Here is a 115,343-nt window from a genome sequence, read left to right on the forward strand (position 1 = left end):
TTTCTTCGGAATCGTTTGGGGCTTGCTCATCTTCAATTTAGACCGTTTCATCGTTTCGACCATTAGAAAACGTGATAATTTCAGAAGTGAGTTTTTACAGGCTTCCCCACGAATTATCTTAGCCATGATTATCGCCATTGTAATTTCAAAACCATTGGAAATCAAAATCTTTGAAAAAGAAATCAATACCGTTTTACTGAAAGAGAAAAACGAAATGGCCATCGCCAACAAAAATCAGGTAACCAATTATTTCAAAGGCGATGTAACCAAGAATCAGTCGGAAATTGACAGCATCAAATCAAGCATCAAAGCCAAAGAAAAAGAAGTTTCTGATTTGTATCAGTCCTACATTACCGAAGCCGAAGGCACCACCGGAACCAAAAAAATGGGAAAAGGACCTATTTATAAAGAAAAACGTTCCGCTCACGATTTAGCCTTAAAACAGCTGGACTCCTTAAAAACTGCTTCGGCAAAAACAATCACTGAAAAAGAAGCCCGAGCCAAAACCCTTCAGGCAGATTTAGACAAAAAAGTAGCCGATTCCAAACCCATTATCGACGGTTTCGACGGACTGATGGCACGCATCAATGCCTTAGGTAAATTACCTTGGCTACCGTCGTTCTTTATCATGCTCTTGTTTTTAGCGGTAGAAACTTCGCCGATTATAGCCAAATTATTGTCGCCTCGAGGCGAATACGATTTCAAACTGGAAGACAACGAAACGGCTTTAAAAACCCATATCGAACAGAATGTGTACCAACGCACGCTTCAAAAACAAACCGATGCCGGCATTTACGACAAAGTCTATGCAGACATTCGCGACGACAAAGAACTTTACGACTACAAACGCAAAGCCGCCTCCGAATTACTGAAACTGCAATCGGATGCGTATGTGGAAAAACAGAAAAATGTGATGTAAATAATCAGTAACAAAAAAGGGATAAGCGCAACACTTATCCCTTTTCTTGTTTATTTACATAATTACATATACTGTAAAACTTCCGCTTTTAATTTGTCGTATTCACCTTGAAGAATTAAACCGTTGTCCAACAGCTTTTTGTAGTTCTGCAATTTGGCAAACAATTCATCGCTGGACATTTCGCTTAGTTTTTTCTCTGTGGAAGCTGCTTGTTGTACAGGTTCTGAAATCGTTTCCTGAACAGCTGGTGTTGAAGGCATGATTTCCGCAAACGACGTTACCTCTTCGGTTTCCACTTCTTCAATGATCTCTTCCTGAATTGGAGCTGTTTCAACACCCGGAGTTACTTCTACAACTACAGGATTTGAAACCACAGGATTTTTCAAGGCATCCATCTGTTCTTTAGCAAACGTATAGAGTTTTCTTGCCTGGTTTTTAGGAAGATAATCTACGGTATGCGTCAACTCATTTTTGGTGGAAAACGTAAAATCGGAACCTAAAATCCCTTCTTTCACAAAGGAAGCGGCAACTTCATCCCAATTGAAATCGATAAATTCCATCGACAACCCAAGATTTTTAGGCTTACAGATGATAATGCGTTTATTGGTTACTACAATGCTGTCCGGCAATACGGTAATTGCTGGTTTTTTCTGAACCGCGATGTACCCAACTTCTTCGTTAGTCATTAAAAGGTTTTCCAGTTTCGAAGTGATCTTTTCAATCGCTTTCGGATCTTGGTCTTCGTTTAATATTTTCTTTAAATTGTCAATCATGATTAAAATGTATGTTTTGTAAAACGTGCCGCAAAAGTAATGCCTAATTTTAAGATTCGATAACTTCCTGCTGTTGTTTTTTCGTTAAACTCTTAAAAACCAAATCGTAAGAATGATCAATAAGTTCCTTCACAAAAGCATCCGGAACCGAACCATTTATCTTAACGGTATTCCAATGTACTTTACTCATGTGATAACCCGGCTGAATATCATCGTACTGACCACGCAATTCCATTCCCCAATCAGGATCGCATTTTAAATTAGCTGCCGGCGTTCCGTTTTCCCATTCCTGCAATGAAGAAAGTGCAAACATTTTTCCGCCCACTTTAAACACCAAGGTATCTTCGTCGAACGGAAAATGCTCGGTTACGCCTTTTTTGGAGAGGCAATAATCGTAATACACATCAATGGTCATACTTACAAAATTTTATATAAAACGGGTTTACTCGGGCTTGCATCATTTTCAAACGACGCGATTTGCAGGTTTAGTATGTAGCTGCCGTCTGCTATTGAATCATTAACATAAATCAATTCGGTGATGGTGCAATTCATTCGTGCATCCGCATTTAACTGGTTTACGTTTTTCACATTCCAGAAGGCTTTGTGTGCCAACAACTTTCCTTCGTCGTGTTCTTTATCCACACTTGGCAAATCAATTAGTAAATGCTGAATTTCGCTTTCGCGGATAAACGCCGCAGCCTCTTCCAAAAGGTAAGGCCAATTCGTGTTCGAGTATTTTTTTGAGGTTTTTTCTGATGAATTAGGCAAAGTTCTGATGATTATCGCTTCGGGAGATTTTCCCTGTAAAGCATTTTCAATCTGTACTTTGGTAATCACAAAATCTTCACCTTGCGCTTGCGGAACAACTGAAATTACTTCTGCCGTAAAGAAGAACTGCTTGAGTGATTGGTTGATACTGTAAAACTCACGGGTAATATGCCCCAAACATTCCGTATGCGTCCCATGTCCGTGCGGATTGAAAAAAATGTTATTGAAATTCGTAGACGAACTCCCTTCCGAAACCTTCCCTACCCAATCCCCAAAACGAACGGGTTCGATTTCCGGCTTTTCGATGTACCAGGCAATCGGATTTTGATCCGTATTGGAAAGTGGCAAAGAGATATCAATGGGTTGCGATAAATTGATCTCGAAAATAATATCTTGATGTTTAATAGTTGCTTTCATAAAATATTTTAAACCTGAACGTCAAAAAGATAACCAACCAAAGCGGTTAATCCCATGGCTACTGTTCCCCAGAAGGTAATCCGAAAAATTGCTTTGCTAACATTTGAACCACCAACTTTTGCTGATATTGCTCCCAACACGATCAAAAAGAAAATCGCTAAACCGTACAGATAATATTCCATGCCCGAAACCGGCAAATAAAATGTGGCTAAAAGTGGCAATAATCCTCCGCCGGTAAATGCTGCCCCAGAAGCCAAAGCTGCCTGCAATGGTTTTGCCTGACTGATTTCATTGATTCCTAATTCGTCTCGGATATGTGCGCCTAAGGCATCATGAGTGGTTAATTCTTTAGCGACCAAATGCGCTGTTTCCTGTGACAATCCTCTTCGGCGATAAATCTCGGTTAAAAGCTGGAGTTCCAGTTCGGGAGTTTCTGCCAATTCACGTTTCTCCCGTTCGATATCGGATTTTTCAATGTCGGTTTGTGAACTTACCGAAACGTATTCACCGGCCGCCATCGACAAAGCACCGGCAACCAAACCGGCCATCGCTGCTAAAACAATTGGTTCACGAACATCACTGGCAGCTGCAATTCCTATTGCAATACTGGCAGTGGATAAAATTCCGTCATTTGCCCCAAGAACAGCAGCTCTTAACCAGTTGCTTCTGTGGATATAGTGACTGTCAAGATAGGTGTCTAAATTTACTTCAGGCTGTTTCATCGTCTAAACCGAATTAGTTATACTTTTTAGGATTACTCTTCCAAATTTAAGTAAAATAAATCGGAGGCAATTCCGTCGCAGAAGAATTTTCCTTTTTTAGTGGTACAAAGTATATTATTTTCAAGAATCAGTTTTTCGTCCGCTAAATAACGCTCTGCATTTTGAAGTAAATAATGCAGCATATTTTCTCCAAATTCAGTTTTGATTCTTTCCAAAGAAACACCCCAAACAGTTCGCAATCCGGTCATGATGTATTCGTTGTAACGGTCGGTTTGGGTTAAAGTTTCAATTTCGCTAGGCAATTTATCTTCAGCTAAAGATTTGATGTAAATGGCGTTATTTGCAACATTCCAGCTTCGATTGATTCCGTCGTAGCTGTGTGCTGAAGGTCCTATTCCTAAGTACTTCTTCCCTAACCAATACGCCGAATTGTTCTTCGAAAAGTATTCCGGTTTTCCAAAATTAGACAGTTCGTAATGCACAAAACCATTGGCTTCCAATGTGTCCACCAACATTAAAAACTGCTCATGGGCCACTGCATCATCAGGTTGTGGAACGATTCCTTGCCTGATGAATTGCTGTAAGGCGGTTTTCGGCTCGACCGTTAAAGCATAACTGGAGATGTGCGGAATGTTCAAATCCAACAAAGTCTGAATATTTTGCAGCCATTTTTCATTGGTAAGCCCAGGGATTCCGTAAATCAAATCCGCGGTGATGTTATCAAAATATTTAGTGGCAATTTCAAGGCATTTTTTTGCTTCTTCAGCGTTATGCGCGCGGTTCATCAGCTTTAAATCTTCTTCGTAAAACGATTGGATCCCAATACTTAAACGGTTGATTTTATTTTCTGACAGCGCAATGATTCGCGCTTCGGTTAAATCGTCGGGATTGGCTTCTACAGTGATTTCAGGATTTTCTACTACGTTGTAATTTTTATAGACTTCATCAATCAGTATTTTTAAATCCGAAATTTCTAAAATACTCGGAGTTCCGCCACCGAAATAAATGGTTTCAACGGTTTCATCTGTAAATTCATCTTTGCGCAAACGAATTTCTTTAGCCAATGCCAGTACCATTTCGTCTTTCTTCTTCAGGGAAGTAGAAAAATGAAAATCGCAGTAATGACAGGCCTGCTTGCAGAAAGGGATATGGATGTAGATACCGCTCATATTTTTAGTTTACGGTTGCAGTCACAGTTCACAGTTCTGTAACCAAAACTATTTTTTTATTCTTGATTCATTCTGTTTCACAAACGCATCCCAACCGGAATAACTCTTGCCAACTTCCACTCTTCCGGAATTGAAAAAATGACAAACTGCTGCCGCCAAACCATCGGTAGAATCCAAATTTTTAGGCAATTCTTTTAAACCTAATAATTGTTGCAGCATTTTTGCCACTTGTTCTTTACTGGCATTTCCGTTTCCGGTGATGGCCATTTTGATTTTTTTGGGTTCGTATTCGGTAATTGGAATTTGACGTGATAAACCGGCAGCCATTGCCACCCCTTGTGCGCGTCCTAACTTTAACATCGATTGTACGTTTTTGCCGAAGAAGGGCGCTTCAATGGCAATTTCGTCCGGATGATAGGTGTCGATTAATTCGATGGTACGTTCAAAAATACGCTTTAGTCGCATGTAATGGTCGTCCATTTTGTTGAGCTGCAATTCGTTTAACTGTACAAATTCCATCTTTTTATTCACCACGCGGATGAGTCCGAAACCCATAATGGTTGTTCCGGGGTCGATGCCTAAGATAATACGTTCGTTTGCCAATTTTAATTCGTTATTTTGCGTGATGATTTCTTTCAACAACAAAGCTAAACAATTCCTGGTTCTTATAATCAAACTTTTGATTGTAAGCGGTGCATTTTATTTCATTTACAGCCACCTTGCCCACAACGAGAAACTGGACTGGTCCAAATTCATTTCTCTTTTAAAAGAAAAGCAATCCATCGGAAATATTTCCCTTATTTTGTTCCTTACTTTTTTAAACCGATTCCTTGAAATCTTGAAATGGCAGAATTTGGTAAAAGTGATTCGAGAAATTTCATTAGGAGAAGCTTCTAAACAAGTACTAGGAGCCTTAACGGCAGGATTGTTCACCCCCAACGGAATTGGAGAATATGCCGGAAAAGCGTTGTTCTTCTCAAAAGACAAAGCTAAAAAAGTGGTCTTTCTGAACCTTATCTGCAACGGGATTCAAATGCTGCTCACGATTCTTTTCGGAATTTTCGGTTTGTTGTATTTTAACGCAAATTTCAAGGTAATCACCACAGCAACCGTTGGTGTTTTATTTGGAGCGCTCACACTTCTTCTGCTTATTTTATTCTTCACCAAAAAAATCAGCATTAAAGGCTACTCACTTGAAAAACTGATCCATAAAATCAACGAAATCCCAAAACCGATCCACCGAAAAAACATTTTGTTGGCTATTGGTCGCTATTTGGTTTTCTCGCATCAATATTATTTCCTATTTTTAATTTTCGATGTACAGCTTCCGTATTTAATTTTGATGGCCACCATTACAAGTGTTTATTTTTTAGCTTCGTCCTTACCTAGTTTTCAATTTCTGGATTTTGCGGTAAAAGGAAGTGTAGCCGTTTATTTTTTCGGATTACTGGGTGTAAACGAATGGATTGTGGTGTTTATCAGCACTTTGATGTGGTTCCTGAATACCGTAATCCCAGTGGTTATCGGAAGTTATTTTGTTTTAAATTTTAAAGCGCAATGGAAATCGTAAACTTGTTATTTGCACTGATTTTTATCAATTACGTTATTTTTATCGGATTGCTGATTTGGGGATTTTCAAAAATAAAATCATTCAAAAAAACTGCTTCCGAAAACAAAACGTCTTTTTCTGTAGTTATTCCGTTTCGTAATGAAGAAAAAAAACTGCCCGAATTATTGGAATCGTTTTCACATCTAAAATACCCCAAAGAACAATTCGAACTTATTTTTGTAAACGATGCTTCCAGCGACGAATCCGAACGCACCATCAACCGCTGGCGCATGGAAAATCCGTGGATACATTTAACGATTCTTGACAATGTTCGCATTTCAAAATCACCCAAAAAAGATGCCATACAACGCGCGGTAACCATAGCCAAAAACCCTTGGATTATCACTACCGATGCCGATTGTGAAGTACAACCCGAGTGGCTTACCACATACGACAATTACATTCAAAATAACGAAGTGGAAATGATTGCCGGAGCAGTGCGATTTCCATCCAGAGGATTGCTGCTCTCGCATTTTCAGCAGCTGGATTTACTGAGTTTACAAGGTGCCACTATTGGAAGTTTTGGTTTAAAGGAAGCCTTCATGTGCAACGGAGCCAATTTTGCTTACACCAAGAAATTGTTTTGGGACTTGGAAGGCTTCAAAGGCAACAACCATATTGCCAGTGGTGACGACGTTTTTCTACTGCAAAAAGCTATGGCAAAAGTTCCCAAAAAAGTGCATTATTTAAAAGCAAAAGAAGCCATCGTAACCACAAAACCGGAAAAAAGCTGGGCAAAATTATTCAAACAGCGTGTGCGTTGGGCTTCGAAAGCTACAGCGTATCAAAGTGATTTTTCCAAAGGCCTTGCCATTATTGTTTTATTGGCTAATTTATCCTTACTGATTGGCGCACTGCTTGTAATTTTCGGATTGATGTCATGGCAATTGCTGACCGTACTGTTCGGAATAAAATTCTTGATTGATTTCTTTTTGATGTATAAAACCAATAAATTTCTGGGAATGCGCCTGTATTCGGCACCAATTAGCGCTATTATTTACCCGATTTTCAGTACGGTTGTCGCCATTTATTCCCTGATAGGTGGTTTTGAGTGGAAACGGGAGAATATTAAATAAAACTACTCCGACTTTAAAATAACCGGTAACACAAACTGGGTTTTCACAGGAACCCCGCGTTTAATTGCTGGATTAACTTTCGGAAAATCGACTAATTTGGCATGGAGGATGCTGTCGATTTTTATGGTATCATAAGCTACGCTGTCTTTCGGAAATTGAGGTTCGAATTGCAAACGCGCATCGGGAAACACCGTTACTTTTACTTCTATAGTATCAACTTCAGGATAAAGGATTTTTAAGGTATCAACACTTAATTTTTCCTGAATTGTTTGGGTCAAATATTCAAAAAAACATTGGCGGCGTTGTGCCTCGTCTGTAATCACTTCACAAGCGTCTACCGTTGGAAACGCATCTACTTTTTTCCAGTCAATTTTCTGTAATTCTTTTTGCAGAAGTTCTTCTTCCGAGGGCGTTTTTTTATCAAACAGCTGACAAGACACCATCACAAGAGAAAAGAAAAAGAGTACAAAAAGTTTTTTTAGCATGAAAATTGTAACTTTAAAAGCCAAAAATAGTAAAAATTTTATGGAATACTTTTTATTACTCGCGGGATTTACATGCATGATCGTTGGAATTTTAGGAAGCTTCCTTCCGGTTTTGCCCGGACCACCAATCAGCTGGGTAGGTTTACTGCTATTGTACCTTACCAAAACAGTTCCGAATGACTATTGGGTTTTAGGCATTACGCTGTTAATCGCCTTAATCGTTATAATTCTGGATTATGTGATACCGGCCAAAGGAACCAAACGTTTTGGAGGCAGCTCGTATGGTGTTTGGGGAACCAATATCGGGTTAGTGGTTGGGTTGATTGCACCAATTCCTTTTGGTGTAATTATTGGTCCTTTCCTCGGAGCTTTACTAGGCGAACTTATTTACGACAAAGACCACAAACGCGCTGTAAAAGCGGCAACCGGTTCATTTGTTGGTTTTCTGGCTTCTACGTTTATGAAATTTGTGGTGTGCGTAATGTATTTTGGTTTATTTCTGATGAAAGTTTGGGAATTCAGAAGCAGTTGGTTCTAACTTTCTTTGGTTTTATAAAAAGTGATTCCGATGCCGATTAAAATGATTAGTCCGCCAATAAGCATCTGAAGGGTAATGATTTCTCCCAAAAACAACCAGGCAATCAATGAGGTCACCAACACCTGACTAAGCAAACTTAACGAAACGCGGTTGGCTTCCATCTTTTGGGTCACATAACTCAGCAATGTCCAGGCAATCAACTGACAAACAATTCCCTGCACCACCAAAACACCCCAAACCGAAGTGGAAAAACCGAAAAACGGTTGTTTATAAACAAGGCAAATCCCGCCTATGAAAAGACTTGAAACCGCCATGCTGTAGGTAATAAAACTTAAGGACGACATTTGTCGAAGCACGTATTTGCTGAGCAACATGTAAATCGCATAGAAAACGCCGGACAATATTCCAAAGACAAAACCAATGTCAAATTTAAACTGATAAAACGTTTCCGTTCCGATTAAAACCACCATACCGACCAGCGCCAAAAATGCCCCGATCCAAAAATTCCTGTTGGGTTTCTCCGGTAAAAAGAAAAACATGCCCAAACCCACCCAAATTGGCGCCAAATTGGTAAGCAGAGTAGCTTGTGTAGCTGTAGATTTTTGAATGGCAATGTTCCAAACTGCAATATCAGAACCGAAACAAATTCCGCACAAAACTATAATCCAAGCTGTTCGAGTGTTTGGTTTTTCTAATTTTTTCTTAAACAAAACAATGGGAAGAAGTAGGGCAAAAGCAATCGCCATTCTATAAAACGCAGAACTCAAACCGGAAACCGGAGTCGCTTTTACCAAAACCGGAAAAAGGGAAATGCAAAAAATACCAATTAGTAAGGCCAGCTTTGGGTTTTTCATTCTTTTTGACTTGAAAAACAAATATAAAATAAAAGCCTCGAATTATCGAGGCTTTCGTTTATTCAACTAGTAGTTTCTTAATTGTTTTCAGATTGGATTTCGTGGTAACTTCAATCAAATACATTCCTTTTGCCACTCCCGACAAATCAATGGTTTCAGAAGCAGTTGCTGTTGTGAACGACTTGGTAGCGATCATTTTTCCTGTCAAATCGTAAACCGCGATACTTGAAAGGAAATCATTATTGTTTTTAACTGAAACCGTCACTAAATCTTTTACAGGATTCGGATAGAAGCCAAATACAGCATTTTCAAACTCCTCCACACCAAGTTGGGAAACAAATTCCGTATTGAACGTATTGGTCACGATTGCCGGATTGTAATCAAAATAAATTGAGGCAGTACTTGGGATGATATCTCCAACCGCATAACCCGGTTTTGGTTTTATCCTGTAAACAACATATCCCTTGCTTAAATTAGGGTTTTGACTGGTCGCTGCTAAGTTGATGTTCTTAAAATCCCAATTGATGTTCGTTCCAACACGATCCATGATAAAGTTGTGGCTTGAACTCACCATTTTTAAAGACGTTTCATCCAATTTGGCATCCAAAACATTATTCACTTTTACATTAAGAGCTGATGCCGAGCCTGTGTTTTCAAAACGCACGGTGTAATACAAGTACTCATCAGAATCAAAACCTGCATGGATAATTTTCGCTCCATGAGACTCCATAATGTCGTTCGGGTCGTAGGAACCAACAACTACTGCAATTAATTCTGAAGAGTTATTATCTGCAATAGCATCAACTGTTGGCAGTATTGAAACCGCAACAGAATTAGTTAAAAGATTCCCTAATTCAATGATTGGAATAGTCGGCACCTGCATGGTTACTTCAATGGTTCGGGTCTCAAAAGGCTGAAGGTTTGTAAAATCATAGGTAAAACCATTAGCTGTAGAAACCGTTCCTGTTTGAGAGACCGCTGTTATACTCAAAGCTGCATCTTTGGTGAAAGCAATTGTACCATTTGCAATCTGATTTCCGTTATTCGTATAAACAATCTTGTTTTTATAAGCAAAACCCGGTCGAGGCTGTCCCATAGCAAAAACTTGTGTACTTACATCGTTGTAAGGAGAAGTTGGAACAACTGGAAAATTAATCTGATTAATTCCAGCCGAGGTTAGTACAATATCATTATAAACAGTCGTGCTCAAAGCATAAAATGGCGCATATTCGGAGTTGATCTGATAACCAAAGTCATAGGTATTGGCAGCATTTGCATCAATAATATTCAAAAACCCGCTGGAGGTTGCTATATTGTGCACATCGCCTGTATTATTTTTTTGATAATTGAACTGACCAGACAGAAAATTAATTTCCCCTGTATCTTTTAACCCATTGGAATTATTGTCCAAAAACGCTTCCAGTTTGAAACCAGCACAACTCAAAACAGCATCTCCTCCAGTTTGAGTAATCCTGATAAACCCAGGGTCATCACTGAAATTGGTTACCATCAAATAATAATAAGACCCGGCCTGAACGGAAGCCAGATTGATGCTTTCTACTGATTGAGCCGAATAACTACAACTCAAACTCGCGGTAAGCTGTCCATTGCATGGTGTTACAGGTTCGCTAAAAGGCCCGTATAAAACATAATCGGCATCCAAATCAGCTTGTACAAAATCAATGGAAGTACTCTGTTCAATTACCATATTTAAACTTCCGGATGAATTTACGGAAAAATAAAACCACGCCGGATTCGGTGTAGAACTCAAACACCCCATAGTTCCTTGATTTGCCACACTAGTGGTATTAGGAAAGGCCACCCCCAACATCCCGCATAAAGAAGATGCTCCTAAACAAGTTGCATTTCCGGAAGGCACGCACGAAAGGGTTGTAAAAGCTGGAGATGCAATCCAACCACTCGAAGCGGTAGAATCGCAAATAGTTCTAACATAAGCCTTATATTGGGTATTACATGATAAACCTGTGGCAACAAAAGTATTTGAAGAGACTAAGATTCCAACATCCGACAATAAAGGTGATGGACTTGAAGCAGGCAATACTAAAACTTCTGATTGCGATCCTGCTGTTGCAGTATTCCAGCTAATAGAAGAAGAAGTTTGACTTATATTGCTTGATGAAACACTTAAAGGTCTTATACAACTTGTTGAACAATTAACCATTCCTGAAAATAAAAGACTGTTCTGGGATCCAACGCCAGGTAGTTTTCTATATACCGGATCTCCTGAAGCATTATTTACTGTAACTCCTACCTGAAAAGACGAAGTCCCTCCTGTGTTCCAAAAAAGCTGAAAAGGCTGATTATCCTGTAAAGCAACCTGAACCGTAACAGGCCCGGCTCCAGAGGTAAACGTTGAGCCGATAGTTGCTACGGTAACCCCATTTTGTTTAATGCTCATAGTGTTTCCACCCCATCCGTTATTCCCGGAATCAGTCATTACAAAACTATAATTACATTGCGAAACAGCAACCAAAGACCAAAAAAAGAAAAATAATAGTAATTGTTTTTTCATACTTGTCTTAATAAAAATTACTTAGTCAAACTCAAAGAAAACCATTTCAAAATAAACACTAAACTCTTTAAATAAATTTCACATTTATTTTCGAAAGTAAGAAAAATATAACAAAATAAAAAAGCCCTACAAAATGTAGAGCTTTTTAATTACTGGCGGTCTGGACGGGACTCGAACCCGCGACCCCATGCGTGACAGGCATGTATTCTAACCAACTGAACTACCAAACCAGTTTTTTATTTCGAGTGCGAAAATAGCACGTTTTTATTGTATTTGCAAGGATTTAAGCAAGAAAAATAAATATTTTTTATAAGTTACTGAAAGTCAATTTCAAAGAATCAGAAAGGGTATAAATCAAAAAAGCCCTCCAATTAAATGGAAAGCTTTTCATTGGTCTAACTACTAAACCTGGTACTTTCGTACCTAAACAACACAACTATTTTAAATATTTTAAGAGGGCAAAAAAGCCTTTCTTTATTTCGAAAGGCTTCCTCTTTACTGGCGGTCTGGACGGGACTCGAACCCGCGACCCCATGCGTGACAGGCATGTATTCTAACCAACTGAACTACCAAACCAGTGCTTTATTGCGGATGCAAATATACAACCCTTTTCAAATCCTGCAAATATTTTTTCAATAGTTTTTAAATTTTAACATTTAAACATTACCCAAACTTCTGTTTTTCAATAAGATAAGCGGTTAAAATTTTTTCAAATTTTTCATCAACCGAGACCGGAACATACTTGATTTTGTATTGCGAACAAGTATTAGCCACTTGCTCAAAATAAACTTCCACCAACTTTTCATATTCCGATTTTACATTTTCTGCAAAAAGGTTTACCTGTTCTCCGGTTTCCAGATCAATGAATTTTCTCGGAGCATTGTCAAAATCAAACTTAAATTCCGTCTTTTTATCAATTACATGAAACAAGACCACTTTGTGTTTGTTGTGCTTTAAATGCTGCAACGCTTTAAACAAACGCTCGTTACTTTCTCCCTGAAACATATCGGTAAACAAAATCACCATCGAGCGGCGGTGCAATTTCTCGGCAATATGGTGCAGATAGGTAATCGTGTCGGTTGTTTTGGTTTCTTTTGGCGTTTGCAAAATTCCTTCCAACTGATTCAACAGCATACGGTGATGCCGCTCACTTCCTTTTTCCGGCGCATAATACTCATAGGTATCCGAATACACGCTCAATCCAACTGCATCGCGTTGTTTCTTGAGCAAATTCATCAAAACTGCCGAAGCCAATACCGAAAACCCGATTTTATTCTCGTAAAACAACTGCCCTTCTTTCAGTTTCGGATAATGCATTGAAGAGGAATTGTCGATGATTAAATGACAGCGTAAATTGGTTTCCTCCTCAAAGCGTTTGGTGTACAAACGATCGGTTTTAGCAAAGAGTTTCCAGTCGATGTGCTTGGTGCTTTCGCCGGCGTTATAAATTTTATGCTCCGCAAATTCTGCGGAAAAACCATGAAACGGCGATTTGTGCATGCCCGAAATAAAGCCTTCCACAATTTGGTTGGCCAATAATTCAAGATGCTGAAAACTGGATATTTTCGCGATTTGACTCTCGATCTTCATCTTCCAAAGATATTGAAAGATTGAATGATTGAAAAATTTAAAGATTAAAAGATTCCAAAAGAAAAAAATAGTTTCCCTCCTAGCCCTGATGGGAGCGAGCTACCGTGTAGCGCGGACAGCAGGAACAAAGTTTTTAAAAACGCCCAAACCCTTCGCTCCAAAACAAAAAAGGCCCGACTTGCGCCGAACCTTATATTGTGAACACTTCTTATCAATTATAATAAAGCGTCGATAGCCTCTGTGTAGGTATTTTTAGGTGCAACTCCTACTTGTCTTCCAACCACTTCTCCGTTTTGGAACACCAATACCGTAGGAATGTTACGAACCCCGTATTTTGCAGCAAACTCTTGGTTCGCATCTACATCCACCTTACCGATTACGGCTTTACCAGCATACTCTTCGCTGATTTGGTCGATGATTGGCGCCACCATACGACACGGTCCACACCACGCTGCCCAAAAATCTACTAATACCGGTTTATCTGATTTTAATACTACTTCGTCAAAAGTAGCATCTGTAATTGCTAATGCCATTTTAATGTTGTTTAAAATTGTTGAACAAAAATAAAACTTTATTTTGAATCCCAATCGGTTTGAAAATCAGTTTTCATTATGTTATCATTGGTATTTTTTATTGGTAGCTTTTTCCCGCTGTACGTTCCAATCTTTTCAATTACCACATTTCGACTCCGCTCAACGTGCCAATTAAAAAGGATTTCCACTTCCATCGGGGCTAGGGGTTTGGCTCTTTAATTCAGTTTAAAATTAATTTGCAAACGATCCAGTTCGTTCAACACCGCATTGGAAATCCCCACTTTAAGTTTTCTGCTTGGCATACTGAGTTTGGTAATCACCTTAATTTCTTCTTTTTCCTCGGGAACGGTTAACTCCACTTCGTCCAAACTTTCATCCGCATCACCCACCTCATCCGAATCGTTCATTTCACTCACTATGGGCACTTCCACAATGGTTTTCACGCGCTCGAGTTCCATCACTTCAAAAGTTACCGTGGTTTCTCCGGCATTGGCTTTGAACAATTCGTTCAGTTCCATGATGAGTTGTTCGCGAAGCTCGGAAATCGAAAACTGTAAAATCAGTTTTTTGGAAAACTTCGGCAACACGTCCTGCAACTGCAACACATCCACAAACTGCAAACGCGGATCGGATTTTTTACCGGTTTCCTTATTGGTCCAACCTTCTTTCACGTTCAAACGGATGTACACAAAATGGTTCTGTCCCAAATAATGACGGAATCTTAGGTATTCCTCATCAAAAATCCTAAACTCATAACTTTCGTCGTAGCCTTCCAAATTGAAGGTCGCCCAGCCTTTTCCGTTTTTAGCCACTCGGTGCTGTACGTTGGTTACGATTCCTCCAACCGCTATATTTTTTCCAACAAATGGGTTTAAATCTTTTAAAGCCTCCAAACGTGTCGGGCAGAAATACTTCATTTCAAATTTGTAATCATCCAGCGGATGTCCGGAAATGTAGATCCCAACAACCTCTTTCTCTTTGGCCAATTTTTCCATCGTAAACCATTCCTCACACGGTGGCACGGTTGGTTCCGGAATTTGTACTTCTGAAGCATCGCCAAACAAACTTACCTGAGACGAGTTTTCATTCTCCTGCGTTTTAGAACCATAGCGCATCGCCTTTTCCAAAAACGTAATATTATCCCCATCGTGATGAAAATATTGGGCCCGATGGGTATTCTCAAAACAATCAAAACCACCTGCTAAAGCCAAGTTTTCAAAGGCTTTTTTATTCGCAGCTCGTAAATCAATGCGTTTGGCCAAATCAAAGATGGATTTGTATTTTCCGTCTTTACGAGTATCGACTATAGTTTTTACAGCACCTTCTCCCACACCTTTGATCGCGCCCATTCCGAAACGCACCGCATAATTTTCGTTTACCGTAAATTTATAAAACGATTCGTTTACATCGGGACCTAATACATCCAAGCCCATGCGTTTACATTCCTCCATAAAGAACGAAACCTGTTTGATATCGTTCATGTTGTTGGAAAGTACCGCTGCCATGTATTCCGCGGGATAGTGTGCTTTCAGATAAGCCGTTTGATAAGCAATCCAAGCATAACAGGTGGAGTGGGATTTATTGAAGGCGTAACTCGCAAACGCTTCCCAGTCCGTCCAAATCTTGTCTAATTTTTTCTCATCATGACCGTTAGCCATCGCCTGATCAATGAACTTGGACTTCATTTTATCCAAGACATCTTTCTGCTTTTTACCCATCGCTTTACGAAGAACGTCGGCATCCCCTTTGGAGAAGTTTGCCAGCTTCTGCGACAAAAGCATCACCTGCTCCTGATAAACGGTAATCCCATAGGTTTCCGCTAAATATTCTTCACAAGCATCAAGGTCATAGGTGATTTCCTCTTCTCCGTTTTTTCTTTTTACGAAAGACGGAATGTACTCCAACGGTCCCGGACGATAAAGCGCATTCATCGCAATCAAATCTCCAAAAACCGTAGGTTTCAGCTCTTTCATGTATTTCTGCATCCCGGGCGACTCGTACTGGAAAATCCCGACGGTTTCCCCCCTTTGGAACAGTTCATATGTTTTTTGATCGTCAATTGGAAAAGTGTCCGGATCAAGCAAGATTCCGGTACGGTATTTTACCAATTTAACGGTATCTTTTATTAAGGTAAGGGTTTTTAATCCCAAGAAGTCCATTTTCAGAAGACCGGCACTTTCCGCGACCGAGTTGTCGAACTGCGTTACGTACAAATCGGAATCTTTTGCAGTGGTTACCGGAACGAAATTAGTAATGTCATCCGGAGTAATAATCACCCCACAGGCGTGAATTCCTGTATTTCGTAAGGAACCTTCCAACATTTTTGCCTGTTGAATGGTTTCTCCGGCCAAATCCTCTTCCTTAGCAATGGCAATTAATTCTTTAACGCGGTCGAATTCCTCCGAAGATTTCAAGGCTTTTTTTACTTCGCCTTCGTCTTCTGCTAAAAAACGTGCCAAGTTCCATTTGCTCGGCATCATTCCCGGAATCAATTTCGCAATTCTATCGGCTTCAAATAGCGGCAAATCCAATACACGAGCGGTATCCCGAATCGCTGATTTGGTTGCCATTTTACCGTAAGTAATGATCTGCGCTACTTGATTCGCTCCGTATTTGTTGATTACGTAATCCATTACCAACCCACGGCCTTCGTCATCAAAGTCAATATCAATATCGGGCATCGATACACGATCCGGATTTAAGAAACGCTCAAAAAGCAAATCGTATTTAATCGGGTCGATGTTGGTGATTCCCAAACAATAAGCAACGGCAGAACCCGCAGCGGAACCACGACCAGGACCTACTGAAACTCCCATTTTTCGCGCTTCGGCAATGAAATCCTGTACAATCAAAAAGTAACCGGGGTAGCCCGAATTCGAAATGGTTAGCAACTCAAAATCCAGACGTTCGCGAATCTCCTCAGTAATTTCCGGATAACGTCGTTCCGCTCCGGCATACGTTAAATGGCGTAAATAGGCATTTTCTCCACGCACTCCGCCATCGGCTTTATCTTCTTCAACTTTGAATTCGTCCGGAATGTCAAATTTAGGAAGCAATACGTCGCGGTACAGCGAATACGCTTCCACTTTATCAATGATTTCCTGAATGTTGATGATGGCTTCCGGCAAATCGGCGAAGAGTTTTTTCATCTCCGCTTCCGACTTGAAATAGTATTCCTGATTCGGCATCCCGTAACGGTAGCCACGCCCTCTTCCGATTGGAGTAGCCTGTTTCTCTCCATCTTTCACACACAATAAAATATCGTGGGCGTTGGCGTCTTCTTTGGCTACGTAATAGGTATTGTTGGTGGCAATCAGTTTTACGTTGTATTTACGGGCAAAAGCAATCAGGGTTTGGTTTACACGATTTTCGTCTTCCTGATTGTGACGCATTACTTCGATGTAGAAATCGTCCGCGAATTGATTTTTCCACCACACCAGCGCCTCTTCCGCCTGATTTTCACCGATATTCAAAATTTTGCTCGGAATTTCCCCATAGAGGTTTCCGGACAAAACAATAATATCTTCTTTGTATTGTTCAACTACCAAGCGGTTGATTCTCGGTACATAATAAAAACCTTCCGTATAGGCGATGGACGCCATTTTGGCTAAATTATGATACCCTTTTTTATTCTTAGCCAGAAAAACTACTTGATATCCGTTGTCTTTTTTGGTCTTGTCTTTATGGTCTTCACAAATATTGAAGGTACACCCTACAATTGGTTTTACGATAGTTTCCGTTGGAGCTTCACCGTTTTCCTCAGCCGCTTTATTTTTGGCTTCCGCAGCTTTGTTGTGGTTGAATACAGCGCTCACAAAGTGAAACGCACCCATCATGTTCCCCACATCGGTCATGGCTACCGCAGGCATTTTGTTTTTCACAGCTGCATTTACTAAATCATTGATTGAAATGGTAGATTGTAGTACCGAAAACTGGGAATGGTTATGCAGGTGGACATAAGCCGCATGCTCTAAATCTTTTTTATCTTCTTCGGAAATGGTTTGCCTAACTTCTTCCTGCTGAATTTGTTTTAAACGCGCACGAATTTCATCGGACGCTTTTTTCAGGTTGATGTGCTTTAAACCAATCAGCTGGATTTCCTGAGGATTGTTCTCGCGGAAACGGTCGTAATAATCTTCGGTTACATCAAGCTCTTCCTTGGTAAAAACCTCACGTTTGATTAATTCTAAGAAACAGCGTGTAGTGGCTTCCACGTCGGCGGTTGCGTTGTGGGCCTCTGCAAACGGCTCTCCAAATAAATATTGGTGTAATTCCGTTAGTGTTGGCAGTTTGTATCTTCCGCCACGACCTCCGGGTAGTTTTAATAATTCTGCAGTGGTTTCGGTACAAGTGTCTAAAACCGGCATTTTTACCATATCGGAACCTACATTCATACGATGGAACTCACACCCCATGATATTCACGTCGAAACCTACGTTCTGACCAACAATATATTTTGCTTTGGATAAAGCGATATTGAATTTCTCCAACACTTCCAATAACGAAATTCCCTGCTCCATGGCCAATTCGGTGGAAATTCCGTGAATACGCTCAGCATCGTAAGGAATGTTGAAGCCTTCCGGTTTGACCAAATAGTCCTGATGCTCGACAAGATTTCCCATCTCGTCGTGCAGCTGCCAGGCAATTTGAATACAACGTGGCCAATTGTCGGTATCGGTTATGGGTGCCGACCAACTGCGCGGTAATCCGGTGGTTTCGGTATCGAAGATTAAATACATTCGGTTGATTTTTAAGCTTTAAGCACTGAATTCAAAAGAATTTTATGCTGAAACAAAAATACATTTTCGCAGGCGGATTGTCAATTTTAGTTATTAACAAACACAAAAGAGGCTGCTTTTTTAGCCCCGGTTGAGCCGGTAGCTCCCGATTTATCGGGACTTAAGGCGAAGACGGGAACAGGGATTCCTGAAAAGCCCAAACCTCTCGCTCAAAAAAAAACCACCTCGATGTGAGATGGTTTTGTAATTCTATAGAATAAAGTCTAGTATCTTCCTCCTCTATTTCCACCGCCATAGTTTCCACCACCACGGTTGTTTCCGTAACCTCCGCCTGAACGGTTGTTATTAAAACTTCTTCTTTCACCTTCCGGTTTCGGTTCTGATTTGTTAACTACAATTGCACGACCACCAACAGTAGCACCGTTTAATTCGTCAATTGCTTTCTGAGCTTCCTCATCGTTTTCCATCTCTACGAAACCAAAACCTTTACTTCTTCCTGTAAATTTATCAGTAATAATTTTAACTGAATTTACAGCACCATAAGCCTCGAAAGACCCTCTTAAATCTGCCTCGTCGATTGAAAACGGAAGACTCCCAACAAAAATGTTCATATAATTATTTTAAAAATTTCGGTAAAGATAGGATAATAATTTTGTAAACCGCTCACAATTAACCTTTTATTTTAAACAAAAAACCACCCTGATTTAGAGTGGCTTAATTTACTTTTCGAGATTTTAATCTTATTGAATAGGGATTTTATAAAAATCTCCCTTAGTAAAGTTAACCTCATTGCCATCCTCGTCTTGGGCAACAAACTCAAATTTTCCCGTAATGGTTCCCGGAGTCTGGTTTGGCGTAATAGTAATAACACCTGAACCAATACTTGGCCCGGTTTCAAAATAAGCCCCAGTAGCCGGAGTTGATTCAAAAGTAGCTGTATTAACATCATTTAAACCCAATAAATAGGTTCCAGCAGTAGCCGCATTAGTGTGAAGCGTAACAATTTCCGACCCCACAGTTGCTACAATGGTTATACCATTAGCATCAGCAAAAGCAGTCATACTGTTTGCCTGCCAAAAATTATTATTTTTATTAGCCTGAAATGCAGGACTGTTCACCTTAATATCCTCACTGCAAGAGGTTACCGCCAAAACAAGAGCAAGTAATGCAACTATTTTTTTCATCGTTATTTTGTGTTTTGAAAAATGTTTCACAAAAATAACTTTAAATTAATCAAAACCAATTTTTTTCTTTTAAAGTTCAACTTACAGAAAATCAAAACGATATCTGTTTCAAAAATCCTTGCAAAAATTATTTTGTATCATAAAGTTTTATATCTTTGCACCCTTAATTAATCGAGGTCGTGTACCTCAAAATTTAATCTAAAAGATTATGTCAGTAAAAATCAGATTACAAAGACATGGTAAAAAAGGGAAACCTTTTTACTGGATCGTAGCAGCAGATGCTCGCGCGAAAAGAGATGGTAGATTCTTAGAGAAAATCGGAACTTACAATCCAAACACTAACCCTGCAACTATCGACTTGAATTTAGACAAGGCAGTTACTTGGTTATTCAACGGTGCTCAGCCTACTGACACTGCAAGAGCTATCCTTTCTTACAAAGGTGCTTTATTAAAACACCACTTAGAAGGTGGAGTTCGCAAAGGCGCTTTAACTGCTGAACAAGCTGAAGCTAAATTAGCTGCTTGGTTAGAGGAGAAAGCTGGAAAAGTTACTGCGAAAAAAGACGGTTTAGCAAAATCGAAAGCTGATGTTAAAGCTGAGGCTTTAAAAGCTGAAAAAGCTGCTAACGAAAAACGTATCGCTGCTCAGGCTGAAGCTGCAAAAGCAGAAGAAGCTACAGAAGAGGTTGCTGAAGAAGTAGCGGAAGCTGCTACTGAAGAAGCTCCAGCTGTAGAGGAGAACAACGAAGAAACTCAAGCTTAATTTTAAAGCGGTTCCATGCGTAAAGAAGAGTGTTTCTATTTAGGTAAAATCGCAAAAAAATTTAGTTTTAAGGGAGAAGTCCTGGTGTATTTAGACACCGACGAACCCGAAATGTATGAAGATTTGGAATCGGTTTTTGTCGAAGTAGGCAAAAACCTGATTCCTTTTTTTATTGAAAAAAGTCAGCTTCACAAAGGCGACTTTTTAAGAGTAAAGTTTGAAGAGGTAGACAGCGAAGAAGATGCCGATCGAATTTTAGGAAGCGAAGTTTACCTTCCCTTAACAATGTTACCGAAACTTGACGGTAAAAAATTCTACTTTCACGAAGTAATTGGTTTTGATGTAGAAGATACACGCTTAGGCAATATCGGAAAAATCGTTTCCATTAACGATTCTACAGCACAACCGCTTTTCGAAATCATGAAGGGCGATGTTGAAATCCTGATTCCAATGATTGACGATTTTATTGTGGAAATCGATCGCGCCAACAAAAAAGTGGTTTTAAATACTCCTGAAGGATTGGTAGATCTGTATTTAGGATAGTTTACAGTCACACTAAGCAGAAACACCCAATCATGTTTCAATTTAAACAATTCAAAATAGAACAAGATCGTTGCGCCATGAAAGTGGGTACCGACGGCGTTTTATTGGGCGCTTGGACTCCCTTAATCAACAATCCTTTCAATATTTTGGATATTGGAGCAGGAACTGGTTTGGTTGCTTTGATGTTAGCGCAACGCAGCAATGCCGAACAGATTGACGCCATTGAAATTGACGACGACGCTTACGAGCAAGCCACCGAAAACTTCGAAAATTCCCCTTGGAACGATCGTTTATACTGCTATCACGCAGGTTTGGACGAGTTTGTAGACGAAGTAGACGAAGAGTTCGACCTGATCGTTTCCAACCCTCCCTTTTATACCGATGAATACAAATCCGGAGACAACCAGCGTGACAACGCACGATTTGAAGATTCCCTTCCTTTTGAAGATTTAGTCGAAGCTGCTGATTTTTTTCTATCGGAAAATGGTGTTTTTTCCTTGATCATTCCTTTTAAAGAAGAAGAAAAGTTAAAAACTCTTTGCCAAGAAAGAGGATTGTTTCCTTTGAAAATCACCCGCGTTAAAGGTACTCCTACAACAGAAATCAAACGAAGTTTAATGGCATTTTCAAGAATTAACCAAGCTCCTTTAGTTGACGAATTGGTTATTGAAACAGCACGCCATCAATACACTTCTGAATACATCGAATTAACCAAAGAGTTTTACCTGAAACTTTAAGCAGTCTTAAACAACTCACGGAATTGATACAGAATTCGTTCCAATAAACGCAAATCTTCGGTGATAATTTCGGCCGAACCTTTCATTTCCTGCTGAAAAGGGATCACTTTCTTGTAATTGGTTTTTAGAATCTTCGGCAAAGCAACATCCATCATTATGTTTCCGTCTTTATCCGGAACCAATGCGATATTTTTCACTTCGCCTTTCAACACCCCAAATTCACGATCAGGGTAATTCGCCAAACGGATATTGACCTGCTGTCCTACTTTAATTTTACCCGAATTTCGTGCCGGAGCTTTCACTTTTCCAACATAACCCTCCTGAACTTTAGGAACGATTGAAAACACGTTTTCCCCGGAAGAGATTGTTTGGTTTTCTACCCAAATCTGCAAAAAAGAAACTTCACCCTCTATGGAAGACCGCAAAACATAATTAAGCTCCCAATCTTTAATTACCTTCCTTAATTGGTAAAACGACTGTGCGACATTGCGCTCCAGATTCACTTCTTCTTTTGTCCCGCTGATTTGGGTTCCTTTAACCGCTCGTTTGTTGTCTATTAAAGACGAACGGAGCTGAGAAATAGAAGTTTGCAGGTTTTTAAAATTCTTCTCGGATTGCAAAAAAGAAAGTTTCTTCACTTCAAATTCCTGATCCGAAATCACTCCCTTTTTATGAAGCGTGGCATACCGATTCAATTCGTTTTTCTGCAGTTTCAATTCCTGCTCATTGATTTCTTTTTGCTGAAGCAGTAATTTCAAGCGCTCTGCCAACTGTCCGCTTTCCGATTGCTGTGCATTGGCCTCTACCTGAAAAGGCTGTAAATTGGTATTTAAATTCTCAGCCACATAGTCTTTGTGAAAAACCGAATAGGCATTTTCGATTTCTCCCAATTGAGCGTTATTCAATTTTTCAAACGCAAAAGACATTCCTGGTTTAAAACTATCCAATAATGATTTTAAAACAAATACATCCTGATAACGCGCCGAATTTTCAATGACCGCCAGAGGCGTATTTTCCTTTACCTGTGAATGATCTTTAACCAAGATTGCCTCAATTCTTCCGGAAGTTTTGGCTACCAGTTTTTCCGGCGGAACATTGGTGGTAATTACAATATCAGAGGCAACTACATCAGGATAACGTAAAAACCAGGATAACATCAGCATCATAATGATAATCACCAAAACCAAAAGACTACCCCATCGAATCATCCAATGCGGAACCTTGGTGAGAATATCTTGTACTTCCTCACTTCTCAATTCAAAATCTTGCGTATCTTCTGTCATGTTAATTTCCTAATTGCAATTGATTGCGCACCAATTCAAAATAATTTCCTTTTTGTTCCACTAAAGCCGAATGACTTCCGATTTCTATAATTTTCCCTTTATCCAACACTACAATCTGATCGGCATTCATGACCGTACTTAAACGATGGGCAATCACTACTACGGTTTTATCCTTGAAAAACAAATCCAGTTTGCGCATGATTTCCTTTTCGTTATTGGCATCCAAAGCTGATGTTGCTTCATCAAAAAACAACATCTCTGGGTTTTTATAAACGGCACGGGCAATTAGTAATCGCTGCTTCTGTCCGGTACTCATACCTACTCCTTCGGAACCAATTTTAGTATTGAACCCTAAAGGAAGACCAAACACATACTCTTTGATGTTGGCCACCTCAGCAGCGTACAACAAACGCTCTTTATCCACTACATCTACTCCAACCGCAATATTGTTGGCAATGGTATCGCTAAAAACAAATCCTTCTTGCATCACAGCCCCTACAGTGTCTCGCCAAGCTCTTTGTGAAATGTTTTTTAACTGAGTGCTTCCAAGGGTTACCTCACCTTTTTCCGGTTCGTAAAACTTTAAAAGTAATTTCATCAATGTTGATTTCCCACTACCACTCACTCCCACAATAGCCGTAACTTTCTTGGTGGGAATGGTAAGGTTTAAATTATCTAAAACCGGAACATCCGAACCCAAATACCTAAAAGAAAGATCTTTAATTGCAATGTCTTGATTCTTCGGCACTTCGTTGGTTTGATTTACCTCCAATTGCTTTTCGTCTACCTTTTCATGAATCTCCGAAAGTCGCGCCAAAGAAATTTTAGCATCCTGAAGTTCTCGAACAAAACCGATGAGCTGCGTGATCGGTCCATTCAAACTTCCTACAATGGAACTGATAGCCATCATCATCCCTAAAGTAATTTCCCCATCGATTACCAACTTAGCCGATAAAAAGACAATAAAGATATTCTTCAATTCATTAATTACCGATGAACCAATGGATTGCGTTTGTTCCAAAATCAATCCTTTAATAGAAACGCGAAACAAACGCGCCTGAACGTATTCCCATCCCCACCGTTTTTGTCGTTCCGCATTGTGCAGCTTGATTTCCTGCATCCCATTGATAAGTTCCATTACCTTGCTCTGCTCCTGACTTACTTCGGAAAAACGTTTATAATCCAACACTTCTCTTCGTTTTAAAAACAAGGTAATCCAACCAAAATAGGCAATGCTTCCTGCAAAAAAGACCAAGAAAATCTTAAGGTTGTAATACGCCAAAACCCCTCCCATAACAACCATATTAATCACCGAAAAAAGAACATTCAGTGAAGAAGTTGTCAGGATGCGTTCAATTCTTTTGTGATCGTTAATCCGCTGCATGATGTCTGAGGTCATCCGTACATCAAAAAACGAAATGGGAAGATTCATTAACTTGATGAAAAAATCCGAAATGAGTGAAATATTAATTCGGGTGGAAAGGTGCAGTAAAATCCAACTGCGGATAAGTTCCAATGCGGTTCGTCCGGCAAAAAGAAATAATTGCGCGAAAAGGATCAGGTAAATAAACTTAATATTTTGATTCTGAATCCCGACATCTACAATACTTTGAGTAAGAAAAGGAAAAATAAGCTGCAGCAAACTACTGGCCAACAAACCGATACTAAGCTGCACCAAAAACTTCTTGTACTGCCAAAGGTATTTGTACAGAATTCCGAAACCCAACGCACCGGTTTCTTCATCATCATCAAACTCAGACTTATGAAATTTAGGTGTAGCTTCCAATAAAAGTGCCACTCCTTCTTGCGTTGTTGCCACTGCATTGTTTCCGATCCAAAATTTGAGAAAATCAGCTTGATTGTATTCCAAGAGCCCAAATGCAGGATCAGAAATACAATAATTCCCCTTTTTTATATCATGCAGCACCACATAATGCTCTTTATTCCAATGTAAAATACACGGAAGCGGCGCCTCTTCCAAGCGCTCCAAATTGAGCTTTACCCCTAAAGTCCGAAATCCGATTTTCTCTGCGGCTTCGCTAAGAAACAGCAAATTACTGCCTTCCCGTGTAGTTTCACTAAAATCACGCAGCTTTTGGATATTGATCGTTTTTCCGTAATGCCTGGCAATGATTTTTAAACAGGTTGGACCACAATCTTTACTGTCGGCTTGTATGTAATTGGGAAATTTCTTCAAGTTGTAAATTTTGTCTTCAAAAATAATTTAAAAAAACTGCCTGAAGTCATTTCAGGCAGTTATAAAACAAAAATCTATTACATTTCACTAGTTGTTTCACAAACAACATCTTCACGAATACAGATTTGAGAACCACACATAATAATCCATTCACAACAAATCAACCCTGGCGGCACCGGAGCTTTTCCGTTATCTGTAATTCCTCCAGTAATTGTTTTTTGCTCACTTATGGATAAGGCTTGAGCTCCTTCTAAATTTAAAATGTTTTTTAACATAATCCAAGTTTTAAAAAAGAACTACCATTCAAAGCCCTAAAGCTGTTCACCTATTCGTAAAACTCGATTTCAAAAGATGGCACTTCTTGGCACGCCAGTTCCAGACAATGCGAACCGTATTCGGCACACATTCCGTTAGTCTTGCATAACAGTTCGGCTCCATTAATTGAACATTGCTCTTTTTTAGATAATTTTTGAGCTCCCTGTAAGTTTAAAATAGTTGATAGCATGGTAGTTCTTTTTATTGATTAGTATTTTTTATTTATTGCATGAGCAATTTTTACTCATTTGACATTCTAAAGAGGGTTCTCTATAAAAAACACTCTATTTAGAATTTAAGCTGTTTCTATTAGTAGCAACATTTTGTACACGCTGGAGTACCAGGGTTCCCATCCAAATCTGGAGGACATGTAGCAGTTGTTTTTGGAACACAGAACATTGTTGCCCACATATTTGCGCATTCTTTGGTAATACCACCGTTGATGGTTTTTTGAGCTTCTTTAGTTAATTTCTGAGCTCCTTCTAAATTCAAAATGTTTTTTAACATAATTTAAAGTTTTTAAAAGTTGATTTATCCCAACCCTTTAAAGACACTTGGGAATTGTGTCCACTCTCGCGCAAGAATATTTTAATTTCGTTTCTTAACATTAATAGGCTAACACCTGCTTTGCTTCTGCAAATTCATTTAAGAAGAACCTCAGCTCCTCAATCTCATACTCTGAAGGGAATTGCTTTCCATTTAACAACTTAACCGGCGTATAATTAAAGTTGTTTTTAGCGCACCATTCGTACTGCATAAAAATTTGGTTATTGGTCTGCATATCGATTGCGCTAACTTTCCAGTTCTGTAACCAAAGTTCCAGTTCAGGCTGATTAATATGCCAATCGATAAGCGCAGCTTTAGCTTGTTTGGAATCAATATTGTTAATAGTCAGAATAGTCTCCACAACAATTCTATAAGGATTCTCCTGATTTTCAGGATTTATGTTAAAGAGAATCGTTACACCTATTTTTTCAGGGAATTTTTGGCACAATTCATAAGCCTGTTGAAAAGCTGTATGACAATGACCGCAACTTGGACTTACTATTACACTAAGCTGTACTTCTGCATGAGTGGATCCGAAGTTAAGCCCTTGCAGTTTCTCAAAACCTTCTTCTTGCGGAATTTCTTTCGATTGCGACTGAAATATTTTGAAATTCCTTTTGAACTTGGTCAGTTTATTAGTTACATTTTCCAATTCAATATTACGTTTCAAAATAGGCCTTACCAACATCCAAAGCGAAACAAACACTAGTGCTGAAATCAAAAACACCCCTACGGTAACCCCAGCTATCTTTTGCTGATAAAGCTGAGCAGATATAAACCCTGTTGCCTGAATTATCAACAAGAAAGAAACTGCCAGACAAAGTGTACACCATTTCTTTAATTCTACTTTCTGTAACCAGATTGAATACGCAATAACCGGTAAACTCATCACGCTAAGCCAGCCAATGATTGCAACCACAGGCTCAGAGAGAAATAAAAGCGCTGTAAAGGAACTTCCAAAAAACATAAGCGGTAATTCTGAAAAGTTAAGCGTATTAAAAATTTTGCTTTTCCCTGATTGAATCACTTTACTACAGGAAACCTCAGAACTCATATTGCAGAGCTTGGAAACGGTTTCATTTTTTATACCTAAACTTTCCTGAACAATAAAAACACCAACTAGGAAACCTAATAAAGAGGTAAGGCTAAAAAAAACGGTCCAAAGCGAAAATTCATTTCTTAATAAAGCCAGGGCAATAAGTGCCAAAATGGGTAAAACGTATTTTAGACTTTGGAAATTAAACGAAAAGGATGCTGGTTTGTTTTCGGTATTGGGTTCTATAGCAATCACTACTCCACCCCAATCCATCAGGAAGTCATCGGAAGACAATGACTTCATTTTGCTATGTGTTTCAACAGCAATTTTCTGACGGGACTTGGTAACTAAAACAAATTCTTTATTGAGAAACGTTAAAAACTGTCCAGGTAAATCATGAAATTGTTCTTTAGGAATTTTAACGGCAACATTTTCTATAGCCAGTAAATCTAAAGTATCGGTTATCGCATAAACACTTGGATAATTTGGATGGGAATTAAATAATTCTTCAAAACTTTCTTTTTGCTCTGAAAAATTATTTTCCGCCAAGTATTTTTTTACCAATTCAGTCATAAATTTTTAGTCTTAATTCAACAAATAATTGTGGATTGTTTTGACAAAAATTCAGCTTTTATGGCTCAAAAAAAAGGGAAGCCACCCACAATTTTTAAATTATAGGTAGATAATTTATAAATTATTGATTAAAATTTACAAACGCAATTAATTGATATACAGGTATTTAATTTTGGTTTTTTAAAAAAGCAACAGTAACAAATGAAAATAAGCTCAAAGAATAATCCAGGAAACTACATTTGTCAAGCAAACACAAAAAAACCCAATTTTATGAAACGTAATGTCTTTAAACTTGACTCTTTTTCTGGAAGTGAGTTAGATGCAAAACAATTAAAAACCATTCAAGGTGGATGGGGACCAACAGGACCAACAACTCCTCCTCCAGCAGTAGATCCGGAAGGAGAACCTGTTGGAACAGGTGGAAATGGTGATGGAAAAGATGGTGATGTAGCACCTCCTATTAAAGGAACTCCTACAATTCCTTAATCGTCTCAAGGCTTTCACTTTCCATAAGTCTTTTAGCAAACTGTGTCGGAGAAACACCGGTGCGTTTGCTAAAGGATTTTGTAAAAGATACGGCATTTTTAAAACCTACGCTTTCAGCAATAGCTTGAGTAGAATATTTACGGTAGGTAGGATTGTTAATCATTTGATCAATTACATAGTTAATTTTAAGCTCATTGGAATATTCACTAAAGGTTTTTCCAAAGCTTTTATTCACTACATAAGAAAGGTAGGTTGTGTTGGTTTTAATCTTTTTAGCCACTGCTTGCTGGGTGAAGTTCGGTTTTAAAAATTCCTGCTTTCGCTCTAAAGATTTCAACTTCTTAACAATTTCCTTTTCTTTTTCTTCATCTATGCTCAACATCGAAGGGCTTGCCAGCGGTTCTGAATTATCCAGTGGTTCTGAGGTTTCAATATTTTCAAACTGAACTTCGGTTACTTCTTCCTCCGCTTCAATTACCGATGTTTTATTTTTGAATTCATCAATTAAACTATTGATTCTTTCATTAATTCTTTTCTTATCACGGTACTGTTTAAAAGAAAATGCCACTAATCCCAACACCAAAACGATAAAAAACACAATCGATAAGCGTCTGAGAAGAATGGAAAAACTCATATCCTTCTGTAAATCAATCATTTCTTTTTTCAGATTCTGATTACTTAAATGATTGTTTACTTTTAACACTTCTGCATTTAATTCGGATTCAAATTTTTCGAAATTATCAAGATAAATCTGTGAATGGCGCATCGCATTTTCCTTATCGCCTAAATCCTTATAAATTTTAGATTGATAATAGTTGGAACGAACATACTCCAATTCATTGGTTTTGTTTTTTTTATAAATTGAATCTACCCGCTGAAAAAGCACTAAAGCTTGTTTGTACCGCTTAGTTTCAAAATACAAATCCCCTAAATTATAACTGATATTACAATAAATGACAACCAAATCATGTTCTTTGGCCAACTGTAAGGTACTTTGGTAGATATTTTCAGCTTCTTTGTACTGGTTTTTTAAATAGTAAATATTGGCCAGATTTTTTTGAGCATTAATTCTGTTACTAAATAAATCTTTGGAATATAATATGGCCTTTTTATAATAATACTCTGCAGAATCCAGTAACTTTTTATTGTCTTTATCCTCAGCATAGCCTTCCTCGTAAAAGCTTCCCAAATTGGTATTGATATTACTTTTCCCTTGACGAAACTGACTTGGGGTGTACAATCCCTGATTGGCATTCATGATCTTTTCAGACAACTTACTGGCTTTTATGGCCATCTGGTAATTTCCAACCTCTTTATTAATGATTGAAATATTATTGTTAAACTTCACAATCTGCATGATGTCTCCAACGGATTGTGACATCTTCATCCCTTGCTGGTAAAACTTAAGTGCCTTGGAAAATTCACCTCTTTTCCAATAGGTTAACCCTTTATAATTTATGATATAAGCATTTAATTTGGTCTTTTCTTTAGAAGATTTTACCTGGTCTAAAGCCGCCAGCGATTTTTCATAATAAAGATTTGACTTCAAACTGTCGCCTTTAATCTGAAACAAATACGATTTGGCACCAAAAGCAAAAGCCTTGTGTGAAAGATTATCCGACATTTCAATTCTGTTGGAAACGATCATCGCACTATCAACATTAGAATTGAGCAACAACCTTACTTTTGCGAATAAAACAGAATATTCCTCCTCAGACAATGTGGTTTTTTTTTGGGAAAAACCAACAAAGGAGATCAGTAAAACGATCCAATAGATAAAACGTCTCATTGCTGCTTTATAAAAAAAATTTTCACAAAAGTAACGCTTATATGAGTATAATCAAACGAAATTTGTCCCACAACGTTAAAAAGTCATTAAAATTATAACAGCCCGTAATTGATTAGTTAAATTTGTTTCTTTACTTTTGTCAACCAAAATAACAAACAACAATGAAACCAGATTTATTTCAAGCACCTGATTATTACTTGTTAGACGATTTACTAACAGAAGAACATAAATTAGTGCGTGACTCTGCTCGCGCATGGGTAAAAAGAGAAGTTTCTCCAATTATTGAAGAATATGCTCAAAAAGCAGAATTCCCGAAACAAATCGTAAAAGGTTTGGCAGAAATTGGTGGATTTGGACCTTATATTCCAGTTGAATATGGTGGTGCAGGTTTAGACCAAATCTCTTATGGATTGATCATGCAGGAAATCGAGCGTGGGGATTCTGGAGTACGTTCCACTTCATCCGTTCAATCTTCCTTGGTGATGTACCCAATCTGGAAATACGGAAACGAAGAACAAAGAATGAAGTATTTACCAAAATTAGCTACCGGAGAATGGATCGGATGTTTCGGTTTAACCGAGCCTGATTACGGTTCCAACCCAGGTGGAATGGTAACCAACTTCAAAGATATGGGCGACCATTATTTATTAAACGGTGCCAAAATGTGGATTTCCAACGCTCCTTTTGCAGACATCGCTGTAGTTTGGGCTAAGGACGAAACCGGAAGAATTCACGGTCTAGTTGTGGAAAGAGGCATGGAAGGATTCTCAACTCCTGAAACACATAATAAATGGTCTTTGAGAGCATCTGCTACCGGAGAACTTATTTTTGACAATGTAAAAGTTCCGAAAGAAAACCTTTTGCCTAACAAATCAGGTTTAGGAGCACCACTAGGATGTTTGGATTCTGCACGTTACGGAATCGCTTGGGGCGCTATCGGAGCAGCAATGGATTGTTACGATACAGCTTTAAGATATTCAAAAGAAAGAATCCAGTTCGACAAACCAATCGGAGCTACTCAGTTACAACAGAAAAAATTAGCTGAAATGATTACCGAAATCACCAAAGCTCAGTTATTGACTTGGAGATTAGGAGTTTTAAGAAATGAAGGTAGAGCAACTTCTGCACAAATTTCTATGGCAAAAAGAAACAACGTGAACATGGCAATTGAAATTGCTCGTGAAGCACGTCAAATGTTAGGAGGAATGGGAATTACCGGTGAATATTCTATCATGCGCCACATGATGAACTTGGAATCGGTTATCACTTACGAAGGAACACACGATATCCACTTGTTAATCACAGGTATGGACGTGACCGGTTTCTCGGCATTCAAATAAGATTAAATCTTAATTTTTGATAAAATCAATGTTAAAAGCTTCTCTAAAACGGGAAGCTTTTTTATTTTTGCAGAGCGAAAAACAAATCCGAACAAGGCTTGTTTTCGTATATAAAAACAAAAATGCTCCATGAATATTCAGTCGATAAATAAGTCGATTCAGCCTCAAAAAGAGCAATTGCTGAATCACCCTTTATATAAACAAATTCAAACTGTTGACGATTTACGCCATTTTCTGGAAGGACACGTGTATGCGGTTTGGGATTTCATGTCGTTATTAAAGGCTTTGCAAATGAAACTTACCTGTACAACCACACCTTGGTTTGCTTCACCGAATCCTGAAATGCGTTATTTAATTAACGAAATTGTCTTGGCGGAAGAATCTGACATCACTTTAGACGGTAAAAGACAGAGCCATTTTGAAATGTATCTGGATGCCATGAAAGCTTGTAATGCCAATACCGAAACTATCGAGGTCTTTTTGGAAAGCGTAATTGCCATGCAGAACATCTTCGTATCGATCCGAATCAGTGATTTGCACCCGAAAATAAAAGAATTTTTAGATTTTACCTTCCGTGTAATTGAACAAGGAAAACCACATGAAATTGCGGCGGCGTTCACTTTTGGAAGAGAAGATTTGATTCCGGATATGTTCACGGAAATCCTTAAGAACTTCAAAGCGAATTTCCCGGAAGTGGATTTGTCACAACTAATTTATTATTTCGAGCGCCACATCGAATTGGATGCCGACGACCACGGACCAATGGCCATGCAGATGATCACCGAATTATGCGGCAGTGATAACCAGAAATGGAAGGAAGTCGAATCTATTTCAATTCAGGCACTGGAAAAACGCATCGGTCTATGGGATGCCATCGAAGAGCACATTAACGAAAAGCATTTAGCTACCACATAAAAGAAAAGTCCTGAGAAATTCAGGACTTTTTATTTTGATTTCCAGATGAATCCGTCCAAAAGATAATGGGTAAACTGCGGAACAGTAAGCAGTGGCACCAATAAAACATGCCAATTTGAAAAATCTGCGGCGTTAATGGAAAAATGTTCATTCCACACTAAAATTTCCCATAGATATTCTTCGAAAAAAGCAATAACAGTTAGGATTAGCACAAAAATGACTACACCCTGAAAGCGTTTCAAATACGTAAAAACTCCATAGTTCCTACTTGGCTCACTTTCAATTTCTTTCAAGTAAATCAAAGCCATATAAGGGATTCCGTGCGAAACCACATTGAGCAAAGTAAAAATCAAATCGTTATTAAAATAGACAATACCAAAATACCAAGATAAAGCCGTTCCTGCTATGATGGCATTTTTGGGAACATTGAAAAACTTTTGCCTTACGCTCAAAATCACAGTTCGAATAACATAAAACAGCATTATCAAGAAATAACAAACGCCTAAGATTTTAAGAACCGTCTGGTTTTCAAACCGGAAAAATTCATCTTCCATAAACCAATTGAATTTTCGGGGAGAGGACAAAAACCAATACAACATCGGATAACCGGTTGCTGCATAAATCACAAGACTGTCTATACTCCTGTTTAATTGAGTTCTCGGTTCTTTTCGGGAATACAAACGCATAAAACCGTACTGCTGCCTTATAAAATGAAACACCGCCACATAAGCCAATACCGACCAAAACACCTTGCTACCAAAAGAAAAAAGTACTATCCCAATAAGTAAACAAAGTAACGGCAATCCTAAAAAAAGACGTTTTTGCTGCTCAAAGGTTTTTGGGTTAAAATAAGTCTTGAAAAGTGTAGAATATACGTGTGCCACATCGATAAAAACAATCAAAAAAAGCCAAGTGTAAAACGAATAATCTTCTTGAATTCCAGCAAGCCAATCCTGAAACAACACAACCACCGCCAATACTAAAAAAGGCGGTAAAAGAATAAAAACGCTGTCCGTTTTGGCTTTATGTATCCAGGGTTGTTCCATAAATAATTGCATCCGCTGCTTTAATTCCCTGATGAAAAGCTTCTTCAAAAATTGAAATCCCAGACAAATCGGAATGCGCAAAATAAATTTTATTCTCAATTGGTTTTGCCGCTTTTTGCTTAGCTTCTCCAAAAATAAACCCCGGAACCGGACTGATCATTCCATGTCCTAAACGATGCACTTCAATAGTTTGTGTTTGAGATTCAATAGTTGGATGAGGGATTTTCAAATCATTAAAAACCAACTGTTTCCAATAGGCCTGTGACTGTTTGTACATAAATCTTCTGCTCTTTCTTGTATCTGCATCAGAAAAACTGTAATAATAGGTGAGCACTTTTTTGCTTTGCAACTGCTCAACCGATTGGTGCTGATCGTAAATATAACCCAATCCTTTAGAGCCGTGCACCACATTGTCCCAACACAACGGATAACTGGCATTGTCCCACAATTCATTTACCGTTAAAGTAGCTAACATCCAAGGGGCATAGTGAAAATTCTTAGCACAGTCTTTTCGCCCCTCAAACAAATACTGATTCACAAACTGAGGCGTTGCCATAAGCACTTTATCAGCTATAATGGTTTTGGAACTATTCTTTTTTTCGTCGAAGACAAGCACATGCACTTTATCATTCTGAACTTGAACGCTGTAAACCAAATGATTTTTCAGGGCTTTTTTTTCGGAATACTTCTTCAAATGGGTTGCCAATCGGGCATTCCCTTCTGGCCAGGTCAACACATTATCGCGGTCTTCTTTTACCGAATCGTGTTTTCGGCCGGCAAAATAATGAATCCCTGCCCAAGCTGAAACGGAAGCGATGCCCAAACCAAAATCGTCACGGCAACAATAATCTACATAATCCAAAAGTGGTTGTGAAGTTAAATTCTGTTCCTGTAACCATTGTCTCATGGTACTATTGTCCAGCGCTCTAATTTCATTTTTATCCGAAGAAAGTGAAAGTGGAATATCAAAGTAATAGTTCCCTTGCTCATCTTTTGCCGTTCGAAAGAAATCCATTTTTGCAAAAAAAGCTTCAAAATCATTATCCTCTTTTGCTGAATTCCCATACTTTGGCACCAAACCTTCCTGCCAGTTGTTCTTGTAAAAGAGGCGTTCCTGAGGCGAGAAGGTAAGTTGTTCTTCATCAAAAATCGGATAACCTTCAACATCGTAGCCCGTGATTATTTTTTCTTCGCTTAAAAACTGAAGCAATTCTTTATCCTGAAAATTTGGCAAAGGCAAATAATGAGCTCCTAACGGGAATTTCGAATAGCGGTTCTCTCCGTTGGAAGAATTTCCCCCTAAATGATTTTCCATTTCCAGCAAGAGAAAATCCTGCATTCCTTTTTTAACAAAGTGACGAGCTGCGCTTAATCCTGAGATTCCTCCTCCAACAATAAGACATTCGACATGATGGGTCTCCGTTGGTTTTGGAAAGTTTTTAGTCCAAAGACGATGCCCCAAAACATGATGGGTTCCGGTTAATCGAAAAACCAGTGAAAGCGCTTTTTCCTTACAGGAGTTCAAAAACGGAAGCACTAAAGCCGAAACCGCAATTCCTTTTAAAAACCCACGTCTGGAACTGTTATAATTTTCCCCACTCTTCATCAAAATAACGCACTAAAATCTGGTTGTCCAATCGGTTGATTTCTATATTTTCAGCAACCATATCTTTAGAGAAATAGTTGAGTTTTTCAAATTGATAATTGTAATAACGTAAGCCGCTCACTTTCCTGTTTACCTTACTAAAATTAACAGTCGGATTGTTCGCCGCTATAGTAAACCCCCATTCTCCGAAAGAAGGTACATAAGCATGAAACGCATCAGTTTTCGGAAAAATTTCCTTAACGGTTTTATTGATGCACCAAAACGACTTAGGTGCAAAATAAGGCGAAGTAGTTTGTACCACCACCACACTTTCAGGCGTTAAAATTCGTTGCAGGGTTTTGTAAAAATTGAGCGAATACAATTTCCCAAGACTGTAGTTGGACGGATCGGGAAAATCGATAATAATCACATCAAATTTTTCTTTAGCCTCTTTAACCCAAATGTAAGCATCCTGATTATAAACCGTTACCTTATCATTTAAAAGTGATTGCTGATTGAAGCCGGTTAAAATCGTATTGGTTTTAAAAAGCTGGGTCATACCTTCATCCAAATCCACTAACGTGATTTTTTTCACGTCTTTGTACTTGAGAATTTCTCGTACTGCCAAACCATCACCTCCTCCTAAAACCAGAACATTTTCAACTTTAGCCGCAGTTGCCATAACCGGATGCACCAAAGCTTCATGGTAGCGGTATTCATCTGCCGAACTGAATTGCAGGTTATTGTTCAGATACAAACGGTAATCACTTTTGTTGTGGGTTAAAACAATACGTTGATAAGGTGTAGTGTGAGTATAAACAATATTCTCCCCGTAGAGACGGGTTTCGGAATACGATAAAATCGAATCGGAAAAGCAAAAGGCAATCAGTAAAACAAGAAATGAGCCGATTGCTTTAGCTTTTAAAAGGAACGGTTTACGCAATTCGTTCGAAAGCAAAAAACATAAGCCAATAGCTATACCAATGTTGATCATTCCAAAAAACAAAGAAGTGCGCATAATTCCCAAATAAGGAACCAAAACCAGCGGAAACAAAATCGAAGCCAAAAGTGCCCCGATATAATCAAAGGTGAAGACATTGGAAACCAAATCCCTGAATTTTACCTTGTCTTTGAGAATGTTCATTAGTAGCGGAATTTCTAAACCAACCAAACATCCGGTTACAAAAACCAGAAAATACAGGATGAACTGAAAATAGCTCACACTCTCAAATAAAAGGAACAACACCACCGAACTCAATCCACCTACCAGCCCCACCAGAATTTCAATCTCCACAAAAGTATTGAGCAGATTTCGTCTGATAAATTTCGAAAAATAAGAACCCACTCCCATTGAAAAGAGGTACACCCCAATAATAAAGGAGAACTGTTTTACCGAATCCCCAAGCAGATAACTGGCTAAGGTTCCGGCAACCAATTCATAAATCAGGCCACAGGTAGCAATGGTAAAAACTGCCAGTAAAAGCAGGTATTCAAATCTTAAAAACCGATTACCCATGAATCGCCGCACTGATTATCATAGAAATCCCAATGATAAAAGCTGCAAACACTATAGCAACCGCAGTATTGTTTTTCTGAACAATCTCTTTCCAGGTATTCTCGGGTGTAATTTTCTCAATTACAAAATAAGCCAACAATAAAATGGCAAATCCGATTGCCGAGAAAAGAACTGAGTTTAAAACAGGTGTAAATGAAATATCCATGATACTATATTTTAGGGTTATTTATGATAAAAATGATTGATTGAACCTCGGGTTCCTGATGTAGTCGGCCTATAATTTTCGGTGGTTTCGCAGTCACAAATTCTGTTGCCTGAAAAAGTAAAATACAGATACATTCCGTAAAAAAGTAAGCCTAAAATAAGACTTACGCGGTTTTGTTTAATAAATTGGAGTACTGTTTCCATATTGTTTATTCGCTATAGGGTGAATTATCGCTATCCGCCCAACGTTGTTTTTCAAAATAATATTTACCATAAAAAAGCACTACGGATAAAATTCCCATAAAAAGAATGGTCATCCAAATATTTCGCATCGAACCATCGTTCCAAGTCGCCTTAATCCTTAATTGATTGTTGGTTAAATCTTCCGGTGCTTTTTGTGGGGTTACAGTTATGTGGTATTTTCCGGAAGGCACACCGCAAATGTTGAACTCTTCATTAGTACTTCCCTCTGACCAGTTTTCACCTTCGGTATAACCGTGGTAGTATTCAATGTCTTTACTGGCATAGCGTTCCTCCCCAGTACTTTCATTTATCAAAGCTACTTGCACGTTTGCCCAGGAATTATCAACATCTGAAGAAACATTAACCGTCATAGGCGCAGAACCTCCTTTCAATTCAAACGATTTACTTACCAGTTCTTTACTGTTGTTCTGCGAAAAAAGCAATGTTTCACTCATCACCTCTTTTTTGACCTGATCGGCATAAATAAAAATATGGGAAAACAGGATCAGAATGGCAACGGTACAAAAAATAATAACCGTTTGCCTTACATTCACATAAAAAGGCTGCACCAAACCAACTCCAGATTTAAAAGGCAAAGAGGTTCCCGGAAATGCTTTTTCAACTTCACTCTTTGAGATATGCTCTCCGAAATATGCTTCACTGGATCCTCCTATTTTTTCAATGGATAGTATATATGGAGGATTGATGTATTCATTCATTCGAATATTTCCTTGCGGTAGTTCGAAATCGAAATAGCCTTGAGCCGTGGCAATCTGCACATCACTATAATCGAACAAGTCCAAGGACATCCCTTTATGACTCAGTACCCTAGGATGGTATTTCACATCATATTTATCAGTAATTCGCTCCAACAAAATCCAATGCCCTGAGGTTTCTGATAGGTAAATGTATTCACCTTTTTCGCCCTGAAGCGTGTATTCTTTCCAAAAATAAATATTATAAGCTCTTTTAACGATTAAGCCAACCACTACATATTTTTTCCCGCGAAGTATTCCCGCTTGTCCAATTTTCAAAGTATCGAAAAGCTTTGGATGGGTGAATTTTTGCCTAAAACGCAAGCCTTCGTTGTGGTATTCGTACACCGACTGACAATTTGGACACACAAAGTTCTTTACCTCAAAAGCCACGTTAACTTCGGTTGTGGTGTCGCACTGATAACAAGGTACTTTCATCTTATCGGTAAATTTCAAATTCTTTAATCACTTTTGCTTCAAAATAATCGATGTATTCCTTGGCGATTGCTTTTACTTTTTCAGTATTGTCTTGAAGGTAATTACACAGGTACACATCTAAGGTTAACTGCTCATATTCCGGCCAGGTATGCACGCAAATATGCGATTCTTTCAAACAAAAGGCAATGGTAAAGCTCTCGTTGTCAAAATTGTGCGTAAGTTCCCCAACCTTCTCCAGATTATAATGTTGGAGAATTTCATCGGTTTTACGGATAAAGGATTGGCTGTCGGTTAATTTGAGAATTGATTTCACTTCTAAAGTAAGCAAAATATGTAATCCCGGAGAATACGAATGTGATGTCATTAATGGAACCTAAACGTGTATATATGAACTTATACGGAGGTGTTAAAATTTTGTTACAAAAAAAGCGAAGAAAAATCTTCGCTTGTGTTATTTAGGATTCCGGAGCCAGTTCTACTTCGAGTCCGTCTATTGCTTCGGTGATGTGAATTTGACACCCAAGCCTGCTGTTTTCTTTTACGTTGAACGCCTCCCAAAGCATTGCTTCTTCATCCGGGTTCTTTTCCGGCAGCTCGACATCGTTTAAAACGTAGCACTGACAGGAAGCACACATGGCCATTCCACCACAGATTCCAATAGTTCCTTCCGGAGCCAATTCGTAGGCACGAACCAGTTCCATGATGTTCATGTTCATATCGGTGGGCGCCTGAACTTCATGAGCAACGCCTTCACGGTCGATTATTTTTATGGTAACATCTTGTGACATACTTAATCAATTGCTTTTACTACCGCTTTTTCCGCTTCTTTTCGGGTTCCGTCAAAACCGTCCACACCGGAAACTGTAGTGTATTTCAATACGTATTTTTTTCCGGGATTTAATTTATTGTACACTGATTGGCACATTAAAGTCGCTTCGTGAAAACCACACAAAATCAATTTTAATTTACCCGGATAGGTATTTACATCGCCAATGGCATAAATTCCTTCGATGTTGGTTTGATAATCCAAAGCGTTGTTTACTACGATGGCGTTCTTCTCGATTTCCAAGCCCCAGTGTGCAATTGGCCCTAATTTCGGAGTTAAGCCGAAAAGCGGAATAAAATAATCCGTAGCTACATTCATACGCGCTCCGTTTACCTCAATATCTACTGATTCGATGCGCTCCGAACCTTTAAAACCAACTACTTCACCCGGAGTGATCAATTTGATTTTACCCGCGTGCTTTAATTCCTGTACTTTTTCTACGGAATCCAAAGCGCCACGGAACTCGTTTCTGCGGTGCACCAAAGTAACCTCGGAAGCTACATTGGAAAGGAAAATACTCCAATCCAGCGCCGAATCTCCTCCTCCTGAAATTACCACGCGCTTACCACGGTATTTTTCGGGATCTTTTACAAAATAATCTACTCCACGGTCTTCCTGTTCGTAGAATTCCAAATCTTTAAGAATCGGTTTTCTGGGTTCAAAACTCCCCAAACCTCCCGCAATAGCAACTGCTTTAGCTTTGTGTTCCGTTCCTTTGTTGGTAGTTACGATAAAGTTTCCGTCTTCGAGTTTTTGGATGTTTTCAGCTACTTCGCCTAAAGTAAACCCGGGTTGGAACTGTTTGATTTGCTCCATCAGATTGTCTACCAAATCTCCTGCTAAAACAGAAGGAAACCCCGGAATATCGAAAATGGGTTTTTTAGGGTATAATTCGGTTAACTGTCCGCCGGGTTGAGGCAGACCGTCAATGATATGGCATTTTAATTTTAAAAGCCCTGCTTCAAAAACGGCAAAAAGCCCCGTAGGACCTGCACCGATGATGAGTATATCTGTTTCAATCATTGTTTAAAATTTTCTGAGCAACAAAGTTACTGAGTTGTAATTTTACCCAACATGATTAATGTCAGGTTTGCGTGAGGGATGGGAGCGGCATCCTTTTTTGGTGGCTGAGGCTCTCGAAGTCACCCAAAAAGATATAGCGTACAGCCCGACCCTTGTGGTCACGCCCAAAAAACTAAGCTATATTTACCACGGTTTCGATTTGTGGCGCATATTTTTTAATAGTGGTTTCCACACCCGCTTTTAAAGTCATCTGATTGATTTTGCACGAAGTACAAGCCCCTTCCAGACGCACTTTTACGTGTTTGTCGTCTTCGATGTCCACCAAGGTGATGTCGCCACCGTCGGAATTTAAAAACGGACGGATTTCCTCCAGCGCTTTTTCTATGGTTGACTTTAATTCTTGTGTATTCATCATTTACGATTATTTTTTCACGGCAGAACAACCCGCCATAGTGGTTATTTTAATTGCTTCGGTTGGAGGAAGGTTGTCGTTACGACGAACGGTTTCTTCCACTACATTTCTTGCTAAAGCCTCGAAAGCTGCTTGTACCGGAGAAGCCGTTTGCAAGGCTGCCGGACGACCGTAATCCCCAGCTTCGCGAATGCTTTGTACGATTGGTACTTCACCTAAGAATGGCACATTTAGATCTTCTGCAAGGTTTTTTGCACCTTCTTTTCCGAAGATGTAGTATTTATTGTTTGGTAATTCTTCCGGTGTGAAATAGGCCATATTTTCAATGATTCCCAAAACCGGCACGTTGATGCTTTCGTTCTGGAACATCGCCACTCCTTTTTTAGCATCGGCTAAAGCAACAGCCTGTGGAGTGCTTACCACAACCGCCCCTGTAATTGGCAACGACTGCATAATTGATAAGTGAATATCTCCAGTTCCCGGTGGTAAATCTAACAACATGAAGTCCAGTTCGCCCCAGTCGGCGTCGAAAATCATTTGGTTTAACGCTTTGGCTGCCATTGGCCCTCTCCAGATTACCGCCTGGTCCGGGCTGGTGAAGAATCCGATGGAAAGAATCTCTACTCCGTAACCCGTAATCGGTTTCATTTTGGATTTTCCGTCTACTTCAACAGAAATAGGTTTTGCCCCTTCCACATCAAACATAATCGGCATGGACGGCCCGTAAATATCGGCATCTAAAACTCCAACTTTAAAGCCCATGTTGGCTAAAGTTACCGCTAAATTTGCGGTGATTGTAGATTTTCCAACTCCGCCTTTTCCGGAAGAAACAGCAATGATGTTGCTGATTCCTGGAATCGATTTTCCTTTGATTTGTGGTTTCTCAGGAGCCTCTACCTTAATATTTACTTTTATTTTCGCCTTATCGTAGATCTTTTCATGGATCACTTTCATGATGTCTACCTCAGCACGTTTTTTAATGTGTAAGGCTGGTGTTGTCAATAATAAATCCACCACTACCTCGTCGCCAAAAGTGATCACGTTTTGAACCGCACCGCTCTCGACCATATTTTTTCCTTCTCCGGCAATGGAAATCGTTTCCAAAGCGCTAAGAATTTCTTTTCTATCTAATTTCATTTTATTTGAGAATGCTTTAAATCTTTCGGAATCAAATCTTTATTAAGACTGATTCTCGATTGCAAAGATAACCTGAAAAGTTTAATCCCCGCACTGCAAATCGCAAAAGTTTTGTGAAAATATTTACCCTACAACTGAATTTCTGGCTGCCAAAAATGCTTATCGAAATCAACGATTTGATTATTTTCAACCTTTATCCCTTCACTTTCGAGCAACTGCTGCATGAGATTTGTTCCGTCAAAATGATGTTTTCCAGTTAAAACTCCGTTTCGGTTTACCACTCGATGCGCCGGAATATCTTCCATTAAATGAGAAGCATTCATTGCCCAGCCCACCATTCTTGCAGAGCGCGCCGCACCTAAAGCCTTGGCAATAGCACCATAAGAAGTTACTTTTCCGTAGGGAATTTGTCGCGCCAGATCATAAACGCGCTGAAAAAAATTATCGTTATCCGCAGCCATTTAGCTTTTCAGAATCTTGACAAGGGTTACAATAGAAATGATGCCCGTCACCGTTCCAATAATATAGTTTCCGTTGGTCATCAAAAAGGAAGGCTTGTCGGATTCTTTTTTCTTAAAGAAAAGAATGTAGAGGTAAAACATTAAAAACGAACCCACTACCGTTCCTAAAACAAACATCCAAATATAGGATTGATTAAAGAAAAACCAGCCTTTTCTGGAAAACCATACACTTAAAAACACGTAGTATGGAATAGGTAAAAGATTTAGCAACGACAAGAGCATCCCTAAGAAGAATCTACTTGTTTTACTTTTCATTTTAAGCTCGTCTTTCTTCTTTTTGGTTTTCTTGCCGGCCCAGAAAAAATAAACGGTAAGTCCTAAAAAAATGAACAGCCCAATTTCCTGTAACAGGATAACCACTTCCGGGTTTCGGTCGATAAATTTTGCAAAAAGCACCGCAATGTACGTTTGAAAAATAACCGTCACACTGGCGCCCAAAGCAAAAGTGATCGCGCGGCTCCTACCATCAACAGCACTTACCTTTGCCGCCGTCATGTTTAAAAGACCCGGCGGGGCCACTCCAACAGAAGCAGCCGTAAACCCTAGAATAAGCGGCAAAAAATAATTCATCAATTATTTGATTTTAAATTGAATATAGGTAATGGCTTTGTTTTGTTCCAAATACTGACTTTCATAAAACGTTTGGATCGCGGTTACCACTTCCGGCGAACCTTCGTTTTTATACACGTTATGGTTGGCATAAATTACCTCGTGCCCTTGTCCGTGCAATAACCCTAAAGTGTAACCATGCATGAATTCGCTGTCGGTTTTCAGGTTCATGATCCCGTTGTGCTTCAATATTCTTTTATAACGCTGTAAAAACTCGGAATTCGTTAAACGATGCTTGGTACGTTTGTACTTGATTTGCGGATCTGGAAAGGTAATCCAGATTTCGTCTACTTCACCTTCGGCAAAACAGTTTTCAATCAATTCAATTTGAGTACGCAAAAAAGCCACGTTGTTCATTCCTCCTTCAACAGCCGTTTTAGCTCCTCTCCAAAATCGTGCCCCTTTTATATCTACTCCTATAAAATTTTTGTTTGGATAACGCTCGGCCAAACCAACCGAGTATTCACCTTTACCACAACCCAATTCCAAAACTAATGGATGGTTGTTTTTAAAAACCTCTTTATTCCACTTACCTTTCATCGAAAAATTATCGCTGGTAACTTCTTCACGCGTTGGCTGAAATACATTGTTAAACGTAGCGTTTTCGTTGAATCTTTTTAATTTATTTTTACTTCCCACGACTTAATTTAAAATTTTGGTAAAATTAAGGAAATATATACCAATAAAAATAGCTTTACTTTGCAGTAATTATTTTGGGGTCAAATATAGAAATTTGAATCAAAATATTTGGTTATGAAATAGTTAAGACGATTCACTTTTGATTGATTGATAAAATGCCGAAAAAAAGAATTCTCGTTGCCCCGCTGAATTGGGGTTTAGGACATGCCACACGCTGCATCCCAATAATAGAAGCCTTAGAAAATCATGATTTCGAACCCATAATTGCTTCCGATGGGATCGCCTTAGCGTTACTAAAAAAAGAATTCCCTCATTTAACAGCACTCGAACTTCCTTCCTATAAAATTGAATACGCACAAAACGGCGAAAACTTCAAATGGAAACTTTTCAAACAGATTCCCAATATGTTTACCGCAGTGCGCAACGAACGAAAAGTGGTAGAACATTGGCTTGAGCAGTACAACATCGACGGCATCATCTCTGATAATCGATTAGGGGTACACTCCAAAAAAGTACCCTCTGTTTTTATTACTCATCAGTTAAACGTACTTACCGGAAATACTTCTTGGTTTACAACTAAAATACATCATTTTTTTATTAAAAAATTTAATGAGTGCTGGGTACCTGATACCGCTGAAAAACCAAATTTATCAGGCAAACTCGGTCACTTGGAAGACAATTCGCTAAATGTGAAATACATTGGGCCACTAAGCCGCATCCGTAAAAAACCAATAGAGAAAATTTACGATCTGATGGTGATTCTATCAGGCCCTGAACCGCAACGCACTCTTCTGGAAAACAAACTAAAGGAAGAACTGCGCAACTATGAAGGCAACATCATTTTTATTCGCGGGTTAGTAGAAGAAGAACAAAAAATCACCAAACGCTTCAACATTACCTGTTACAACTATATGAATACCGAAGAATTGGAACTGGCTTTCAACCAAAGTAAAATGGTATTGTGTCGTTCAGGTTATACCACAATCATGGACTTGGCCAAATTAGGCAAAAAGGCTTTTTTTATTCCTACCCCTGGGCAATACGAACAGGAATACTTAGCAAAAAAACTTAAGAAAAAAGGCTTGGTTCCTTCCTGCAAACAAGACGATTTTAAAGCAGATCATCTTTTGCAGGTTGATTTGTACAAAGGCTTAAAAAATGTTAGGAAAAGCGAAGTAACCTGGAAAGAACTGTTTAGCATTTTCCAGTAACCACTAAGAGCTATTTGGTTTTTTCTAAGGTAAATGAGAACTCCGAACCGTAGCCGTATTTACTTTCCACATAAATTTTTTGGTTGTGGGCCTCAATGATGTGCTTCACGATGGACAATCCTAAACCGGAACCGCCTTCCGAGCGCGCACCGCTTTTGTCCACGCGGAAAAAACGCTCAAACAAACGCGAAATGTGCTGTTTCTGGATTCCTTCGCCATTATCGGTAATTCGGACTATGACTTTGTTGTTTACCAAATCTTCAATACTTACTTCGGTTGTCCCGTTTTCTTTTCCGTATTTGATGGAATTCATGATCAGATTGGTCAAAACCTGCTGGATTTTCTCCTGATCGCCCAAAACGTAAATCGGCTTGGTGTACTTCATGTCGAACATGAGCATGATGTTTTTCTCATCGGCCTTCATTTCCAATAAATCAAAAACATTCTGTACCACGTCGATGATGTTGAACTCGGAAAACTCCAGATTGAGATCGCCGGCTTCCAATTTGGTAATCATGTCCAGATCTTTAACGATATGGATCAGGCGCTCAACACCCTTCTCGGCTCGTTCCAGATATTTTTTGCGGATGGTTTTGTCGTTCATCGCACCGTCAAGCAAGGTGGAAAGGTAACCTTGTACCGTAAACAAAGGCGTTTTTAGCTCATGGGAAACATTACCAAGGAATTCGCGTCGGTATTCTTCACGAATTTTTAAGGTTTCAATTTCGATTTTCTTCTCTTTAGCAAACTTCTGAACGTCTTGCGTTAAGGTAGCCATATCGGTCGTAATTGGCTGATTTCTAAGGGTGGTAGAATCTAAAAGAGAAACATCGTCGTAGATTTTCTTCACTCTTTTATAGATGAATTTCTCTACCCGGTACTGCAGCATGAAAAAAGAAAAGCAAAGGGTTGCCAATGCAAACAACCCAATAAATGCATAATTGATTTCAAAAAAAAAGTACAACAGTATTGCAATGAACCCCGTAGTAAACAAAGTAATGTAAAACGATGATTTTATCGCAAACTTGTAAGATTTCTTGAAATTTATGCTCATTTACAGTTCCAGCTTATAGCCTACTCCTTTTATGGTTTTAAACAAATCGTCGCCAATTTTCTCTCTTAATTTTCGAATGTGAACATCGATGGTTCTTCCACCAACAACCACTTCATTACCCCAAACTTTATCTAAAATTTCTTCACGTTTGAATACTTTTCCGGGTTTGGAAGCCAAAAGATAAAACAATTCAAACTCTTTTCGAGGCAAAACGATTTCTTCGCCTCCATTGATAATTTTGTACTCCTCACGGTTAATTTCAATGTCCCCGATTTTAAGCACATCGCTGCTTTTTTCTTCTTCTTTTAAACGACGCAACAACGCCTTTACCTTACTCACCAAAACTTTTGGCTTGATGGGTTTTGCGATGTAATCATCGGCTCCGGCATCGAATCCGGCCACTTGGGAATAATCTTCGCTTCGTGCCGTTAAAAAGGTAATGATAACATTGGACAGTTCGGGAATACGACGGATGTTCTCACAGGCTTCCATCCCGTCCATCTCCGGCATCATCACGTCCATGATAATTAACTGGGGAAGTTCTTTTTTGGCTTTAGCGATGGCTTCTTTTCCATTGCTGGCCGTTACAATCTGATAACCTTCCTGAGACAGGTTGTATCCTACGATTTCTAGGATGTCCTGCTCGTCATCAACCAATAAAATCTTAATGTCTTTCTTTTTCATAAATGTTGACACGCTATGTGTTTTCAGGATGTAAAGGTAAAGATAATACAAAAGTTTCTACATCGCCTACTATGTGTTAACGATTATTTAATCTCTTAACCTTTTGATAATACAATCGAAACGGAATCATAACAAGTGAGTAACATCGGGTTAATCTAGCTAAAGTTCCTTTGCACCAGAATTAAAATAACACACTTTAACAACACACTCTAATGAACTTCAAATTTTTAGTTGCCGCATTCTTTATCACATTCTTGAGTTTTGCACAAAAAGGAACGGTTACCGGGATAATCACAGACAAAGACATGAACAACGAGGCACTTGCATTTGCCACCGTAATGATCAAAGGCACCACAAACGGAATCAATACCGACGAGCAGGGAAAATATACACTTTCAGTCGCTGAAGGAAGCCATATCCTAGTAATTTCCTTTTTAGGATACGAAAGTATGGAAATCCCCTTTACCATTAAAGCCAACGAAACCAAAACCATCAATCAGGCTTTGGGTTCTAAAGGAGTAGAACTGCAAGACGTAGTTATTAAGGTAGAACAGAACCGTGAAAAAGAAACCGCACTCTTAGCTGAACAAAAAAAAGCAGTTGAAATCAAACAATCTATCGGAGCTCAGGAACTTTCCCGAAAAGGAGTAAGTGACGTAGAGGAAGGTTTAACAAAAATAACCGGAATTACCAAAGTAGGTTCTCGCGGACTTTTTGTTCGAGGATTAGAAGATCGTTACAACAACTTGTTGATTAACAATTTGGCAGTACCTTCCAACAACCCGTTCAAGAAAATTATCCCATTGGATTTAATCCCTACCGATGTAGTAAGTGTAATTGAAACTTTTAAAACATTTAATCCAAACATTTATGGTGATTTTGCAGGTGCGACTTTTAATATCGTAACTTCAAAACCTACCAATAGTATTACTAAATTATCTATAGGTGCAGGAATCACTACCAACAATAATTTAAGGAACTTCTATACTGCAAAAGAAATTGGAACAACAAAAGGCTTCTTCGGATTAACCGGAAACGACCGAGAACTTCCTTCTGAATTTCACTCAAAACCAAATCCACCGGTTACCTTAAACCGCCAGGATGCCGTAAATGCTTTTAAAACCGGATTCGAAATCGAGAAAACCAAAAGCCCTTTAAACAGCAGCATCGGATTATTACATGCTGAAAAATTCAACTTAAAAAACAGCAAAATCAGCTACTTGCTTTCCTTAAATTTTGACAATTCCTACACGTACCGAAAAGGAGCAGACAGAACCTTAACACCAACGGATTTGATCCAGTACTCAAATAACTTTCAGTCTACTCAGTACAACTACAAAACGAACTTCTCATCAATTGTAGGAGTTAACTATGCAGCAGAACGCTTGAATTTATCTGCAAATGTGTTGTATTTGAAAACTTCTGACAACATGATTCAGGATCAGTACGGTTATCAAAATCAGCAAACTGATGTTACCGATTATTTAATCCGTACTAATCAGCTTGATGAAACACAATACTTAAACGGACAATTATTTGGAGATTACGCATTAACTTCAAACAAAAACCACAATCTAAAATTTGGAGTTTCATTGGCTAAAACCGCATATGGTCAGCCGGACAGAAATTTCTATTCCGGACATGCAGTTTCAGAAGACAATGTAATTGTAAGTTACGGTGGAAACAACTTTTTAAGACAGTACTTAGACATTAAAAACGACATGTACAACTCTGCGTTTTTAGAATACAATTTGAAATTCGGAAACGACCACAAATTATCCATTGGATACAACGGCAATACTAACGCAACGGTTTCTTCCTACCGCTTTATTCAAACTATTAAAAATTTCACCACCGGAGGTTCTTTCAGTCTGAATCCGTTTGCTGCAGATTCACAAATCGAAGCCGACCTTATGAATTATGAGATTTCTTTTCAGGAAGCCAGTAACGCAACATGGAAAGCTAAATTAAATGAAAACGTTAATGCTGGTTACGCCAACTTATTCTACAAATTCTCGGATAAATTCGAAGTAAATGCCGGTGTACGTGCAGAAAAATATGACCGTACTACTAAGTATAAAGAAATCGGTTCTTTTGATGATCCTTACAAAAAAATCAACAAAGACAAGATATATATTTTACCTTCTGTGAATTCAAAATATGCAATTAATGAAACCATGAACCTTCGTTTTGCAGCTTCACAAACCTATACTAAACCAGTCATTATGGAGTCGTATCCTTTACAAATTGTAAATCCGGATAACACAACCATCCAAGGAAATCCATATTTGGTAAACAGTGACAATACTAATTTCGACCTGAAATTTGAAGCCTTCCCAACCTCAAAAGAAATGTTTGCTATTGGCGCTTTTGGAAAATACATCAAAAATCCAATCGAGCGTTCCTACTTAATTTCTTCGGGAGCTAATACACAAACCTATTTCAATTCGGATAACGCTAAATTGTACGGAGTTGAAGCAGAATTCATTCTGGACTTAGAGCGTCTTTCAAAATCCTTAACCGATTTTTCATGGGGCTTCAACACTTCTATTATGAAAACCGATGTTACCGTTCCTGAATATGTAATCAGTCCTAATGGTGACAAAATCAAAAGTATCGAAACCCACAAAGACAGAGAATTACAAGGGGCTTCAAAGTGGTTAATCAATTCCGATTTAAAATACCAGTTCAACCTAAGCAGTACTTGGACCAATACGATTTCTGCGGTGTATTCGGTATTTGGAAAACGCATTTATAGTGTGGGAACCAATGGAGTAGATCATCTTTACGAACTTCCGGTAAGCAAATTGGATTTCGTTTTAACCAGTAAGCTTTCAAAAAATATTGATTTAAAACTTTCTGCCGATAACGTTCTAAACCCTAATACAAGGTTAGAATTAGGAAAAGACAATACCACAAAAACTTTCAATGAAGATTCCTTTATAATGAAAGACTACAAAAAAGGAGTTGGATTCTCTTTCAGCCTAGGCTACACGTTTTAAAAACAAATAACTAAAAAAGCAGTGCTACGGTACTGCTTTTTTGTTTTTCAATAACAATTAGTTTACATAAAGATGAATTTTCAATAATGATTCCTTGATATTGATTTAACGCATCAAAAAAAAAGACTAACCATCTTTGCATCAACGATATAACTATTAAATAAAAAACCAAAAAAATGAAAAAGTTATTATTCAGCTTAGCTATTTTAGGCTCAATTTTCACAGGATGTTCTAAAGACGATGAGGATGAGAACACACAAGTAACTCCCCAAGTTGGTGAAATCTCAGGAAACATCACTGCAAACAAAACTTATGCTTACGGGAATTACACTTTAAAAGGAATTGTAAGAGTAAAAGCTGGTGCTACTTTAACTATCGATGCAGGATCAACAGTTACTTGTGATAAAGCAAACGGAGACAACGCATTAGTAATCGAAAACGGTGCAAAATTAATCGTTAACGGTACAGAATCAGCTCCAGTAATTTTTACTGAACTTTCTAAAGTTCCTGGTTCTTGGGGTGGTATCATCATGTACGGTGATGCACCTGCAAAAGTTTTAGGCGGTGGAACTACTTCAATCTCTGAAGACGGATTATCATTATCTTACGGAGGTACAAACGCTAACCACAACGGAGGTTCTTTAAACTATGTTCGTGTAGAATACGCTGGGAAAAAATTAGCCGACGGAACTAAAGAATTAAACGGTTTCTCTTTCTATTCAGTTGGAGCAGGAACAACATTAAATCACTTGGTATCTTATATGGGTGCTGACGACGGTTTCGAGTTTTACGGTGGTAACGTAAGTTTAAAAAATGCAATTTCTTACGGAAACTATGATGATTCTTTCGACTGGCAAGACGGATGGTATGGTCAGGAAAACACAAACTGGTATGCTTACCAAGTAAACAAAGGAAACTTCGGTATTGAAATTGAGGCTTCTGCTAACAACAACACTTTCTGGCCTAAATTTACAAACGTCACTTTAAAAAGAGCTAACGGATGTACTCCTGAAGTTGCTGGTGATGTTCAAGTTGATGCTATTCAGTTTAAAAAAGAAGGAAACGGAGATTTTACAAATGTAGTAATTGACGGATACGGTTCTTATACTGAAGCTGGTACAACTTACCAAGGAGCTGCTATCAAAATTCAAGATGCAAGTACTAACACTAATCAGGTTAATGGTTCAAAAATCAAACTGACTAATGTAAAAATCACAAACACAGCTCAAGTTGTAGCTGGAGCAAGCGGTTCAATAGTGGTTACCTTCCCTACAGGTCAGTTTACAACCAGCACAACTTCTGCAGGTGCTTCTTTAACACCTGGAGCTTGGTCAACAGCTAACGGAAGTAACTTGTTACAGTAACAAAAAACAACATTTATGTCACAAAAAACGCTCTTGATCGAAAGAGCGTTTTTTTTGGCACAGCTTTTGAAAATATTTTTATATATTTACACAATAAATGTTCACATGAAGAAAAAATACTTTAATATTATTCTTATCGTCTTCTTCTTATTTTCCGCAAAAACTTTTGCTCAGGAAAGTAAAGGCGGGGCTGTGGGCAAAACTCAGGAAAACACCATTGAAGGATTAAACATCTACCCAAACCCCACTAACGGAGACAAAATCTACATCGTTTCAAAACAATCTCAGGAAAAAGAAGTGGAAATTTTTGACGTGTTGGGCAAACGAATCCTTCAAACCACAATTAATTCTAAAGAGTTGAATATCGGCAACTTGAACGCTGGCGTGTACATTATAAAAATCAAAGAAGGCGAAGCTTCCGCCACAAGAAAACTTATTGTTAGGTAATTGCAAAGCTGCAGTTCATCGATTTAATAATAATTTCATATAGAAAAATTTTACATTTTCTAAATAGTCCTTATCTTTGTTGTCCAATTTTTAAAAATCAGAAAAAAAATGAAAAAAATCTACTTATTAGGCGCTATACTAGCTACGACGTTATCTTTTGGTCAAGTATTCACTGGAACTTATAATTTTGCAAGTGTTACTGCACCTCCAACAGGAACAGGACTTATTGATCCAACACCGGTTCCAACTGCAACCGGAATCGTGTTCGGTTCATTTTCTTGTGTTAACTCTGTTGCTACGCAACCAACTGCAGGTGGTCGTTTTTCTTTCGACAACCAGCCATTAGGAGCTACAAATGGAGACAACAACTACGCTAACTTAACAGGAGCTATAGATCTTACAAACTACATGCAGGTTACCATTACTCCAGATGCAGGTACAACATACGATTTAACTGGAATTACTTTCAGACACCAAAGATCAGGTACAGGCGTTAGAACTTATGCTGTAAGATCAAGTGCTGATGGATATGCAACAAACTTACCCGCTTCAATCAACCCAGCTAATGCAGAATTATCTGTTCAAACTGGCGATGTCTTCTTTAGAGTAAATGATGCTACAACAACAGGGCAAAACGGAAGCACTATCACTTTGAGTGGAGCTAATTTCACAGGACTTACAGGGCCAGTTACTTTTAGATTCTACGGATGGAATGCAGAAGGAACAGGTGGTACCAACAGTATTGATGATGTTGCAATTTCAGGAAATGTAACAGCTTTATCTACAAATGAATTTGGAAACATCGCTGGATTAAAATTTTATCCAAATCCGGTAACTGACGGAAAATTATTTATTTCTTCCGATTCAAATTCAACAAAAACTGTTGCCATCTACGATGCTTTAGGAAAACAAGTTTTAAACACTACAGTTGAAAACGGTTTCGTTAACACTTCAGCATTAAACACTGGTGTTTACATGGTTAAAATTACAGAAGAAGGAAAAACTGCTGCTAGAAAATTAGTAATCAAGTAATTTTTTCTTACAAAAATAGGAAAGCACCACTTAGTTGGTGCTTTTTTTATATCTTTACTTAAACAAAAAGAATTATGAAAAAAATTTACTTAGCAGGCGCAATATTAGCTACAACAATATCCTTCGGGCAGCAGACGTTACCTTTTACAGATGCTTTTAATTATCCAGCGGGCAATTTACACGATACTGCTCCTTGGGAAGCATTAGGATTTCCAAATGCAGGTGGTGACCATATTCTATTAGACGGTTCAAAAGTAATCTTCGCCGGCATTGGTACTGATGCACAGATCAAGGTTACACCTCAATCTTCGGGTACTGTTTTTTACAAATTCAGCCTTAAAGTAGTTTCTATGGCCGGGGTTACTCAAGCAAATGGCGGCTATTTAGCAGGCTTCGCGACAAATGCCATAACTCACGGAGGAACACTTTGGACGAAGCGCGTAGACGACAATACTTTCAAATTTGGTATTGAAACCGCAACAGCAACTGGAGTAGACACCACTTGGGACACAGCCGATTATTCTACAGGAACAACTTACACGGTTGTTGTAGCTTACACTTTTGGCACCGGCACTAGTGATGACATCACAAGTTTATGGGTAAACCCAACAGGTGCAGACGAGGCCTCACCGCTATTAACTGACTACCATACAGGCACAGACTTAGCTTATATCGAAAGTTTTTTCTTAAGACAAGACAGTGTACAAGAAACTCCTTCGGTAGAAATTGACAATGTAAAAGTTTCGAACTCATTCACAGAGGTTTTGGCAAATACCAAATTTAATGCAATTGCAGGTTTAAAAATTTTCCCGAATCCGGTTACCGATGGCAAATTATTTATTTCTTCTGATACTGGAACCACAAAAACAATCGCTATTTACAACGCCTTAGGAAAACAAGTTTTAAACACTACCATTGAAAACGGTTATGTGAACACTTCAAACTTAAGTACTGGCGTTTACATGGTTAAAATTACCGAAGAAGGAAAAACTGCTACTAGAAAATTAGTGATCAAATAATTATTCTTACATACACACAAAAAAGCATCAGTAAAAGTTGGTGCTTTTTTTTATTTGTAACTTTGTGCCATGTTAAGCACTTCAGATATTTTTCACATCGGCTCCAAAAAAGAATTTGAGAAACTGACCCTCAAAGTATTTCGTCATCAATACGACAATAATTTGGTGTACCAGAATTTCTGCAAGTTGCTTAAAAAGGACAAGACAAATGTCAAATCACTTACCGAGATTCCGTTTCTTCCTATTCAGTTTTTCAAAACCCATGAAGTGGTAAGCTCAAAAGATCCGGTTAAAATTACCTTTACCAGCAGCGGAACTACCGGCATGACTACCAGCCGTCACTTGGTTACCGATTTGCAGTTTTACGATGAAAGCTTCCGATTAGCCTTTTCCCAATTTTATGGCAACATCGAAGACTATGTTGTTTTGGCGTTACTTCCTTCTTATTTGGAACGCGAAGGATCCTCCTTAATTTATATGGTTGAAGATTTGATTGAGCGCTCTAATCAAACTGAAAGCGGTTTTTATCTGCACAACTACGACGAGCTTATTCAAAAGCTGATACAACTGGACGCAGCAGGCCAAAATGTTTTATTGATTGGCGTTACGTATGCCTTACTGGATTTGATCGAAAAGCAAAACTTTCAACTCAAAAACACCATTATCATGGAAACCGGCGGCATGAAAGGAAAGCGAAAAGAGATCATCCGTGAAGAACTACACGAATTGCTCTGCAAAGGTTTTGGTGTTTCGAAAATACATTCTGAATACGGCATGACCGAGCTGCTATCCCAAGCTTATTCTTTAGGCGATGGAATATTCGAATGCCCGCCGTGGATGGAAATTCTTGTTCGCGATCCCGAAGATGCACTTTCCTATGTATCCGAAGGAAAAACCGGCGGAATCAATGTGATTGATCTGGCCAACATCAACTCATGTTCTTTTATTGCTACTCAGGATTTGGGAAAAAAATATCCCAACCATTCGTTTGAAGTGTTGGGACGTTTTGACAATTCTGATATTCGTGGCTGCAACCTGATGGTTATTTAACCTTGATTACATAATAATTTTTCTTTCCTTTTTGAAGCAATAAGAATTGGTTACTGATCAAATCTTCTTTGGTGATTTTATACTCTTCGCCAACTTTAGCTTTGTTTAACGAAACCGCGTTTTGTTTTAATTCTCTTCTGGCATCACTATTAGAAGCTAAGAAACCGGTTTTTGCAGAAAGTGCTGCGATCATATCCAGACCTTCTTCCAATTCTGCCATGGCAATTTCAGCTTGCGGAACGCCTTCAAAAACTTCTAAAAAAGTTTTATCATCTAATTTTTTAAGCTCGTCCATAGTTGGGCTGAAAAACGCATTAGAAGCTGCGATTGCATTTTCTAAATCTTCTTTAGAATGTACCATAACCGTAATTTCCTCGGCTAATTTTTTCTGCAAAGCTCTCAAATGCGGTGCCTGATTATGTTCTGCAATTAAGGCTTCAATGGTTTCTTTATCTAAAAAAGTGAAAATCTTAATGTATTTTTCTGCATCAACATCCGAAGTATTCAACCAATACTGGTAGAATTTGTACGGAGAAGTACGCTCAGCATCCAACCAAATATTCCCTCCTTCAGATTTACCAAATTTGGTCCCATCGGCTTTGGTAATTAACGGACAGGTTAACGCATAGGCTTTCCCAGACTCAATTCTGCGCACCAATTCCGTTCCAGTAGTAATGTTTCCCCACTGATCGCTTCCGCCCATTTGTAGCGTACAGCTTTTTGTGCGGTATAAGTGTAAAAAGTCGAACCCTTGCACTAGTTGATATGTGAATTCTGTAAACGACATTCCTTCGGCAGATTCTCCTGTCAAACGTTTTTTAACCGAATCCTTTGCCATCATGTAGTTCACGGTAATATGCTTTCCAACATCACGAATAAATCCTAAAAAGGAGAATTCCTTCATCCAATCGTAGTTGTTTACCAATTCGGCAGCGTTAGGCTCATTTGATGCAAAATCTAAAAATCGCGCCAATTGCCCTTTTATCGCATCCTGATTGTGTCGTAAAGTCGCTTCATCCAACAAGTTTCTTTCGTTCGATTTTCCAGACGGATCTCCAATCATTCCGGTTGCACCCCCTACAAGCGCTAAGGGTTTGTGCCCGCTTAACTGAAAATGACGCAACATCATCACACCTACCAAATGCCCTATATGCAATGAATCAGCAGTTGGATCAATACCCACATACGCCACACGCATCTGCTCCATCAAATGTTCTTCTGTGCCTGGCATTACGTCGTGGAGCATTCCTCTCCAAGTCACTTCTTCAATAAAATTTTTCATTTGTATCCTGAATTTTCGCAAAGATAAAATTTATTGTTGATTCACTTATTTGGTTACTGGGTTATTTAAAAAAAAATCGCAATTCGTAATCCATATATTCGTATTTTCGCTTTTATGATATTAGTAACCGGCGGAACAGGAATGGTGGGAGCACATCTTCTACTGCATTTACTTCAAAACAATGAAGCGGTTCGTGCTATTTACAGAACTCCCGCTTCCTTAGAGAAAACCAAAACGTTTTTCGCTCAAGAGAACCAATCGTTTCTTTTTGATAAAATTCAATGGATTCAGGCCGATATTCTCGACATTCCCGCTTTAGAAAAAGCTTTCGAAGACATATCCCACGTTTACCATTGCGCCGCCCTTATTTCTTTTGATCCAAACCACGAGGAACAACTTCGCAAAACCAACATCGAAGGCACCGCCAATATGGTAAATTGTTCCATAGATTTTAGCGTTAAAAAGTTCTGTTACGTGAGTTCAATTGCCGCTTTGGGCGACACAAAAGAAGGCGAAACCGTTATCACGGAAGAAACAGAATGGAATCCGGAAAAAAACCACGGCGATTATGCTCTGAGTAAATTCGGTGCTGAAACCGAAGTGTGGCGTGCTTCCCAAGAAGGACTACAAATAGTTATCGTTAATCCGGGAGTGATTTTCGGAACCGGTTTTTACCCGTCCGGAAGCAACGAGCTTTTATGCAAAATTCAGAACGGTTTTCCTTTTTATTCTAAGGGATCCACCGGAATTACTGCCGTAAACGATGTGGTTAAAATCATGACTTCACTTATGAAGAGTGAAATTCACGGCGAACGTTTTACCGTGGTTTCCGAAAACATGAACCTGCAAGAACTCTTGTTCACCCTTGCCGATAACCTGCATAAAAAAAGGCCATACATTTATGCACGACCTTATATTACTTCTTTTGCCTGGCGAATGGATTGGCTGATTTCAAAATTGTTCTTCAGAGAACGAACTTTTACACGCGCTACGGCTAAATCCTCCCACTCAACAGATATTTACGATAATTCGAAAGTGACTTCCAAATTAAATTATACCTTCCAACCCATGAAAGAATGCCTTGCTATTGTATCGCAGGCGTATCTGAAGGCTCAATAGGTTTCCCCGTCTGCCCCATAGATGTTTCTCCTAAAGCTTCTGTTGCTTTTTCTAAACGATGGTAAACCTCCCCATACATTTTCTTATACCGATTCGGATCTGAGGCATAGTATCGATTACTTTTATTAAAAGTAATGCTATCAATATTGTATTTTTTATAGATCAGCTCGTTAACTTTCACATTGTTCTGATTCATCTTTATCGGATCTACGGTTTCGGCAGACTGCATTACCGTAATGTCGTAAAGAATATCAATCATCACATCTTTATCAATTAAGTTTTCCGGTTTTTCTACAGCTTTCTCACTACAAGAAACCATAACAGCCAAACTTAAAAATAATAGTAGCTTTTTCATCTTAACGTTCAAATAATAGGCGTTGTCCAAATCGGTCTTCTTTCACTTTTCCATTGGCATATACCAAATGACCGTTTACAAAGGTATGTGAAATTCGCGATTTAAAATTCGTTCCTTCAAATGGTGACCATCCGCATTTGTAGAGGATATTGTCTTTGTTCACTGTCCAGGGAGCTGTGGTATTTACAATGGTTAAATCTGCAAAATAACCTTCTCTGATAAACCCTCTTTTTTCGATTTTGAAAACTTTAGCAGGATTGTGCGCCATTTTCTCCACGATTTTCTCCACTGAGATTTTTCCTTGAAGATGCGCTTCAAACATTGCCACTACGGCATGCTGTACCAAAGGCCCTCCCGAAGGCGCACTCGTGTAAGGATTTTGCTTTTCTTCCCAAGTGTGTGGCGCGTGGTCGGTTGCAATTACATCGATGCGATCATCCAATAACGCTTTCCAAAGCCCGTCTTTATCCGCTTGAGTTTTTACCGCCGGATTCCACTTAATTAAAGTTCCCTTAGTTTTATAATCTTCGTTGGTAAACCATAAATGGTGTACACAAACTTCGGCCGTGATTTTCTTTTCTTCTAAAGGAATCTTATTGGTAAACAAATCCGTTTCTTTGGCAGTGGAAAGGTGAAAAATATGTAGACGAGCTCCTGTTTTCTTGGCCAATTCAATTGCTTTGGAAGACGATAGATAACACGCTTCTTCACTTCGGATCAAATGATGGAATTCCATCGGGATATCATCTCCATACTCCGCTTTGTATTTTTCCAGATTTGCTTTAATGGTCGCTTCATCTTCACAATGCACGGCGATCAGCATCGAGGTACTGGAGAAGATTTTTTCCAAAACCTCTTCGTTATCCACCAACATATTTCCGGTAGAAGAACCCAAAAACAACTTAATCCCGGCAACATTACGCGGGTTGGTTTTCAGTACTTCCTCCAAATTGTCGTTGGTTCCTCCCATCATAAACGAATAATTCGCATACGAAGATGCCGAAGCAATCTGGTATTTCTGTTCCAACAATTCTTGGGTTACCGCATTGGGAACCGTGTTGGGTTGTTCAATAAACGAAGTGATTCCTCCGGCAACCGCCGCTCTGGATTCGGACGCGATATCGCCCTTATGGGTTAAACCCGGTTCACGAAAATGCACCTGATCATCAATAACACCAGGAATTAAATAACTTCCTTCTGCATCAACCACCGTAAAATTGGGTTTAACACTGATGCTTTCGGCAATTTCTTTAATAATTTCATTTTCAATCAATACATCGCCTTCGAAGATAGTACCTTCGTTAACAATTTTTGCGTTTTTTATTAGTGTGTGGTTCATTTGTCGTTACAAACGGTTTAGCATTTTTCGTATTCGCAATGAAATAACTCCAAAAATGGCTTCCTTAATAATGGAATTACTCATTTTAGACTGTCCTTTGGTTCTATCGGTGAAAATGATAGGCACTTCCACAATCTTAAAGTGTTTCAAAAACGTACGGTACTTCATTTCAATCTGAAACGCATATCCGATAAATTTTATTCTGTCCAAGCTAATAGTTTCCAACACGTTTCGCTTATAGCAAACAAAACCGGCTGTGGTATCGTGTATTTTCATACCGGTAATCAGGTTCACGTAAATGGAAGCAAAATAAGACAACAAAACCCTGCTCAAAGGCCAGTTTACCACATTCACTCCGGTAATATAACGTGATCCGATTGCCATATCGGCCCCTTCAACACAAGCGTGATAAAGACGCTCCAAATCGGCAGGATTGTGTGAAAAATCGGCATCCATTTCGAAAATGTATTCAAACTGATGCTCCAAAGCCCATTTGAAGCCATGAACGTAAGCCGTTCCTAAACCTGCTTTCTTTTGCCTTTTTTCCAAATGCAATTGCTCCGGAAAATCCTTTTGAAGCTCCAACACCTTTTCGGAAGTTCCATCCGGAGAATTATCGTCTACAATCAGCACATGGAAAGGAGTTGTCAGTGAAAACACTGCATTAACAATACTTTCAATATTTTCAATTTCGTTATAAGTAGGAATGATGACAACACCCTTGGCCATTTCGATAAAATTTTGGTGCAAAAATAACGTTTTTCTGCCGACGGTTTCACAATAAAATTATAATAAAAATACAATCAATGTATACAATTGCAATTTTAAAGTACCGTTTTTTCCGAATTTTATTTTCCATCAATTCAAAATGTACGTTTGCCACTAAAATTTAGTATTTTTACCCTCGAAATGATGGATTTAATTTTAAACGAACGAATCACAGAAAGTAAGGATTGGGCAACGATCCTGTTTGTACTGTGCTTTTCCTTGATTGCAGTTAACAGAGCGATTTTCGAAGTGCGTTTTGTAGAATTCATGCGCTTAGGGATTTCAGACAAATACCTGAAAATCTATAAAGACAGCGGCAATATGCAGAGCTGGTTTACCATTTCAATGTTTGTGGTTCAGTTGATTTCCTTTGCTTTTTTAATCCAACTAACCTTAAGTGTATTCGGAATTACTACCAAAACCAACTGGATTACCTTTATTCAAATCGTTACGCTTTTGGGCGTTTTCATCCTCTCAAAATACTTAGTGGAAAAAATTATCGCCACCACTTTTAGCATTGAAGAATTTAACGAACAGTTTAATTTACAAAAAGTTAACTACCGAACTTATATAGGAATGTTGATCTTGCCGATCAATTTATTTCTTTTCTACAATGATTTTTTATCAAAAACACTAATTCTAAGTCTTATCGCTATCATTTTGATAATAAACATGATAACTTATTTCTTTTCATTAAAAAATTATCAAAACTTAATCCTGAGTAAGTTCTTTTATTTTATTTTGTATCTTTGCGCACTTGAAATAGCGCCCTATTATTTCATGTATTATTTGTTTACGAAAAATTAAAATAATAGAATTTTTTTTCAAATTATGAAAGTGAAAACGATCTTGGTTTCGCAACCAGAGCCTAAAGTGGACAATTCTCCATACTTCGAGCTTCAGCAAAAACTGAAAATCAAAATCGACTTTAGACCATTTATTCACGTTGAGGGCGTTCCTGCCAAAGAGGTACGAGCACAAAAAATCGACTTAAATAATTTCACGGCTATTATTTTAACCAGCAAAAACTCTGTGGATCATTTCTTTAGAGTTGCCGAGGAAATGCGTTATAAAGTACCTGAAGATTTAAAATATTTCTGCCAGTCGGAAGCTATTGCATTTTACCTTCAGAAATATGTGGTGTACAGAAAACGTAAAATTTATGTTGGTCAGAAAGACTTTGTCGATTTGTCGCCACTGATTAAAAAGTACAAAGACGAAAAATTCCTTTTACCTTCTTCGGATCAGTTAAATGCTGATGTACCACAAACCTTAAACGGATTGAAAGTAAACTGGATTCCAGGAACTTTTTACAGAACAGTAATGAGTGATCTTTCAGATCTAGCCGATGTTTATTACGATGTTTTGGCCTTTTTCAGCCCGACTGGAATCAAATCATTATTTAAAAACTTCCCTGACTTTGTACAAAACAACACCCGAATTGCTGTTTTTGGAAGCACCACTCAAAAAGAAGCTTTAGAACACGGTTTACGTGTAGACATCATGGCTCCAACACCGGAAACCCCATCGATGACCATGGCATTAGAAAAATACATTGTTAAAGCAAACAAAGAATCAAAGGACAAATAAAACTACTCTTTATAAACAAAAACAGCTTTCGGGCTGTTTTTTTATGTCTTAGAAACACTAAAAAGAAAAGGCTGTTCGTCTGAACAGCCTTTTTATTCTAACAGAATTTGATCTTACAATTGAGGACCCGCTTTCACAAGGTTTTTACCTTCTTCGTTGTCTGTGTACTGAACGAAGTTGCTGATAAAACGCTGCGCCAAATCCGTAGCTTTTGCAGTCCATTCAGAAGCATCTGCATACGTATTTCTCGGATCAAGAATTTCAGTATTTACCCCTTCTAAAGCCGTTGGCACTTCTAAGTTGAAGATAGGAACGATTTGAGTTGATGCTTTCTCTAAAGAACCATCTAAGATTCTGTCGATGATCGCACGGGTATCTTTAATAGAAATACGTTTTCCAGTACCGTTCCAACCTGTATTTACCATATATGCTGTAGCATTATGCTCTTCCATTTTCTTCACAAGTTCCTCACCGTATTTAGTTGGGTGCAAACATAAAAATGCTTTTCCAAAACAAGCAGAGAACGTAGGCTCAGGCTGAGTCACTCCTCTTTCAGTACCTGCTAATTTTGCAGTAAATCCGGAAAGGAAGAAGTATTTGGTTTGCTCCGGAGTCAATTTAGAAACTGGAGGCATAACTCCAAAAGCATCCGCAGTCAAGAAGATTACTTTAGAAGCATGACCCGCTTTTGAAACCGGTTTTACAATATTTTCGATGTGATCAATTGGGTAGGAAACACGAGTATTTTGAGTAACCGAACCGTCTTTAAAGTCGATGATTCCGTTAGCATCAAGAGTAACATTTTCTAATAATGCATCTTTTTTGATGGCTCCGAAAATATCCGGCTCGTTTTCTTTACTTAAATCGATGGTTTTAGCGTAACATCCTCCTTCGAAGTTGAACACTCCGTCATTGTCCCATCCGTGCTCGTCGTCTCCGATTAATTCACGTTTTGGATCAGTAGACAAAGTGGTTTTACCCGTTCCTGATAATCCGAAGAAAACCGCAACATCACCATCTTTTCCTTTATTGGCCGAACAGTGCATAGAAGCAATCCCTTTCAATGGAAGGTAGTAGTTCATCATAGAGAACAACCCTTTTTTCATTTCACCACCGTACCAAGTACCACCAATCAACTGGATTTTCTCAGTAAGATTGAACGCAATATACACTTCAGAATTTAATCCATGAGCTGCGTAATCTTTGAAGCTTGTTTTAGAAGCGTTCATTACGATGAAATCCGGCTCACCGAAATTCTCTAATTCAGCTTCCGTTGGACGAATGAACATATTTTTCACGAAATGTGCCTGCCAAGCCACTTCCATGATAAAACGCACTTTTAAACGCGTGTCTTCATTAGCGCCACAAAACGCATCCACTACATATAATTTTTTTCCTGAAAGTTGGTTAACCGTAGTCTCTTTTAAAGCATTCCAAGTATCCTGAGAAATCGCTTTGTTATCGTTAACCGCTTTTTCCGAAGTCCACCAGATGGTATCTTTGGTTACATCGTCTTTTACAATATATTTATCTTTAGGAGATCTTCCGGTAAATACGCCCGTCATTACATTAACTGCCCCAAGTTCAGACAATTGCCCTTTTTCAAAACCCTCCAAAGCAGGATTTAACTCTTCATTGTATAAGAAATCATACGATGGATTATAAATAACCTCAACCGTATTATTAATACCGTATTTCTCTAATGAAATTGTTTTGGTAACATTCATAAAGTGTTGTTTGTTTGTTTTTAAGAACGCAAAAATAAAAATTTAATTTTAGATATATTTTTTTTAACCAATTATTCTGCTTTTTTTCCCAGAATTTTAGCAAAAAGAACCACCCAGCCTGCAATGAGAAACAATCCGCCAATTGGTGTTATCGGACCGATAAATTTTGTTGCAATACCGGTTAATGAAGCTGTAGAAAGCAGGTAAATCGATCCTGAAAAAAACAACACTCCAAGAATGATCAACCTGAAGATCAAAAGCTTGCCTTTTTCCGAAAGCAATGCCGTAGTCCCAATAAAAAGCAGAAACAAGGCGTGGTACATCTGATATTTCACTCCGGTTTCAAAAGTAGCCAGCTGATTTTCATCCAAAACCGCCTTGAGCCCATGGGCGCCGAAAGCCCCTAAAACAATTGCGAAAGCTCCAATCAATGCAGCCGACGCTATAATTTTCCTATCCATATCTTAAAATAATTTCAAAGGTAAGATTATTTTAAAACGTTAAATAATGAAACTTAACTCCTTTTCTGTTTCGTAAGAATATAACAAATTAGTATTTTCGTAAACTTTTTAAAACAACACTCAAAATGAGAAACATATTGATTATTGGAGCAGGCCGTTCTGCTTCTTCGCTTATAAAATATTTGCTGAACAAATCCGATGCTGAAAACCTACATCTGACCATTGGAGATTTATCGCTAGAACTGGCCGAGCGCAAAACCAATAATCACAAAAACGCAACGGCAATTCAACTGGATATTGCTAATGTGGAACAGCGTCAGGCGGAAATCCAAAAAGCCGACATTGTAATCTCTATGTTACCCGCTTTCATGCACATTGATGTGGCAAAAGACTGTATTGCATTCAAAAAGCACATGGTAACCGCTTCTTATATTTCCGATGCGATGCAGGCCTTGGACGAAGAAGTTAGAGCCAACAATCTGGTTTTCATGAACGAAATCGGTTTGGATCCCGGGATCGACCACATGAGTGCCATGAAAATTTTAGATGAAATTCGTGAAGAAGGCGGAAAAATGATTTTGTTCGAATCGTTCTGTGGTGGTTTAGTAGCCCCGGAATCCGACAACAATCTTTGGAACTACAAATTTACCTGGAACCCTAGAAATGTGGTATTGGCCGGACAAGGCGGTGCTGCAAAATTCATTCAGGAAGGCACCTATAAATACATTCCGTACCATAAATTATTTAGAAGAACGGAGTTTTTGGAAGTGGAAGGTTATGGCCGATTTGAAGGCTACGCCAACCGCGACTCTTTAAAATACAGAAGCATTTACGGGTTAGACGATGCATTAACCGTTTACAGAGGAACCATTCGCCGTGTTGGGTATTCCAAAGCTTGGGATATGTTTGTTCAATTAGGAATGACCGACGATACTTATGCAATTGACGACTCAGAAACGATGAGTTACCGTGAATTCGTGAATCTGTTCTTACCTTACCACCCTACTGATTCGGTTGAAATCAAATTACGTCATCAGCTAAAAATCGATCAGGACGATGTAATGTGGGACAAATTATTAGAGCTAGACTTGTTCAATCCGAATAAAATAATTGGTCTAAAACACGCAACTCCGGCACAGATTCTAGAAAAAATCCTAACAGACAGCTGGACTTTGGAGCCACACGACAAAGACATGATCGTAATGTACCACAAATTCGGTTACGAATTAAACGGCGAGAAAAAACAAATTGATTCTACTATGGTTTGCATCGGAGACGATCAAACATACACCGCTATGGCAAAAACCGTTGGTTTACCAGTAGCGATGGCCACTTTACAGATTCTGAACGGCAACATCAAAACTCCTGGCGTTCAACTTCCGATCAAAAAAGAAGTTTACGAGCCAATTTTAAAGGAACTGGAAGAATACGGAGTGATTTTCACTGAAAAACAAGTAATTTACAAAGGTTACAAATAATAAAAAGTCCCGCCTAAAGCGGGACTTTTCAATAACTAACACTAACTTACCTCTACTTTAGGTTTCTGCTTATTGATTTCGTCCTGCAGCTGACGACGAAGCTTTTGTTCTCTTTCTATGGCATTTCTTTTGAAGGTTTCAAACTCATCTTCCAGATCACACAAAAGACCCTTGGAATTTTGAGTAATCTCATTTGCTTTTTTAAATCTTCGGGTTAGAAAACCTACTGCAATAACTAAGGTCAAAACCAACGACCACATTATAGCATGATACAAATCTTTGGAAACATTTACACCTAAAAGTGCAATTTCTCCACCACCTTTACTGATTTCCGATAATTTTGATTGCGCATTATGGTGCTCCGATTTCAATTGTTCAAATTCAGAATTTTTCTTTTCCAGAGCTGATTTCAAACTTCCCAATTCATTTTCAGACTTGGAGATGAAGGCTAAAAAATCGGCGCGCAATTCTTCCAATGAAGCTTTCTTCACCAATTTAACATCGTTATAATCCTTAGAAGTTTGAAGAAGATAATTAATCTGATTCTCCACGGTAGTTTTCGAAACAGGTTTTTCCTGAACCGTTTCGATGGTTTTTCCTGGCATGGCAATCAAAGTTTGCAGCGACAACAGCGCTACGAAACCCATTTTTAAGTTAAGTCTTTTCATTTTACCAGATTTTGGGGTTGCTGTGTAATTTGATTTCATGGTTATACGTTATAATAACGCACTTGCCTTTATTTAATAGATGCGTAATTATTTACACATTTAAAAATTTTTAACTTTTAACAAAAAATTATCATTATATTTAAACCAAAAAACAACAACACCTTTCACATTATTAAAAATGAAGTTAAATCACTTACAAATAGAAATTGACGGAATTGACAAACAGATTCTTCGCGACCTGATGGAAGACGCCAGAAAACCCATTTTACAAATCGCCAACAAAATTGGAATCTCGGGTGCTGCCATTCATCAGCGTTTGCGAAAGCTGGAGGTCGCCGGTGTGATTTCCGGATCAAAATTTACAGTAAATACAAAAGTTTTAGGCTATAGCACCATGGCTTTTGTGGGAATTTATCTTGACAAAGCAGCGCGCAACCCAGAAGCCGTAAGAGAACTAAAAAAAATTCCTGAGGTTCTGGAATGCCATTACACCACCGGAAACTGGAGCATTTTAATAAAAATCATCTGCCGCGACAACGAGCATTTAATGCAACTGCTCAACAAAAAAATCCAAACCATTGACGGAGTTTCCCGAACTGAAACCTTCATTTCTCTGGAACAGCAGATCGATCGACAGATCCAACTATAGTTTACACTCGCAGTCACAGTTTTCAGAACGATTACAAAAAAAGAAAACAGTTTACCGTCTAGCCCCGACAGTAGCGGCACCTTGTAGAGTGAATGGCGGGAAAAGGGTATCAAGATAAATCCCAAACCATTCGCTTCAAAAAAAAAATCCGCTACCCCTATTAGGTAACGGATCTTTTTTAGAGTTTTAAATTAGAATTAACGGCGGTTGTTGTACACCATGATGTAATACAACAGCGTACCTATTGAACCAATAGCAGCCACCACATAAGTTCTTGCCGCCCATTTTAAGGCATCTTTCGCTCCATCGTGTTCCGCCTGATTCAGCATATGTTTGTTCTCCAACCAGGCTAAGGCGCGGTTACTTGCATCGTATTCTACCGGTAAGGTAATGATGGAAAACAGTGTTGTAGCCGCAAAAATCACGATACCAATCAACAGCAATTGCGGGAATACTTTTATCATTAAGATTCCTGCCAGTAAAATCCATTGTACATAATTAGACACCACGGAAACAACCGGAACCAATTTGGAACGCATCTCTAACCAGCTGTATGCCTGAGCATGTTGCACTGCGTGACCACATTCGTGTGCCGCAACAGCAGCTGCAGCTGCATTACGCTGGTTATAAACCGCTTCGCTTAAATTTACGGTTTTATCAGCCGGATTGTAATGGTCGGTTAAACGCCCAGGGGTGGAAATAACGCGAACATCTTTAATCCCATGATCGGCAAGCATTTTTTCTGCGATTTCGGCACCACTCATTCCGTTTTGCAGTTGCAGTTTCGAATAATGATCAAACTTACTTTGAAGCCTGCTGCTCACCAGCCAGCTCGCCAACATGATGGCTCCCATTAAAATTAAATACATAATTTTTTTATTTTTAGTTTATTATTAAACATGATTAATAGGTCAAATTTTGCGCCAATTTCAAAAAATGTCAATTTGACACCTTGGCACAACCTATTTCTTATTATACGTAGAAATTAAAATTTGTTACAAAAAGAAATCCCAAATTCTTGTTAGAATTTGGGATTCATTATTCATTATATAATAAGGACTACCCTACCAAGTTGATAATCTTGCCCGGAACGATAATCACTTTATTTGGCGTTCTTCCTTGTAATTGTTGCTGGGTACGTTCATCAGCCATAACAATTTCCTCGATTTGGGCAGCAGTTAAATCCAACGGCAATTTGATGGTGAAACGCATTTTCCCGTTGAAGGAAACCGGATATTCTTTTTCAGATTCTACTAAATGCTTTTCGTCGAATTTCGGGAAAGCTACTGTGGAAATCGAACCCTGATGTCCTAACGCGCTCCATAATTCCTCTGCAATATGAGGTGCATAAGGAGAAACCAAAATTGCCAAAGGCTCTAAAATCGCTTTATGATGACATTTTGCCTGCGCCAACTCGTTCACACAAATCATGAATTGCGAAACCGAAGTGTTGAACGAGAAATTCTCGATATCTTCCGTTACTTTTTTGATGGTTTTGTGAAGCGATTTATACATTTCTTTGCTTGGTTCTTCATCGGTTACGATTAGACCGTTATCATCAAAATACAAACGCCATAGTTTTTTAAGGAAACCTGAAACACCGGTAATTCCAGCAGTATTCCAAGGTTTAGCTTGCTCTAATGGTCCTAAGAACATTTCGTATAATCTCAATGTATCAGCACCGTATTGTTCGCAAATGTCGTCTGGGTTTACTACGTTGTATTTTGATTTGGACATTTTCTCTACTTCACGCCCTACGATGTATTTGCCGTTTTCTAAAACGAATTCTGCGTTTTTATAATCGGAATACAACGGATGGTTTTTGAATGCTTCTATGTCTAATTCATTCGTCACATCATTGATTAAAGATAAATCTACGTGAATCGGATGTACATTTTTATCAGCAATTAATCCTTTTGAATACAAGGTTTTAGAATCTTCGGAACGATAAACAAACGCACTCATTCCTAAAATCATCCCTTGATTGATCAGTTTTTTGAACGGCTCTTCTGTAGGAGCAAAACCTCTATCCTTCAAAAATTTATTCCAGAAACGGGAATACAACAAGTGGCCTGTTGCGTGCTCGCTACCACCAATGTATAAATCTACGTTTTCCCAGTATTTCAGCGCGGCTTCAGCAGCAAAATCACTGTCGTTGTGTGCATCCATATAACGCATCCAGTACCAAGAACTTCCTGCCCACCCCGGCATAGTGTTCAGTTCTAATGGAAATACCGTTTGATTATCAATTTTATCGTTGGCAACTACCGCATTATTTACCGTATCCCAAGCCCAAACGGAAGCATTTCCTAATGGTGGCTGTCCGTCTTCGGTGGGTAAATATTTTTCCACTTCCGGTAAAACGATTGGCAAGTGTTCTTTGGCAATCATTTGTGGTAAGCCGTTTACGTAATACACCGGGAACGGTTCACCCCAATATCTTTGACGGGAGAAAACCGCATCGCGTAAACGGTAATTTACTTTAGCCGTTCCTGCTCCGATTTTTTCTAATTCTTCTATTATCTTTTTAGTTGCATCCTTATAACTTAAACCGTTTAAGAATTCGGAATTGGCTAAAATTGTCGTGTTTTTATCCGCATGAGCTGCTTCAGAAATATCGACACCTCCCAAAATATTTACAATCGGTAAGTCGAAATGTTTGGCAAAGGCATAATCTCTTTCATCACCACAAGGAACAGCCATTACAGCTCCTGTTCCGTAACCTGCCAATACATAATCCCCAATCCAAACCGGAATGGCTTCTTTAGTGAATGGATGCTCGGCATAAGCTCCGGTAAACACTCCGGAAATGGTTTTCACATCGGCCATACGCTCGCGCTCGGAACGCTTTGCAGTAGCTTCCACATAAGCTTCAACTGCGGCTTTTTGTTCTGAAGTAGTGATTTTGGACACCAACTCATGCTCTGGTGCCAAGGTCATGAACGTTACCCCAAAAATAGTATCAGGACGGGTTGTAAATACTTCGATTACATCCTCGTGATTTTTCAAATTAAAAGTTACTGATGCTCCTACCGATTTTCCGATCCAGTTTCTTTGGGATTCTTTCAACGATTCCGTCCAGTCGATAGTTTCCAAACCTTGCAACAATCGCTCTGCATAGGCCGAAATACGCATCGACCATTGTGTCATTTTTTTACGAATTACCGGATGACCTCCACGCTCGGAAACGCCGTTCACGATTTCATCGTTTGCCAAAACAGTTCCTAAAGCCGGACACCAGTTTACTTCTGTTTCCGCCAAATAAGTCAAGCGGTATTTCAAAAGCATTAGTTGTTGTGCTTCCGGAGACCAAGAGTTCCATTCTTCAGCAGTAAATGCAGGCACATCTTCGTCACAAACGGCATTAATGCGGCTGTTTCCTTCTTGTTGAAAAACCTCAATCAATTCACTGATCGGACAGGCTTTATCAGAATCCTTACAATAATACGACTCGAACAACTGAATAAAAATCCATTGGGTATGTTTATAATAATCCGGATTGGAAGTACGTACTTCACGACTCCAATCAAACGAAAAACCAATTTTATCCAACTGCTCGCGGTAACGCGCAATGTTCTCTTTAGTGGTTTTCTCCGGATGCTGACCGGTTTGAATCGCATATTGCTCGGCCGGTAACCCAAACGAATCATATCCTTGCGGGTGCAACACGTTGAATCCCTGATGCCTCTTGTAACGCGCAACGATATCTGAAGCGATGTACCCCAGTGGGTGCCCTACATGCAAACCAGCTCCTGATGGATAAGGAAACATGTCCAAAACATAATATTTAGGTTTATCAGAATCATTTTTTGCGGCAAAAGTTTGGTGTTCTGCCCAGTAGTGTTGCCATTTGGCTTCGATTTCGTTGTGGAAATACTTCATTTCTTTTATAAGGTTCTAAGCCTCTATGAGACTAAGGTTATATATTTTCAAGGGTGCAAATTTACATTATATTATAAGAAAGTTAAAACTTTGACCGTTATAAAGGTGAAAAACGATTTTCTTTATTATTTTTACGGCTTAATTCAGATTGTTTATGGGATCATCATTCGAAAAGTTTCAAAAAAGACGCCTTATTTCTTCTTATTTTTCTGTGGTTTTGAGTATTTTTTTGGTACTGTTCCTTCTGGGGGCATTGGGTTTCTTTTTAATCCATTCTGAAAAAATATCAAACAGCTTCAAGGAAGACATTCCAATGTCAGTCTATTTTAAAGACGAAGCGAACGACACCATTTTACAAGCTTTCGATGCCAAACTAAAAGGCTCCAAATACGTAAAAGATTATGTTTTCGTATCCAAAGACGATGCCGCAAAGAATAACAAAGACATTGTGGGGGAGGATTTTCTTGAGTTTTTAGGAATGAACCCGCTTCCGAATTCCTTCGACATTCACTTAAAAGGAGAATATGTAGAAGCCGCTAAAATAAAGCAGATTGAAAGCGACATCAAAACCAACGAGATGGTTTCTGAGGTGATTTACGATAAAAAACTGGTAGAATTAGCCAACGAAAACATCAAAAAAATCAGTTTCTGGATTTTGATCATCAGCAGTGTTTTTGGCTTGATTTCTATGCTGTTAATTAACAGCTCTTTGCGCTTATCGGTTTACTCCAATCGTTTTATCATTAAGACCATGCAAATGGTAGGTGCAACAAAATCGTTCATTCGTAAACCATTCATCTGGAGAAGCATTCGTCTGGGATTAATCGGCTCCGGACTTGCCGTAATCGCCCTTATTGCACTAACTTTTTATGTAGACGGATTGTTCCCAAGCCTTGGAATAGGAAAGGATTATGTTTCCATGGCAATAATTTCTCTTGGCATTTTAGTAGTGGGAATCATCATCACCTGGATCAGTACGTTCTTTGCTACCCAGCGTTTTTTAAATTTAAGAACAGACGATTTATATTAATTCTAGACCTTAAAAGTCGATACCATGGAAAACAAACAAAAACCAGACTTTCTTTTTGAAGGCATCAACTATAAAATTCTTTTAATCGGATTGGCTGTAATTGGCTTAGGATTCCTTCTGATGTCTGGCGGAGGAAGTGATGACCCGAAAGTGTTCAGTGATGCCATTTTCAATTTCCGCAGAATCCGATTGGCTCCAACGGTAGTTTTAATCGGCTTCGGAATCACCATTTACTCAATTTTCAAAAAAAACAACAACTAAGACTGAATCAGGTTTTAATAAAAATCTCAGAAGTCTAACAATCAAAAAGGATGAATTTTTTTCAAGCCCTAATCATTGCTATTATCGAAGGATTAACCGAATACCTACCGGTTTCCTCCACAGGACACATGGTTTTTGCCAGTTCTTATTTCGGAATTCAGGAAGACGATTTCGTAAAACTGTTTCAGGTTTCCATTCAGTTCGGAGCAATCCTGGCCGTCGTGGTTTTATATTGGAAGAAGTTTTTCGACTTTACCAAACTGAGTTTCTTCATCAAATTAGCCTGCGCCGTTGTTCCCGCTTTGGTTCTGGGAAAACTGTTCGATGATAAAATCGAAACAGTCTTAGGAAATCCGATTCCTATTGCAATTGTGCTTATCGTAGGAGGTGTAATCTTGCTTTTCATAGACAACTATTTCAAAAACCCAACCATCGTTCACGAAGAAGAAATTACCATCAAAAAAGCGGTAACCATTGGTTTTTGGCAATGCTTGGCAATGATGCCGGGAACGAGCCGTTCGGCAGCTTCCATCATTGGCGGAATGCAACAAGGTTTGACCCGTCATGCTGCAGCGGAATTTTCTTTTTTCTTGGCGGTTCCAACCATGTTGGCAGTGACCTGTTATTCGGTATTCATCAAAACCTATGAACATTCCCAAATGAAAGGGTACGAACTGATTTTACAATCGTCCGACACCATAAAAATGTTTCTCATCGGAAACGTTGTAGCCTTTATCGTTGCGGTTTTAGCGATTAAATTCTTTATCGGAATCATCAAACAGTACGGCTTCAAACCTTGGGGATGGTATCGAATTGTTGTGGGTGTTGGACTTTTAATTTACTTCTCTTACCTAAAATAATGATCGCAAAAACAGCCGAAGAATTTCAGGAAGGACAAATTTTACTATTGGACAAACCTTTAACCTGGTCGTCGTTTCAGGCGGTAAACAAGGTAAAATGGACACTAATCAAAAACCTGCATCTTCCCAAAAAATTCAAAATCGGCCACGCGGGTACTTTAGATCCTTTGGCCTCGGGCTTGCTCATTGTATGCACCGGGAAGTTTACCAAAAGAATCCCGGAATTAATGGGAATGAAAAAAGAATACACCGGTACATTTCATATTGGCGCCACAACTGCTTCTTATGATTTGGAAAAACCGATCGACAAAACTTTTCCAACCGATCACATCACACCTGAATTGATCGAAAAAGCCCGTTTAAGTTTTATCGGTGAAATCGATCAGAAACCTCCGGTTTTCTCTGCCATCAAAAAAGACGGAAAACGACTTTACGAACACGCCCGTGCCGGTGAAGAAGTAGAAATAAAATCCCGAAAAGTAGAAATTCTGGAGCTTGAACTCACACGAATCGCCTTACCGGAAATCGATTTTAGGGTGGTGTGCAGCAAAGGAACTTACATTCGCTCGCTTGCCTATGATTTTGGATTGGCCCTAAATTCCGGGGCGCATTTAACCGCCTTACGAAGAACAAAAATTGGGGAATTTTCTGTAGACAAATCATTAATAATCACTAACTTTGAGGATAACTTTAAATAGTTCTCCTTATGAGAAAAATAAAGCTCCCTTTTATTTTTTTCGTTTTGATTTTTGCTTTCACAGGTTTTGCGCAAAGTAAGGGAGATTCTTTGCAGGTGTTCAACCCACTCAATCAATGGATCAATTCCAATTACCGACAAATAGATTTTGCAATTCCGCTGGTTTACGATCCGGATTCTTCTGAAGATTCCAATTTGGGTTCACTCTTACCCGCCGGTGCAAACCTCAACATTGGTTTTGGTTATCAATACAAGAAGCTTGTTGGACTTGGTATTCACACAGGGATTAATGCACATTGGAATGAACAACTCGTTTCTTTACCAGTTTATGGTAATTTTCGATTCAGTCCTAAAATTCAAGAGCATTCCGCACTGGTTTTCCAAGTAGGTTATGGAGAGGCTTTTGCACTGGGGCGCGGCGATCTGAATGGGGATTACAAAAAAATCAGCCTTGGCTATGCCAACACTAAAGATGCTTTATTCGGATCCATTAACATTGAATTTAATGAACTTGATTTTCCTATACACGATCGAGAGCGTTTGCGAAGTTTTGCCTTAGGAGTAACAATCGTCCTTTTCAGACCTTCAAAACAATAACATCACTTTCATGATTTCTTCCATTGTGGAGAGTCCTTTATCATTCAGGTACCATTTTTGCAATTCGGTTTTCGCTTCTTCGTTAACCACCCCATATTTGGCCTTGTATTCTTTTATAAGTCGTGCAGCAGCTTCCGGTCTTGGTCCCCAGGCACCTAAAACTTGGTGAGTTTCGACATCAAGAATAATAAGTTTCGGAATTGCGCGTGCTCCGTTAGTTAAAAACTCCTGCATTAACCCTTCGTTCTCATCTCTGAAAACAATTTTAAAATCGATTTTTGGGCTAAAAACACTCATCTTTTGCATGATTGGCAGCAGCTGCGCCGCATCACCGCACCAGCCTTCTGCCAAAACCAGCCAAAGGTATTCTTTATCTAAATTTCCCAGTTGTTTTTGGATGGACTCCGGTACCGAAATCGTTTTGTCCAATCGGTTCATACGCACTTCGTTCAGTTGACTATAATGCAGTAAATCTTCCGACTGCTCATTACCTGAAGACTTGCCGTCTGCTAATAAATCGGAAACTTTTTTTCGGTATTCCAAATAACTGTAACTGTTTTGAAGGCTGCTTTCGATTAGATTTTTCATAGTGCTGAACGTTAGATACTACAAAGGTACTTCAAAAAAGGAAATTGCAGTGTAACAAAAATTACATTTTAACCAGCAAAAAGTGTACTTTTAGGGCAAAGATTAACAATGGATTTAACAACCAAATCTATAGGACTGATTCTTTCCGGCGGAGGCACCAAAGGATTGGCACATGCGGGAGCCATCAAATTTCTGGAGGAGCAAAACATCCGTCCGACCCATATTGCAGGGACCAGTGCCGGATCAATTGTTGGCGCGCTTTATGCGGGAGGAAAATCACCAGAGGAAATCCTGGAATTTTTCAAGTCTATTTATTTTTTTAACTGGAAACATTTTACTTTTAAAAAAGCGGGTTTTATTGATTCTGATGCTTTTAAGTTTTATTTCAATGCTATTTTTGGCGATACCCGAATTGGTGATTTGAAAATTCATACGCACATTACTGCCACCGACTTAGTTAAAGGAAAGCTGAAAATTTTCGGAGCGGAAACCAAGGTAATTGATGCAGTACTGGCCTCTTCCTCATTTCCCGGAGTGTTATCTCCTTATGAGATTAATGGAAACCTCTACAGCGACGGTGGGATTCTGAATCACTTTCCTACCGATATTTTACAAGGACGATGCGAAACCTTAATAGGCGTTTATGTAAGTCCCATCCAAAAAATTGAAGCTAAAGACTTATCATCAATTAAAGCCGTAACCACCAGAGCTTTTGATTTGCTTTCCGCTAATTCGAACACCCATAAATTCAACATCTGTGATTGGGTAATCGAACCGGAAGAACTGGCAGCCTTCAGTACTTTCGAAACCAGCAAAGTCAAAATGGATGCGATTTATAAAATTGGTTATGAAGCCGCAAAAAAATCGTATCAGGAACTCCCTGGATAATTTTACATTAAGCTATTTCAAAAAAACAGATTATAACTATATTTGCACATTAAATCGAATAGCTCAATGAAACGAGGAACCGGGTTCCTTTTGACCATTGAAAAACAATAACATCCAACAAATGAAATACAATAGAATTCTTCTAAAACTGAGCGGTGAAGCACTAATGGGAGACCGTCAATACGGAATCGATCCAAAACGTTTAGCCGAATATGCTGCCGAAATCAAAGACATTCACAGCAAAGGCGTGCAAATTGCCATTGTTATTGGTGGAGGAAACATTTTCAGAGGCGTGGCCGGAGCCAGTAACGGTATGGACCGCGTTCAAGGAGATTATATGGGAATGCTGGCAACAGTAATCAACGGAATGGCCTTACAAGGTGCTTTGGAAGATGCCGGAATGCAAACCCGCCTGCAAACTGCTTTAAAAATTGAAGCCATTGCAGAACCTTACATTAAAAGAAGAGCCGTTCGCCATTTGGAGAAAAACCGTATCGTAATTTTCGGAGCGGGAACCGGAAACCCTTATTTTACAACGGATACCGCAGCAGTTTTACGAGGAATTGAAGTAGATTGCGACGTAATCTTAAAAGGAACCCGAGTAGATGGCGTATATGATTCTGATCCTGAGAAAAATCCGGACGCTGTAAAATACGACCACATTACCTTTGACGATGTAATCAGCAAAGGATTGAACATCATGGACACTACAGCTTTTACTTTAAGTCAGGAAAACAAGTTGCCGATTATCGTTTTTGACATGAACAAAGAAGGAAATTTGTTAAAAGTTTGTCAAGGAGATACGGTAGGAACTACTGTAAATGTTTAATTTAGATTTTTAAAATTAAGTACGATGACCGAAGAAATTAAATTTATCTTAGATAGCACCAAAGAATCCATGAACGGTTCGGTGGCACACCTTGAAAAAGAATTTTTAAACATCCGTGCCGGAAAAGCTTCTCCGCAAATGTTGGGAGGTGTATACGTAGACTATTATGGTTCACAAACTCCACTTTCTCAGGTGGCTAACGTGAATACTCCCGATGCAAGAACCATCACGGTAACACCATGGGAAAAAGCGATGTTGCAGCCTATTGAAAAAGCGATCATGATTGCCAATTTAGGGTTTAACCCGATGAACAACGGAGACAACATCATCATCAGTGTTCCACCACTTACGGAAGAGCGCCGTAAAGATTTGGTAAAACAAGCCAAAGCGGAAGCGGAAGATGCAAAAATCAGTATCCGTAATGCTCGAAAAGATGCGAATAACGATATCAAAAAATTAGAAAAAGAAGGAACTTCCGAAGATATTTGCAAAACGGCTGAAGAAGACGTACAGAAATTAACGGACGCTTTCATCAAAAAAATCGATGAGCATTTAGTGATTAAGGAAGCTGAAATCATGAAAGTATAATTTGAATCCCGATTGTATCGGGATTTTTTATTCCTATCTTTACACCTTACAGTCAGGCATTTCCTTTGAAAAGACTATTGTTCGTTTTATGTATCCTGTTCTGCATTCTGTGTAATGCACAACGTTCTGTTTCCGGAATTGTTCTAAATTCTGAGAAAGCACCTTTGTCTTTTGCTACTTTACACTTAAGCAACGGAAAAACCATCATTGGTGATGTGGATGGTAAATTTTTAATCGAAAACACCCAAGGCGTTACCTCATTTACCGTTTCCTATACGGGATTTACTACTCAAACCATCACGATAGAACCTAACAAGAAATTTTACCGCGTACTGTTAAAATCCAAAACCTTAGAGCTAAGCGAACTGGTAGTTGGAGAAAACCCTGCTTTGGAAATCATCAGAAAAACCATTGCCAGCAAAGACCTAAACAATCCTTTAAAGAAGCTGAACAGCTTCCAGTTGAAAACCTACAACAAACTAATTGTTACGGCCAATCCGGATTCTATTGCCGGGAGAATTGATTCGGTTTTTTTGTATGAAAAAATTGGTGCCCGTCTGATCAAAATGGATTCTTCGGATTTCAAATTCAAAAAAATCATCCAAAAACAGCACTTATACCAAACGGAAAAAGTTTCTCAGATTCAGTTTAACAAACCTCAAGGGATTAAAGAAACCGTGCTGGCTACCCGCATGGCCGGTTTTAAACAACCTATTTACGAATACATTGGCCTTAAACTTCAATCGAGTTCGGTTTACGAGAATAAAATAGAATTATTTGAAACCAAGTATGCCAATCCAATTGCTGATGATGCGCTTGAATTTTACAATTACAAAATTCTGGACACCGTTTTTCTGGGCAACCGCAAAGTGTACATGATTCATTTCAAGCACAAAAGAAAAGCCAAAAAAGCCAAACTGGAAGGCGTTTTATACATTGACAAGCAAAGTTTTGCCTTAGCCAAAACCATGTACAGGGTTAAAAGCGTTCTAGACATTAGTGCGACAAATTATTTCAATTACTACAAAGAGGAAGACTTATGGTTTCCTGAGCGAAAAACACTCAAAATCGTAAAAGGCAACAATTCCGATGATATTAAGATTTTAGGGGAAACCATCAAATTCGCTTCTGAAGAAGAAGAAACCGACAAACCCAAAGGCAAGAAAGAAGCCTCCGATTTTGTGTACATCTTATCGGAATCCAAAAATTCGGAAATCGAATTCAATCTTCCGGTCAAACTTAAACATCAGTACGTTGGAATCGAAGTAAAAGAAGAGGCCACCTTAAGAAACGAGAATTTCTGGACCCCATACCGAAAAGACAGTCTGGATATTAGAAGTATCAGCACCTATTCCGTTTTGGACAGCCTGGTAACCAAAGAACGCTATGAAGAAAAAATAAAAATCGGCCGCAAAGTAATAAGCGGCTTCATCCCTTTAGGCGCAGTGGATCTTGATTTGCGTCAAATTATAAAATACAACAACTACGAAGGGTTCCGTTTTGGATTGGGCGGAGTTACCACCGATAGTTTCTCCAAAAAAATTCGCCTTAACGGTTATGCAGCTTATGGTTTAAAAGACAATCGCATGAAATTTAGTATTGGGGAAGCAACGCGTATCGGGAACTATTCCGGCAGTTGGCTGGGCTTTTCCTATACGGATGATTTACTGGAAATCGGGAACACCATTTTTGAAATCGACAAGAAGAAGTTCAGGATTTACGATCCGCGTCCGTTCAACTTAACCACCTTTTACGAACACAAAACCTGGAAGGCTTATCTGGAAACCAGAATCATTCCCAAAACCGAAAGTGTTTTACAATTTACCCAAAGCACCATCGCACCAAAGTTTTTCTACGGATTTACGGCGAACGATAAATTATTCGAACGCTACAACTTATCCATTGCTACAATTTCCCTGCAATGGAGCCCGTTTAGTGTATATATGCAAACGCCTTCCGGAAGGATCGAGTCTGAGAAACACTTTCCAAAATTCACCTTCCAGTTTTCCAAAACGATTCCACAGGTTTTTAAAAACGACTTGAGTTTCGGGAAATTTGATTTCAGAACCGAAGTGGAGAAAAAATACCTCGACGGTCAAAAAACTTCCGCCATGTTTCAGGCAGGGATTTCCTTTGGTGATGTGCCTATCACGCATCTTTACAGTATTGCGCCCAACACACAAGATCGGGATGCTATTTTACAGCGTTTGAACATTACCGGAAAAAACAGTTTTGAAACCATGCGTTTTAACGAATTTTTCTCCAGTGAATATGCCGCGCTGCATTTCAAACACGCGCTTCGAAAAATAAAACTGTTCAAGAAAATAAAACCAACAACCGTACTGGTAACGCGTGCGGCCTGGGGAAATTCCAGACACCAATCCGATCACACGGGCTTCACTTACAAAACCTTAGAGAACGGCTATTTTGAATCGGGAATGGAATTCAATAATATTTTCAAAGGACTTGGTCTATCCGGATTTTACCGCTACGGTGCGAATTCCCTTCCAAGATTCGATGACAATATTTCTTTAAAATTAAGCTTTACCCTTGATTTAGGACTTTAGTGTGAAGACACAAATTTAAGCCCTACAATCGATGCGATCAAAGTGGTCAGGAAAAACAGCCTCCAAAAATCTGCCGGCTCTTTAAAGACAAAAATCCCAACTAACACAGTTCCTACAGCTCCAATACCAGTCCAAACAGCATAAGCGGTTCCAATTGGCAAAGTTTGTGTGGCTTTGTAAAGCAGCACCATACTGATGGTCAAACAGATAAAAAAGCCAACCATCCATAAGGTAGAAGCTGTTCCGGTGGTTTCTTTGGCTTTCCCTAAACAAGAGGCAAAACCAACTTCAAAAAAACCAGCAATAACTAGTAAAATCCAGTTCATTTCTATTGAATTTGATTGAGCAGCAAAGATAGTTTTTCAAACCTTAATCTTTTCTAAAAACTGGGCTTTAAAACGTTAAATTCAACGAGCTTTTTACTACATTTGCAAGCATTTAATTTTTTATTTATTTAAAATTTCAGTTTCTAGGAAAAGCTGAAAACCAAAATCTTAAAAGAGATGAAACATACTAAAGTTAAAGACCTGCTTAACAGCGCACCGGGACTACATGAAGTAAAAGCAAAAGGATGGGTTAGAACATTTAGAAACAATCAGTTTATCGCGTTGAACGACGGTTCGACAATCAATAATATTCAGTGTGTGGTGGATTTTGAAAACACACCCGAAGAAACCCTAAAGCGAATTACAACCGGGGCGGCCGTTTGTGTGGTTGGAACTTTAACCGAAAGCCAGGGAGCCGGACAGAAGGTAGAAATTCAGGTTTCCAAAATTGAAATTTTAGGAGATTCGGATGCAGAAAAATACCCAATGCAGCCTAAAAAACACTCCTTGGAATTTTTGCGTGAGAATGCACATTTAAGAATCCGTACCAATATGTTCGGAGCGATTATGCGTGTGCGCTCAACGCTGTCTTTTGCGGTTCACCAATATTTTCAAGAGAAAGGGTTTTTCTATGTAAACACTCCAATTATTACAGGTTCAGATGCAGAAGGAGCAGGAGAAATGTTCAGAGTGACTTCTTTACCGTTTGACGGAACCCCAAGAACCGAGGACGGAAAAGTAAATTTCAAAGAAGATTTCTTCGGAAGAGAAACCAACCTAACCGTTTCAGGACAATTGGAAGGAGAAACTTACGCTATGGCTTTAGGTCAGATTTACACTTTTGGACCAACCTTCCGTGCGGAAAACTCCAACACATCACGTCACTTGGCGGAATTCTGGATGATTGAGCCGGAAGTAGCCTTCAATAATTTGGCAGACAACATGGATTTGGCGGAAGATTTCATCAAATACGTAATCAAATACACCGTGGATAAATGTGGCGAGGATTTGAAATTTTTAGAGCAACGTTTAATCGATGAAGAAAAATCAAAACCACAAGCCGAACGAAGCGAAATGACTTTGTTGGAAAAGTTAAGCTTTGTGATGGACAACAATTTCAAACGTGTTTCCTATACGGAGGCAATCGATATTCTTAAAGATTCCAAACCAAACAAAAACAAGAAATTCCAGTACTTAATTGAAGAATGGGGTGCAGATCTGCAAAGTGAGCACGAACGTTTCTTGGTGGAAAAACACTTTAAATGTCCGGTAATTTTATTCGATTACCCAGCAAAAATCAAGGCGTTTTACATGCGTTTGAACGACAATACCGAACCAGGAAGAGATACTGTTCGAGCAATGGACATCTTGTTCCCGGGAATCGGCGAAATCGTTGGAGGTTCTCAAAGAGAAGAACGCTATGATGTACTTTTAGAGAAAATGAAAGCTCTTGAAATCGATGAAAAAGAATTGTACTGGTACTTAGACACGCGTCGTTTTGGAAGCGCGGTACACTCTGGTTTTGGTCTTGGTTTCGAGCGTTTGGTATTGTTTGTAACCGGAATGAGCAACATCCGTGACGTAATTCCTTTCCCTAGAACACCGCAAAACGCTGAGTTTTAATAAAATTTAGTTCATAATATACCGTTCCAAGTTTCGAGTTTTTTAGTAACTTTAAACTTGGAACTTTTGCATAAAAACCTTTGTAAATGCTCAAACAGAATCTACAGCTTAAACTATCGCAGAAATTATCACCGCAGCAAATTCAGTTAATGAAACTGATTCAATTGCCTACGCAGGCTTTTGAACAGCGCTTAAAAGAAGAATTGGTGGAAAATCCTGCCTTGGAATCCGGAAAAGAGGAAAGCCTTGACACCGACGATTATGCTGCTGAAGACAATTACGACGACTATGAAGACGACTACGACAACGATAAAATTGATGCCGACGAAATCAACATTGACGAATATTTGAGCAACGACGAAACTCCGGATTATAAGCTTCAGGCCAATAATTATAGTGATGACGACGAAGACCGAAGCTTACCTTTTGCCGCACAAGTTAGCTTTCATCAGGATTTAATCAATCAGCTGAATACCTTTATTTTATCCGATGATCAGCGTGAAATTGCTGAGTTTTTAGTGGGAAGCATTGATGATATGGGTTACATCCGCAGAAGCATTCAGGACATCGTTGACGATATGGCCTTTACCCAAGGGATTTATACTGATGAGAAGAAAGTGGAACAAATCCTGCAAATTATTCATCAGTTAGAACCTGCCGGAGTGGGCGCCCGAGATTTACAGGAATGTTTACTGTTGCAGCTTCGTCATAAAACCCCAACCGATTCCGTTAGTTTAGCCATCAATGTAATTGAAAATCAGTTTGATGCGTTTACCAAAAAACATTACGAGAAACTTTTACAGAAATTTGATGTTTCCCAAGAACAGCTGCGCAAAGCCATTGACGAAATTGAAAAACTAAACCCAAAGCCAGGTGGCGCTTTCGAGAGCAATTCCAAAACGGTAGAACATGTGGTGCCTGATTTTACCATTCGCGTGGTTGATGGAGAACTGGAACTTACCTTAAACGGAAGGAATGCTCCTGAATTGCACGTTTCCAAAGATTATCAGGAAATGCTGCAAACCTATAAAGATTCGAGAGAAAAATCCAATGCGCAAAAAGACGCGGTACAGTTCATCAAACAAAAACTGGATTCGGCCAAATGGTTTATCGATGCGATCAAACAGCGTAACGAAACACTTTTGGTTACCATGAACGCCATCATGTACTATCAGCAGGACTATTTTCTTGATGGAGAAGAGGCCAAACTTAAACCAATGATCCTGAAGGATATTGCTGATTTGATTGGATTGGACATTTCAACCATTTCTCGTGTAGCCAACAGCAAATATGTGGAAACACCTTACGGAACCAAACTCATTAAGGAATTCTTTTCTGAGGCGATGAAAAACAATCAGGGAGAAGACGTATCTACTATTGAAATTAAAAAAATACTAAAAACCGTAATTGAGGAAGAAGACAAAAGCAAACCGCTTCCCGATGATAAATTAGCCGAAATCTTAAAAGAAAAAGGCTATCCGATTGCCCGAAGAACCATCGCAAAATACCGCGAACTTATGGATATTCCGGTGGCGCGTATGCGAAAGAAAATCTAACCCTATGGATTTTAAAAAGGCACTTCCTTTGTTTTCCTATCTGTTCCACCCACTGTTTGTTTCGGTGTATGCCGCCTTGTTTTATTTTTATGTAACCAAAGGATTTTATTATCCGCATGAAATTTACCTTACGCTTCTTCAGATTGTAATACTCACCGTTTTTCTGCCTTTATCAACCTACTTCTTATTGAAGTCTTTAGGTTTGGTAAAATCAGGCATCATGCTGCATGAGAAAAAAGAACGCCGTTTACCTCTAGCTTTTCAGGCAATGTTTTTTGTAGTGCTTACACAACACAGCTTTTCCACCATTGTTTTGCCGGAATTGTATTATTTTTTTATCGGAGCTTTAATCAGTACTTTTTTTGCCTTGCTCCTGATTGTTTTTAATTTCAAGGCAAGTATTCACATGATTGGAATTACCGGACTCACATTATTTATTGGTGGAATTTCGCTTCATTTCGGGATTCCGTTCATCGGTCTGATTTCCTTTGCTATCATAATGACAGGCTTTGTAGCTTCCTCCCGTTTGTACATGCAGGCCCATTCGATGAAAGAAATCCTTACCGGAATTATTATAGGCGCTTTACCTCAGGTTATGCTTTGGTATTGGTGGTTATAAAATGTAAAACATAAATCCGACGGTGAAGTCGGACAATTTGGATCCATCTTTAAAGATCGGGTTCAATCCGTAATACACATAAACATTCCAGGTATTATAACCCGCAGTCATATAAGTCCCGTATTGCCATTTATTGATCAGACTTTTAACATCTTCGGTAGTTCTTCCTTCCGAGGAATCAAGCACTAATTTCGAGCTTAACACGTAACGTGCTTTAAATCCGGAGTAAATCCTCCAAAACTTATGGCTTTGTGCCGTGGAATTACGCCAACGTACCTCCAAGGGCAACTCCACACTGTGGGAAGTGATACGGGTTCGTATATCTTCCGAAGCCACCGTGGGATCATTCTGAAAAAGATCTCTGGAATTAATGAACTGCTTGATGTTGTTGTAATTGTACCCAATGCCCGGCGCTACCGACCATCTTCTGCTTTTCACAAAAGGGATATCGCGCAAAAAACCAAACGTGATTACAGGTGAAAACGAAAACTGTTTGAAAATCCCGGGACTGTTCTGCACCAGATTATAACTTAGGGAAAGATAAAACTGATCTTCTCTGTATAGTGAATCCACGGGGGTTTTGATCACTTCTTCCGTTTGTTGAGCGGAAAGACAAAGAGGAAACAATACTATAAAGAAAAGTATTCGAATAAAATTCATAGCAAATAATTACAGCACTAAGGTAATAAAAAAAGGCAATTTTTCAATTACCACCAGCACAACTATCCTTTTGATTTAATTAAATCGCATTACTCTGAATTACAAAATGCACTTAACAATGCTCAACCTGAATCATATCCTTAAATTCTTTAGCAGGCAGAGGCTTACTGAACAAATTCTTAACATAAGTATTATCCTTGGCTCTTTTAATGTCGTTTCTGTCCATTGTTGAGGAAAGCATAAAAATTTCGATGTTTTGCTTTACATCTTCTGAAATCTCATCAAACCGCTCAAGAAACTCAAAACCATCCATTTCCGGCATTTTTATATCCAAAAGAATAATCAATGATTCGTTAAGACCGTTTTTGTAATTCCGCAACCATTCAATGCCTTCTTTTCCGTTATTAACCACGCTAATCTTAACCACACCCAATGCTTTTTTAAGCAGCTTGGTGGTAATAAGCTGATCGATAAGGTTATCTTCTATGAGTAAAAAAACACAATCAGGTTTCATGGCATTTGGGTATACTAACGATAAATTTGGTTCCTACATTAACACAAGACTCAACACGAATCAAACCATTAAGGTTATTTACAGCTTCCTTTGCAATGTAAAGACCCAGACCGGAACCTAAATTATGGTCGGTCACAAAGAACATCTCAAAAATCTTTTCCTGAAACTCTTCCTTGATTCCTATTCCGTTATCTTTAACTGTAATGGTATGCTGATCGTCTTCACAACTCGTTGAAATTTCAATAAAACGATTCGATTTTTTTCTATCAGAATACTTTATCGCATTGGACACTAAGTTATTCAAAATAATTTTCAATCTCAAATGATCACCGTGTATTTCATCGATTTGTAAATTCTTTTTTATAGCGATGGTTTTAGCATCTTTGATATGACTGTGCTGAGCGATAACCTCATCAATAATTTTAACCAAACTTACTTGTTCAACAACCAATCTGTTCCTTTTATTTTTAGAATAATCGATGATGTCACTGATAAATTGATCCTGCAAGCTTAAACTTTGGTTCATCAAATCCAGATAACTGCGAAGCTGCTCTAAATCCTCCTCTTCTTTGGCAATTTCCACCAATCCTTTTACCGAGGTAATTGGAGAACGAAGATCATGTGATGCGCTATAAACAAATTTATCCAACTCACTGTTGGCCAAAACCAAATGTTCATTTTTAGCTTCAATCTCCTTTTTAGAAAGCAGCAATTTCCTCATCATAACGATATAATAGGAGGTTACCGAGCTGATTATTATCAGAATAAAAAAAACATTGGCAAATAGAAGGTAGTTTTTGATTTTACGCGAACCTTCTCCTAAAGTATGTGAAAAATTCTTTTCATATATGGTCAGCTCATCACTTACTTTTCCTATAAGCAAAAGGATCTCTTCTTTTTCATTTGCGCTCAAATCTGTAGTACTGATTTTTTCATGAACTTCTTTTCCGATAGCAAACAACTTATCTGTTAAAGCATCTCCTTGCTCCCACTGCTTAACTGCTTTAGCAAAAAAAGATACCGTTTTGAAATTTTCAAACAACCAAATAACATCATCAAGATCTTTTTCTTCGATTCTACCGGCACGAAGTCCTTCCTTTATGATTTTTTCATCTTGATTCTGAATAAGCGCTATTCTTGCAATGCCATCCCCTTGAGGTACCTTCAATTCTTGCAGAAATTGCTCCCATTGCTTCCCATCTTTTGTGTAGAGATAAGTAATAAGATGACGGGCTGCATCTTTTTGTCCTTTGGAATAATGTGATTCCCCATTCACGTAAGCTCTGTTGGCCGACAGAGTTTTGATTGTATAATAATTAAGGAAAATCAGGGATGCACAGGAAAGAACCACAATACAGAACAAAGTGTAAACGCTGGGAAATTTTAATTTTCCGAATATTCTGGATTTTGCCATACCCTTAGTATTAGAAATGGAGTCACGCAGAAAGTTACGACTTTTCTTATGCAATGTGAGTATTTTTTAAAAAAATAATTCACAATTACACCGTCTTTTGTTATCCAAAAAAGATATAAAATAAAAAACCTCTAAACATCACTGTTTAAAGGTTTTATTTGCAGAGAGGAAGGGATTCGAACCCTCGATACAGTTACCCATATACAAACTTTCCAGGCTTGCTCCTTCAACCACTCGGACACCTCTCTAAATTCAGTTTGCGAAATAACAACTTTTATTTGGTTTTTTCAATCTTTTCCGGGAAAATTTTCAGGAAAGTTCACCTCTAATCGAGGTTTCAAAAATGGTCTTAAATACAGACGGCGCTACCTTTTGCCCTAAAAGATACATCAATTTGGTAATGGCTGCTTCGGTGGTAATATCGTGTCCGGAAATCACTCCGATTTTCTTAAGCTGAATTCCCGTTTCGTATTTATCCATATTCACACTACCTCCCGAACACTGTGTAACGTTCACTACATGCAAACCTTCTTTTATGGCTTTTTTCAGGATTGAAAGAAACCAGTTTTCCGTTGGCGCATTCCCAGATCCATAGGTTTCCAGCACCACTCCTTTTAAATTCGGAATAGACAAGACCGCATTTAAAACAGCTTCATTAATTCCCGGAAACATTTTCACCACCACCACATGAGAATCAAATTCCCTGTTCACTTTAAGTTTTTTAGCAGTAGTTTTTTTCAAAAGCAGCTCTTTATTTACTTTTAAGTGTACTCCTGATTCAGCCAGTTCCGGATAATTTGGAGACGCAAAGGCGTTAAAATGTTCCGCGCTTATTTTTGAGGTCCGGTTACCGCGGTAAAGTTTGTATTCAAAGTACAGGCACACTTCCGTAATGACCGGTTTATTTTTTTCACGTAAAGAAGCAATTTGAATAGCCGTAATAAGATTCTCTTTTGCATCTGTTCTCAAATCCCCAATAGGAAGCTGAGAACCTGTAAAAACAACTGGTTTGGCTAAATTCTCCAGCATAAAACTCAAAGCAGAAGCGGAATACGACATGGTATCCGAGCCGTGCAACACCACAAAACCATCAAATTTATCGTAATTAGTTTCGATTGCCTCGGCCATGGCCACCCACTTTTCAGGGTTCATATTCGAAGAATCGATTGGATTTTTAAACGAAAAAGTCTCGATAACGCAATCGAGTAGTTTCAGTTCGGGAATATTATGCAGTAATTCGTCGAAGTTAAACGCTTTAAGCACACCGGTTTCAGAATCTTTCACCATTCCAATGGTACCTCCGGTATATACTAAAAGTATTTTAGGTTTAGTCGACATTGCCGTATTTCAGTTTATTGATTACCGGATTAGCATACATGGCAAGGAAACTTTCACGAAGTGTTTCTTTTTCGCTTCCCAGACGCATTTCTAAACGACGCTCGAAAAGCTGTTTTTCTTTCTCGGTATATTGATTGGAAAATTTACTGGTAGTATTAATCAAATCGTAGGCAATAAAATTCGTTGGCCATAATTTGTAGGTTGAAAGAATTGAATCATCAATAACCTGCGCTAAAGCCTGAATTTGTTTGTTCGTATTATCGTTTTCGGCTACAATTTTATCGTATTCTTTATCCAGAACATCTCCAACATGAATATGAATGCGTTTTTTCTGCCCGATGATTCCGCTTATCAAAGTAATAAAATCCTCGTTTTTCTCTTTAATGTACACCTCGTCATTGGCTTCAGCCATTAACTGCGGCATTTTTAAAGCATCGGTAGGATCGTACTCGTAGGATATCGATACCGGAACCACTCTTATTTTTCTGAAGAAGTCCATGACGTTTTTCTCATCGGAAGCCATCGCCAGCATTTTTAAAACGCCTTGATGGGTGGCATCGTTTCCGTCTTTGGTTCTTCCTTCACGTTGTGCAATCCAAACCGAACGGTTCTCTTTGGAAAGCAAATGGTACATGAATTCAGACATTAATTTAGAACTTTGCAATAATTCTCTGGGTGATAATCCTCTTCGAACCAAGAAATTACGGTTCAAACGGGAAAGCGTTAGCAAAAACGATTTCTGCACCAGATTATCGCCAATTGCAGAAGCGGTCATTATCTGTCCGTGGTCGTATAAACTTACATTGAGTAAAGACGTGTCTAAAATAATGTCACGGTGATTGGAAATAAAAAGATAGGACGTATTCGGCTCAAGTTTTTCAAAGCCTGAAGTACTCAAACCATCCGAACTACGCTCTAAAACGCGCTGAATGGACTGATAAATAAAATTAACCTGAAAATCACGTATCGAATGCGTACGCTTTAACTGTTCCATCCAAACCGATTCCTCTACATCGGGAAAGGTAAAACTCATCAAAGCCTTCATCATGGGATGATTGGATATGCTTTGAATGGCAGCATTTACCTCGCTATCATAAAACTGTCGAATCGAATCGAATTTTGTTGGCATGGGTTAACTCGTTAACAATTCACAAAAGAACGAATTTTTTATGAATCAAAGGGAATTTCTTTGTTAAATACCGAAAACTTCTTTGGAATTTTCCGTGGTGATTCGTGCAATTTCTTCAACCGGCAACTCATAAATCTCCGAAAGCTTCTCTGCAACTAAGCTTACATAACTGCTTTCGTTGCGTTTTCCGCGATACGGAACCGGTGCCAAGTACGGCGCATCGGTCTCTAAAACGATGTGTTTCAGGTCAATCTGATGTAAAAACTGATCGATTTTACCGTTTTTAAAAGTCACCACCCCACCAATTCCTAACTTCATATTATATGAAATCGCTTTTAAAGCCTGCTCGTAGGTTCCGCTGAAACAATGGAAAATCCCGAACAACTCGTCGGATTTCTCCAATTCCAACACTTCGAAAATCTCGTCAAAAGCCTCGCGACAGTGAATATTGATAGGCAATTTGTACTTTTTTGCCCATTGAATCTGTTTTTGGAAAGCAATCTTTTGAATTGCAAGCGTTGTTTTGTCCCAATACAAATCGATACCGATTTCCCCGATGGCCGCGAATTTCCTTTTGCTTAATTCCGTTTCTACGTGCGCTAATTCTTCCTCATAATTCTCTTTCACATAACAAGGGTGCAAGCCCATCATCAAGAAGATATGCTCCGGATAGCGCTCTTGTAAGTCGTACATCTTTTGTGTATACGAGGAATCGATGGCGGGAACAAAAAAACGTTTCACGCCACGATCGATGGCGCGGGCAATCATTTCGGAACGGTCTTCTGCAAATTCTTCGGAGTACAAATGGGTATGGGTATCGGTAAGTATCATGATCAATTCTAAATTCTGTGCAAAGGTACAAAGTTACCCTCAGATTATTCCATACCTAAAAGATAGGTTTGTTGGTAATATTCAACTATTTTTGAAGTATGGAGAACCTGCACGACATTTTAAAAAAGAAAGGCTACAAAAAGATAAAATTCAAACTTTCCAAAACCCAGCATTTATTGATAAAAGGAAAAATAAACGGGGTTCAAGGCAATTTTATTTTAGATACCGGAGCCTCCAACAGTTGTATTGGTTTTGACAATGTTGATTATTTCAACCTCGAAGCACAGGATTCCCCAACACAAGCCGCTGGAGCAGGTGCTACCGGAATGTATACTCAAATGGCGAGCGACAACACGCTTCAACTTTCGCATTGGAAAACAACCGATTTTTCAATTGTGATTTTCGATATGAGCCACGTAAATTCTGCTTTACAACTCTACAAAGCCAAACCGGTTCACGGAATCATCGGTGCGGATATTTTATTGAAAGGAAAAGCAATCATCGATTATTTCAACCATTATCTGTATTTGAAATAATTTGCGCTTTCTTCCTAAACTTTAATTCATCTTTAAAGCACGATAGGCAATTACGCTACTTATAAGCATCAAAATACCTCCCAGTAAAAAAGGTGCTCCGGCAAACTCAAATGGAGCGTCTTTATGGGTAAAGAAATAAAAAACATTAGTCATTAACGGCGGCCCAACAATCGCGGAGGCACTCATCATACTAGTTAAGGTTCCTTGAATCTCTCCTTGTTCAGTTACCGGTACTTTACTGGTAATTATCGATTGCAATGCCGGACCGGCAATCCCTCCCAAACAATACGGTATTAAAAAAGCAAACATCATCCAACTTTGACTGGCCATAGCAAACAAAAACATCCCAATGGTGTAAAAACCAAGTCCGATATAAATACTCTTCTCATTTCCCAGTTTAGGGTTTGCCCAACGAATGAGCCCTCCTTGCACTAAAGCCACTAAAAGTCCTATTGCCCCCAATGAAATACCAACCATTCTCTCATCCCAATTAAAACGATACATAGTAAAGAAACTCCAATTACTGTGCACTGCATGAGAACCCACATACAAAAGAAAAATCGATAAAATTAAAGCGATAAGCGACGGATGTTTTTTCAGATTTATAAAAGCCATAACCGGATTTGCTTTTTTCCAGTTGAAAGCCCTTCGGTTTTCTTTTTCCAAAGATTCCGGAAGAATAAAATAGCCATAAAGGAAATTAAGCAAACACAAAACGGCTGCAGCATAAAAAGGAACCCTTGGACCATACTGCCCAAGCAACCCTCCCAAAACAGGACCAATAATAAAACCCAATCCAAAAGCTGCGCCTATCATTCCGAAATTTTTGGCTCGGTTTTCCGGCGAACTGATATCTGCAATATAAGCGGATGCCGTAGTAATGCTGGCTCCGGTAAATCCGGCAATAATTCTACCAATGAAAAGCCAGGTTATAGTTGGTGCTAATGCCAGAAGGACATAATCAAACGCAAACCCCAATAACGAAATAAGAATAACCGGACGACGACCAAATTTATCGCTTAAATTTCCAATAAGCGGAGCAAAAACAAATTGTGTTATGGCATAGGCAAAGGTTAGCCAACCCCCGTATTTTGAAGCTTCACTGATGTCACCATGAATAAGCTCGGCAATTAATTTTGGGATTACCGGTATGATAATCCCCCAACCGATGATATCGATCAGCATGGTGATGAAGATGAAACCTATTGCTGCCGATTTTTTTTCTTTTTTCATTGGAATAAATTCTGAGGACAAATAAACAAAAAATCCCGCTTTGTTTTAAGCGGGATTTTTTTGGTTATAATGTATTTCTGTGGGCGGTAACTCCAGCAATGAAAACATCTACCTCGGCTATTTCTTTATTGAGGCGTTCCAGATCGAGTTCATTTTCCAGTAAGGCCACCACGCCATAACTTTCTCTTCGGTTTTCCAGCAGAAACTTTTTGTATTCCAGACGGGTCTTCTTTTTCACGTGCTCTTCTTTTTGTTTCCCCTCGGGTAAAACGGCGATGATGTTTTCTTCAGCGGCTATTTCCGTTAGTACCCCTTGTAAAACGGCCTCAATCTCTATAGAGGTAGTGCTGTAGGTAGTAGTAACGCGTTGCTCGGTGTAGCGTTTGTGCGCCAGTTCTTCTTTTTCTTTGGTTGCCCATGATAACAATACATCGCAATCGGCTACTGTGGTAATTCTGTTTAATGAATACATAATTTATAATTTTTAAAGTTAATACTATTCTTACAGTTTTCAAAAGTGATGTCAAAAAACAGAAAAGGGTTTCAGTTTTTGAATTTTAACATTTTGTAAGAAAATATTTCATTAAACAATAAACTCCAGCCTCCTGATTTACAGTTCGTTCTTTCCTTCCATCATTTTTTGCTTTAAAGTATTTTTTAACATTTCAAGCTCTTGTTTTTTTAGCCGAAGCGCTGTTAAGGCATACAAATTATGCGTTCTCAGGGTACTGGCCACTCGTGCCCGTATGCCTTTTGCCAAAGCCTCCTTAGCCTGATACGCTTCCTGATGCTCCAAAAACGCCGCCACTTCCAAGGCCGCAAAACATTCGGCCCGTATGTTTTCGATAGTACTGATCTGTTTGTCCACCTTATAGTGTTTGACCTGTACCTTAAGATAGTCCTGTTGCAGTTGCTCCTGCATTTTCTTTTGCTCGGCTTTAGTAATTTCCTCGCTTTGTTTAGACTTGCCTTTTGATTCCTGCAAATGCTTCAACAACACCGTTAGTTGCTGCGTGGCGGCTAAGGGCAAGGCGCGTTTTCCGGAAACGTACATAGACCATAACCCGCGTTCAATCCCTAACAGATAAGCGGCTTCCTCTTGCGTTAAGCCCAAGATATTTTTTAAAGTGGCATCTGTTTTCATTTGTTGCATTTTTTAAGAAAAAAATAATTTGAAACAAAACTTGTTGCTTTTTTTCAAATTTAAAAATTTTGCAACGAAATTTGTTGCAAAATTTTGAAAAATATTTTTTCGAAACAGGTTTTGGTTTGGGGTAAGAAAACAAGTGGCGATTGATATTATTATGGTTTTTTTTAGCTTTTTGAAATATCACTAAATTTAGTGATTGTGTAGGTTATTTTTTATGTTTATGTTTATGTTTATGTTTGAAAATTGTCTGGTTGATATAATTATTGTCAGATAGATTGCCTAAAAAAACACATTTACAAGTTAGCTGTAATGTACAAGAATTTGTAAAAAAAAATCAGTAAAAATCAATATGGAAATTAAATTCAACATTCCAACCATCGAAGCAGGCGAAACCAATTTACTAAAGTCAATATTGCATTGCACTGATGCAGAATTGAATGACAAATTAAATAAAGTTGCTCAAGCATCTTTTGAGGAGTATCGCAAAATGATTTTAGGTCAGAAAGTTTTCACACGAGGACGAGATATTATTGAATTTCGCCTTTTTATATTTATTAAATATTTCTTTAACGGTAAGATTCCGGATGAGCAAAAAATATGTGATTTATTTCAAGTTACTGCAACTGAAAGCCGTTCATTGATAAAATCAATAATGTCAAAATACCAATATGATTTGAAAGACACAATAACAAATTCCGTTAAAGAGGAAGTTCAAAGTATAACAAAAATGGCCAATGGAAATGATTATAAAATATCAATTCAAAATCAGTATTTTAAGGATGAATTAAATAGGATTCTTGGAAGCATTGATACCAGTTTACCAATTATAGAAAAAGAAAAAGGAACTATATCAACATATGTAGTTAAAGCTTCTTCTTATTTAAAACTATGCAATCATTTCGCAATTCAACCAATTCCTTAACATGTCTGATTTACTATCTGCAAGTAGTTTACTTTTGGCAATATTGACAACTTTGTTTGGCACTTATTATTCATCAATAATTGAAGTGTTAAATTTGGAACCTAATAATTTCAAAGAAGACGATAAAGCTAATTACACATTAGCCAAATCTGTTTTAAAAACAAAATTAATCCCTTTGTTAACAGCAGCGACTTCCATCACACTCATATTTATTCCACAGTCTATAAAAATTGTCAAGACTAGTATTGAATATTTTACTTCTTTAGAATTTAAAACTTTGAGTTATGACACAATTTCAACATCATACGTTGCGGTAACCATTTTTATGTTCATTTTGACAGTTAATATTTCTATTTTATTCTTTAAAGTTATCTCAAAAATGAAAAATATCAATCCGAAGAGAAGCTAAAGCACTAAAGCTAACAACTGTTTAGCAGCATTGCTGTCCATAATTTTAAAAAAAAAGTTTCAGATTTTCGATCATATTTCTCGTAATAAAATTATCTGTAAATTGACACAACGACGCCAATTCTTAATGCTGTACAATTAATACTATGCCAAGACTATTAAAAAACGACACAATTAGATTGCTTGAAGCTAGTATAGAATCTTTAGGACTAGCTCAAATTGGAATCTGTTCTTTTAGAAGAGATCAGCTAAAAATTGAACAAGTTCGATATTCCCCTGAAATTGGTCTAATAGGAAGTTCCATAGAATTAGCTATGAGTTCTATATTAATTCAAGCTCTTGGAAAAAAAAGTATTTTCAAAGATTATAAAAGTGGTAGATATAAAACTGCCTCGGAAATATTGAGTGATTTTAGAGCATTACTTAGACAATCATCAAATAACATACTCTTTCTTACAAATGGAATATCAAAGCCCGATGAATTTTTAAAAAAAATTATTGAACTTACAAATAGATTTCAAATTATTATTACTTCTCGAGCTAACGGTCTACATAATGGATATGGTTTATCCTATGAAATTGTAGCATCACTATTTCAAGATGTTACTAAATTTTTAAAATTATTATCTGAATCTAATAACTTTAAACCTTATTTAATTAAAATTCCTGAATTAGTTGGAATTAAACTAGATAATAATATTTTAGTGGATGACTTATATGATAAACTTGAGAAAAGTAAAAATTTAAGTGAACAAAAATCAATATTAACATCTCTGTTTTTGATTCTTCCAGAAATACCACAAAAATTACCCGAATGGATTGAAAAATTTGAAAGTTTAAACATTGCTCCTAAAAAGAATGATATTGTCTACTTAATCGATGCATTAGAAAAAGCTAATCCTGTGACATTAAACAAAGTAAAAGATGGTAGTAATCCATTAAATGTCAAAATAGTTGGTAGGGATGATGAAAATGCTATACCAATTTCCGCACAATTTTTAAAATCCGAATTCACTCAATTCCGTGATCAATTTTATGCAGATATTGCCACAGCAAACGGGAGGCTTTCAAGCAAAGCATTAGATTTACCCCCTAAGTCTTCAATCTATTATTCCTTTTCAAGCGGCTTAATTGATGCTAAAATTATAGAAGAGAACACAAAATTAACTGCTCATCAATCTTGGTCTTTTATTGTAGAAGCCAATAACGTTTCTAAAAGTAATACACCTGCTCCGTATTGGTTTCTTATTAGAAATACAGAAGATTTACCACAACTTAAAGCCTTATTAAAGACTGCTTCAAAATATGGAAATAGTTCATTAAAAAAGAATATAACTATAATATTAGCAGGCATTGATACTTTAGAAAAAGACACAGCAATTGATGCAAATTCAATTTTCGTGAAAAATATAATCTTCGAAATTGTCACATATGCAAATAATTTTGATGTCTTAGAAAGATTATATAATAAAAACGGTTTAAATGGTTTGCCTGAAGAATATAAAAGTGAATTTGACGATTTTTTTAATGGCGAAAAATCAATAACTGAACTTATCTCAAAAATACTTGAAGAAAAAGAATTAGATTCTAGCTGTAAAAAATATTGGATTGCAAAGCTTACATCAATTATGCCTGAAATAGAAGATTTACCACTCTTTTATACAATTTTGCATGAAAAAGAATATAGTTCTTCTCATACAAATATTCGAAAAATTTTTAGAGCCATGGATTTTAATTTAAATGGACCAAAGATAAACACGCAATAGGGCAGTCAAACCATCAAGATTTTAAGCTTCTTCTGCTTTGGGCAGCACAAATTACACCTGAGGCTTAAGCCAAACCGACGAAGTATATCCGCACTATCGCATTTTTCTTCTAATCTTTTCGGTACCTTTGTAACCGTTAGTAGCAAAAAAGCCCATCTGAAAACATGACAAAGAAAAAGCACAAACCCGAATCCTTTCTACCTGCAAAAATGGATACCTTATCCAAGAAAGAGATTGAAGAAATTGCCCATAAAATTATTGCCAGTTTAGATTTCAAGTCTAAAAAACAAATGCAACTTTTAAATTCTATACCTTTCAGTACCACTACTTTTCGCAGAGATTTAAAAGATAAATTTGAAAGCCTGGAAAGTCTCGAAAATGAAAAACAACATTTACGAAATGAGCTTTTTGTTGTGGATCAGGAAATCATCTCCAAAAATTACAAAAGCCAATTCCGATTCAAGCATTTCCTATCGGATAAACAAATCGATGTTGGATCAAACCGACAACTTAAAGAGTTAATCCGCGAATATAAAAAACTGAAAAGTCAGAACGGTTCTTAACAGCAAGTCGTGTTCACAATCAAATTCAAAAAAAATCCCGCTTACAAACTAAGCGGGATTTTTATTATTTATAAGCTAAACCTATTAAAGTTCTAATGCTTTCTTAGGATTGTTATCCATTAAAAGTTCAATCGGATTTTCTAACGCTTCTTTTACCGCTACCAAGAACCCTACAGACTCGCGTCCGTCGATGATTCGGTGATCGTAAGAAAGGGCTACGAACATTACCGGAGCGATAACAATCTGACCGTTTTTAACGATCGCTCGTTCCACTACATTGTGCATTCCTAAAATACCAGACTGTGGAGGGTTGATAATTGGGGTAGACAACATCGATCCGAATACCCCACCGTTAGAAATAGTGAAGGTTCCGCCTGTCATTTCATCAACCGTGATTTGACCATCACGCGCACGGATTGCCAAACGTTTGATTTCTGCCTCAACACCTCTGAACGATAACAACTCTGCGTTACGCACTACCGGCACCATCAATCCTTTAGGACCTGAAACCGCTACGGAGATATCACAGAAATCGTAAGAGATTTTCTCCTGACCGTCGATCATAGAGTTAACATCCGGATACAATTGTAATGCTCTTGTAACTGCTTTTGTGAAGAACGACATAAAGCCTAATCCCATTTGGTGTTTTGCTTTGAACTCTTCTTTATATTGGTCACGAATGGCGTAAATCGCGCTCATGTCTACTTCGTTAAAAGTAGTAAGCATCGCTGTTTCGTTTTTAGCAGCCACCAAACGCTCGGCTACTTTACGACGCAACATCGATAATTTTGTTCTTTCCGAACTACGAGATCCTCCTGTTGGTGTTCCCATTGAAGGTACTGCGTTTACCGCGTCTTCTTTAGTAACTCTTCCACCTTTTCCGGTTCCTACGATATCGGTTGGCTGGATGTTTTTTTCATCTAAAATTTTTCTTGCCGCTGGCGATGGAGCACTAGTAGCATATGTGGTTGCAGCGGGTACCGGTGCTGCTTTTGGAGCTTCCGCTTTCGGAGCTTCTTCCACTTTTGCTGCTGCCGTGGTTGCTGAGCTTGCCGAAGTATCAGGTCTAGCTGCATCCGTATCGATTAAACAAACTACCGCACCTACGGCCACTGTATCACCTTCTTCTGCTTTAAGCGTAATAACTCCGCTCATTTCTGCCGGTAACTCTAAAGTAGCTTTATCCGAATCAACCTCAGCAATTGCTTGGTCTTTTTCTACATAATCTCCGTCTTTTACTAACCAAGTAGCGATTTCCACTTCCTTAATCGATTCTCCCGGTGAAGGGACTTTCATTTCTAAAATCATCTTTTATATAATTTTATAGGTGTTGTTATTTATAAGATTCTCAAAAATACAATTTTTATTGAAATAAGGTTTTATCAAAAACCATCGCAATAGCCGAAGCATGACGTTTTTTAGAACGCACATAACTTCCTGCTGCCGGCGCACTGTACGCTTTAGGCGAAGCCACTCTGAATTTCACTTCGTGGAAGTTCATCAGCATGTAGCCATAAGCCCCCATGTTTCTAGGTTCTTCCTGTGCCCAAACGTAATCGTCTGCATTTGGATACTGCGCAATGATCGCTTTCATTTGCTCAACCGGTAACGGGAACAATTGCTCTAAACGCACCAAAGCGACATCGGTTCTTCCGTTGGCTTCTCGTTCCGCTTTTAAGTCGTAGTAGAATTTACCGGTACAGAACACTAAGGTTTTAACATCCGCTTTGTTTACGTTTGCATCGTCAATAACTTCCTGAAAGTGTCCGTTTGCGAATTCTTCTACAGAGGAAACTGCTTCCGGATGACGCAATAAACTCTTCGGTGTAAACACTACTAATGGTTTACGGAATTTCGTTACCATTTGTCTTCTTAACAAATGGAAGAAGTTTGCCGGAGTAGTACAATCTGCTACGTACATATTGTGGTTTGCACACAACTGAAGGAAACGCTCCATACGTGCCGAGGAGTGCTCCGCCCCTTGGTTTTCATACCCGTGAGGCAACAACATCACCAATCCGTTTTGGTTGTTCCATTTGTCTTCTGCTGCGGAAATGTATTGGTCGATCATGATTTGCGCCCCGTTTCCGAAGTCTCCAAACTGCGCTTCCCAAATGGTCAAAGCGTTCGGATTTGCTAGTGCATAACCGTATTCAAAACCTAAAACCCCGTATTCGGAAAGGTGTGAATTGTACACCGAGAAATTTCCTTTTTTGTTCGGGATATGGTTTAATAAAATCACTTCTTCTTCAGAATCTTCCACTTTCACGACCGCATGACGGTGTGAGAAGGTTCCGCGCTCAACATCCTGACCGGAAATACGAACATCGTAGCCTTCCGTCAATAAGGAACCGTAAGCCAACATCTCTCCCATTGCCCAATCCAATTTGTCCGTTTCGAAGAACATGGTTTTTCTATCGGAGATCAGTTTGGTGATTTTGCTGATGAATTTTTTATCCGAAGGCAATTCCGTAACGGTCTTGGCCACATCGGTTAAAACAGCTTTATCCACTTTAGTTTCGAATTTCTGAAGCATCACATTTGCCTCAGCTTGCTCAAAACCTTTCCATTCGTCTTGCATGAACGGGCTGATTACCGTTAAATCTTTTTTACGGGAATTCTCTAAATTCTCCTCAAGATTTGCTTTATATTCCGCTTCCAATCCTGAAACATAATTCGCATCGATGGTTCCTTCTGCTTTTAATTTATCTGCATAAAGATCTCTTGCATTTTGATGTTTGGAAATGGCTTTGTATAATTTTGGCTGGGTAAAACGAGGCTCATCCCCTTCGTTGTGCCCGTATTTTCTGTAGCCTAACAAATCGATGAACACGTCGGTTCCGAATTCCATACGGTATTCTAGAGCGAACAACATGGCGTGCACTACCGCTTCTGCATCGTCTGCATTAACGTGCAATACTGGTGACAAGGTCACTTTTGCAATATCCGTACAGTAGGTAGACGAACGTGCGTCAAGGTAATTTGTGGTAAAACCTACCTGGTTGTTTAGTACAATGTGAATGGTTCCACTGGTTTTATAACCGTCCAGTTTTGCCATCTGAATAATTTCATAAACGATACCCTGACCCGCAACTGCTGCGTCTCCGTGTACTGCAATTGGCAATACTTTAGAACCGTTTTCCGGATAGTATTTATCTTGTTTAGCTCTTGCGATTCCTTCAATTACCGCACCAACGGTCTCCAAGTGCGAAGGATTCGGTGCTAAATTGATGTTGATTTTTTTACCGTTTTGAGTAGTACGATCTGCCGTTAATCCTAAGTGGTATTTTACGTCTCCGTCAAACAAAGCATCGTCGTCGTAATCTTTTCCGTCAAATTCTGAGAAAATATCCTGCGTCGGTTTTCCGAAAACATTTGCCAGCACATTCAAACGACCACGGTGCGCCATCCCCATCACAAATTGCTCTACGCCTTTATCCGCTGCAGCTTCAATAAGCGCATCTAAAGCCGGAATAGCCGACTCGATTCCTTCCAAAGAGAAACGTTTCTGACCCACATATTTTGTATGAAGGAAGTTCTCGAAAGAAACCGCTTCGTTCAATTTTGCAAGGATGCGTTTTTTCTGATCGGTATTGAAATTCGGAAGATTATCGTTGATGTCCAAACGGCGTTGGATCCACTCGATCACTTTCGGTTCACGAATGTACATGTACTCCACCCCGATGGATTCGCAATACACTTTGTTCAAGTGATTTAAGATCTCCTGAAGCGAACATGGGTTTAAATTCACAATGCGCGCCGCATCAAAAACCGTATTCAAATCTGCAGCAGACAAACCAAAATTTTCGATAGCCAAATCTGGAGAATAGGTTCTACGGTCGCGAACCGGGTTGGTTTTGGTAAACAAGTGACCGCGGGTTCTGTACCCGTCAATCAACTTCAAAACATTAAATTCTTTTTGTAATTTTTCCGAAACCGCGGAACAATCACCACCACCGTTTGCCATAACGGCAAGTTCATCAGAAGGGGAAGCTCCAAATTCGTTAGCAAAATCGAACCCTTGAAAAAAACTTCTCCAACTTGGTTCTACGCTGTCCGGATTTTGTAAATATTGATCGTATAAATCGGCAAAAAAAGCCGTGTGTGCTGCGTTTAAAAAGGAAAACCTATCCATAATACTGTCGTATGACGATTTTGGGTTAAAAAATTTTACGCAAAAGTACAATACTTTATACTAATCTTCTAATGTTTTTCATACTTTTATATCATAAAATATTCCTAATAATGAAGTTGAAAACAAACATCTTAAGTTTTTTAACATTTGTTGTTAGCTTACTTCTTTTTCTAACAGCAAGCTCTTTTGTCTACTCCCAAGAAATTACTAGCCCACAACAAAAAAACAGCTTTTGGGAAAAAGTTCGCTTTGGCGGAGGACTCGGACTAAGTGTTGGCAGTGGCTATTCTAACATCATGGTTGCACCTAGCGCCATTTACCATGTAAACAATTATTTTTCAACGGGTTTAGGAATTCAGTACAGTTATGTGAGTCAAAAAAACTGGTTCGATTCCCACATTTACGGGATTAGCTTAATTGAGCTTGTCAACCCTATCCCTGAACTTCAACTTTCGGCCGAACTTGAACAGCTTCGCGTAAACAACACGTATACCGAGATTTCGCCAGAAATTAAAGACAACTTCTGGAATACCGCATTATTCCTAGGGGCCGGTTACCGAAACCAAAACGTTACTATTGGTATTCGTTACAACATTTTGTACCGGGAGCGCAACAATGTCTACAGTGAAGCCTGGATGCCTTTTGTAAGAATTTACTTTTAACATTTTTTTAACAAGTATGAATTTTCATTTTGTAAGAATTGTTTTATGTTTGTAAAAAATTTAAAACTTTTCTTATGAAAAAATTATTTATTATTACCTGCCTTTTCGCAGCAGCGAACACTGTATCCGCCAAGGATAAGAAAAAAGAAACGGCTGTTAAGCCGAAAACTGTTTACACGTATTGTTGTGCTAGGTCTGCTTCTGCGGGTACACCAGGAACCGCAGGTTATCTCTCTGTGACTGTAACATCATGCCTATCAGGCAGTGATGAAACCTTAGTTAAGTTTAGCGCCTGTCAGCGTGCAAGTGATTTAGCTAAAGCCGCAGTAAAGTATCTAGCCGAAGTAGAATACACTGTAACTATCTCAAATCAAAGCTAATTGACCTAATCGATGAACACAAAATCAAATTCAATGAGAACAAAAACAATTCTATCTGCCGTATTAATTTTTTCACAAATTTCTTTCGCTGGAAATACTGGAAATATAGAAGAGAAGAAAGCGCAACACAAAGACAATTCACTTGAAAGGACAAAAAATAATAAAGATATTGACGTTACGAAATGTTGCAAAAAAACTGCAAGCATAGGAGTTTCCGGACAAGAAGGTTATCAAAGTATTGGAGTTATAAAATGTGTTTCAGCTTCAACCGAAGCAGAAGCTCAACAAATGGCATGTTTATGGGCCGCCGCTGCAGCAGGGGCAGCTATTAAATACCTAGCAAATGTAGAAGACACAATTATTACAATCCGTTAAATCAAAAAAAGCATCGATCATTTTATCGATGCTTTTATTCAATATAAGCATGAAAAAAATCACATATCTACTAATACTTATTTTAGGATGCAATTACCATTATTCGCAAACAATAACAGTACAATACGACCATATTCTACTTGACCAAAAAGATCAATATGGCGTATGTTGGAAAGTAAAGGAGAAGTTAATAACCAATAACTTCCATAGCATTGTCTATTCCAAAGCTATAGACACGGTGTTCTTTAGCGATATTCTTGGAGAAATTGAAGAAAAAAGTTCAGAATACACCCCGATTCAATACAAAGACTTAATCAATAAAATTACCTACGGGAACAGTAGAACAAAAAAATACAACATCAAAGACAACACATATAAAATAAAATGGAGTATTGAAAATTCAAGAAAGAAAATACTTGGTTATGAATGCCAGAGTGCCAAAGGAAGTTATCGTGGAAGAACTTACACTGCTTACTTTGCTCCTGAAATCCCTATACAAAGTGGCCCTCACAAATTTGATGGCTTACCCGGCCTTATCCTTGAAGTGAATTCTGATGATGGTGCAGTAAAATTTAAAGCCGAAGAACTTAAAAATAGTAACGAAACTATTGAAAACCCCTACCTAGACAAACCCTTCATTTCTTGGGAACAGCATGTTGAGGATTACAAGATATTTTTCGATAAAATCAGCCACTATAAGCTGGATGAAGATGCCACAATAATTACAAATAAAAGATTTATCGAAATTTTAGTTGAATAACCATGAAATACTTTGCCCTTGTTTTGGCAATGCTCTTTTGCACAACCTTACACGCCCAAACCATAAAAGGAACAGTTCGAGACAGTATCGCAGCTGTTCCTTTTGCCAATATTCTCATCAAGAAAAAAAGCAACCCAAAATCCGTTTATCTTTTTGCTTCAACCGACGAAAACGGTCATTACAACATTCAGCCAAAATTCCAACTGGACTCGCTAATAGTTGAAGTAACTTCATTAGCTCACGAACCTGCTGTTTTTGATTTAAACAAATTCAAACCAGAGCAAAATACACTTTTACTTAATGTGAATTTAAAGGAGCGAACCTCCCAACTTAAAGAAGTCATCATTACAAAAAAACCTGCAATCACGGTAAAAAAAGACACTCTAGAGTACAACCTTGAGCGTTATAAAGACGGAACAGAAAAGGTAGCAGAAGACGTACTAAAAAAACTTCCCGGAGTGAAAGTAGAATCAAACGGAGAAATCAAATACAAAGGGAAAACCATCAAAAAATTGCTCTTGGACGGAGACGATCTTTTTGATTCTCAGTACTCATTAGGTTCGAAAAATATTAGTGCCGATATGATTGAAAAAGTACAAGGGATTGACCATTACGAAGAAAACTCCTTGCTAAAAGGAATTAGAGACTCCGATGATGTCGCCTTAAACCTTGTCCTTAAAAAAGGGAAGACCGACTTTTCAGGAAACACCACGCTGGGCTACGGTTATAAAGAAAATTTTTATGGAAACTTAAGCGGTATGCTAGTTAATAAAAAACATAAAGGTTTCTCTTTAGCATCTTATAACAATATTGGCCAAAATAACACCCCTTACAACTTTGATTCCTCCATAGTATCCTTGGAAAGCATCAACAATAAAGACATTCTCGCCAAAGAGCTCATCAGTCAGGGAGATTACTCATCTTCATTGGACCCAACACTTCACCGACTGAACAAGACTACGTATTTCAGTTACAATCATTTGATGAAGACAGCCAAGAATTCAACTTTAAAATTCAATGTGAGTTATTATCAGGATCAGCTTACCCGAAAGAATGAAAACACAACAGAATATCAAATTGGAGAAGATCATTTTACAGTAATTGAAACCAATACGCTGATTAAAAAACCTTTTGTTTATGACGGCCGCATTCATTACTCCAACAAAGAGAAAAAAAACTTTCACTGGGAATATTTAAGCAAAGTGAATTACCAGCCGACAATCTTCAATGATTTTAGTAATAATAACGGAACACAACAAGAAAATAAAGTAACTACAAAACCTTTTGCAATCAACCAAGAGCTGAACGCTACTTTAAAAATGAGCGAACTGAGTGCCTTGACCTCTAAATTTAATTATTCCTTTAGTGAAGCACCTCAACAGTATGAAACAAATCCCGGAACCCCTATTGATTTTAATGGCAACACAACCGCTCAAAATCAATACAGCAATTACAAAAAAGAATTCCTGAACTTGCGCACTCTATTTCTAGCAAAGAAAGAGCAATTTAACTTTGGTGTGATGCCTTTGGTCGTTTTTTCAAAGTCTAAATTACGTTCGCTTTTAAAAGATTCTTACAACCAAAGTTTAGGTGATGCTTTTGAAAACAACAATCAATACACAATAACCAGTTACGGAATGAACACTTCTGTTTCCTATAAAAATGATAAAAATTTAGCCTTTAAATTCAGTTTGGTAAATGCGTACAACACTTTGGAACTTAACGATTACCAAAGGTCGATCAAAAGCACAGAAAAAGGCTTTGTTGTTACCCCAAGACTGATTGCCAAATACATTTTCGGTCAGCGGGACAATCTTTCTTTTCTGTACAGTTACAACCAAATTACACCCGAAGAAGATAAATTATTTACCGGAATTGTGCAAAGCTCATACCGTGGTTTTTCATCCAATGAATTAGCTTTGGCGTACCTTAAAACACATACGTATCGCTTGGATTTTGCGCACAATAATTTTTTTAAACTGACGCAATATGCCATCGCTTTTGAACACAACTACCATCCCAATAATTACTTCAGCAAAACCCTTATTAACCAAAATATTACAGTTTTCAACTCTTTTTATGCCAACATTGGCAATAAAGATTATACACTGTCTGCCAATGGCATGAAGTACCTGCATCCCTTACTTACCACCTTTTTTATAAATGGAAACTACACACTGTCATTAAACAAAAATATTGTAAATACTTCTGAACTAAGAACCATAGAAAATCGTGTATTGTTTATTGATTTGACAGGACGAACCGGTTTTAAATCCAGACTGAATCTGGAAAACAAAACCAGCTTTTCCCAAAACCACTATGAAGTTAAGAACACAGCTTTAAAAAGTAATTTCCAAAGTTTCAGCAATCAAACCAAATTGATTTACAAACACAGCGATGTTTTGAAAGCATATGTCCTATGCAATTACACCATGCCCGGATTACATCAGAAAAATTATGCCTTTGTAGAAAGTGAAATCACCTACGAACCTAAAAATAAAAGTCTGAGTTATGCACTGGTTGGTAAAAACCTAACCAACAATAACACTTTTAAAACACAAAGCATTTCTGATATTTCAAGTTCGAGAAGCACTTACAACCTTATGGAACGCTATATAATGTTCAAACTTACAGCTTCGTTCTAAACCAAACCTTCTGCCATTCCCTTTTAAGAACAAGAAAGGTAACTTCTTCCGCGAGTTCCACCAAATCGGAACCATCGAGTTTTTTTATCTGCTCTTCGGGTACATCGATAATGTAAAGTAAATTAAGGTATTCCGCGAATTTATACTGAATCAACCTATAGATTTTCTCATGCAAACGCACCTTCAAATCAATCGGTGAAATACTGGTTTCAAAATCCAACGATTCGTTGGCGAGCGTGAAATCTTTATTGAGTTGCTCCACCAATTTAATATAAAGCGCCTCTTTCTGAGCTTCTGAGAGTAAGATGTCGGTATTTTGGGGAGCGATGTACATATTGGTTATTAAATTAGGTTTGCTTTCAGAAGTTGGTTACACATTTCGGCTCATCAAATGCTCTCCAAAGGTTTTTAAAACCGCTTTTTTATCGTGGTCAATTTGCATCTTTTCCAGAGTTTCAAAGGCTTTGAAGGTATACTCACGAATCGCCTGCTGCGTCGCTTCACTGGCTCCGGTTTGATTAAAAATCGTTTTCACGGAAGCAATTTTATCGCTGTTGTTGTTCGGGTGAATTGAGAACAAATGCAGCAATTGTTCTTTTATATCTTCTTGGGCAAACTCTACCGCTTTCAGATAAAGATACGTTTTTTTATTTTCAATAATATCTCCGCCCACTTGTTTTCCAAAAGTTAACGGATCACCAAAAGCATCCAGGTAATCGTCCTGCAATTGGAATGCGATTCCTAAATTCAATCCGAAATCGTAAATTAAATTTGCATTCTCTTGGGAAGTTTCTGCCACAATCGCACCCATTTTCATAGCAGCCCCCACTAAAACAGCGGTTTTGTATTCGATCATTTTCAAATATTCGGGAATGCTTACATCGTCACGGGTTTCAAAATCGACATCCCATTGCTGACCTTCACAAACTTCCAAAGCCGTTTTACTGAAAAGTTTAGCCAAATCACGGAAAATCTCAGGCCTGTAATGTTCAAAAAATTGATAGGCTAAAATTAACATGGCATCTCCGGATAAAATCCCTGTATTCAGATCCCATTTTTCATGAACCGTTTCATGGCCACGGCGTAACGGAGCATCGTCCATGATGTCGTCGTGCACCAAGGAGAAATTATGAAAAACCTCAACCGCTGTTGCTGCCGCCAATGCACTTTTATAATTTGCATCGAAAACTTCCGCTCCCATCAAGGTTAAAACCGGTCGGATTCGCTTCCCGCCCAAAGACAAAATATACTGAATGGGCTCGTACAAATTTTTAGGTTCACGTTCAATGGAAAGCTCTGAAAAATGACTGGAAATAAAGGATTGGTACTCAGAAATGGAATGCATACAACTAAATTTTCGGCTAAAGTACTCCAAATTAAACAGTTTTCAAATGTTAATTTTTACATAAAAACTTGGAAACTTTTTAAGTATTCAAAGTTTCCATTATACATTTGCACTGTAATTAAAATGATCAACGATGCTAACTGCAACTTTAATAACCTTATTAACAATCTTTTCTGTAATCGTCTTTATAAGGCAAGCACAATTCGGGAGAACGCCAAAAGGCGCACGTTTGGCAAAAATCAAAGCTTCACCTAATTACAGAAACGGAGTATTTCAAAATCTAAACCCTACCCCAGATTTAACTGAAGGAGCCACAATGCTGTCGGTTGCTAAAGAATTTATCTTTCACAAAAAGGAGCGCAACAAACCTTCAAAGGAACTTCCAACCGTAAAGACCGACTTACTTCAATTGGATCCTAAAAAAGACGTTATGGTTTGGTTTGGACACTCTTCCTATTTTATTCAACTTGACGGAAAGAAAATATTGGTCGATCCCGTTTTGAGCGGAAATGCATCACCTGTTTCCTTTACAACAAAAGCATTTAAAGGCACAAATGATTACAATGTTAATGATATCCCTGACATTGATTATTTGTTCATCACCCACGACCATTGGGATCATTTGGATTACCGAACCGTAAAACAATTGCAAAACCGAGTTAGAAAAGTAATTTGCGGCTTAGGAACCGGTGAACATTTGGAGCGTTGGGGATTTACTTCGGAACAACTACTGGAGAAAGACTGGAACGAATCGTTTACCTTAGAGGATGGCTTTTCCGTTACTACGGTACCGGCACGTCATTTTTCAGGACGCGGCTTTAAACGCAACAAAGCACTTTGGATGTCGTATGTTTTACAAGCCCCTTCATTAAAATTATTCCTTGGTGGCGACAGCGGTTATGATACTCATTTTGCAGAAGCCGGTGAAAAATTAGGCCCTTTTGATTTGGCGATTTTAGAAAACGGCCAATACGACAAGAGCTGGAAACACATCCACATGATGCCGCAAGAAGTGTTAAAAGCGACTCAAGAATTAAAAGCCAAGAAATTGTTTCCGGTTCACTCTTCAAAATTTGCATTGGCCAATCATGACTGGGACGAACCACTTAAAAAAATTACAAGTCTAAAACAAAATACTGATTTACAATTAGTAACGCCTCGAATAGGAGAAATCACCTACCTAAAACAAGATCAGAAATTTTCGAAATGGTGGGAGTTTATCAATTAATTCGAATCTTGATAGATCAAAACACCTTTTAAGTCCCGTATTTTCAAGACTTAACCTTAATGTTAAATAAATGTGAAAACTATGGAAACTATTTTTGTGTTAAAAGTTTCCATAGTAAATTTGCATAGAATTTTTAAAGCGTATGAAAGAGAAAATCATGTCCAAAGCCAAGGAAATGTTCTTAAAACTAGGATTTAAGAGCGTAACTATGGACGATATTGCAGGTGAGATGTGCATCTCCAAAAAAACGATCTATAAATACTTCTGCAACAAAGAAGTATTAGTGGAAGAAACAACGGAAAGAATCCACAACGACGTCAATGAAAAAATTAATACCATGACGTTACAAAACTTCAATGCTATTGAAGAAAATTTTGAAATCCAGAAGATGTTTAAAGAGATGTTTAAATCCTACGACACTTCTCCGGTATATCAATTAAAAAAACACTATCCGATGATTTATACCAAAATTCAGGAAAAAAGCATCGAATTCTGCAACGGCAACTTCAGAAGCAATATAGAAAAAGGAATTCGGGAAGGTTTGTACAGAGCAGATTTAGACATCAAAACTACTGTTGAATTTTATTACACCTTAATATTCAATATCAACGAAAATACCATTTACGAAAAAGATGTACACGAACTGGAAATAAAAGCTTTGGAATACCACACCCGGGCCATTGCCACGCCAAAAGGAATTATAGAACTTGAAAAACACTTACAAAATCCTAATATCTAATGAAGAATCTATTTATAATCACACTAATAACCCTTGGTTTCTCAGCAAATGCTCAGGAAGTCAAAGAGCTTAGCCTTAAAGATGCGCTTACTTTTGCGCTGGAAAATAAAGCCGAAGCCAAAAAAGCAAAGCTGAACGTTGAAAACAGCGATCATCAAATTGCCGAAGTTCGAGCAATGGCTTTACCACAAATCAGCTTAAACGGAGGATTAACTTACAATCCTATACTCCAAAAAAATGCTTTACCGGGCAGTTTTTTTGGTGGCGAGGAAGGTTCCATTGTTTTGGTGCCGCTTGGTCAGAAATGGAGCAGTAACGGAACGGTTAGTTTAACCCAAAATCTATTCAACCAATCGGTATTTACCGGATTAAAAGCAGCACGTTCCACTCGTGAATTTTATACTATCAACCAGCAATTAACCGAAGAACAACTAATTGAAAAAGTTTCGAGCTGTTACTATCAGGTATACATCTCCAAACAACAACTGGGCATCGCCGAAAATAACTTAGCAAGTACCCGAAAAGTGCGTGAAATTATTAAAGGACAGTTCGATAACGGTTTGGCAAAAAAAATTGATTTAGACCGTATTTCCGTTAAGGCAAGTAATCTTGAAGCAGCGCGTTTACAATTAAGCAATGCTGTACAACTTCAGGAAAACACTTTAAAATTCTTTATCGGAATGCCGATGGGTCAGCAAATCAAGTTACCGGAAAACACCATGGAGGTAACTGCGGATGCCTTTACCAGCAAAGCCGAAATTGAAAACCGAACCGAAATGTCTTTACTTAAAAAACAAGAACAGTTGTTAGGGTTTCAAAAGAAAACGTACCAGGCAGAATATTACCCTGTTCTTTCATTAAGTGCTAACTACGGTTATTTAGGGCAAGGAACTAAAATGCCCTTGGGAGGAAAACCGAATGATGTGTTCTGGTCGGATTTTTCATCGATAGGACTAAACCTGCATATTCCGGTATTTAACGGATTCTCTACCCGATCCAAAGTACGTCAGGCCGAAGTGAGCTTAAAGAAAATCGAAGAAGACATTAAAGACACCGAACTGGCTTTAAATTACCAGTTTGAAAACGCAAAAACCCAACTTAACAACAGCATCATCAACATCAAAACTCAAAAGGAAAATGCTGATTTAGCCAAAACGGTTTTAGAAAACACAAAAAACAACTATGTAAACGGACTGGCTTCTTTAACAGAACTGTTAGATGCAGAAAACGCTTTATCAGAAGCACAAAACAATTACACTACAGCGCAATTAGAATACAAATTAGCTGAAATACAGATCATCAAATCAAAAGGAGAATTAAAAAATTTAGTAAACTAATCAACCAATGAACAAGAAAATAATCACAGGAGTAATCATTTTAGGCGCTTTAGGTCTAATCGGATTCATATTAAGCAAAAACAAAGCGAGCAACGAAGCCAAAACTGCAGTGGTTGCCGAAAATAACGCGACCGTAGTTGTTAAAACCGATACGGTAAAAACTGAAGCCGTAAATCAGGATTTTGTAGCCAACGGAACCTTTGCACCGGCTCAAGAACTTAATTTCTCTGCAGAAAAATCTGGAAAAGTAATCAGTGTTCTAGTAAAAGAAGGTGACCGAGTAAGCAAAGGACAAACTTTAGCAGTAGTGCGTGGTGATGTAATTAATGTGGAAGCACAAACCGCCAATGCCAATTACCAAAACGCCTTAAACGACTACAACCGTTTTGAAAACGCTTATAAAACCGGCGGGGTAACCAAACAGCAATTGGATCAGGCGCGAATCAATATGGTTAATGCAAAATCAAGACTTACTCAGGCCAACATTAATGTGGGAGATACCAGAATTAAAGCTCCATTTGGTGGAATCATCAACAAAAAATACATCGAAGTAGGAACAATTTTAGCCGGAATGCCTCCAACGCAAATGTTCGAAATTGTAGATGTTTCCAAACTAAAACTGAAAGTTACGGTAACCGAAAACCAATTAAGTGGTTTAAAAGTGGGCAGTCCGGCTAAAGTGACTTCTAATGTATTCCCAGATAAATCCTTCAACGGAAAAATCACTTTCATAGCACCAAAAGCGGATGCAGCCTTAAATTTTGCCGTTGAAATTGAAATTGCCAACAATGCATCAGGAGACTTGAAAGCCGGAATGTACGGAACCGCGAATTTCGTTCCAACCACAACCGATAAAACGCCGCTTATGATTGTACCAAGAACCGCTTTCGTGGGAAGTGTAAGCGCAAACGAAATTTTTGTAGTGGAAAAAGACGGTTCGGCTAAACTTAAAAAAGTAACCGCAGGTAGAATTTTTGGAGAACAAGTGGAAATTTTAGGCGGATTATCCAATGGTGAAATCGTAATTACCAGTGGACAAATCAACTTAACCGACGGAACAAAAGTAACGGTATTAAAATAAGTGAGAAGTTGATTTTTCAACCGCAACTTTTCAACTTTATAAACTTATTAATATATGAAATTAGCAGAAATATCCATTAAACGTCCGTCGCTGGTGGTCGTGCTCTTCACGATACTAACCCTAGGAGGATTGTTTAGTTACGGGCTTTTAGGATACGAATTGATCCCGAAATTTGAACAAAACGTAATCAGTATCGCCACGGTGTATCCGGGGGCTTCACCGGGTGAGGTGGAAAATACGGTTACCAAAAAAATTGAGGACGCGATTTCCTCGATGGAAAACATCAAAAAAATTGAATCGAAATCCTATGAGAGTTTATCTACGGTGGCCATTCAGCTTACCAGTAATGCCGATGCAGATGTTGCCCTGAATGATGCGCAACGTAAGGTTAACGCAGTTTTAGGGGATTTACCTGATGATGTAGATCAGCCTTCCTTGAGTAAATTCTCCTTGAGTGACTTACCAATTATGACCATCGGAGCAAACGCCAAAATGGACGAAGCGGAGTTTTTCGATTTAATTGACAAAAAAATCAAACCGATTCTTTCAAGGGTAAACGGTGTGGCACAAATCAACTTAGTAGGTGGTGCGGAAAGAGAAATTCAGGTAAATCTGGATGCTGATAAAATGAAAGGTTTTGGCCTATCGGTTCCTCAAGTACAACAGGCTGTTTTGGCTTCCAATTTGGATTTCCCAACCGGAAACATTCAAACCCGTGAACAAAAAATCTTGATCCGTTTAGCCGGAAAATACAAAACGGTTGACGAATTAAGAAATCTGGTAATTGCCAGCGCCAACGGTTCTCAAGTGCGTTTAGGCGATGTAGCCGATGTACAGGATGCTCAGAAAATCGCGGAAAAAATTGCCCGTGTAGACCAAAAGAACGCCATCATCTTACAAATTATCAAACAATCCGATGCGAATGCTGTGGAAGTAAGTGAGCACGTTCAAGTATTGTTGGAGCAATTGAAAAAAGATTACGCAAAAGACGACCTTCAATTAAACATTGCCAACGACAGTTCAGTATTTACTTTACAAGCTGCAGATTCGGTAATTCATGACTTGATTCTTGCAGTATTGTTGGTGGCTTTGGTGATGTTGTTCTTCTTGCACAGTGTGCGTAACTCGTTAATTGTAATGGTTTCGATTCCGGCTTCACTTATTGCAACCTTTATCGGTTTCGTAGTGATGGATTACACCTTGAATTTAATGAGTTTGTTAGGACTTTCGCTTGTGGTAGGTATTCTTGTAGACGATGCCATCGTAGTACTCGAAAACATCTACAGGCACATGGAAATGGGTAAAAACCGAGTGCGTGCCGCTTACGATGCAACAGCTGAAATTGGTGGAACGGTAACCTCGATTACCCTAGTAATTGTAGTGGTGTTCTTGCCGATTGCCATGAGTACCGGACTGGTTTCCAACATCATTACGCAATTCTGTGTAACCGTTGTTATCTCGACCCTTTTGTCCTTATTGTCATCGTTTACTATTGTACCTTGGTTGTCTTCCCGTTTTGGAAAATTAGAGCACATTGAAGGAAAAAATCTTTTTGGAAGAATCATTTTAGGTTTCGAAGCACAATTGACCCGTTTTACCAACTGGGTAAGTAACATTTTGGTTTGGGCTTTAGGTCATAAAAAAACCACTTTAACTGTTGTTGTTGCCATGTTCTTTGGATCTCTGTATATGGTTGCCGGAGGTTATGTAGGTGGGGAATTCTTCGCCCGTTCCGATGCCGGAGAGTTCTTGGTTCAGATTGAAATGCCGAAAGACGCTTCCTTGGAACAAACGAACTTCATGACTCAAAAAGCAGAAGCATTTCTTAAAAAACAAGAAGATGTTACCAATTTAATCACAACGGTTGGTCAAACTTCGGAAGGGTTTTCAGGTTCTCAGTCTACCGCTTATAAATCGGAAATCCGTGTAAAAATGGTAGATCAGAACGAGCGTGAAGACGATTCTTATGTGTATGCCGCGAAAATCAAACGTAAACTGCAACAGGAATTAGTAGGTGCCAAAATCAAAACCGTGGGTATGAGCATCATGGGTACGGCAGAAGAAGCGCCTTTAGCTTTAGTAGTAACAGGAACAACTTTAGACAGCGCGATGGTATTTGCTAAAGCTGCTGAAAAAGAACTGTATAAAATTGCCGGGGCTTCCGAAATTAAATTATCGGTAGAAACCGGAAATCCGGAAATTAACGTTCAGGTAGACCGTGATAAAATGGCCGCTCTTGGTTTGAACTTGCAAACTGTGGGTATGACCATGCAAACCGCCTTCAGTGGAAATACCGACAGTAAATTCCGAGCGGGAGAATACGAATACGACATCAACTTAAAATACAACGATTTCAACCGTAAAAATATTGACGATGTAAGCAACCTTACTTTTGTCAATAACATGGGAGAACAAATCAAATTATCGCAATTTGCTACCGTAAAAGAAGGATCGGGACCAAGCCAATTGGAGCGTCGTGATAAAACGGCCTCAGTGACTATTAAAGGACAGACCGTTGGTCGCCCTACCGGTACTGTAGCTGCGGAATGGCAATCGAAATTTGAAAAACTGCGCAAACCAACCGGAGTAAATTACGTTTGGGGCGGTGATATGGAAAACCAGACAGAAGGTTTTGGTACTTTAGGATTTGCCTTATTGGCAGCAATTATTTTGGTTTACCTGGTAATGGTAGCTTTATACGACAGTTATGTTCACCCGTTTGTGGTATTGTTTGCAGTACCATTATCGTTCATTGGAGCCTTATTGGCACTTGGTTTAACCAACAACTCGCTAAACATCTTTACCATATTAGGGATTATTATGCTAATTGGATTGGTGTGTAAAAACGCGATCATGCTGGTCGACTTTACCAATCAGCGTAGAGCGGCAGGGGAAACAGTACATACGGCTTTAATTCAGGCGAACCACGCTCGTTTAAGACCAATTTTGATGACGACCATTGCGATGGTGTTTGGTATGTTACCTATTGCGCTTGCTTCCGGAGCCGGTGCAGAATGGAAAAACGGTTTGGCTTGGGTAATTATTGGAGGATTGATTTCTTCTTTATTCCTGACCTTGGTGATTGTACCTGTAATTTATGACATCATGGACAAACTCGTTCACAAATTCACAAAAGGTGAAACCAAAGATTATGGTGCTTTAATGACTGAAGACTATGTAGCCAACGAAGTAAGCGAAGACGGTTTTACCCCTACACATACAATGTAATTGATTAATTTTTAATTTGTTCGAAAAGCCGCTGCAGTGATGTGGCGGTTTTTTTATATTCTTAGCATTGGAACCACTTTAAAACAAGAATGGCTGTCACTATTCTGTAACAGCCATTCCTCTTTAAAAACGGTGGTTTTTAATCCTACAAACCGATTTAATCTTTTCTCGAAAGCAGACCGTGATTAATTTCGATTTGCCAACCCGTCTTTAGACCATTTTTTAACTTCAGCAACTTTGCTTTTAGCATAATCCACTTCCGCTAACGATGCGTTATTCCAGAAAAACCATTTTCCGGATTTCATTCCATCAGTATATTCTCCTATAGATTGTTTGGATCCGTCTTCATTAAAAGCAACCCATTTTCCGTGTAATTTTCCGTCTTTGTAGAACCCTTCCTGTTTAACCTGACCGTTATCGTAATAATAAGTGGCTTTAACCATCTTTCCGACAATTTCATATTTAGGTTCGATATTTTGGGCAAATAATACTCCTGAAAACAATAACAATCCTGCAATTAAGTTCTTTTTCATAGCGTTGTTTTTTAATAGGTTAACAATTATACAAACGAAGTTACAACTTAAATTTACATTTGCGAAACTTTCACTTAACAATTTCGTAACATTGAATAAAACTTAACACAACCAAGTAAAATCCTACAATTTTAAAATTGCATTTATAATTAACCTGCTAAGTTTCAAACTCAAAAAATAAAACTTAAATTTGCTCCAAATTTTTTTAAAATGTACAGAAGTCATAACTGCGGAGCTTTAAACGCTTCACACATCAATACAGAAGTTACCCTTGCCGGATGGGTACAGAAATCACGCGATAAAGGATTCATGATTTGGGTAGATTTACGCGACCGTTACGGAATCACCCAATTAATTTTCGACGAAAGCCGTACTGATAAAACCGTTTTCGAATTGGCCAAAACCCTAGGCCGTGAATTCATTATTCAGGTAAAAGGAACCGTAATCGAGCGTGAGTCAAAAAACCCGAACATGGCAACCGGCGACATTGAGATATTAGTTTCTGAATTAAAAGTATTGAACGAAGCCCTTACACCACCATTCACCATCGAAGACGAGACTGATGGCGGGGAAGACATCCGTATGAAATACCGCTATCTGGACATCCGTAGAAATCCGGTAAAAAACAGCTTGCTGTTCCGTCATAAAGTGACACAGCAAGTTCGTAATTATCTTTCTGCTCAGGATTTTTGTGAAGTGGAAACACCTTATTTAATTAAGTCGACTCCGGAAGGGGCTCGTGATTTCGTCGTTCCTTCACGTATGAATCCGGGGCAGTTTTACGCTTTACCACAATCACCACAAACGTTCAAACAATTATTGATGGTAGGTGGAATGGACAAATACTTCCAAATTGTGAAATGTTTCCGCGATGAAGATTTACGTGCCGACCGTCAGCCTGAATTTACACAAATCGACTGTGAAATGGCCTTTGTGGAGCAGGAAGACATCTTAAATGTATTCGAAGGATTGACCAGACACTTATTAAAAGAATTAAAAGGTATTGAAGTAGATAAATTTCCAAGAATGACCTACGACCATGCCATGAAAACCTACGGTAACGACAAACCGGACATCCGTTTTGGAATGGAATTCGGTGAATTGAATACCGTGACACAACATAAAGATTTCGGCGTATTCAATTCCGCAGAATTAGTTGTCGGGATTGCTGTTCCGGGAGGAGCATCCTATACAAGAAAAGAAATCGACGCCTTAATCGATTGGGTAAAACGACCTCAAGTTGGCGCTTCAGGAATGGTTTACTGTAAATATGAAGCAGATGGAAGCTTAAAATCTTCAGTAGATAAATTCTATGATCAGGACGATTTGAAAAAATGGGCAGAAGTTACCGGCGCTAAACAAGGGGACATCATTTTTATATTGTCCGGAGCGGCAAACAAAACCCGCGCTCAATTAAGCGCGCTTCGAATGGAACTGGCAACCCGTTTAGGATTACGTAAACCAGATGAATTTGCTCCATTATGGGTAGTAGATTTTCCTTTATTGGAGTTTGACGAAGAAAGCGGTCGTTACCACGCAATGCACCACCCGTTCACCTCTCCAAAACCAGAGGATATTGATTTATTACCAACCAACCCGGGAGCGGTTCGTGCCAATGCTTACGATATGGTACTGAACGGAAACGAAATTGGAGGAGGATCTATTCGTATTCACGACAAGGAAACACAACAATTGATGTTCAAATATTTAGGATTTACCGAAGAAGAAGCCAAAAACCAATTCGGTTTCTTAATGGATGCGTTCCAATTTGGCGCACCGCCACATGGAGGACTTGCTTTTGGACTGGATCGTTTGGTAGCGATTTTAGGAGGTCA

The 115,343-nt window shown here is 38.5% G+C and carries 112 protein-coding genes and 3 tRNA genes (2 of these 115 only partly in view); 50 read left to right on the forward strand and 65 right to left on the reverse strand.

Annotated elements, in window-relative coordinates; genetic code table 11:
- Positions 1 to 919, forward strand: the 3' portion of a protein-coding gene (locus LZZ90_RS00810) for a DUF4407 domain-containing protein (RefSeq protein WP_237788784.1). Its footprint begins 182 nt before the window's first position; only the last 919 of its 1,101 coding nucleotides appear in the window; the start codon falls outside the window, past its left edge; it ends in the stop codon at positions 917 to 919.
- Positions 920 to 981: 62 nt separating this feature from the next.
- Here the strand turns inward: LZZ90_RS00810 and LZZ90_RS00815 are convergent, their stop codons facing one another.
- The 6 genes from LZZ90_RS00815 to ruvC are packed head-to-tail and all read right to left on the reverse strand — an operon-like array spanning position 982 to position 5,371.
- Positions 982 to 1,692, reverse strand: a complete 711-nt coding sequence (locus LZZ90_RS00815) for a PH domain-containing protein (protein ID WP_237788785.1) — start codon at positions 1,690 to 1,692, stop codon at positions 982 to 984.
- 49 nt (positions 1,693 to 1,741) lie between these two features.
- Entirely contained in the window at positions 1,742 to 2,107 is a 366-nt protein-coding gene (locus LZZ90_RS00820; protein ID WP_237788786.1) for an MmcQ/YjbR family DNA-binding protein, read from the reverse strand.
- Between the two features lie 2 nt (positions 2,108 to 2,109).
- On the reverse strand, positions 2,110 to 2,877 hold the full coding sequence (locus LZZ90_RS00825) for a cyclase family protein (protein WP_237788787.1): 768 nt from the start codon (positions 2,875 to 2,877) through the stop codon (positions 2,110 to 2,112).
- A gap of 8 nt (positions 2,878 to 2,885) precedes the next feature.
- Positions 2,886 to 3,599, reverse strand: coding sequence for a VIT family protein (locus LZZ90_RS00830; protein WP_237788788.1), 714 nt, complete (start codon positions 3,597 to 3,599; stop codon positions 2,886 to 2,888).
- Between the two features lie 32 nt (positions 3,600 to 3,631).
- Entirely contained in the window at positions 3,632 to 4,768 is a 1,137-nt protein-coding gene (gene hemW / locus LZZ90_RS00835; protein ID WP_237788789.1) for a radical SAM family heme chaperone HemW, read from the reverse strand.
- 48 nt (positions 4,769 to 4,816) lie between these two features.
- Entirely contained in the window at positions 4,817 to 5,371 is a 555-nt protein-coding gene (gene ruvC, locus LZZ90_RS00840) for a crossover junction endodeoxyribonuclease RuvC (protein WP_237788790.1), read from the reverse strand.
- 22 nt (positions 5,372 to 5,393) lie between these two features.
- On the opposite strand from ruvC, the gene LZZ90_RS00845 reads away from it, so the two are divergent.
- Both LZZ90_RS00845 and LZZ90_RS00850 read left to right on the forward strand, forming a co-directional pair.
- Positions 5,394 to 6,338, forward strand: coding sequence for a lysylphosphatidylglycerol synthase domain-containing protein (locus LZZ90_RS00845; RefSeq protein WP_237789175.1), 945 nt, complete (start codon positions 5,394 to 5,396; stop codon positions 6,336 to 6,338).
- Positions 6,326 to 7,453, forward strand: coding sequence for a glycosyltransferase (locus LZZ90_RS00850; RefSeq protein WP_237788791.1), 1,128 nt, complete (start codon positions 6,326 to 6,328; stop codon positions 7,451 to 7,453). Before LZZ90_RS00845 ends, LZZ90_RS00850 begins: the two co-directional genes overlap by 13 nt.
- A 2-nt stretch (positions 7,454 to 7,455) precedes the next feature.
- On the opposite strand, the gene LZZ90_RS00855 is transcribed toward LZZ90_RS00850, so the two are convergent.
- Positions 7,456 to 7,938 (reverse strand): hypothetical protein, encoded by a 483-nt coding sequence (locus LZZ90_RS00855; protein WP_237788792.1) that lies wholly within the window; start codon positions 7,936 to 7,938, stop codon positions 7,456 to 7,458.
- Between the two features lie 40 nt (positions 7,939 to 7,978).
- Here LZZ90_RS00855 and LZZ90_RS00860 point away from each other — a divergent pair, with 40 nt between their 5' ends.
- Positions 7,979 to 8,476 carry a DUF456 domain-containing protein gene (locus LZZ90_RS00860; RefSeq protein WP_237788793.1) on the forward strand — a complete coding sequence of 166 codons (498 nt, stop codon included), beginning with the start codon at positions 7,979 to 7,981 and terminating at the stop codon, positions 8,474 to 8,476.
- Here LZZ90_RS00860 and LZZ90_RS00865 read toward each other — a convergent pair.
- From LZZ90_RS00865 to LZZ90_RS00905, 9 genes are all read right to left on the reverse strand, one after another.
- Positions 8,473 to 9,330, reverse strand: a complete 858-nt coding sequence (locus LZZ90_RS00865; protein ID WP_237788794.1) for a DMT family transporter — start codon at positions 9,328 to 9,330, stop codon at positions 8,473 to 8,475. The two genes, LZZ90_RS00860 and LZZ90_RS00865, sit on opposite strands and share 4 nt — an antisense overlap.
- A 58-nt stretch (positions 9,331 to 9,388) precedes the next feature.
- Entirely contained in the window at positions 9,389 to 11,863 is a 2,475-nt protein-coding gene (locus LZZ90_RS00870) for a T9SS type A sorting domain-containing protein (protein WP_237788795.1), read from the reverse strand.
- A 153-nt stretch (positions 11,864 to 12,016) separates the two neighbouring features.
- Positions 12,017 to 12,093 (reverse strand) — tRNA-Asp (locus LZZ90_RS00875).
- Between the two features lie 269 nt (positions 12,094 to 12,362).
- Positions 12,363 to 12,439 (reverse strand) — tRNA-Asp (locus LZZ90_RS00880).
- 87 nt (positions 12,440 to 12,526) lie between these two features.
- On the reverse strand, positions 12,527 to 13,453 hold the full coding sequence (locus tag LZZ90_RS00885; RefSeq protein WP_237788796.1) for a DUF58 domain-containing protein: 927 nt from the start codon (positions 13,451 to 13,453) through the stop codon (positions 12,527 to 12,529).
- A 215-nt stretch (positions 13,454 to 13,668) separates the two neighbouring features.
- A complete protein-coding gene (gene trxA, locus LZZ90_RS00890; RefSeq protein WP_023569337.1) occupies positions 13,669 to 13,986 on the reverse strand; it encodes a thioredoxin in 318 nt (105 codons plus the stop codon).
- 215 nt (positions 13,987 to 14,201) lie between these two features.
- Entirely contained in the window at positions 14,202 to 18,725 is a 4,524-nt protein-coding gene (gene dnaE, locus LZZ90_RS00895) for a DNA polymerase III subunit alpha (RefSeq protein ID WP_237788797.1), read from the reverse strand.
- A gap of 263 nt (positions 18,726 to 18,988) precedes the next feature.
- Positions 18,989 to 19,336, reverse strand: a complete 348-nt coding sequence (locus LZZ90_RS00900; RefSeq protein ID WP_237788798.1) for an RNA-binding protein — start codon at positions 19,334 to 19,336, stop codon at positions 18,989 to 18,991.
- A 129-nt stretch (positions 19,337 to 19,465) separates the two neighbouring features.
- Complete coding sequence (locus LZZ90_RS00905) at positions 19,466 to 19,909, reverse strand: DUF6252 family protein (RefSeq protein WP_237788799.1); 444 nt, start codon at positions 19,907 to 19,909, stop codon at positions 19,466 to 19,468.
- 208 nt (positions 19,910 to 20,117) lie between these two features.
- Between LZZ90_RS00905 and LZZ90_RS00910 the strand changes: the two genes are divergently transcribed.
- From LZZ90_RS00910 to LZZ90_RS00920, 3 genes are read left to right on the forward strand one after another with little or no spacing between them, the layout of a single operon-like run.
- On the forward strand, positions 20,118 to 20,672 hold the full coding sequence (locus LZZ90_RS00910) for a 30S ribosomal protein S16 (protein ID WP_237788800.1): 555 nt from the start codon (positions 20,118 to 20,120) through the stop codon (positions 20,670 to 20,672).
- Between the two features lie 15 nt (positions 20,673 to 20,687).
- Entirely contained in the window at positions 20,688 to 21,215 is a 528-nt protein-coding gene (gene rimM, locus LZZ90_RS00915; protein WP_237788801.1) for a ribosome maturation factor RimM, read from the forward strand.
- Entirely contained in the window at positions 21,212 to 21,952 is a 741-nt protein-coding gene (locus tag LZZ90_RS00920; protein WP_370640602.1) for a tRNA1(Val) (adenine(37)-N6)-methyltransferase, read from the forward strand. Before rimM ends, LZZ90_RS00920 begins: the two co-directional genes overlap by 4 nt.
- Here LZZ90_RS00920 and LZZ90_RS00925 read toward each other — a convergent pair.
- From LZZ90_RS00925 to LZZ90_RS00950, 6 genes are all read right to left on the reverse strand, one after another.
- On the reverse strand, positions 21,949 to 23,235 hold the full coding sequence (locus LZZ90_RS00925; protein WP_237788803.1) for an HlyD family secretion protein: 1,287 nt from the start codon (positions 23,233 to 23,235) through the stop codon (positions 21,949 to 21,951). The genes LZZ90_RS00920 and LZZ90_RS00925 overlap by 4 nt on opposite strands.
- A 1-nt stretch (position 23,236) precedes the next feature.
- Positions 23,237 to 25,432 carry a peptidase domain-containing ABC transporter gene (locus LZZ90_RS00930; protein WP_237788804.1) on the reverse strand — a complete coding sequence of 732 codons (2,196 nt, stop codon included), beginning with the start codon at positions 25,430 to 25,432 and terminating at the stop codon, positions 23,237 to 23,239.
- 77 nt (positions 25,433 to 25,509) lie between these two features.
- The gene (locus LZZ90_RS00935) at positions 25,510 to 25,707 is read right to left on the reverse strand and encodes a hypothetical protein (protein ID WP_237788805.1); all 198 of its coding nucleotides are present in this window, start codon (positions 25,705 to 25,707) and stop codon (positions 25,510 to 25,512) included.
- Positions 25,708 to 25,757: 50 nt separating this feature from the next.
- Positions 25,758 to 25,937 carry a hypothetical protein gene (locus tag LZZ90_RS00940; protein ID WP_237788806.1) on the reverse strand — a complete coding sequence of 60 codons (180 nt, stop codon included), beginning with the start codon at positions 25,935 to 25,937 and terminating at the stop codon, positions 25,758 to 25,760.
- 119 nt (positions 25,938 to 26,056) lie between these two features.
- On the reverse strand, positions 26,057 to 26,254 hold the full coding sequence (locus LZZ90_RS00945) for a hypothetical protein (RefSeq protein WP_237788807.1): 198 nt from the start codon (positions 26,252 to 26,254) through the stop codon (positions 26,057 to 26,059).
- Between the two features lie 100 nt (positions 26,255 to 26,354).
- Positions 26,355 to 27,902, reverse strand: a complete 1,548-nt coding sequence (locus LZZ90_RS00950) for a vitamin K epoxide reductase family protein (protein WP_237788808.1) — start codon at positions 27,900 to 27,902, stop codon at positions 26,355 to 26,357.
- 270 nt (positions 27,903 to 28,172) lie between these two features.
- Between LZZ90_RS00950 and LZZ90_RS00955 the strand changes: the two genes are divergently transcribed.
- Complete coding sequence (locus LZZ90_RS00955) at positions 28,173 to 28,388, forward strand: hypothetical protein (protein WP_237788809.1); 216 nt, start codon at positions 28,173 to 28,175, stop codon at positions 28,386 to 28,388.
- Here the strand turns inward: LZZ90_RS00955 and LZZ90_RS00960 are convergent.
- Positions 28,375 to 30,177: a helix-turn-helix domain-containing protein gene (locus LZZ90_RS00960; protein WP_237788810.1), complete on the reverse strand. Its 1,803-nt coding sequence runs from the start codon at positions 30,175 to 30,177 to the stop codon at positions 28,375 to 28,377. The two genes, LZZ90_RS00955 and LZZ90_RS00960, sit on opposite strands and share 14 nt — an antisense overlap.
- Before the next feature lie 161 nt (positions 30,178 to 30,338).
- On the opposite strand from LZZ90_RS00960, the gene LZZ90_RS00965 reads away from it, so the two are divergent.
- Together LZZ90_RS00965 and LZZ90_RS00970 are read left to right on the forward strand one after the other, a co-directional pair.
- Positions 30,339 to 31,517, forward strand: coding sequence for an acyl-CoA dehydrogenase family protein (locus LZZ90_RS00965; protein WP_237788811.1), 1,179 nt, complete (start codon positions 30,339 to 30,341; stop codon positions 31,515 to 31,517).
- A gap of 129 nt (positions 31,518 to 31,646) precedes the next feature.
- Entirely contained in the window at positions 31,647 to 32,432 is a 786-nt protein-coding gene (locus tag LZZ90_RS00970; protein ID WP_237788812.1) for a DUF3050 domain-containing protein, read from the forward strand.
- A gap of 29 nt (positions 32,433 to 32,461) precedes the next feature.
- Here LZZ90_RS00970 and LZZ90_RS00975 read toward each other — a convergent pair whose 3' ends face one another.
- From LZZ90_RS00975 to trmB, 14 genes are all read right to left on the reverse strand, one after another.
- Positions 32,462 to 33,478, reverse strand: a complete 1,017-nt coding sequence (locus tag LZZ90_RS00975; protein ID WP_237788813.1) for a hypothetical protein — start codon at positions 33,476 to 33,478, stop codon at positions 32,462 to 32,464.
- On the reverse strand, positions 33,456 to 35,084 hold the full coding sequence (locus tag LZZ90_RS00980; RefSeq protein WP_237788814.1) for an NAD(P)/FAD-dependent oxidoreductase: 1,629 nt from the start codon (positions 35,082 to 35,084) through the stop codon (positions 33,456 to 33,458). Before LZZ90_RS00980 ends, LZZ90_RS00975 begins: the two co-directional genes overlap by 23 nt.
- Positions 35,062 to 36,579: a polyamine aminopropyltransferase gene (locus LZZ90_RS00985; RefSeq protein WP_237788815.1), complete on the reverse strand. Its 1,518-nt coding sequence runs from the start codon at positions 36,577 to 36,579 to the stop codon at positions 35,062 to 35,064. Before LZZ90_RS00985 ends, LZZ90_RS00980 begins: the two co-directional genes overlap by 23 nt.
- A complete protein-coding gene (locus LZZ90_RS00990) occupies positions 36,572 to 36,784 on the reverse strand; it encodes a DUF350 domain-containing protein (protein WP_237788816.1) in 213 nt (70 codons plus the stop codon). Before LZZ90_RS00990 ends, LZZ90_RS00985 begins: the two co-directional genes overlap by 8 nt.
- 17 nt (positions 36,785 to 36,801) lie before the next feature.
- Positions 36,802 to 36,987: a hypothetical protein gene (locus LZZ90_RS00995; RefSeq protein WP_237788817.1), complete on the reverse strand. Its 186-nt coding sequence runs from the start codon at positions 36,985 to 36,987 to the stop codon at positions 36,802 to 36,804.
- A gap of 5 nt (positions 36,988 to 36,992) precedes the next feature.
- Positions 36,993 to 38,219: a DUF4178 domain-containing protein gene (locus LZZ90_RS01000; RefSeq protein ID WP_237788818.1), complete on the reverse strand. Its 1,227-nt coding sequence runs from the start codon at positions 38,217 to 38,219 to the stop codon at positions 36,993 to 36,995.
- Position 38,220: 1 nt separating this feature from the next.
- Positions 38,221 to 38,583, reverse strand: a complete 363-nt coding sequence (locus tag LZZ90_RS01005; RefSeq protein WP_237788819.1) for an S-adenosylmethionine decarboxylase family protein — start codon at positions 38,581 to 38,583, stop codon at positions 38,221 to 38,223.
- A 91-nt stretch (positions 38,584 to 38,674) separates the two neighbouring features.
- Complete coding sequence (locus LZZ90_RS01010; protein ID WP_237788820.1) at positions 38,675 to 39,007, reverse strand: 2Fe-2S iron-sulfur cluster-binding protein; 333 nt, start codon at positions 39,005 to 39,007, stop codon at positions 38,675 to 38,677.
- A gap of 2 nt (positions 39,008 to 39,009) precedes the next feature.
- On the reverse strand, positions 39,010 to 40,068 hold the full coding sequence (locus tag LZZ90_RS01015) for an NAD(P)/FAD-dependent oxidoreductase (RefSeq protein ID WP_237788821.1): 1,059 nt from the start codon (positions 40,066 to 40,068) through the stop codon (positions 39,010 to 39,012).
- A 172-nt stretch (positions 40,069 to 40,240) separates the two neighbouring features.
- Positions 40,241 to 40,480 (reverse strand): NifU family protein, encoded by a 240-nt coding sequence (locus tag LZZ90_RS01020; protein WP_237789176.1) that lies wholly within the window; start codon positions 40,478 to 40,480, stop codon positions 40,241 to 40,243.
- A gap of 9 nt (positions 40,481 to 40,489) precedes the next feature.
- Positions 40,490 to 41,617 carry an Mrp/NBP35 family ATP-binding protein gene (locus LZZ90_RS01025; RefSeq protein ID WP_237788822.1) on the reverse strand — a complete coding sequence of 376 codons (1,128 nt, stop codon included), beginning with the start codon at positions 41,615 to 41,617 and terminating at the stop codon, positions 40,490 to 40,492.
- A gap of 128 nt (positions 41,618 to 41,745) precedes the next feature.
- Positions 41,746 to 42,078, reverse strand: a complete 333-nt coding sequence (locus LZZ90_RS01030) for an MGMT family protein (RefSeq protein ID WP_237788823.1) — start codon at positions 42,076 to 42,078, stop codon at positions 41,746 to 41,748.
- Positions 42,079 to 42,708 (reverse strand): LysE family transporter, encoded by a 630-nt coding sequence (locus LZZ90_RS01035; protein WP_237788824.1) that lies wholly within the window; start codon positions 42,706 to 42,708, stop codon positions 42,079 to 42,081.
- A gap of 3 nt (positions 42,709 to 42,711) precedes the next feature.
- Entirely contained in the window at positions 42,712 to 43,386 is a 675-nt protein-coding gene (gene trmB, locus LZZ90_RS01040; RefSeq protein ID WP_237788825.1) for a tRNA (guanosine(46)-N7)-methyltransferase TrmB, read from the reverse strand.
- A gap of 155 nt (positions 43,387 to 43,541) precedes the next feature.
- Here trmB and LZZ90_RS01045 point away from each other — a divergent pair, with 155 nt between their 5' ends.
- Positions 43,542 to 44,597: a glycosyltransferase gene (locus tag LZZ90_RS01045; protein WP_237788826.1), complete on the forward strand. Its 1,056-nt coding sequence runs from the start codon at positions 43,542 to 43,544 to the stop codon at positions 44,595 to 44,597.
- Positions 44,598 to 44,607: 10 nt separating this feature from the next.
- Here LZZ90_RS01045 and LZZ90_RS01050 read toward each other — a convergent pair whose 3' ends face one another.
- Positions 44,608 to 45,651 (reverse strand): cell wall metabolism sensor histidine kinase WalK, encoded by a 1,044-nt coding sequence (locus tag LZZ90_RS01050; RefSeq protein ID WP_237788827.1) that lies wholly within the window; start codon positions 45,649 to 45,651, stop codon positions 44,608 to 44,610.
- Positions 45,652 to 46,335, reverse strand: coding sequence for a response regulator transcription factor (locus LZZ90_RS01055; protein WP_237788828.1), 684 nt, complete (start codon positions 46,333 to 46,335; stop codon positions 45,652 to 45,654).
- Between the two features lie 212 nt (positions 46,336 to 46,547).
- Between LZZ90_RS01055 and LZZ90_RS01060 the strand changes: the two genes are divergently transcribed.
- The 6 genes from LZZ90_RS01060 to LZZ90_RS01085 all read left to right on the forward strand — a co-directional run bounded on the left by LZZ90_RS01060 (position 46,548) and on the right by LZZ90_RS01085 (position 54,249).
- Complete coding sequence (locus LZZ90_RS01060; protein WP_237788829.1) at positions 46,548 to 49,337, forward strand: TonB-dependent receptor; 2,790 nt, start codon at positions 46,548 to 46,550, stop codon at positions 49,335 to 49,337.
- A 176-nt stretch (positions 49,338 to 49,513) separates the two neighbouring features.
- Positions 49,514 to 50,701, forward strand: coding sequence for a hypothetical protein (locus tag LZZ90_RS01065; RefSeq protein WP_237788830.1), 1,188 nt, complete (start codon positions 49,514 to 49,516; stop codon positions 50,699 to 50,701).
- Positions 50,702 to 50,806: 105 nt separating this feature from the next.
- Positions 50,807 to 51,148: a T9SS type A sorting domain-containing protein gene (locus tag LZZ90_RS01070; RefSeq protein WP_237788831.1), complete on the forward strand. Its 342-nt coding sequence runs from the start codon at positions 50,807 to 50,809 to the stop codon at positions 51,146 to 51,148.
- Positions 51,149 to 51,256: 108 nt separating this feature from the next.
- Entirely contained in the window at positions 51,257 to 52,180 is a 924-nt protein-coding gene (locus LZZ90_RS01075; RefSeq protein WP_237788832.1) for a T9SS type A sorting domain-containing protein, read from the forward strand.
- Between the two features lie 74 nt (positions 52,181 to 52,254).
- Complete coding sequence (locus LZZ90_RS01080; protein WP_237788833.1) at positions 52,255 to 53,199, forward strand: T9SS type A sorting domain-containing protein; 945 nt, start codon at positions 52,255 to 52,257, stop codon at positions 53,197 to 53,199.
- Positions 53,200 to 53,268: 69 nt separating this feature from the next.
- Complete coding sequence (locus LZZ90_RS01085) at positions 53,269 to 54,249, forward strand: acyl transferase (protein WP_237788834.1); 981 nt, start codon at positions 53,269 to 53,271, stop codon at positions 54,247 to 54,249.
- Here the strand turns inward: LZZ90_RS01085 and tyrS are convergent.
- Entirely contained in the window at positions 54,242 to 55,531 is a 1,290-nt protein-coding gene (tyrS, locus tag LZZ90_RS01090; RefSeq protein ID WP_237788835.1) for a tyrosine--tRNA ligase, read from the reverse strand. The genes LZZ90_RS01085 and tyrS overlap by 8 nt on opposite strands.
- A 114-nt stretch (positions 55,532 to 55,645) precedes the next feature.
- On the opposite strand from tyrS, the gene LZZ90_RS01095 reads away from it, so the two are divergent.
- Positions 55,646 to 56,650, forward strand: a complete 1,005-nt coding sequence (locus LZZ90_RS01095) for an NAD-dependent epimerase/dehydratase family protein (RefSeq protein ID WP_237788836.1) — start codon at positions 55,646 to 55,648, stop codon at positions 56,648 to 56,650.
- Here LZZ90_RS01095 and LZZ90_RS01100 read toward each other — a convergent pair.
- The 3 genes from LZZ90_RS01100 to LZZ90_RS01110 are packed head-to-tail and all read right to left on the reverse strand — an operon-like array spanning position 56,616 to position 59,073.
- Positions 56,616 to 57,005 carry a DUF4296 domain-containing protein gene (locus LZZ90_RS01100; RefSeq protein WP_237788837.1) on the reverse strand — a complete coding sequence of 130 codons (390 nt, stop codon included), beginning with the start codon at positions 57,003 to 57,005 and terminating at the stop codon, positions 56,616 to 56,618. The genes LZZ90_RS01095 and LZZ90_RS01100 overlap by 35 nt on opposite strands.
- A gap of 1 nt (position 57,006) precedes the next feature.
- Complete coding sequence (locus LZZ90_RS01105; RefSeq protein ID WP_237788838.1) at positions 57,007 to 58,344, reverse strand: dihydroorotase; 1,338 nt, start codon at positions 58,342 to 58,344, stop codon at positions 57,007 to 57,009.
- A gap of 6 nt (positions 58,345 to 58,350) precedes the next feature.
- Positions 58,351 to 59,073 carry a polyprenol monophosphomannose synthase gene (locus LZZ90_RS01110; RefSeq protein ID WP_237788839.1) on the reverse strand — a complete coding sequence of 241 codons (723 nt, stop codon included), beginning with the start codon at positions 59,071 to 59,073 and terminating at the stop codon, positions 58,351 to 58,353.
- A gap of 180 nt (positions 59,074 to 59,253) precedes the next feature.
- Between LZZ90_RS01110 and LZZ90_RS01115 the strand changes: the two genes are divergently transcribed.
- Together LZZ90_RS01115 and LZZ90_RS01120 are read left to right on the forward strand one after the other, a co-directional pair.
- On the forward strand, positions 59,254 to 59,919 hold the full coding sequence (locus LZZ90_RS01115) for a DUF4271 domain-containing protein (RefSeq protein ID WP_237788840.1): 666 nt from the start codon (positions 59,254 to 59,256) through the stop codon (positions 59,917 to 59,919).
- A 24-nt stretch (positions 59,920 to 59,943) separates the two neighbouring features.
- The gene (locus LZZ90_RS01120; protein ID WP_237788841.1) at positions 59,944 to 60,702 is read left to right on the forward strand and encodes a uroporphyrinogen-III synthase; all 759 of its coding nucleotides are present in this window, start codon (positions 59,944 to 59,946) and stop codon (positions 60,700 to 60,702) included.
- Between the two features lie 113 nt (positions 60,703 to 60,815).
- On the opposite strand, the gene pckA is transcribed toward LZZ90_RS01120, so the two are convergent.
- On the reverse strand, positions 60,816 to 62,429 hold the full coding sequence (gene pckA / locus LZZ90_RS01125; protein ID WP_237788842.1) for a phosphoenolpyruvate carboxykinase (ATP): 1,614 nt from the start codon (positions 62,427 to 62,429) through the stop codon (positions 60,816 to 60,818).
- Positions 62,430 to 62,500: 71 nt separating this feature from the next.
- On the reverse strand, positions 62,501 to 62,890 hold the full coding sequence (locus LZZ90_RS01130) for a DUF423 domain-containing protein (protein ID WP_237788843.1): 390 nt from the start codon (positions 62,888 to 62,890) through the stop codon (positions 62,501 to 62,503).
- Positions 62,891 to 63,015: 125 nt separating this feature from the next.
- Between LZZ90_RS01130 and LZZ90_RS01135 the strand changes: the two genes are divergently transcribed.
- The gene (locus LZZ90_RS01135) at positions 63,016 to 64,368 is read left to right on the forward strand and encodes a saccharopine dehydrogenase family protein (protein WP_237788844.1); all 1,353 of its coding nucleotides are present in this window, start codon (positions 63,016 to 63,018) and stop codon (positions 64,366 to 64,368) included.
- A 41-nt stretch (positions 64,369 to 64,409) separates the two neighbouring features.
- Here LZZ90_RS01135 and LZZ90_RS01140 read toward each other — a convergent pair whose 3' ends face one another.
- Positions 64,410 to 65,036 carry a hypothetical protein gene (locus LZZ90_RS01140; protein ID WP_237788845.1) on the reverse strand — a complete coding sequence of 209 codons (627 nt, stop codon included), beginning with the start codon at positions 65,034 to 65,036 and terminating at the stop codon, positions 64,410 to 64,412.
- Positions 65,037 to 65,214: 178 nt separating this feature from the next.
- Between LZZ90_RS01140 and LZZ90_RS01145 the strand changes: the two genes are divergently transcribed.
- The gene (locus tag LZZ90_RS01145) at positions 65,215 to 65,685 is read left to right on the forward strand and encodes an Lrp/AsnC ligand binding domain-containing protein (protein WP_237788846.1); all 471 of its coding nucleotides are present in this window, start codon (positions 65,215 to 65,217) and stop codon (positions 65,683 to 65,685) included.
- 197 nt (positions 65,686 to 65,882) lie between these two features.
- Here LZZ90_RS01145 and LZZ90_RS01150 read toward each other — a convergent pair whose 3' ends face one another.
- Complete coding sequence (locus tag LZZ90_RS01150) at positions 65,883 to 66,554, reverse strand: zinc metallopeptidase (RefSeq protein ID WP_237788847.1); 672 nt, start codon at positions 66,552 to 66,554, stop codon at positions 65,883 to 65,885.
- A 190-nt stretch (positions 66,555 to 66,744) separates the two neighbouring features.
- Positions 66,745 to 69,567 (reverse strand): leucine--tRNA ligase, encoded by a 2,823-nt coding sequence (gene leuS / locus LZZ90_RS01155; RefSeq protein WP_237788848.1) that lies wholly within the window; start codon positions 69,565 to 69,567, stop codon positions 66,745 to 66,747.
- Positions 69,568 to 69,721: 154 nt separating this feature from the next.
- On the opposite strand from leuS, the gene LZZ90_RS01160 reads away from it, so the two are divergent.
- The 5 genes from LZZ90_RS01160 to LZZ90_RS01180 are packed head-to-tail and all read left to right on the forward strand — an operon-like array spanning position 69,722 to position 73,012.
- Entirely contained in the window at positions 69,722 to 70,597 is an 876-nt protein-coding gene (locus tag LZZ90_RS01160) for an ABC transporter permease (RefSeq protein WP_237788849.1), read from the forward strand.
- 24 nt (positions 70,598 to 70,621) lie between these two features.
- The gene (locus LZZ90_RS01165) at positions 70,622 to 70,858 is read left to right on the forward strand and encodes a DUF3098 domain-containing protein (protein WP_237788850.1); all 237 of its coding nucleotides are present in this window, start codon (positions 70,622 to 70,624) and stop codon (positions 70,856 to 70,858) included.
- Between the two features lie 50 nt (positions 70,859 to 70,908).
- Positions 70,909 to 71,718 (forward strand): undecaprenyl-diphosphate phosphatase, encoded by an 810-nt coding sequence (locus tag LZZ90_RS01170; protein WP_237788851.1) that lies wholly within the window; start codon positions 70,909 to 70,911, stop codon positions 71,716 to 71,718.
- Positions 71,718 to 72,416 (forward strand): tRNA pseudouridine(55) synthase TruB, encoded by a 699-nt coding sequence (truB, locus tag LZZ90_RS01175; protein ID WP_237788852.1) that lies wholly within the window; start codon positions 71,718 to 71,720, stop codon positions 72,414 to 72,416. The genes LZZ90_RS01170 and truB overlap by 1 nt, the downstream gene beginning before the upstream one ends.
- A gap of 8 nt (positions 72,417 to 72,424) precedes the next feature.
- Positions 72,425 to 73,012: a hypothetical protein gene (locus LZZ90_RS01180; RefSeq protein ID WP_237788853.1), complete on the forward strand. Its 588-nt coding sequence runs from the start codon at positions 72,425 to 72,427 to the stop codon at positions 73,010 to 73,012.
- Here LZZ90_RS01180 and LZZ90_RS01185 read toward each other — a convergent pair.
- A complete protein-coding gene (locus LZZ90_RS01185) occupies positions 73,001 to 73,600 on the reverse strand; it encodes a thioredoxin family protein (protein ID WP_237788854.1) in 600 nt (199 codons plus the stop codon). The two genes, LZZ90_RS01180 and LZZ90_RS01185, sit on opposite strands and share 12 nt — an antisense overlap.
- A 108-nt stretch (positions 73,601 to 73,708) precedes the next feature.
- Here LZZ90_RS01185 and LZZ90_RS01190 point away from each other — a divergent pair, with 108 nt between their 5' ends.
- From LZZ90_RS01190 to LZZ90_RS01205, 4 genes are all read left to right on the forward strand, one after another.
- Entirely contained in the window at positions 73,709 to 74,488 is a 780-nt protein-coding gene (locus LZZ90_RS01190; RefSeq protein WP_237788855.1) for a patatin-like phospholipase family protein, read from the forward strand.
- A 121-nt stretch (positions 74,489 to 74,609) separates the two neighbouring features.
- Positions 74,610 to 75,317 (forward strand): UMP kinase, encoded by a 708-nt coding sequence (gene pyrH / locus LZZ90_RS01195; RefSeq protein ID WP_237788856.1) that lies wholly within the window; start codon positions 74,610 to 74,612, stop codon positions 75,315 to 75,317.
- A 24-nt stretch (positions 75,318 to 75,341) separates the two neighbouring features.
- Positions 75,342 to 75,905, forward strand: a complete 564-nt coding sequence (frr, locus tag LZZ90_RS01200) for a ribosome recycling factor (protein ID WP_237788857.1) — start codon at positions 75,342 to 75,344, stop codon at positions 75,903 to 75,905.
- 65 nt (positions 75,906 to 75,970) lie between these two features.
- Positions 75,971 to 78,472 carry a DUF5686 family protein gene (locus LZZ90_RS01205; protein WP_237788858.1) on the forward strand — a complete coding sequence of 834 codons (2,502 nt, stop codon included), beginning with the start codon at positions 75,971 to 75,973 and terminating at the stop codon, positions 78,470 to 78,472.
- Here LZZ90_RS01205 and LZZ90_RS01210 read toward each other — a convergent pair.
- The gene (locus LZZ90_RS01210; RefSeq protein ID WP_237788859.1) at positions 78,469 to 78,798 is read right to left on the reverse strand and encodes a multidrug efflux SMR transporter; all 330 of its coding nucleotides are present in this window, start codon (positions 78,796 to 78,798) and stop codon (positions 78,469 to 78,471) included. The genes LZZ90_RS01205 and LZZ90_RS01210 overlap by 4 nt on opposite strands.
- Positions 78,799 to 78,975: 177 nt before the next feature.
- Between LZZ90_RS01210 and asnS the strand changes: the two genes are divergently transcribed.
- The 3 genes from asnS to LZZ90_RS01225 all read left to right on the forward strand — a co-directional run bounded on the left by asnS (position 78,976) and on the right by LZZ90_RS01225 (position 82,596).
- Positions 78,976 to 80,421 (forward strand): asparagine--tRNA ligase, encoded by a 1,446-nt coding sequence (gene asnS / locus LZZ90_RS01215; protein WP_237788860.1) that lies wholly within the window; start codon positions 78,976 to 78,978, stop codon positions 80,419 to 80,421.
- An 86-nt stretch (positions 80,422 to 80,507) separates the two neighbouring features.
- Positions 80,508 to 81,977 (forward strand): RNA polymerase factor sigma-54, encoded by a 1,470-nt coding sequence (gene rpoN, locus LZZ90_RS01220; protein WP_237788861.1) that lies wholly within the window; start codon positions 80,508 to 80,510, stop codon positions 81,975 to 81,977.
- A 4-nt stretch (positions 81,978 to 81,981) separates the two neighbouring features.
- Positions 81,982 to 82,596 carry a hypothetical protein gene (locus tag LZZ90_RS01225; RefSeq protein ID WP_237788862.1) on the forward strand — a complete coding sequence of 205 codons (615 nt, stop codon included), beginning with the start codon at positions 81,982 to 81,984 and terminating at the stop codon, positions 82,594 to 82,596.
- Here LZZ90_RS01225 and LZZ90_RS01230 read toward each other — a convergent pair.
- The 7 genes from LZZ90_RS01230 to LZZ90_RS01260 form a co-directional block, all read right to left on the reverse strand.
- On the reverse strand, positions 82,591 to 83,256 hold the full coding sequence (locus tag LZZ90_RS01230) for a porin family protein (RefSeq protein WP_237788863.1): 666 nt from the start codon (positions 83,254 to 83,256) through the stop codon (positions 82,591 to 82,593). The two genes, LZZ90_RS01225 and LZZ90_RS01230, sit on opposite strands and share 6 nt — an antisense overlap.
- Before the next feature lie 112 nt (positions 83,257 to 83,368).
- Positions 83,369 to 83,770 carry a response regulator gene (locus LZZ90_RS01235; RefSeq protein ID WP_237788864.1) on the reverse strand — a complete coding sequence of 134 codons (402 nt, stop codon included), beginning with the start codon at positions 83,768 to 83,770 and terminating at the stop codon, positions 83,369 to 83,371.
- On the reverse strand, positions 83,760 to 85,184 hold the full coding sequence (locus tag LZZ90_RS01240; RefSeq protein ID WP_237788865.1) for a HAMP domain-containing sensor histidine kinase: 1,425 nt from the start codon (positions 85,182 to 85,184) through the stop codon (positions 83,760 to 83,762). The genes LZZ90_RS01235 and LZZ90_RS01240 overlap by 11 nt, the downstream gene beginning before the upstream one ends.
- 161 nt (positions 85,185 to 85,345) lie before the next feature.
- Positions 85,346 to 85,432: transfer RNA gene (locus tag LZZ90_RS01245), tRNA-Ser, on the reverse strand.
- A 61-nt stretch (positions 85,433 to 85,493) separates the two neighbouring features.
- Positions 85,494 to 86,522, reverse strand: a complete 1,029-nt coding sequence (locus tag LZZ90_RS01250; protein ID WP_237788866.1) for an asparaginase — start codon at positions 86,520 to 86,522, stop codon at positions 85,494 to 85,496.
- Complete coding sequence (locus LZZ90_RS01255; RefSeq protein ID WP_237788867.1) at positions 86,512 to 87,651, reverse strand: 1-acyl-sn-glycerol-3-phosphate acyltransferase; 1,140 nt, start codon at positions 87,649 to 87,651, stop codon at positions 86,512 to 86,514. Before LZZ90_RS01255 ends, LZZ90_RS01250 begins: the two co-directional genes overlap by 11 nt.
- A gap of 63 nt (positions 87,652 to 87,714) precedes the next feature.
- Positions 87,715 to 88,482, reverse strand: a complete 768-nt coding sequence (locus tag LZZ90_RS01260; protein ID WP_237788868.1) for a TatD family hydrolase — start codon at positions 88,480 to 88,482, stop codon at positions 87,715 to 87,717.
- A 98-nt stretch (positions 88,483 to 88,580) separates the two neighbouring features.
- On the opposite strand from LZZ90_RS01260, the gene LZZ90_RS01265 reads away from it, so the two are divergent.
- The gene (locus tag LZZ90_RS01265) at positions 88,581 to 89,018 is read left to right on the forward strand and encodes a retropepsin-like aspartic protease (protein ID WP_237788869.1); all 438 of its coding nucleotides are present in this window, start codon (positions 88,581 to 88,583) and stop codon (positions 89,016 to 89,018) included.
- Between the two features lie 21 nt (positions 89,019 to 89,039).
- Here the strand turns inward: LZZ90_RS01265 and LZZ90_RS01270 are convergent, their stop codons facing one another.
- The 3 genes from LZZ90_RS01270 to LZZ90_RS01280 all read right to left on the reverse strand — a co-directional run bounded on the left by LZZ90_RS01270 (position 89,040) and on the right by LZZ90_RS01280 (position 91,395).
- Positions 89,040 to 90,251, reverse strand: a complete 1,212-nt coding sequence (locus tag LZZ90_RS01270) for a TCR/Tet family MFS transporter (RefSeq protein WP_237788870.1) — start codon at positions 90,249 to 90,251, stop codon at positions 89,040 to 89,042.
- A gap of 64 nt (positions 90,252 to 90,315) precedes the next feature.
- Positions 90,316 to 90,723 carry a hypothetical protein gene (locus LZZ90_RS01275; RefSeq protein ID WP_237788871.1) on the reverse strand — a complete coding sequence of 136 codons (408 nt, stop codon included), beginning with the start codon at positions 90,721 to 90,723 and terminating at the stop codon, positions 90,316 to 90,318.
- Positions 90,724 to 90,861: 138 nt separating this feature from the next.
- Positions 90,862 to 91,395 (reverse strand): hypothetical protein, encoded by a 534-nt coding sequence (locus LZZ90_RS01280; RefSeq protein ID WP_237788872.1) that lies wholly within the window; start codon positions 91,393 to 91,395, stop codon positions 90,862 to 90,864.
- A 355-nt stretch (positions 91,396 to 91,750) separates the two neighbouring features.
- On the opposite strand from LZZ90_RS01280, the gene LZZ90_RS01285 reads away from it, so the two are divergent.
- The 4 genes from LZZ90_RS01285 to LZZ90_RS01300 all read left to right on the forward strand — a co-directional run bounded on the left by LZZ90_RS01285 (position 91,751) and on the right by LZZ90_RS01300 (position 95,060).
- A complete protein-coding gene (locus tag LZZ90_RS01285) occupies positions 91,751 to 92,323 on the forward strand; it encodes a hypothetical protein (RefSeq protein WP_237788873.1) in 573 nt (190 codons plus the stop codon).
- A 1-nt stretch (position 92,324) separates the two neighbouring features.
- Positions 92,325 to 92,732 (forward strand): hypothetical protein, encoded by a 408-nt coding sequence (locus tag LZZ90_RS01290; RefSeq protein WP_237788874.1) that lies wholly within the window; start codon positions 92,325 to 92,327, stop codon positions 92,730 to 92,732.
- A 145-nt stretch (positions 92,733 to 92,877) separates the two neighbouring features.
- Positions 92,878 to 94,497 (forward strand): hypothetical protein, encoded by a 1,620-nt coding sequence (locus tag LZZ90_RS01295; RefSeq protein WP_237788875.1) that lies wholly within the window; start codon positions 92,878 to 92,880, stop codon positions 94,495 to 94,497.
- Positions 94,498 to 94,661: 164 nt separating this feature from the next.
- Positions 94,662 to 95,060: a hypothetical protein gene (locus LZZ90_RS01300; protein ID WP_237788876.1), complete on the forward strand. Its 399-nt coding sequence runs from the start codon at positions 94,662 to 94,664 to the stop codon at positions 95,058 to 95,060.
- Between the two features lie 84 nt (positions 95,061 to 95,144).
- Here the strand turns inward: LZZ90_RS01300 and odhB are convergent, their stop codons facing one another.
- Entirely contained in the window at positions 95,145 to 96,368 is a 1,224-nt protein-coding gene (odhB, locus tag LZZ90_RS01305) for a 2-oxoglutarate dehydrogenase complex dihydrolipoyllysine-residue succinyltransferase (RefSeq protein ID WP_237788877.1), read from the reverse strand.
- Between the two features lie 55 nt (positions 96,369 to 96,423).
- On the reverse strand, positions 96,424 to 99,195 hold the full coding sequence (locus LZZ90_RS01310) for a 2-oxoglutarate dehydrogenase E1 component (RefSeq protein WP_237788878.1): 2,772 nt from the start codon (positions 99,193 to 99,195) through the stop codon (positions 96,424 to 96,426).
- Positions 99,196 to 99,305: 110 nt separating this feature from the next.
- On the opposite strand from LZZ90_RS01310, the gene LZZ90_RS01315 reads away from it, so the two are divergent.
- From LZZ90_RS01315 to LZZ90_RS01335, 5 genes are all read left to right on the forward strand, one after another.
- A complete protein-coding gene (locus LZZ90_RS01315; protein WP_370640592.1) occupies positions 99,306 to 99,857 on the forward strand; it encodes a hypothetical protein in 552 nt (183 codons plus the stop codon).
- Positions 99,858 to 99,931: 74 nt separating this feature from the next.
- Positions 99,932 to 100,237, forward strand: a complete 306-nt coding sequence (locus LZZ90_RS01320; RefSeq protein ID WP_237788879.1) for a hypothetical protein — start codon at positions 99,932 to 99,934, stop codon at positions 100,235 to 100,237.
- A gap of 33 nt (positions 100,238 to 100,270) precedes the next feature.
- A complete protein-coding gene (locus LZZ90_RS01325) occupies positions 100,271 to 100,612 on the forward strand; it encodes a hypothetical protein (protein ID WP_237788880.1) in 342 nt (113 codons plus the stop codon).
- Positions 100,613 to 100,640: 28 nt separating this feature from the next.
- On the forward strand, positions 100,641 to 101,372 hold the full coding sequence (locus LZZ90_RS01330; protein WP_255702303.1) for a GLPGLI family protein: 732 nt from the start codon (positions 100,641 to 100,643) through the stop codon (positions 101,370 to 101,372).
- A 2-nt stretch (positions 101,373 to 101,374) separates the two neighbouring features.
- Positions 101,375 to 104,017, forward strand: coding sequence for a carboxypeptidase-like regulatory domain-containing protein (locus tag LZZ90_RS01335; RefSeq protein WP_237788882.1), 2,643 nt, complete (start codon positions 101,375 to 101,377; stop codon positions 104,015 to 104,017).
- On the opposite strand, the gene LZZ90_RS01340 is transcribed toward LZZ90_RS01335, so the two are convergent.
- Together LZZ90_RS01340 and LZZ90_RS01345 are read right to left on the reverse strand one after the other, a co-directional pair.
- Entirely contained in the window at positions 104,001 to 104,351 is a 351-nt protein-coding gene (locus tag LZZ90_RS01340) for a hypothetical protein (RefSeq protein WP_237788883.1), read from the reverse strand. The genes LZZ90_RS01335 and LZZ90_RS01340 overlap by 17 nt on opposite strands.
- Before the next feature lie 36 nt (positions 104,352 to 104,387).
- A complete protein-coding gene (locus LZZ90_RS01345) occupies positions 104,388 to 105,362 on the reverse strand; it encodes a polyprenyl synthetase family protein (RefSeq protein WP_237788884.1) in 975 nt (324 codons plus the stop codon).
- Between the two features lie 133 nt (positions 105,363 to 105,495).
- On the opposite strand from LZZ90_RS01345, the gene LZZ90_RS01350 reads away from it, so the two are divergent.
- The 5 genes from LZZ90_RS01350 to LZZ90_RS01370 all read left to right on the forward strand — a co-directional run bounded on the left by LZZ90_RS01350 (position 105,496) and on the right by LZZ90_RS01370 (position 112,975).
- Positions 105,496 to 106,590, forward strand: a complete 1,095-nt coding sequence (locus LZZ90_RS01350) for an MBL fold metallo-hydrolase (RefSeq protein WP_237788885.1) — start codon at positions 105,496 to 105,498, stop codon at positions 106,588 to 106,590.
- A 142-nt stretch (positions 106,591 to 106,732) separates the two neighbouring features.
- Positions 106,733 to 107,329: a TetR/AcrR family transcriptional regulator gene (locus LZZ90_RS01355; RefSeq protein WP_237788886.1), complete on the forward strand. Its 597-nt coding sequence runs from the start codon at positions 106,733 to 106,735 to the stop codon at positions 107,327 to 107,329.
- Positions 107,329 to 108,666 (forward strand): TolC family protein, encoded by a 1,338-nt coding sequence (locus tag LZZ90_RS01360; RefSeq protein WP_237788887.1) that lies wholly within the window; start codon positions 107,329 to 107,331, stop codon positions 108,664 to 108,666. The genes LZZ90_RS01355 and LZZ90_RS01360 overlap by 1 nt, the downstream gene beginning before the upstream one ends.
- Positions 108,667 to 108,673: 7 nt before the next feature.
- Complete coding sequence (locus LZZ90_RS01365; RefSeq protein ID WP_237788888.1) at positions 108,674 to 109,747, forward strand: efflux RND transporter periplasmic adaptor subunit; 1,074 nt, start codon at positions 108,674 to 108,676, stop codon at positions 109,745 to 109,747.
- A gap of 54 nt (positions 109,748 to 109,801) precedes the next feature.
- Positions 109,802 to 112,975: an efflux RND transporter permease subunit gene (locus LZZ90_RS01370; protein WP_237788889.1), complete on the forward strand. Its 3,174-nt coding sequence runs from the start codon at positions 109,802 to 109,804 to the stop codon at positions 112,973 to 112,975.
- 185 nt (positions 112,976 to 113,160) lie between these two features.
- Here LZZ90_RS01370 and LZZ90_RS01375 read toward each other — a convergent pair whose 3' ends face one another.
- Positions 113,161 to 113,508: a toxin-antitoxin system YwqK family antitoxin gene (locus LZZ90_RS01375; RefSeq protein ID WP_237788890.1), complete on the reverse strand. Its 348-nt coding sequence runs from the start codon at positions 113,506 to 113,508 to the stop codon at positions 113,161 to 113,163.
- Between the two features lie 210 nt (positions 113,509 to 113,718).
- Here LZZ90_RS01375 and aspS point away from each other — a divergent pair, with 210 nt between their 5' ends.
- Positions 113,719 to 115,343, forward strand: the 5' portion of a protein-coding gene (gene aspS / locus LZZ90_RS01380; protein WP_237788891.1) for an aspartate--tRNA ligase. Its footprint extends 130 nt past the window's final position; the window shows 1,625 of its 1,755 coding nt (coding positions 1-1,625); its start codon is at positions 113,719 to 113,721; the stop codon falls past the right edge of the window.

Origin of the sequence: Flavobacterium sp. SM15, assembly GCF_022012335.1 — a bacterium.
Taxonomy (GTDB): domain Bacteria; phylum Bacteroidota; class Bacteroidia; order Flavobacteriales; family Flavobacteriaceae; genus Flavobacterium.

Excerpts from the sequence above, each read along its gene's own strand:
- LZZ90_RS00815 (WP_237788785.1), bottom strand. The coding sequence starts at position 1,692 with ATGATTGACAATTTAAAGAAAATATTAAACGAAGACCAAGATCCGAAA.
- LZZ90_RS00820 (WP_237788786.1), bottom strand. The coding sequence starts at position 2,107 with ATGACCATTGATGTGTATTACGATTATTGCCTCTCCAAAAAAGGCGTA.
- LZZ90_RS00825 (WP_237788787.1), bottom strand. The coding sequence starts at position 2,877 with ATGAAAGCAACTATTAAACATCAAGATATTATTTTCGAGATCAATTTA.
- LZZ90_RS00830 (WP_237788788.1), bottom strand. The coding sequence starts at position 3,599 with ATGAAACAGCCTGAAGTAAATTTAGACACCTATCTTGACAGTCACTAT.
- hemW (WP_237788789.1), bottom strand. The coding sequence starts at position 4,768 with ATGAGCGGTATCTACATCCATATCCCTTTCTGCAAGCAGGCCTGTCAT.
- LZZ90_RS00845 (WP_237789175.1), top strand. The coding sequence starts at position 5,394 with ATGATTTCTTTCAACAACAAAGCTAAACAATTCCTGGTTCTTATAATC.
- LZZ90_RS00850 (WP_237788791.1), top strand. The coding sequence starts at position 6,326 with ATGGAAATCGTAAACTTGTTATTTGCACTGATTTTTATCAATTACGTT.
- LZZ90_RS00855 (WP_237788792.1), bottom strand. The coding sequence starts at position 7,938 with ATGCTAAAAAAACTTTTTGTACTCTTTTTCTTTTCTCTTGTGATGGTG.
- LZZ90_RS00860 (WP_237788793.1), top strand. The coding sequence starts at position 7,979 with ATGGAATACTTTTTATTACTCGCGGGATTTACATGCATGATCGTTGGA.
- LZZ90_RS00865 (WP_237788794.1), bottom strand. The coding sequence starts at position 9,330 with ATGAAAAACCCAAAGCTGGCCTTACTAATTGGTATTTTTTGCATTTCC.
- LZZ90_RS00870 (WP_237788795.1), bottom strand. The coding sequence starts at position 11,863 with ATGAAAAAACAATTACTATTATTTTTCTTTTTTTGGTCTTTGGTTGCT.
- LZZ90_RS00885 (WP_237788796.1), bottom strand. The coding sequence starts at position 13,453 with ATGAAGATCGAGAGTCAAATCGCGAAAATATCCAGTTTTCAGCATCTT.
- trxA (WP_023569337.1), bottom strand. The coding sequence starts at position 13,986 with ATGGCATTAGCAATTACAGATGCTACTTTTGACGAAGTAGTATTAAAA.
- dnaE (WP_237788797.1), bottom strand. The coding sequence starts at position 18,725 with ATGTATTTAATCTTCGATACCGAAACCACCGGATTACCGCGCAGTTGG.
- LZZ90_RS00900 (WP_237788798.1), bottom strand. The coding sequence starts at position 19,336 with ATGAACATTTTTGTTGGGAGTCTTCCGTTTTCAATCGACGAGGCAGAT.
- LZZ90_RS00905 (WP_237788799.1), bottom strand. The coding sequence starts at position 19,909 with ATGAAAAAAATAGTTGCATTACTTGCTCTTGTTTTGGCGGTAACCTCT.
- LZZ90_RS00910 (WP_237788800.1), top strand. The coding sequence starts at position 20,118 with ATGTCAGTAAAAATCAGATTACAAAGACATGGTAAAAAAGGGAAACCT.
- rimM (WP_237788801.1), top strand. The coding sequence starts at position 20,688 with ATGCGTAAAGAAGAGTGTTTCTATTTAGGTAAAATCGCAAAAAAATTT.
- LZZ90_RS00925 (WP_237788803.1), bottom strand. The coding sequence starts at position 23,235 with ATGACAGAAGATACGCAAGATTTTGAATTGAGAAGTGAGGAAGTACAA.
- LZZ90_RS00935 (WP_237788805.1), bottom strand. The coding sequence starts at position 25,707 with ATGTTAAAAAACATTTTAAATTTAGAAGGAGCTCAAGCCTTATCCATA.
- LZZ90_RS00940 (WP_237788806.1), bottom strand. The coding sequence starts at position 25,937 with ATGCTATCAACTATTTTAAACTTACAGGGAGCTCAAAAATTATCTAAA.
- LZZ90_RS00945 (WP_237788807.1), bottom strand. The coding sequence starts at position 26,254 with ATGTTAAAAAACATTTTGAATTTAGAAGGAGCTCAGAAATTAACTAAA.
- LZZ90_RS00950 (WP_237788808.1), bottom strand. The coding sequence starts at position 27,902 with ATGACTGAATTGGTAAAAAAATACTTGGCGGAAAATAATTTTTCAGAG.
- LZZ90_RS00955 (WP_237788809.1), top strand. The coding sequence starts at position 28,173 with ATGAAACGTAATGTCTTTAAACTTGACTCTTTTTCTGGAAGTGAGTTA.
- LZZ90_RS00960 (WP_237788810.1), bottom strand. The coding sequence starts at position 30,177 with ATGAGACGTTTTATCTATTGGATCGTTTTACTGATCTCCTTTGTTGGT.
- LZZ90_RS00965 (WP_237788811.1), top strand. The coding sequence starts at position 30,339 with ATGAAACCAGATTTATTTCAAGCACCTGATTATTACTTGTTAGACGAT.
- LZZ90_RS00970 (WP_237788812.1), top strand. The coding sequence starts at position 31,647 with ATGAATATTCAGTCGATAAATAAGTCGATTCAGCCTCAAAAAGAGCAA.
- LZZ90_RS00975 (WP_237788813.1), bottom strand. The coding sequence starts at position 33,478 with ATGGAACAACCCTGGATACATAAAGCCAAAACGGACAGCGTTTTTATT.
- LZZ90_RS00980 (WP_237788814.1), bottom strand. The coding sequence starts at position 35,084 with ATGAAGAGTGGGGAAAATTATAACAGTTCCAGACGTGGGTTTTTAAAA.
- LZZ90_RS00985 (WP_237788815.1), bottom strand. The coding sequence starts at position 36,579 with ATGGGTAATCGGTTTTTAAGATTTGAATACCTGCTTTTACTGGCAGTT.
- LZZ90_RS00990 (WP_237788816.1), bottom strand. The coding sequence starts at position 36,784 with ATGGATATTTCATTTACACCTGTTTTAAACTCAGTTCTTTTCTCGGCA.
- LZZ90_RS00995 (WP_237788817.1), bottom strand. The coding sequence starts at position 36,987 with ATGGAAACAGTACTCCAATTTATTAAACAAAACCGCGTAAGTCTTATT.
- LZZ90_RS01000 (WP_237788818.1), bottom strand. The coding sequence starts at position 38,219 with ATGAAAGTACCTTGTTATCAGTGCGACACCACAACCGAAGTTAACGTG.
- LZZ90_RS01005 (WP_237788819.1), bottom strand. The coding sequence starts at position 38,583 with ATGACATCACATTCGTATTCTCCGGGATTACATATTTTGCTTACTTTA.
- LZZ90_RS01010 (WP_237788820.1), bottom strand. The coding sequence starts at position 39,007 with ATGTCACAAGATGTTACCATAAAAATAATCGACCGTGAAGGCGTTGCT.
- LZZ90_RS01015 (WP_237788821.1), bottom strand. The coding sequence starts at position 40,068 with ATGATTGAAACAGATATACTCATCATCGGTGCAGGTCCTACGGGGCTT.
- LZZ90_RS01020 (WP_237789176.1), bottom strand. The coding sequence starts at position 40,480 with ATGAATACACAAGAATTAAAGTCAACCATAGAAAAAGCGCTGGAGGAA.
- LZZ90_RS01025 (WP_237788822.1), bottom strand. The coding sequence starts at position 41,617 with ATGAAATTAGATAGAAAAGAAATTCTTAGCGCTTTGGAAACGATTTCC.
- LZZ90_RS01030 (WP_237788823.1), bottom strand. The coding sequence starts at position 42,078 with ATGGCTGCGGATAACGATAATTTTTTTCAGCGCGTTTATGATCTGGCG.
- LZZ90_RS01035 (WP_237788824.1), bottom strand. The coding sequence starts at position 42,708 with ATGAATTATTTTTTGCCGCTTATTCTAGGGTTTACGGCTGCTTCTGTT.
- LZZ90_RS01045 (WP_237788826.1), top strand. The coding sequence starts at position 43,542 with ATGCCGAAAAAAAGAATTCTCGTTGCCCCGCTGAATTGGGGTTTAGGA.
- LZZ90_RS01050 (WP_237788827.1), bottom strand. The coding sequence starts at position 45,651 with ATGAGCATAAATTTCAAGAAATCTTACAAGTTTGCGATAAAATCATCG.
- LZZ90_RS01055 (WP_237788828.1), bottom strand. The coding sequence starts at position 46,335 with ATGAAAAAGAAAGACATTAAGATTTTATTGGTTGATGACGAGCAGGAC.
- LZZ90_RS01060 (WP_237788829.1), top strand. The coding sequence starts at position 46,548 with ATGAACTTCAAATTTTTAGTTGCCGCATTCTTTATCACATTCTTGAGT.
- LZZ90_RS01065 (WP_237788830.1), top strand. The coding sequence starts at position 49,514 with ATGAAAAAGTTATTATTCAGCTTAGCTATTTTAGGCTCAATTTTCACA.
- LZZ90_RS01070 (WP_237788831.1), top strand. The coding sequence starts at position 50,807 with ATGAAGAAAAAATACTTTAATATTATTCTTATCGTCTTCTTCTTATTT.
- LZZ90_RS01075 (WP_237788832.1), top strand. The coding sequence starts at position 51,257 with ATGAAAAAAATCTACTTATTAGGCGCTATACTAGCTACGACGTTATCT.
- LZZ90_RS01080 (WP_237788833.1), top strand. The coding sequence starts at position 52,255 with ATGAAAAAAATTTACTTAGCAGGCGCAATATTAGCTACAACAATATCC.
- LZZ90_RS01085 (WP_237788834.1), top strand. The coding sequence starts at position 53,269 with ATGTTAAGCACTTCAGATATTTTTCACATCGGCTCCAAAAAAGAATTT.
- tyrS (WP_237788835.1), bottom strand. The coding sequence starts at position 55,531 with ATGAAAAATTTTATTGAAGAAGTGACTTGGAGAGGAATGCTCCACGAC.
- LZZ90_RS01095 (WP_237788836.1), top strand. The coding sequence starts at position 55,646 with ATGATATTAGTAACCGGCGGAACAGGAATGGTGGGAGCACATCTTCTA.
- LZZ90_RS01100 (WP_237788837.1), bottom strand. The coding sequence starts at position 57,005 with ATGAAAAAGCTACTATTATTTTTAAGTTTGGCTGTTATGGTTTCTTGT.
- LZZ90_RS01105 (WP_237788838.1), bottom strand. The coding sequence starts at position 58,344 with ATGAACCACACACTAATAAAAAACGCAAAAATTGTTAACGAAGGTACT.
- LZZ90_RS01110 (WP_237788839.1), bottom strand. The coding sequence starts at position 59,073 with ATGGCCAAGGGTGTTGTCATCATTCCTACTTATAACGAAATTGAAAAT.
- LZZ90_RS01115 (WP_237788840.1), top strand. The coding sequence starts at position 59,254 with ATGATGGATTTAATTTTAAACGAACGAATCACAGAAAGTAAGGATTGG.
- LZZ90_RS01120 (WP_237788841.1), top strand. The coding sequence starts at position 59,944 with ATGAAAGTGAAAACGATCTTGGTTTCGCAACCAGAGCCTAAAGTGGAC.
- pckA (WP_237788842.1), bottom strand. The coding sequence starts at position 62,429 with ATGAATGTTACCAAAACAATTTCATTAGAGAAATACGGTATTAATAAT.
- LZZ90_RS01130 (WP_237788843.1), bottom strand. The coding sequence starts at position 62,890 with ATGGATAGGAAAATTATAGCGTCGGCTGCATTGATTGGAGCTTTCGCA.
- LZZ90_RS01135 (WP_237788844.1), top strand. The coding sequence starts at position 63,016 with ATGAGAAACATATTGATTATTGGAGCAGGCCGTTCTGCTTCTTCGCTT.
- LZZ90_RS01140 (WP_237788845.1), bottom strand. The coding sequence starts at position 65,036 with ATGAAAAGACTTAACTTAAAAATGGGTTTCGTAGCGCTGTTGTCGCTG.
- LZZ90_RS01145 (WP_237788846.1), top strand. The coding sequence starts at position 65,215 with ATGAAGTTAAATCACTTACAAATAGAAATTGACGGAATTGACAAACAG.
- LZZ90_RS01150 (WP_237788847.1), bottom strand. The coding sequence starts at position 66,554 with ATGTATTTAATTTTAATGGGAGCCATCATGTTGGCGAGCTGGCTGGTG.
- leuS (WP_237788848.1), bottom strand. The coding sequence starts at position 69,567 with ATGAAGTATTTCCACAACGAAATCGAAGCCAAATGGCAACACTACTGG.
- LZZ90_RS01160 (WP_237788849.1), top strand. The coding sequence starts at position 69,722 with ATGGGATCATCATTCGAAAAGTTTCAAAAAAGACGCCTTATTTCTTCT.
- LZZ90_RS01165 (WP_237788850.1), top strand. The coding sequence starts at position 70,622 with ATGGAAAACAAACAAAAACCAGACTTTCTTTTTGAAGGCATCAACTAT.
- LZZ90_RS01170 (WP_237788851.1), top strand. The coding sequence starts at position 70,909 with ATGAATTTTTTTCAAGCCCTAATCATTGCTATTATCGAAGGATTAACC.
- truB (WP_237788852.1), top strand. The coding sequence starts at position 71,718 with ATGATCGCAAAAACAGCCGAAGAATTTCAGGAAGGACAAATTTTACTA.
- LZZ90_RS01180 (WP_237788853.1), top strand. The coding sequence starts at position 72,425 with ATGAGAAAAATAAAGCTCCCTTTTATTTTTTTCGTTTTGATTTTTGCT.
- LZZ90_RS01185 (WP_237788854.1), bottom strand. The coding sequence starts at position 73,600 with ATGAAAAATCTAATCGAAAGCAGCCTTCAAAACAGTTACAGTTATTTG.
- LZZ90_RS01190 (WP_237788855.1), top strand. The coding sequence starts at position 73,709 with ATGGATTTAACAACCAAATCTATAGGACTGATTCTTTCCGGCGGAGGC.
- pyrH (WP_237788856.1), top strand. The coding sequence starts at position 74,610 with ATGAAATACAATAGAATTCTTCTAAAACTGAGCGGTGAAGCACTAATG.
- frr (WP_237788857.1), top strand. The coding sequence starts at position 75,342 with ATGACCGAAGAAATTAAATTTATCTTAGATAGCACCAAAGAATCCATG.
- LZZ90_RS01210 (WP_237788859.1), bottom strand. The coding sequence starts at position 78,798 with ATGAACTGGATTTTACTAGTTATTGCTGGTTTTTTTGAAGTTGGTTTT.
- asnS (WP_237788860.1), top strand. The coding sequence starts at position 78,976 with ATGAAACATACTAAAGTTAAAGACCTGCTTAACAGCGCACCGGGACTA.
- rpoN (WP_237788861.1), top strand. The coding sequence starts at position 80,508 with ATGCTCAAACAGAATCTACAGCTTAAACTATCGCAGAAATTATCACCG.
- LZZ90_RS01225 (WP_237788862.1), top strand. The coding sequence starts at position 81,982 with ATGGATTTTAAAAAGGCACTTCCTTTGTTTTCCTATCTGTTCCACCCA.
- LZZ90_RS01230 (WP_237788863.1), bottom strand. The coding sequence starts at position 83,256 with ATGAATTTTATTCGAATACTTTTCTTTATAGTATTGTTTCCTCTTTGT.
- LZZ90_RS01235 (WP_237788864.1), bottom strand. The coding sequence starts at position 83,770 with ATGAAACCTGATTGTGTTTTTTTACTCATAGAAGATAACCTTATCGAT.
- LZZ90_RS01240 (WP_237788865.1), bottom strand. The coding sequence starts at position 85,184 with ATGGCAAAATCCAGAATATTCGGAAAATTAAAATTTCCCAGCGTTTAC.
- LZZ90_RS01250 (WP_237788866.1), bottom strand. The coding sequence starts at position 86,522 with ATGTCGACTAAACCTAAAATACTTTTAGTATATACCGGAGGTACCATT.
- LZZ90_RS01255 (WP_237788867.1), bottom strand. The coding sequence starts at position 87,651 with ATGCCAACAAAATTCGATTCGATTCGACAGTTTTATGATAGCGAGGTA.
- LZZ90_RS01260 (WP_237788868.1), bottom strand. The coding sequence starts at position 88,482 with ATGATACTTACCGATACCCATACCCATTTGTACTCCGAAGAATTTGCA.
- LZZ90_RS01265 (WP_237788869.1), top strand. The coding sequence starts at position 88,581 with ATGGAGAACCTGCACGACATTTTAAAAAAGAAAGGCTACAAAAAGATA.
- LZZ90_RS01270 (WP_237788870.1), bottom strand. The coding sequence starts at position 90,251 with ATGAAAAAAGAAAAAAAATCGGCAGCAATAGGTTTCATCTTCATCACC.
- LZZ90_RS01275 (WP_237788871.1), bottom strand. The coding sequence starts at position 90,723 with ATGTATTCATTAAACAGAATTACCACAGTAGCCGATTGCGATGTATTG.
- LZZ90_RS01280 (WP_237788872.1), bottom strand. The coding sequence starts at position 91,395 with ATGAAAACAGATGCCACTTTAAAAAATATCTTGGGCTTAACGCAAGAG.
- LZZ90_RS01285 (WP_237788873.1), top strand. The coding sequence starts at position 91,751 with ATGGAAATTAAATTCAACATTCCAACCATCGAAGCAGGCGAAACCAAT.
- LZZ90_RS01290 (WP_237788874.1), top strand. The coding sequence starts at position 92,325 with ATGTCTGATTTACTATCTGCAAGTAGTTTACTTTTGGCAATATTGACA.
- LZZ90_RS01295 (WP_237788875.1), top strand. The coding sequence starts at position 92,878 with ATGCCAAGACTATTAAAAAACGACACAATTAGATTGCTTGAAGCTAGT.
- LZZ90_RS01300 (WP_237788876.1), top strand. The coding sequence starts at position 94,662 with ATGACAAAGAAAAAGCACAAACCCGAATCCTTTCTACCTGCAAAAATG.
- odhB (WP_237788877.1), bottom strand. The coding sequence starts at position 96,368 with ATGATTTTAGAAATGAAAGTCCCTTCACCGGGAGAATCGATTAAGGAA.
- LZZ90_RS01310 (WP_237788878.1), bottom strand. The coding sequence starts at position 99,195 with ATGGATAGGTTTTCCTTTTTAAACGCAGCACACACGGCTTTTTTTGCC.
- LZZ90_RS01315 (WP_370640592.1), top strand. The coding sequence starts at position 99,306 with ATGAAGTTGAAAACAAACATCTTAAGTTTTTTAACATTTGTTGTTAGC.
- LZZ90_RS01320 (WP_237788879.1), top strand. The coding sequence starts at position 99,932 with ATGAAAAAATTATTTATTATTACCTGCCTTTTCGCAGCAGCGAACACT.
- LZZ90_RS01325 (WP_237788880.1), top strand. The coding sequence starts at position 100,271 with ATGAGAACAAAAACAATTCTATCTGCCGTATTAATTTTTTCACAAATT.
- LZZ90_RS01330 (WP_255702303.1), top strand. The coding sequence starts at position 100,641 with ATGCTTTTATTCAATATAAGCATGAAAAAAATCACATATCTACTAATA.
- LZZ90_RS01335 (WP_237788882.1), top strand. The coding sequence starts at position 101,375 with ATGAAATACTTTGCCCTTGTTTTGGCAATGCTCTTTTGCACAACCTTA.
- LZZ90_RS01340 (WP_237788883.1), bottom strand. The coding sequence starts at position 104,351 with ATGTACATCGCTCCCCAAAATACCGACATCTTACTCTCAGAAGCTCAG.
- LZZ90_RS01345 (WP_237788884.1), bottom strand. The coding sequence starts at position 105,362 with ATGCATTCCATTTCTGAGTACCAATCCTTTATTTCCAGTCATTTTTCA.
- LZZ90_RS01350 (WP_237788885.1), top strand. The coding sequence starts at position 105,496 with ATGCTAACTGCAACTTTAATAACCTTATTAACAATCTTTTCTGTAATC.
- LZZ90_RS01355 (WP_237788886.1), top strand. The coding sequence starts at position 106,733 with ATGAAAGAGAAAATCATGTCCAAAGCCAAGGAAATGTTCTTAAAACTA.
- LZZ90_RS01360 (WP_237788887.1), top strand. The coding sequence starts at position 107,329 with ATGAAGAATCTATTTATAATCACACTAATAACCCTTGGTTTCTCAGCA.
- LZZ90_RS01365 (WP_237788888.1), top strand. The coding sequence starts at position 108,674 with ATGAACAAGAAAATAATCACAGGAGTAATCATTTTAGGCGCTTTAGGT.
- LZZ90_RS01370 (WP_237788889.1), top strand. The coding sequence starts at position 109,802 with ATGAAATTAGCAGAAATATCCATTAAACGTCCGTCGCTGGTGGTCGTG.
- LZZ90_RS01375 (WP_237788890.1), bottom strand. The coding sequence starts at position 113,508 with ATGAAAAAGAACTTAATTGCAGGATTGTTATTGTTTTCAGGAGTATTA.